This window comes from Streptococcus infantis SPAR10, from assembly GCF_000279535.1.
Taxonomy (GTDB): Bacteria; Bacillota; Bacilli; order Lactobacillales; family Streptococcaceae; genus Streptococcus; species Streptococcus infantis_I.
This window is the reverse complement of the sequence record NZ_ALCH01000003.1, coordinates 1-115,343: the sequence shown is the minus strand read 5'-3', so window position 1 is coordinate 115,343 and position 115,343 is coordinate 1. Positions and strand designations below refer to the sequence as shown.

At 40.6% G+C, this 115,343-nt stretch carries 106 protein-coding genes and 5 pseudogenes (1 of these 111 running past the window's edge); 88 read left to right on the top strand and 23 right to left on the bottom strand.

Annotation, left to right across the window (positions count from 1 at the left end; all coding sequences use genetic code 11):
• Together trpB and trpA are read left to right on the top strand one after the other, a co-directional pair.
• Positions 1-622 carry the 3' portion of a tryptophan synthase subunit beta gene (gene trpB, locus SPAR10_RS04970; RefSeq protein ID WP_004251451.1) on the top strand. 602 nt of this gene lie to the left of the window's left edge, so 622 of the gene's 1,224 nt are visible here — the last part of the coding sequence; the start codon falls outside the window, past its left edge; it ends in the stop codon at positions 620-622.
• Positions 615-1,397 (top strand): tryptophan synthase subunit alpha, encoded by a 783-nt coding sequence (gene trpA, locus SPAR10_RS04965; RefSeq protein WP_004251450.1) that lies wholly within the window; start codon positions 615-617, stop codon positions 1,395-1,397. The genes trpB and trpA overlap by 8 nt, the downstream gene beginning before the upstream one ends.
• On the opposite strand, the gene SPAR10_RS04960 is transcribed toward trpA, so the two are convergent.
• Positions 1,369-2,028 (bottom strand): prepilin peptidase, encoded by a 660-nt coding sequence (locus SPAR10_RS04960; RefSeq protein WP_004251449.1) that lies wholly within the window; start codon positions 2,026-2,028, stop codon positions 1,369-1,371. The genes trpA and SPAR10_RS04960 overlap by 29 nt on opposite strands.
• A 70-nt stretch (positions 2,029-2,098) precedes the next feature.
• Here SPAR10_RS04960 and SPAR10_RS04955 point away from each other — a divergent pair, with 70 nt between their 5' ends.
• The 8 genes and pseudogenes from SPAR10_RS04955 to SPAR10_RS04925 all read left to right on the top strand — a co-directional run bounded on the left by SPAR10_RS04955 (position 2,099) and on the right by SPAR10_RS04925 (position 5,997).
• The gene (locus tag SPAR10_RS04955) at positions 2,099-2,554 is read left to right on the top strand and encodes a GNAT family N-acetyltransferase (RefSeq protein WP_004251447.1); all 456 of its coding nucleotides are present in this window, start codon (positions 2,099-2,101) and stop codon (positions 2,552-2,554) included.
• Between the two features lie 85 nt (positions 2,555-2,639).
• Positions 2,640-3,389, top strand: coding sequence for a tRNA pseudouridine(38-40) synthase TruA (gene truA, locus SPAR10_RS04950; protein WP_004251445.1), 750 nt, complete (start codon positions 2,640-2,642; stop codon positions 3,387-3,389).
• Positions 3,379-4,152: a bifunctional hydroxymethylpyrimidine kinase/phosphomethylpyrimidine kinase gene (locus SPAR10_RS04945; protein ID WP_004251443.1), complete on the top strand. Its 774-nt coding sequence runs from the start codon at positions 3,379-3,381 to the stop codon at positions 4,150-4,152. The genes truA and SPAR10_RS04945 overlap by 11 nt, the downstream gene beginning before the upstream one ends.
• Positions 4,130-4,591, top strand: coding sequence for an ECF transporter S component (locus tag SPAR10_RS04940; RefSeq protein ID WP_004251442.1), 462 nt, complete (start codon positions 4,130-4,132; stop codon positions 4,589-4,591). The genes SPAR10_RS04945 and SPAR10_RS04940 overlap by 23 nt, the downstream gene beginning before the upstream one ends.
• Before the next feature lie 58 nt (positions 4,592-4,649).
• A pseudogene (locus tag SPAR10_RS10780) lies at positions 4,650-4,862 on the top strand (YqgQ family protein); the annotation flags it as partial.
• A 16-nt stretch (positions 4,863-4,878) separates the two neighbouring features.
• Positions 4,879-5,259, top strand: a complete 381-nt coding sequence (locus SPAR10_RS04935) for a rhodanese-like domain-containing protein (RefSeq protein ID WP_004251440.1) — start codon at positions 4,879-4,881, stop codon at positions 5,257-5,259.
• An 85-nt stretch (positions 5,260-5,344) separates the two neighbouring features.
• Positions 5,345-5,572: a hypothetical protein gene (locus SPAR10_RS04930; protein WP_004251438.1), complete on the top strand. Its 228-nt coding sequence runs from the start codon at positions 5,345-5,347 to the stop codon at positions 5,570-5,572.
• Positions 5,573-5,763: 191 nt separating this feature from the next.
• Positions 5,764-5,997: a hypothetical protein gene (locus SPAR10_RS04925; RefSeq protein WP_004251434.1), complete on the top strand. Its 234-nt coding sequence runs from the start codon at positions 5,764-5,766 to the stop codon at positions 5,995-5,997.
• A 40-nt stretch (positions 5,998-6,037) separates the two neighbouring features.
• On the opposite strand, the gene SPAR10_RS04920 is transcribed toward SPAR10_RS04925, so the two are convergent.
• A complete protein-coding gene (locus tag SPAR10_RS04920; protein WP_004251431.1) occupies positions 6,038-6,763 on the bottom strand; it encodes a pseudouridine synthase in 726 nt (241 codons plus the stop codon).
• A 161-nt stretch (positions 6,764-6,924) separates the two neighbouring features.
• Here SPAR10_RS04920 and typA point away from each other — a divergent pair, with 161 nt between their 5' ends.
• Positions 6,925-8,766, top strand: coding sequence for a translational GTPase TypA (typA, locus tag SPAR10_RS04915; RefSeq protein ID WP_004251427.1), 1,842 nt, complete (start codon positions 6,925-6,927; stop codon positions 8,764-8,766).
• Between the two features lie 19 nt (positions 8,767-8,785).
• Positions 8,786-9,040: a DUF3165 family protein gene (locus tag SPAR10_RS04910; protein WP_004251425.1), complete on the top strand. Its 255-nt coding sequence runs from the start codon at positions 8,786-8,788 to the stop codon at positions 9,038-9,040.
• Between the two features lie 53 nt (positions 9,041-9,093).
• On the opposite strand, the gene SPAR10_RS04905 is transcribed toward SPAR10_RS04910, so the two are convergent.
• Positions 9,094-10,062 carry an aromatic acid exporter family protein gene (locus SPAR10_RS04905; protein ID WP_004251422.1) on the bottom strand — a complete coding sequence of 323 codons (969 nt, stop codon included), beginning with the start codon at positions 10,060-10,062 and terminating at the stop codon, positions 9,094-9,096.
• A gap of 60 nt (positions 10,063-10,122) precedes the next feature.
• Positions 10,123-11,328 (bottom strand): serine/threonine transporter SstT, encoded by a 1,206-nt coding sequence (gene sstT, locus SPAR10_RS04900; protein ID WP_004251420.1) that lies wholly within the window; start codon positions 11,326-11,328, stop codon positions 10,123-10,125.
• A 148-nt stretch (positions 11,329-11,476) separates the two neighbouring features.
• On the opposite strand from sstT, the gene SPAR10_RS04895 reads away from it, so the two are divergent.
• The 22 genes from SPAR10_RS04895 to SPAR10_RS04790 all read left to right on the top strand — a co-directional run bounded on the left by SPAR10_RS04895 (position 11,477) and on the right by SPAR10_RS04790 (position 32,940).
• The gene (locus SPAR10_RS04895) at positions 11,477-12,043 is read left to right on the top strand and encodes a mechanosensitive ion channel family protein (RefSeq protein WP_004251419.1); all 567 of its coding nucleotides are present in this window, start codon (positions 11,477-11,479) and stop codon (positions 12,041-12,043) included.
• A 51-nt stretch (positions 12,044-12,094) separates the two neighbouring features.
• Complete coding sequence (locus SPAR10_RS04890) at positions 12,095-13,000, top strand: magnesium transporter CorA family protein (RefSeq protein ID WP_004251417.1); 906 nt, start codon at positions 12,095-12,097, stop codon at positions 12,998-13,000.
• 16 nt (positions 13,001-13,016) lie between these two features.
• The gene (locus SPAR10_RS04885; RefSeq protein ID WP_004251415.1) at positions 13,017-13,544 is read left to right on the top strand and encodes a YqeG family HAD IIIA-type phosphatase; all 528 of its coding nucleotides are present in this window, start codon (positions 13,017-13,019) and stop codon (positions 13,542-13,544) included.
• A gap of 2 nt (positions 13,545-13,546) precedes the next feature.
• A complete protein-coding gene (gene yqeH / locus SPAR10_RS04880) occupies positions 13,547-14,653 on the top strand; it encodes a ribosome biogenesis GTPase YqeH (protein WP_004251412.1) in 1,107 nt (368 codons plus the stop codon).
• A 213-nt stretch (positions 14,654-14,866) separates the two neighbouring features.
• Positions 14,867-15,178, top strand: a complete 312-nt coding sequence (gene yhbY / locus SPAR10_RS04875; protein ID WP_004251407.1) for a ribosome assembly RNA-binding protein YhbY — start codon at positions 14,867-14,869, stop codon at positions 15,176-15,178.
• Between the two features lie 48 nt (positions 15,179-15,226).
• Positions 15,227-15,856: a nicotinate-nucleotide adenylyltransferase gene (locus SPAR10_RS04870; protein WP_004251404.1), complete on the top strand. Its 630-nt coding sequence runs from the start codon at positions 15,227-15,229 to the stop codon at positions 15,854-15,856.
• Positions 15,856-16,449: a bis(5'-nucleosyl)-tetraphosphatase (symmetrical) YqeK gene (gene yqeK, locus SPAR10_RS04865; RefSeq protein ID WP_004251403.1), complete on the top strand. Its 594-nt coding sequence runs from the start codon at positions 15,856-15,858 to the stop codon at positions 16,447-16,449. The genes SPAR10_RS04870 and yqeK overlap by 1 nt, the downstream gene beginning before the upstream one ends.
• On the top strand, positions 16,450-16,803 hold the full coding sequence (rsfS, locus tag SPAR10_RS04860) for a ribosome silencing factor (protein ID WP_004251400.1): 354 nt from the start codon (positions 16,450-16,452) through the stop codon (positions 16,801-16,803).
• Positions 16,804-16,912: 109 nt separating this feature from the next.
• Positions 16,913-17,653, top strand: a complete 741-nt coding sequence (locus SPAR10_RS04855; RefSeq protein ID WP_004251397.1) for a class I SAM-dependent DNA methyltransferase — start codon at positions 16,913-16,915, stop codon at positions 17,651-17,653.
• A 9-nt stretch (positions 17,654-17,662) separates the two neighbouring features.
• On the top strand, positions 17,663-18,760 hold the full coding sequence (locus tag SPAR10_RS04850) for a nucleotidyltransferase (RefSeq protein ID WP_004251395.1): 1,098 nt from the start codon (positions 17,663-17,665) through the stop codon (positions 18,758-18,760).
• Between the two features lie 217 nt (positions 18,761-18,977).
• On the top strand, positions 18,978-20,591 hold the full coding sequence (locus tag SPAR10_RS04845; RefSeq protein WP_004251393.1) for a ribonuclease Y: 1,614 nt from the start codon (positions 18,978-18,980) through the stop codon (positions 20,589-20,591).
• Positions 20,592-20,727: 136 nt separating this feature from the next.
• On the top strand, positions 20,728-21,354 hold the full coding sequence (gene gmk / locus SPAR10_RS04840) for a guanylate kinase (protein WP_000775049.1): 627 nt from the start codon (positions 20,728-20,730) through the stop codon (positions 21,352-21,354).
• 24 nt (positions 21,355-21,378) lie between these two features.
• The gene (gene rpoZ, locus SPAR10_RS04835) at positions 21,379-21,693 is read left to right on the top strand and encodes a DNA-directed RNA polymerase subunit omega (protein ID WP_004251389.1); all 315 of its coding nucleotides are present in this window, start codon (positions 21,379-21,381) and stop codon (positions 21,691-21,693) included.
• 84 nt (positions 21,694-21,777) lie between these two features.
• The gene (locus SPAR10_RS04830; RefSeq protein WP_004251387.1) at positions 21,778-24,168 is read left to right on the top strand and encodes a primosomal protein N'; all 2,391 of its coding nucleotides are present in this window, start codon (positions 21,778-21,780) and stop codon (positions 24,166-24,168) included.
• Positions 24,169-24,179: 11 nt separating this feature from the next.
• Entirely contained in the window at positions 24,180-25,115 is a 936-nt protein-coding gene (gene fmt / locus SPAR10_RS04825; protein WP_004251384.1) for a methionyl-tRNA formyltransferase, read from the top strand.
• Entirely contained in the window at positions 25,108-26,421 is a 1,314-nt protein-coding gene (gene rsmB, locus SPAR10_RS04820; RefSeq protein WP_004251383.1) for a 16S rRNA (cytosine(967)-C(5))-methyltransferase RsmB, read from the top strand. Before fmt ends, rsmB begins: the two co-directional genes overlap by 8 nt.
• A gap of 15 nt (positions 26,422-26,436) precedes the next feature.
• Complete coding sequence (locus SPAR10_RS04815; RefSeq protein ID WP_004251382.1) at positions 26,437-27,174, top strand: Stp1/IreP family PP2C-type Ser/Thr phosphatase; 738 nt, start codon at positions 26,437-26,439, stop codon at positions 27,172-27,174.
• Positions 27,171-29,036: a Stk1 family PASTA domain-containing Ser/Thr kinase gene (gene pknB, locus SPAR10_RS04810; RefSeq protein WP_004251381.1), complete on the top strand. Its 1,866-nt coding sequence runs from the start codon at positions 27,171-27,173 to the stop codon at positions 29,034-29,036. Before SPAR10_RS04815 ends, pknB begins: the two co-directional genes overlap by 4 nt.
• 85 nt (positions 29,037-29,121) lie before the next feature.
• On the top strand, positions 29,122-29,880 hold the full coding sequence (locus SPAR10_RS04805) for a threonine/serine exporter family protein (RefSeq protein ID WP_004251380.1): 759 nt from the start codon (positions 29,122-29,124) through the stop codon (positions 29,878-29,880).
• A gap of 1 nt (position 29,881) precedes the next feature.
• Entirely contained in the window at positions 29,882-30,331 is a 450-nt protein-coding gene (locus SPAR10_RS04800) for a threonine/serine exporter family protein (protein WP_004251379.1), read from the top strand.
• Positions 30,332-30,493: 162 nt separating this feature from the next.
• Positions 30,494-31,666: a hydroxymethylglutaryl-CoA synthase gene (locus SPAR10_RS04795; RefSeq protein ID WP_004251367.1), complete on the top strand. Its 1,173-nt coding sequence runs from the start codon at positions 30,494-30,496 to the stop codon at positions 31,664-31,666.
• Positions 31,666-32,940 (top strand): hydroxymethylglutaryl-CoA reductase, degradative, encoded by a 1,275-nt coding sequence (locus SPAR10_RS04790; protein ID WP_004251365.1) that lies wholly within the window; start codon positions 31,666-31,668, stop codon positions 32,938-32,940. The genes SPAR10_RS04795 and SPAR10_RS04790 overlap by 1 nt, the downstream gene beginning before the upstream one ends.
• A gap of 35 nt (positions 32,941-32,975) precedes the next feature.
• On the opposite strand, the gene SPAR10_RS04785 is transcribed toward SPAR10_RS04790, so the two are convergent.
• Together SPAR10_RS04785 and SPAR10_RS04780 are read right to left on the bottom strand one after the other, a co-directional pair.
• Positions 32,976-33,941, bottom strand: coding sequence for a LacI family DNA-binding transcriptional regulator (locus tag SPAR10_RS04785; protein WP_004251363.1), 966 nt, complete (start codon positions 33,939-33,941; stop codon positions 32,976-32,978).
• On the bottom strand, positions 33,922-35,376 hold the full coding sequence (locus SPAR10_RS04780) for a sucrose-6-phosphate hydrolase (protein ID WP_004251362.1): 1,455 nt from the start codon (positions 35,374-35,376) through the stop codon (positions 33,922-33,924). The genes SPAR10_RS04785 and SPAR10_RS04780 overlap by 20 nt, the downstream gene beginning before the upstream one ends.
• Before the next feature lie 364 nt (positions 35,377-35,740).
• Between SPAR10_RS04780 and SPAR10_RS04775 the strand changes: the two genes are divergently transcribed.
• A complete protein-coding gene (locus SPAR10_RS04775) occupies positions 35,741-37,636 on the top strand; it encodes a sucrose-specific PTS transporter subunit IIBC (protein WP_004251359.1) in 1,896 nt (631 codons plus the stop codon).
• Positions 37,637-37,775: 139 nt separating this feature from the next.
• Positions 37,776-38,663, top strand: coding sequence for a fructokinase ScrK (scrK, locus tag SPAR10_RS04770; RefSeq protein ID WP_004251357.1), 888 nt, complete (start codon positions 37,776-37,778; stop codon positions 38,661-38,663).
• 42 nt (positions 38,664-38,705) lie between these two features.
• Here scrK and SPAR10_RS04765 read toward each other — a convergent pair whose 3' ends face one another.
• Complete coding sequence (locus tag SPAR10_RS04765; protein ID WP_004251355.1) at positions 38,706-39,896, bottom strand: cation diffusion facilitator family transporter; 1,191 nt, start codon at positions 39,894-39,896, stop codon at positions 38,706-38,708.
• Positions 39,897-40,166: 270 nt separating this feature from the next.
• Here SPAR10_RS04765 and SPAR10_RS04760 point away from each other — a divergent pair, with 270 nt between their 5' ends.
• From SPAR10_RS04760 to SPAR10_RS04710, 11 genes are all read left to right on the top strand, one after another.
• On the top strand, positions 40,167-42,851 hold the full coding sequence (locus SPAR10_RS04760) for a cation-translocating P-type ATPase (protein ID WP_004251353.1): 2,685 nt from the start codon (positions 40,167-40,169) through the stop codon (positions 42,849-42,851).
• Between the two features lie 110 nt (positions 42,852-42,961).
• Complete coding sequence (locus SPAR10_RS04755) at positions 42,962-43,372, top strand: peptide deformylase (RefSeq protein ID WP_004251351.1); 411 nt, start codon at positions 42,962-42,964, stop codon at positions 43,370-43,372.
• 45 nt (positions 43,373-43,417) lie between these two features.
• Entirely contained in the window at positions 43,418-44,140 is a 723-nt protein-coding gene (gene yaaA, locus SPAR10_RS04750; protein WP_004251349.1) for a peroxide stress protein YaaA, read from the top strand.
• Between the two features lie 286 nt (positions 44,141-44,426).
• Positions 44,427-45,713 (top strand): homoserine dehydrogenase, encoded by a 1,287-nt coding sequence (locus SPAR10_RS04745; protein WP_004251347.1) that lies wholly within the window; start codon positions 44,427-44,429, stop codon positions 45,711-45,713.
• A gap of 1 nt (position 45,714) precedes the next feature.
• A complete protein-coding gene (gene thrB / locus SPAR10_RS04740) occupies positions 45,715-46,584 on the top strand; it encodes a homoserine kinase (protein ID WP_004251344.1) in 870 nt (289 codons plus the stop codon).
• 124 nt (positions 46,585-46,708) lie between these two features.
• A complete protein-coding gene (msrB, locus tag SPAR10_RS04735; protein ID WP_004251340.1) occupies positions 46,709-47,647 on the top strand; it encodes a peptide-methionine (R)-S-oxide reductase MsrB in 939 nt (312 codons plus the stop codon).
• Between the two features lie 177 nt (positions 47,648-47,824).
• Positions 47,825-49,084, top strand: coding sequence for a TRZ/ATZ family protein (locus tag SPAR10_RS04730; protein WP_004251338.1), 1,260 nt, complete (start codon positions 47,825-47,827; stop codon positions 49,082-49,084).
• A gap of 177 nt (positions 49,085-49,261) precedes the next feature.
• A protein-coding gene (gene prfB, locus SPAR10_RS04725) for a peptide chain release factor 2 (RefSeq protein WP_100249482.1) occupies positions 49,262-50,357 on the top strand; the annotation gives its coding sequence in 2 pieces (ribosomal slippage) (positions 49,262-49,333 and positions 49,335-50,357; 1,095 coding nt in all).
• 15 nt (positions 50,358-50,372) lie between these two features.
• On the top strand, positions 50,373-51,065 hold the full coding sequence (gene ftsE / locus SPAR10_RS04720) for a cell division ATP-binding protein FtsE (RefSeq protein ID WP_004251332.1): 693 nt from the start codon (positions 50,373-50,375) through the stop codon (positions 51,063-51,065).
• Complete coding sequence (gene ftsX, locus SPAR10_RS04715) at positions 51,058-51,984, top strand: permease-like cell division protein FtsX (protein ID WP_004251331.1); 927 nt, start codon at positions 51,058-51,060, stop codon at positions 51,982-51,984. Before ftsE ends, ftsX begins: the two co-directional genes overlap by 8 nt.
• A gap of 179 nt (positions 51,985-52,163) precedes the next feature.
• Positions 52,164-53,318, top strand: a complete 1,155-nt coding sequence (locus SPAR10_RS04710) for an MFS transporter (protein ID WP_004251327.1) — start codon at positions 52,164-52,166, stop codon at positions 53,316-53,318.
• A gap of 41 nt (positions 53,319-53,359) precedes the next feature.
• Here SPAR10_RS04710 and SPAR10_RS04705 read toward each other — a convergent pair whose 3' ends face one another.
• Positions 53,360-53,980: a TVP38/TMEM64 family protein gene (locus SPAR10_RS04705; protein ID WP_004251325.1), complete on the bottom strand. Its 621-nt coding sequence runs from the start codon at positions 53,978-53,980 to the stop codon at positions 53,360-53,362.
• A 155-nt stretch (positions 53,981-54,135) separates the two neighbouring features.
• Here SPAR10_RS04705 and SPAR10_RS04700 point away from each other — a divergent pair, with 155 nt between their 5' ends.
• From SPAR10_RS04700 to dtd, 22 genes are all read left to right on the top strand, one after another.
• A complete protein-coding gene (locus SPAR10_RS04700) occupies positions 54,136-57,126 on the top strand; it encodes a type I restriction endonuclease subunit R (RefSeq protein ID WP_004251323.1) in 2,991 nt (996 codons plus the stop codon).
• Between the two features lie 10 nt (positions 57,127-57,136).
• The gene (locus tag SPAR10_RS04695) at positions 57,137-57,739 is read left to right on the top strand and encodes an HNH endonuclease family protein (RefSeq protein ID WP_004251320.1); all 603 of its coding nucleotides are present in this window, start codon (positions 57,137-57,139) and stop codon (positions 57,737-57,739) included.
• The gene (locus tag SPAR10_RS04690) at positions 57,732-59,057 is read left to right on the top strand and encodes an SIR2 family protein (RefSeq protein ID WP_004251317.1); all 1,326 of its coding nucleotides are present in this window, start codon (positions 57,732-57,734) and stop codon (positions 59,055-59,057) included. Before SPAR10_RS04695 ends, SPAR10_RS04690 begins: the two co-directional genes overlap by 8 nt.
• Entirely contained in the window at positions 59,050-60,873 is a 1,824-nt protein-coding gene (locus SPAR10_RS11230) for an ATP-binding protein (protein ID WP_004251314.1), read from the top strand. Before SPAR10_RS04690 ends, SPAR10_RS11230 begins: the two co-directional genes overlap by 8 nt.
• A 16-nt stretch (positions 60,874-60,889) precedes the next feature.
• Positions 60,890-61,447 (top strand): restriction endonuclease subunit S, encoded by a 558-nt coding sequence (locus SPAR10_RS04680; protein ID WP_025170538.1) that lies wholly within the window; start codon positions 60,890-60,892, stop codon positions 61,445-61,447.
• A 9-nt stretch (positions 61,448-61,456) separates the two neighbouring features.
• Positions 61,457-63,313 (top strand): AAA family ATPase, encoded by a 1,857-nt coding sequence (locus tag SPAR10_RS04675; protein ID WP_004251310.1) that lies wholly within the window; start codon positions 61,457-61,459, stop codon positions 63,311-63,313.
• 36 nt (positions 63,314-63,349) lie between these two features.
• Positions 63,350-64,951, top strand: coding sequence for a type I restriction-modification system subunit M (locus SPAR10_RS04670; RefSeq protein WP_004251300.1), 1,602 nt, complete (start codon positions 63,350-63,352; stop codon positions 64,949-64,951).
• Between the two features lie 82 nt (positions 64,952-65,033).
• Positions 65,034-65,438 carry a YbgA family protein gene (locus tag SPAR10_RS04665; protein ID WP_004251297.1) on the top strand — a complete coding sequence of 135 codons (405 nt, stop codon included), beginning with the start codon at positions 65,034-65,036 and terminating at the stop codon, positions 65,436-65,438.
• A complete protein-coding gene (locus SPAR10_RS04660) occupies positions 65,422-65,787 on the top strand; it encodes a TIGR02328 family protein (RefSeq protein ID WP_004251294.1) in 366 nt (121 codons plus the stop codon). The genes SPAR10_RS04665 and SPAR10_RS04660 overlap by 17 nt, the downstream gene beginning before the upstream one ends.
• A gap of 155 nt (positions 65,788-65,942) precedes the next feature.
• Positions 65,943-66,308, top strand: coding sequence for a type II toxin-antitoxin system RelE/ParE family toxin (locus SPAR10_RS04655; RefSeq protein ID WP_004251291.1), 366 nt, complete (start codon positions 65,943-65,945; stop codon positions 66,306-66,308).
• Positions 66,298-66,591: a helix-turn-helix domain-containing protein gene (locus tag SPAR10_RS04650; protein ID WP_004251288.1), complete on the top strand. Its 294-nt coding sequence runs from the start codon at positions 66,298-66,300 to the stop codon at positions 66,589-66,591. The genes SPAR10_RS04655 and SPAR10_RS04650 overlap by 11 nt, the downstream gene beginning before the upstream one ends.
• A gap of 258 nt (positions 66,592-66,849) precedes the next feature.
• Positions 66,850-69,099, top strand: coding sequence for a 5-methyltetrahydropteroyltriglutamate--homocysteine S-methyltransferase (metE, locus tag SPAR10_RS04645; protein ID WP_004251286.1), 2,250 nt, complete (start codon positions 66,850-66,852; stop codon positions 69,097-69,099).
• A gap of 61 nt (positions 69,100-69,160) precedes the next feature.
• Complete coding sequence (metF, locus tag SPAR10_RS04640) at positions 69,161-70,021, top strand: methylenetetrahydrofolate reductase [NAD(P)H] (protein WP_004251285.1); 861 nt, start codon at positions 69,161-69,163, stop codon at positions 70,019-70,021.
• 361 nt (positions 70,022-70,382) lie between these two features.
• Positions 70,383-72,605 (top strand): polyribonucleotide nucleotidyltransferase, encoded by a 2,223-nt coding sequence (pnp, locus tag SPAR10_RS04635; RefSeq protein ID WP_004251283.1) that lies wholly within the window; start codon positions 70,383-70,385, stop codon positions 72,603-72,605.
• Between the two features lie 14 nt (positions 72,606-72,619).
• Positions 72,620-73,237 (top strand): serine O-acetyltransferase, encoded by a 618-nt coding sequence (gene cysE, locus SPAR10_RS04630; RefSeq protein ID WP_004251281.1) that lies wholly within the window; start codon positions 72,620-72,622, stop codon positions 73,235-73,237.
• A gap of 34 nt (positions 73,238-73,271) precedes the next feature.
• Positions 73,272-74,033, top strand: coding sequence for a nucleoside phosphorylase (locus SPAR10_RS04625; protein ID WP_004251278.1), 762 nt, complete (start codon positions 73,272-73,274; stop codon positions 74,031-74,033).
• A gap of 43 nt (positions 74,034-74,076) precedes the next feature.
• A complete protein-coding gene (gene cysS, locus SPAR10_RS04620) occupies positions 74,077-75,420 on the top strand; it encodes a cysteine--tRNA ligase (RefSeq protein ID WP_004251275.1) in 1,344 nt (447 codons plus the stop codon).
• The gene (locus SPAR10_RS04615; protein WP_004251273.1) at positions 75,413-75,799 is read left to right on the top strand and encodes a Mini-ribonuclease 3; all 387 of its coding nucleotides are present in this window, start codon (positions 75,413-75,415) and stop codon (positions 75,797-75,799) included. The genes cysS and SPAR10_RS04615 overlap by 8 nt, the downstream gene beginning before the upstream one ends.
• Positions 75,800-75,801: 2 nt before the next feature.
• Positions 75,802-76,671, top strand: coding sequence for a helix-turn-helix domain-containing protein (locus SPAR10_RS04610; protein ID WP_004251270.1), 870 nt, complete (start codon positions 75,802-75,804; stop codon positions 76,669-76,671).
• A gap of 112 nt (positions 76,672-76,783) precedes the next feature.
• Positions 76,784-77,914, top strand: a complete 1,131-nt coding sequence (locus SPAR10_RS04605) for an ABC transporter ATP-binding protein (protein WP_004251267.1) — start codon at positions 76,784-76,786, stop codon at positions 77,912-77,914.
• Between the two features lie 144 nt (positions 77,915-78,058).
• Positions 78,059-80,275: a RelA/SpoT family protein gene (locus SPAR10_RS04600; protein ID WP_004251252.1), complete on the top strand. Its 2,217-nt coding sequence runs from the start codon at positions 78,059-78,061 to the stop codon at positions 80,273-80,275.
• Positions 80,276-80,305: 30 nt separating this feature from the next.
• Positions 80,306-80,749 carry a D-aminoacyl-tRNA deacylase gene (gene dtd / locus SPAR10_RS04595; protein WP_004251250.1) on the top strand — a complete coding sequence of 148 codons (444 nt, stop codon included), beginning with the start codon at positions 80,306-80,308 and terminating at the stop codon, positions 80,747-80,749.
• A 39-nt stretch (positions 80,750-80,788) separates the two neighbouring features.
• On the opposite strand, the gene SPAR10_RS04590 is transcribed toward dtd, so the two are convergent.
• The 5 genes from SPAR10_RS04590 to SPAR10_RS04570 all read right to left on the bottom strand — a co-directional run bounded on the left by SPAR10_RS04590 (position 80,789) and on the right by SPAR10_RS04570 (position 84,662).
• Positions 80,789-81,439 carry a metal-dependent transcriptional regulator gene (locus SPAR10_RS04590; RefSeq protein WP_004251248.1) on the bottom strand — a complete coding sequence of 217 codons (651 nt, stop codon included), beginning with the start codon at positions 81,437-81,439 and terminating at the stop codon, positions 80,789-80,791.
• 81 nt (positions 81,440-81,520) lie between these two features.
• Entirely contained in the window at positions 81,521-82,015 is a 495-nt protein-coding gene (tpx, locus tag SPAR10_RS04585) for a thiol peroxidase (RefSeq protein ID WP_004251246.1), read from the bottom strand.
• A 120-nt stretch (positions 82,016-82,135) separates the two neighbouring features.
• Positions 82,136-83,068: a metal ABC transporter substrate-binding protein gene (locus tag SPAR10_RS04580; protein WP_004251243.1), complete on the bottom strand. Its 933-nt coding sequence runs from the start codon at positions 83,066-83,068 to the stop codon at positions 82,136-82,138.
• A gap of 26 nt (positions 83,069-83,094) precedes the next feature.
• Positions 83,095-83,943, bottom strand: a complete 849-nt coding sequence (locus tag SPAR10_RS04575) for a metal ABC transporter permease (protein WP_004251242.1) — start codon at positions 83,941-83,943, stop codon at positions 83,095-83,097.
• Entirely contained in the window at positions 83,940-84,662 is a 723-nt protein-coding gene (locus SPAR10_RS04570) for a metal ABC transporter ATP-binding protein (RefSeq protein ID WP_004251241.1), read from the bottom strand. Before SPAR10_RS04570 ends, SPAR10_RS04575 begins: the two co-directional genes overlap by 4 nt.
• A 180-nt stretch (positions 84,663-84,842) precedes the next feature.
• Between SPAR10_RS04570 and SPAR10_RS04565 the strand changes: the two genes are divergently transcribed.
• Positions 84,843-86,735, top strand: a complete 1,893-nt coding sequence (locus SPAR10_RS04565) for a M13 family metallopeptidase (protein WP_004251240.1) — start codon at positions 84,843-84,845, stop codon at positions 86,733-86,735.
• Positions 86,736-86,772: 37 nt separating this feature from the next.
• Here SPAR10_RS04565 and SPAR10_RS04560 read toward each other — a convergent pair whose 3' ends face one another.
• Positions 86,773-87,402, bottom strand: a complete 630-nt coding sequence (locus SPAR10_RS04560) for an MBL fold metallo-hydrolase (RefSeq protein WP_004251239.1) — start codon at positions 87,400-87,402, stop codon at positions 86,773-86,775.
• A gap of 104 nt (positions 87,403-87,506) precedes the next feature.
• Complete coding sequence (locus SPAR10_RS04555) at positions 87,507-88,583, bottom strand: DUF2974 domain-containing protein (RefSeq protein ID WP_004251238.1); 1,077 nt, start codon at positions 88,581-88,583, stop codon at positions 87,507-87,509.
• Positions 88,584-88,678: 95 nt separating this feature from the next.
• On the opposite strand from SPAR10_RS04555, the gene SPAR10_RS04550 reads away from it, so the two are divergent.
• From SPAR10_RS04550 to SPAR10_RS04530, 5 genes are all read left to right on the top strand, one after another.
• Positions 88,679-89,356: a response regulator transcription factor gene (locus SPAR10_RS04550; RefSeq protein ID WP_004251237.1), complete on the top strand. Its 678-nt coding sequence runs from the start codon at positions 88,679-88,681 to the stop codon at positions 89,354-89,356.
• On the top strand, positions 89,349-90,323 hold the full coding sequence (locus SPAR10_RS04545; RefSeq protein WP_004251236.1) for a sensor histidine kinase: 975 nt from the start codon (positions 89,349-89,351) through the stop codon (positions 90,321-90,323). Before SPAR10_RS04550 ends, SPAR10_RS04545 begins: the two co-directional genes overlap by 8 nt.
• Before the next feature lie 326 nt (positions 90,324-90,649).
• A complete protein-coding gene (locus SPAR10_RS04540) occupies positions 90,650-91,408 on the top strand; it encodes an ABC transporter ATP-binding protein (RefSeq protein ID WP_000173366.1) in 759 nt (252 codons plus the stop codon).
• A 1-nt stretch (position 91,409) separates the two neighbouring features.
• The gene (locus SPAR10_RS04535; protein ID WP_004251233.1) at positions 91,410-93,401 is read left to right on the top strand and encodes an ABC transporter permease; all 1,992 of its coding nucleotides are present in this window, start codon (positions 91,410-91,412) and stop codon (positions 93,399-93,401) included.
• Positions 93,402-94,083: 682 nt separating this feature from the next.
• Complete coding sequence (locus tag SPAR10_RS04530; protein WP_004251231.1) at positions 94,084-95,133, top strand: DUF389 domain-containing protein; 1,050 nt, start codon at positions 94,084-94,086, stop codon at positions 95,131-95,133.
• Positions 95,134-95,344: 211 nt separating this feature from the next.
• Here the strand turns inward: SPAR10_RS04530 and thrS are convergent, their stop codons facing one another.
• The 3 genes from thrS to SPAR10_RS11225 all read right to left on the bottom strand — a co-directional run bounded on the left by thrS (position 95,345) and on the right by SPAR10_RS11225 (position 98,296).
• Positions 95,345-97,288 carry a threonine--tRNA ligase gene (gene thrS, locus SPAR10_RS04525; RefSeq protein ID WP_004251230.1) on the bottom strand — a complete coding sequence of 648 codons (1,944 nt, stop codon included), beginning with the start codon at positions 97,286-97,288 and terminating at the stop codon, positions 95,345-95,347.
• Between the two features lie 56 nt (positions 97,289-97,344).
• Entirely contained in the window at positions 97,345-97,668 is a 324-nt protein-coding gene (locus tag SPAR10_RS04520; RefSeq protein ID WP_004251229.1) for a MazG-like protein, read from the bottom strand.
• Between the two features lie 256 nt (positions 97,669-97,924).
• Complete coding sequence (locus SPAR10_RS11225; RefSeq protein WP_025170537.1) at positions 97,925-98,296, bottom strand: hypothetical protein; 372 nt, start codon at positions 98,294-98,296, stop codon at positions 97,925-97,927.
• A gap of 205 nt (positions 98,297-98,501) precedes the next feature.
• Here SPAR10_RS11225 and rpsO point away from each other — a divergent pair.
• The 9 genes and pseudogenes from rpsO to SPAR10_RS11360 all read left to right on the top strand — a co-directional run.
• Positions 98,502-98,770 (top strand): annotated as a pseudogene (gene rpsO / locus SPAR10_RS04515) (30S ribosomal protein S15).
• A 470-nt stretch (positions 98,771-99,240) separates the two neighbouring features.
• Positions 99,241-100,287, top strand: a complete 1,047-nt coding sequence (locus SPAR10_RS04510) for a FecCD family ABC transporter permease (RefSeq protein ID WP_004251223.1) — start codon at positions 99,241-99,243, stop codon at positions 100,285-100,287.
• A 1-nt stretch (position 100,288) separates the two neighbouring features.
• Positions 100,289-101,043, top strand: a pseudogene (locus tag SPAR10_RS11025) (ABC transporter ATP-binding protein).
• 18 nt (positions 101,044-101,061) lie between these two features.
• Positions 101,062-102,072 (top strand): ABC transporter substrate-binding protein, encoded by a 1,011-nt coding sequence (locus SPAR10_RS04495; RefSeq protein ID WP_004251216.1) that lies wholly within the window; start codon positions 101,062-101,064, stop codon positions 102,070-102,072.
• Positions 102,053-102,748, top strand: a complete 696-nt coding sequence (locus tag SPAR10_RS04490) for an alpha/beta hydrolase-fold protein (RefSeq protein ID WP_004251213.1) — start codon at positions 102,053-102,055, stop codon at positions 102,746-102,748. The genes SPAR10_RS04495 and SPAR10_RS04490 overlap by 20 nt, the downstream gene beginning before the upstream one ends.
• Positions 102,749-102,900: 152 nt before the next feature.
• Positions 102,901-104,244 (top strand): DEAD/DEAH box helicase, encoded by a 1,344-nt coding sequence (locus SPAR10_RS04485; RefSeq protein WP_004251209.1) that lies wholly within the window; start codon positions 102,901-102,903, stop codon positions 104,242-104,244.
• Between the two features lie 185 nt (positions 104,245-104,429).
• Positions 104,430-104,630: a hypothetical protein gene (locus SPAR10_RS04480; RefSeq protein WP_025170535.1), complete on the top strand. Its 201-nt coding sequence runs from the start codon at positions 104,430-104,432 to the stop codon at positions 104,628-104,630.
• 91 nt (positions 104,631-104,721) lie between these two features.
• Positions 104,722-104,916 (top strand): annotated as a pseudogene (locus SPAR10_RS04475) (helix-turn-helix domain-containing protein); the annotation flags it as partial.
• A pseudogene (locus tag SPAR10_RS11360) lies at positions 104,909-104,980 on the top strand (IS3 family transposase); the annotation flags it as partial. The pseudogenes SPAR10_RS04475 and SPAR10_RS11360, both read left to right, overlap by 8 nt.
• A gap of 95 nt (positions 104,981-105,075) precedes the next feature.
• Here the strand turns inward: SPAR10_RS11360 and SPAR10_RS04470 are convergent.
• Genes SPAR10_RS04470 through SPAR10_RS04455 form a run of 4 tightly spaced genes read right to left on the bottom strand, consistent with a single transcriptional unit; the run spans position 105,076 to position 109,597 of the window.
• Positions 105,076-106,074: a sensor histidine kinase gene (locus SPAR10_RS04470; protein WP_004251202.1), complete on the bottom strand. Its 999-nt coding sequence runs from the start codon at positions 106,072-106,074 to the stop codon at positions 105,076-105,078.
• Positions 106,064-106,747, bottom strand: a complete 684-nt coding sequence (locus SPAR10_RS04465) for a response regulator transcription factor (RefSeq protein ID WP_004251199.1) — start codon at positions 106,745-106,747, stop codon at positions 106,064-106,066. The genes SPAR10_RS04470 and SPAR10_RS04465 overlap by 11 nt, the downstream gene beginning before the upstream one ends.
• 32 nt (positions 106,748-106,779) lie before the next feature.
• Positions 106,780-108,834: an FtsX-like permease family protein gene (locus tag SPAR10_RS04460; RefSeq protein ID WP_004251195.1), complete on the bottom strand. Its 2,055-nt coding sequence runs from the start codon at positions 108,832-108,834 to the stop codon at positions 106,780-106,782.
• Positions 108,824-109,597 carry an ABC transporter ATP-binding protein gene (locus SPAR10_RS04455; RefSeq protein WP_004251193.1) on the bottom strand — a complete coding sequence of 258 codons (774 nt, stop codon included), beginning with the start codon at positions 109,595-109,597 and terminating at the stop codon, positions 108,824-108,826. The genes SPAR10_RS04460 and SPAR10_RS04455 overlap by 11 nt, the downstream gene beginning before the upstream one ends.
• A gap of 406 nt (positions 109,598-110,003) precedes the next feature.
• Here SPAR10_RS04455 and SPAR10_RS04450 point away from each other — a divergent pair, with 406 nt between their 5' ends.
• The 4 genes from SPAR10_RS04450 to SPAR10_RS04435 all read left to right on the top strand — a co-directional run bounded on the left by SPAR10_RS04450 (position 110,004) and on the right by SPAR10_RS04435 (position 114,095).
• Positions 110,004-112,445 (top strand): RHS repeat-associated core domain-containing protein, encoded by a 2,442-nt coding sequence (locus SPAR10_RS04450; RefSeq protein WP_004251190.1) that lies wholly within the window; start codon positions 110,004-110,006, stop codon positions 112,443-112,445.
• Entirely contained in the window at positions 112,442-112,840 is a 399-nt protein-coding gene (locus SPAR10_RS04445; protein ID WP_004251187.1) for a hypothetical protein, read from the top strand. The genes SPAR10_RS04450 and SPAR10_RS04445 overlap by 4 nt, the downstream gene beginning before the upstream one ends.
• A gap of 2 nt (positions 112,841-112,842) precedes the next feature.
• Positions 112,843-113,448: an immunity 26/phosphotriesterase HocA family protein gene (locus tag SPAR10_RS04440; RefSeq protein ID WP_004251184.1), complete on the top strand. Its 606-nt coding sequence runs from the start codon at positions 112,843-112,845 to the stop codon at positions 113,446-113,448.
• 161 nt (positions 113,449-113,609) lie between these two features.
• Positions 113,610-114,095 (top strand): RHS repeat protein, encoded by a 486-nt coding sequence (locus SPAR10_RS04435; protein ID WP_004251181.1) that lies wholly within the window; start codon positions 113,610-113,612, stop codon positions 114,093-114,095.
• Between the two features lie 128 nt (positions 114,096-114,223).
• Here the strand turns inward: SPAR10_RS04435 and SPAR10_RS04430 are convergent, their stop codons facing one another.
• Positions 114,224-115,123, bottom strand: a complete 900-nt coding sequence (locus SPAR10_RS04430) for a tyrosine-type recombinase/integrase (RefSeq protein WP_004251176.1) — start codon at positions 115,121-115,123, stop codon at positions 114,224-114,226.
• Between the last annotated feature and the right edge of the window lie 220 nt (positions 115,124-115,343).

The following is a 115,343-nucleotide window of genomic DNA, read 5'->3' as shown; positions in this document are numbered from 1 at the left end:
CCCAGAAATTGTTCGTGATTTCCAAAGTGTTATCGGACGAGAAGCCAAGCAACAGTACCGTGATTTGACAGGTGAAAATTTACCAGATGCTCTAGTAGCCTGTGTTGGTGGTGGCTCTAATGCCATCGGGCTCTTCCATCCATTTGTGGAAGATGAGTCAGTGGCTATGTATGGAGCTGAAGCAGCAGGACTAGGTGTGGATACAGAGCATCACGCAGCTACCTTGACCAAGGGTCGTCCAGGTGTTCTTCACGGTTCGCTTATGGATGTGCTCCAAGATGCTCATGGTCAAATCTTAGAAGCTTTCTCAATTTCAGCAGGTTTGGACTATCCAGGTATCGGTCCAGAGCATTCCCATTACCACGATATCAAGCGTGCGACTTATGTGCCAGTGACAGATGAGGAAGCCTTGGAAGGATTTCAACTTTTGTCTCGTGTGGAAGGAATTATCCCAGCTTTGGAATCTAGCCATGCCATCGCCTTTGCGGTGAAATTGGCCAAAGAACTTGGCCCAGACAAGTCTATGATTGTCTGCCTATCAGGTCGTGGGGACAAGGATGTAGTTCAAGTTAAAGACCGCTTGGAAGCAGACGCAGCAAAGAAGGGAGAAGCTCATGTCTAAGGCACTAACAGAAAAATTGAACGCTATAAAAGCGACTGGAAAAGGAATTTTCGTTCCCTATATCATGGCTGGAGACCATGAAAAAGGTTTGGATGGTCTTGCTGAAACAATTCACTTTTTAGAAGATTTGGGTGTGTCTGCTATTGAAGTGGGAGTTCCTTTCTCAGACCCTGTTGCAGACGGTCCAGTTATCGAAGAAGCAGGCTTGCGCAGTCTAGCTCGCGGAACCTCTACCCAGGCTTTGGTTGAAACCTTGAAAACCATTGAAACAGAAGTTCCACTTGTTATCATGACCTACTTTAACCCCCTCTTTCAGTACGGTGTGGAGAAATTTGTCAAAGACCTTTCTGATACAGCGGTTAAGGGATTGATTATTCCAGACCTGCCTCATGAGCACGCTAACTTTGTAGAGCCCTTTTTGGCAGGTACAGACATTGCTTTGATTCCACTTGTCAGCTTGACGACAGGAATGGAGCGTCAAAAGGAACTCATTGAAGGGGCAGAAGGTTTTGTTTATGCTGTTGCCATTAACGGGGTGACAGGGAAAGCAGGTAATTACCGAGATGACTTGGACAAGCACTTGGCTCAACTGCATCAAGTAGCCAACATTCCAGTATTGACAGGTTTTGGTGTATCCACACAGGCTGATGTAGAACGTTTCAATGAGGTATCGGACGGCGTTATCGTCGGTTCCAAGATTGTTAAGGCTTTACATGAAGGACAAGTAGCAGAAATCGCTGACTTTATCAGACAAGCAGTAGCTTACCAAAAATAATCATACAAGCAGCAAGCAAGAGGAAAGGTACAAAAGGTAGTCTTTCCTTTTTCTTTAGTAGGAGAAAGGCTAGAATGCCAGTTGTGGAAGAAAATTGAATTAAAATCAGCATTTCAGTTAGGCTAAAAATAAGTGCACAAGAGGCTAGAAAGAGAAAATCCCCTGCACCCATGCGGATATCGATAAAGTGAGCTAAAATTCCCAGAATAAGAAAGAAAATCATGACTAGATTCCAACCACAGCAAACCATGAGAATTAGGTGAAAGGTCAGCCAGACTAGCAAGGGATATTCTTGATGCTGGAAATCATAGATTCCTAAGGTCAAGCCAGCAGTTATCAGAATAAGTTGTCCTAAGGTTAGAAATTCCCAGGAGAAAGCTAGAAAGAGAAGCCCCAATCCAAACTCAAAGAGAGCATACCAAAAGGGATAGCTTGACTTGCAATAGCGACAACGAAAGCGATGTACTACTTGAGAGACAATTGGAATCAAATCCAGTGGTCTCAAGCGAGTCTGACAAGAATCACAGTGACTAGCAGGGGAAACAATGGATTGCTCAGGGAAACGATCAATGACCAATCCAAGAAAGGAAGCAAAAATAGCTCCAACAAGAAAAAAGTAAAGGTGAATCATACTTATTAATTCGGAAAAAATAAGAGAAAGAGTATAATAGTTGGATAAAGGAGAAATTTTAGGAGCAAATATGAAAATTCACTTTGAAAAAGGACTTCAGATAGAAAATGCCCAACTCATTTGTCGCTGGTCTAATGCTTTGGGAGAAAGTTTTCAGAAGCAATGGATGGGACCAATGATTCCTTTTCCCTTGACAATTCAAGTCTTGCAAGATTTGGAAGGAATCTTTTCAATCTTTGATGGACAAGAGTTTGTGGGGCTTATCCAGAGAATCAGGCTAGATGACAGAAATCTTCATATCGGGAGATTTTTTATCAATCCCCAGAAACAGGGGCAGGGATTAGGTAGCCAGGCTTTAAGGGAATTTGTTAGTTTGGCCTTTGAAAATGAAGACATAGATACTATTTCTCTAAATGTTTACGAGGCAAATCAAACAGCTTACAATCTTTACCAAAAAGAAGGATTTGAAATCGTTCAAATGGTTGAAGTACCTGTACGAAAATATATAATGAGAAAATCGAGGTAAGGACTAGTTTATATCTAAAACTGCACCCGTACAATTTTTGGTTTTCAAACTTGTTGCAGAGAAATTTTCTTGATAAAATAGATACATGACTAGATATAAAGCTGTAATTTCCTATGATGGTTACGCCTTTGCTGGTTTCCAGAGGCAACCACACGCGCGTAGTGTCCAAGAGGAAATTGAAAAAACTTTAACCAAATTAAATAAAGGGCAGGCCATTACCATCCATGGTGCAGGGCGAACGGATAGTGGTGTTCATGCTCTAGGGCAGGTTATCCACTTTGACCTTCCCTATCAGATGGATGAGGAGAAGCTTCGCTTTGCTCTTGATACTCAAAGCCCTGAAGATATCGATGTGATTTCGATTGAGATTGTGGCTGATGCTTTTCATTGCCGTTATGCCAAGCATAGCAAGACCTACGAGTTTATCGTGGATAGAGGGCGTCCTAAAAATCCTATGAGACGTCATTATGCCACCCACTATCCCTATCCACTAGATGTGGAACGCATGCAAAAGGCTGTGAAGAAATTAGAAGGAACCCATGATTTCACCGGTTTTACTGCTGCCGGAACCAGTGTGGAGGACAAGGTAAGAACGATCACGAAAGCCAGTCTTAGGATTGACGAGACCGGTCAATTTTTGACCTTTACTTTCTCTGGCAATGGCTTCCTCTATAAGCAGATTCGAAATATGGTTGGGACCTTGCTGAAAATTGGCAACAATCGTATGCCAATTGAGCAGATTGACCTGATTTTGGAGAAAAAAGACAGACAGTTGGCAGGCCCGACTGCAGCACCCAATGGTTTGTATTTGAAGGAGATTCGTTATGAAGAATAATCGTATTTTAGCACTTTCAGGAAATGATATTTTTAGTGGTGGGGGACTAGCTGCTGACCTTGCGACCTATACCTTAAATGGTTTGCATGGTTTTGTAGCTATGACTTGCTTGACTGCCTTGACAGAAAATGGTTTTGATGTCTTCCCGACAGATGAGACTATTTTCCAACAACAGTTGGATAGCCTCAAGAGTGTAGATTTTGGAGGGATTAAGATTGGTCTCTTACCGACTGTTGGTGTTGCTGAGAAAGCTCTTAACTTTATCAAGGAGCGTTCAGGAGTTCCAGTGGTATTGGACCCTGTTCTCGTTTGTAAGGAGACTCATGATGTTGCTGTTAGCGAGCTTTGCCAAGAGTTGATTCGCTTTTTCCCTTATGTGACTGTAATTACACCCAATCTACCTGAGGCAGAATTGCTAGCAGGTCAAAAGATTGAAACCTTGGACGATATGAAGGCTGCAGCTCAAAAATTACATGACTTGGGTGCACCAGCAGTCATTATTAAAGGTGGGAATCGCCTTAGTCAGGATAAGGCTGTGGATGTCTTTTATGATGGAGTGAATTTTACCATTTTTGAGAATCCAGTCTTAGAAGGACAAAATGCAGGTGCTGGTTGTACCTTTGCCTCAAGCATTGCTAGTCAGTTAGTCAAGGGAGAGGAGCTATTACCAGCGGTTGAGAGTTCTAAAGCCTTTGTTTACCGTGCCATTGCACAAGCAGATCAGTATGGAGTAAGACAATATGAAGCAAACAAAAACAAGTAAAATCGCCCTAGTATCCATCCTAGCAGCTCTATCCGTAGTTTTGGGCTATTTCGTAAAAATCCCAACACCAACAGGATTTCTAACACTTTTGGATGCAGGAATATTCTTTACGGCCTTTTACTTTGGGAGTCGCGAAGGAGCAGTTGTCGGAGGATTAGCGGGATTTCTAATTGACCTGATTTCAGGTTACCCCCAGTGGATGTTCTTCAGCTTGATTTTCCATGGTTCGCAGGGATATTTGGCAGGTATTAAAGGGAAATGGCAGTGGCTAGGATTAGTCTTGGCAACCATCATCATGGTGGCAGGTTACGCTTTTGCATCGGCTTGGATGAATGGTTGGGGAGCAGCCCTACCAGAAATCGTCCCAAATCTTGTGCAAAATATCGTTGGTATGACAGTAGGCTTTCTTCTTTGTCATAGTGTGAAGAAAGCTAGATAATAGTAAAAAGAGCAATCCTCCATGGGAACTATTGAAAAAACTCTGATTTTTTGCTAAAATGAAAGCTATGAAAACACTCTACGATGTGCAACAATTTCTCAAACAGTTCGGCATTCTTGTCTATATGGGCAAACGTCTTTATGACATTGAATTAATGAAGATTGAACTATCTCGAATCTATGATGCTGGTTTGATGGATAAACTGGATTATCTAGAAGCGGAGGCTGTTCTTCGCAGAGAGCACAAACTAGAATTAGACTATTTAGAAAAAATGGAGATTAGATATTATGGTAACTTGGGTATTATGGGGACTTGTAGTGGCGATGTTGGCATGGATGGGATACAACTATCTTCGTATTCGCCGTGCAGCAAAAATTGTAGACAATGCAGAGTTTGAGTCTTTGATTCGTACAGGTCAGCTAATTGACTTGCGTGAGCCAGCTGACTTCCACAGAAAACATATCCTCGGAGCTCGTAATATTCCTTCAAATCAATTGAAGACAAGTCTTGCAGCTCTTCGCAAGGATAAACCTGTCCTTCTATATGAAAACCAACGAGCGCAACGTGTAACCAATGCAGCACTTTTCTTGAAAAAACAAGGTTTCTCAGAAATTTATATCCTTTCTTACGGATTGGATTCTTGGACAGGGAAGGTTAAGACTAGCTAATATTCTGTAAAAAGTTATTGAATTGTAGATAAATCTAGCTTTTTATGATATAATTAATTTGTGTTAAATTTAAGGAGTTTTTATTATGCAAGAAAAGAAAAAAGCATCACTTGTTTTAGGTATCCTATCTATCGTCCTTGGTTTGTTATCTCCAATCGTAGGTCTTATTTTGGGTATCATTGGACTTGTTTTGGCTAATTCGCACGAAAAACAATCTGGACTAGTGTATAAAACAGAAAAAATTCTCAATATCGTAGGTATTGTCATTTCTGTACTTAACTGGATTGCAGCCCTCGTAATGATTTTTGGCTAATCAAAAACAAAAAAAGCTTTATGTTTAAAGCTTTTTTTGTTTGATCCACTTTTTGTTAAGTGGATTTTAATCATTTCTAGTTCTTCTTGTTTCAAAAAATTGGTTAACATAGTACAAAAATGCTACCAAATAAATAAATCCAATTTTTATGGTATTATTAATGAGTATCAAAATTAAGGAGTTTTTATAAAATGAATGCGCAGCAAAAGAAAAAACACTCACGCATTTCAGGTATCCTATCTATTGTCTTCGGATTATTAAATCCATTCGTAGGCCTGTTTTTGGGTATCGTTGGTCTAGTCTTGGCTATCTCACTTCAAAAAGAACCTGAACTAGACTATAAAAAAGAACGAACTCTCAATATCGTAGGTATTGTCATTTCTGTTCTTCACTTTATTTTAGGTGTCATGCTATTCATACGCTAAAGAAGATTTTAAAAAGCTTTATATTTAAAGCTTTTTTGTTTTATCCACTTTTCTCTAAGTAGTTTTTAATAATTTTCAATTCCTCTTTATTCAAGTGTCTGTATTGACCTTCTGCTAGATCAGAATCTAATAGAAAATCTCCGAACTGAACTCGTTTGAGGGCAGTGACCTTGACACCAACTGAGAGGAACATTTTCTTGACCTGATGAAATTTCCCTTCAGAGATGGTGATGGTGGCTCGGCTGAGACTAGGGCTTGAAGATAGAATCTCAAGCTGAGCAGGTTTACAAATAGTTCCATCAAGAAAGACAATCCCGTTTTTGAACTGCTGGATGTGATCTGGTGTGAGCAAGCCGTTCACCTCAACTTGATAAGTTTTATCGACATGATATTGAGGGTGGAGAAGTTGAAAACCTAGAGGGCCATTGTTTGTTAAGAGGAGGAGCCCTGTCGTATCTCGATCTAGCCGACCGATAGCATAGAGTTGGTCTGATTGGAGGTGTTGAGGTAGTAAGTCCATAACCGTTGGGAGCTTCTTGTCCTTGCTTGCTGTCACGACACCATTTGGTTTGTGAAGCATGAGATAGATGTGCTCATATCCTTGGATTTTTCTGTCCTGAAAAATCAACTCTTGTAATCCCGTATCAACATTCTGTGAAAGGGAAGTAGCAGGGACTCCATCTACTAAGATTTCTTTTTTTAGGAGAGCCTGTTTCATAGCTTTTCGACTGATTTTTTCCTGGGCTAATAAATTATCTAAACGCATACCAGCCTATCTTATCACAAGTCGATATTTTTGAAAAGAAAAGAGAAGGAATGAATTTTCTTTTGAAAACATTTACACTTACTTGAGTTAAGTCATTTGCTGAAAATTGTGGTATAATCGTTCAGTTAGAAAATAAATTTTTGAATATAATAGAGGAAATCATGACAAAATTAAGAGAAGATATCCGTAATATCGCGATTATCGCCCACGTCGACCACGGTAAAACAACCCTCGTTGACGAATTGTTGAAACAATCTGAAACTCTTGACGCACGTACAGAATTAGCTGAGCGTGCAATGGACTCAAATGATATTGAAAAAGAGCGTGGAATCACGATTCTTGCGAAAAATACAGCCGTTGCCTACAATGGAACTCGTATCAATATCATGGACACACCAGGACACGCGGACTTCGGTGGAGAAGTTGAACGTATCATGAAAATGGTTGACGGTGTAGTCTTGGTAGTGGATTCCTACGAAGGTACTATGCCTCAAACTCGTTTCGTATTGAAAAAAGCATTGGAACAAGACCTTGTCCCAATCGTTGTTATCAATAAAATTGACAAACCATCAGCTCGTCCAGCAGAAGTAGTGGATGAAGTTTTAGAACTTTTCATCGAACTTGGTGCAGATGATGATCAGCTTGACTTCCCAGTAGTCTATGCTTCAGCAATCAACGGAACATCTTCATTGTCAGATGATCCAGCCGACCAAGAAAAGACTATGGCGCCAATCTTTGATACCATTATTGACCACATTCCAGCTCCAATCGATAACTCAGATGAGCCACTTCAATTCCAAGTGTCTCTTCTTGACTACAATGACTTCGTTGGTCGTATCGGTATCGGACGTGTCTTCCGTGGTACTGTTAAGGTCGGAGACCAAGTTACTCTTTCTAAATTGGATGGTACAACCAAGAACTTCCGTGTTACAAAACTCTTTGGTTTCTTTGGTTTGGAACGTCGTGAAATCCAAGAAGCTAAGGCTGGTGACTTGATTGCCGTATCAGGTATGGAAGACATCTTCGTTGGGGAAACAATCACTCCAACAGATGCAGTTGAAGCTCTTCCAGTTCTTCACATCGACGAACCTACTCTTCAAATGACCTTTTTGGTTAACAACTCACCATTTGCTGGTCGCGAAGGTAAATGGGTTACTTCTCGTAAGGTTGAAGAACGTCTTCAAGCTGAGTTGCAAACAGACGTATCTCTTCGTGTAGATCCAACAGACTCACCAGATAAGTGGACAGTTTCAGGACGTGGGGAATTGCACTTGTCAATCCTCATCGAGACTATGCGTCGTGAAGGTTATGAGCTTCAAGTATCTCGTCCAGAAGTTATCGTCAAAGAAATCGATGGTGTGAAGTGTGAGCCATTTGAGCGCGTGCAAATCGACACACCAGAAGAATACCAAGGATCTGTTATCCAAAGCCTTTCTGAACGTAAGGGTGAAATGTTGGATATGATTTCAACTGGTAATGGTCAAACTCGTTTGGTCTTCCTAGTTCCTGCGCGTGGTTTGATCGGATACTCAACTGAGTTCTTGTCAATGACTCGTGGTTACGGGATCATGAACCATACCTTCGATCAATACTTGCCATTGATTCCAGGGGAAATTGGTGGACGTCACCGTGGTGCCCTTGTTTCGATCGATGCTGGTAAGGCTACAACCTACTCTATCATGTCTATCGAAGAACGTGGTACTATCTTTGTTAACCCAGGTACTGAGGTTTACGAAGGAATGATCATCGGTGAAAACTCTCGTGAGAATGACTTGACTGTTAATATCACGAAGGCAAAACAAATGACCAACGTTCGTTCTGCTACTAAGGACCAAACAGCGGTTATCAAAACTCCTCGTATCTTGACACTTGAAGAATCACTTGAGTTCTTGAACGACGATGAGTACATGGAAGTAACGCCTGAATCTATTCGTTTGCGTAAACAAATCCTTAACAAGGCAGAGCGTGAGAAAGCAAACAAAAAGAAAAAATCAGCTGAATAAGAGCTAGAAAGAGATAAAGATGGTCTATTTAATCATAGGGATACTCTTATTACTACTCTATGTATTTGCGACACCTCAAAGTATCAAGGGAACGGTCAATGTTGTAATATTAGTCTTTGGACTTGTTGCCCTCGTAATCTTGTTGCTCTTATCTGCCCTGCAGATTTTCCAACTTCCAGCAGAAATCTTTATTACATTGGGAATGCTGGCTCTTACTTACTTTAGTTTGAGAGATATCAGTCTCATGTCAATTCGAAAGAAGCGCGAAAATTAAATCTATTCATAACAAAAAACTTCTATCAGCAACTGAGTTGCCGATAGAAGTTTTTATTTGTTACTGTTTTTGTCAGAATAACGGTTGTAGAAATCTACTTTTATCTGGATAAAATGCTCTAATTCACGAAAGAGTTGTAGAAGCGTAGCCCGTGTCTCAAACTCTTCTCTAGTTTTAGGGAGAGAGCGATTGCGAAACACCTCTAGGTAGCTCTCAATATCATTCAATAAGTCGTAGGCTGGATTTGTTTGACTCAATTGGCTAGCTGTTTTTGAAAAGAGTTGAGCGACAATCAAACTCTCACTAGCGGCTAGTTGGCATGTGTTAATCTGTTGAGCCATATTTCTTAAGATACGCGTTTGTCTTTGTCGCATCTCAAAGTAGTGGATATGATAATCTGTCTGGTGAAAGAGATGGTCAGAATGATCGAGGTAAACTAACTTAAGAGCATCCTCAAGTAGTTGATCAAGTTCATTTACAAGTTGAGCCTGATTACGGCCATCTCCTCTTTTCAGATAGTAAGAAAGCCGTAGAAGAACATCTTTGAGTTTTTCTTCAACAAGAGTATGATAATGTTGAATTTCTTTTTCACGTGAAGGCATATAGAGATTGACCAGAAGTGCAAAGCCAGTACCGATTAGGAAGAGTAAGAGCTCATTCAGTAAAAGTGCTGGTGCTGTTGATTGTTGGATTAAGAGATGGCTAACCAGAACGCTACTAGGAGTGATTCCAATTTCCCATCCGAGTTTATAGGCTAGAGGAACATAGATTGCTAAGTAAAGTCCAAAGCTCCAGATATGATAGCCAGTTAGTTGAAAAGCAATGACGCCAACTAGGAGAGCTAGAAGAGTTGAAAAAAGACGATTGCGGGCTAGCTTGATCGTGCTTCTTCGAGTATCAGAAAGACTCAAGATAGCAATGATACCAGCTGATACAGCTGATGACAAATCAAAAAAGTAGGCTAGTAAACAAGCAAAACAAGTTGCTAGGACTAGTTTTAAAGTACGTTGAGTGATAGACATAGAATACTTTCCAGATGAATAATAGTTATACTACTAATTATAAAAGGAATTTGAAATAGGTCAAGCCTTCCGACTTGCATATTCTGCAACGGCAGTAAAGATAACATCTGTCGAAGAGTTGAGGGCTGTTTCACAAGAGTCTTGGACAACACCAATGACAAAACCGACTGCAACAACCTGCATGGCAATATCGTTGCTAATACCAAAGAGACTGCAGGCGACAGGGATGAGTAGAAGGGAACCGCCAGCAATTCCAGAGGCTCCACAGGCGGAGATAGCTGCTACGATACTAAGTACAAAAGCAGTTGCAAAATCAACTGAAATTCCTAAAGTATTAACAGCGGCTAAGGTCAAAACGTTAATGGTAACTGCCGCACCAGCCATATTAATGGTTGAACCTAGTGGAATAGAAACTGTATAAGTATCTGGATTAAGGCCGAGATCTTCACAGAGTTTCATATTAACAGGGATATTTGCAGCAGAGCTACGCGTGAAAAATGCTGTAACACCGCTGATACGTAGACATTTCAACACTAGTGGATAGGGATTTCTCTTCATAAACAGAAAGGCAATCAGTGGATTAATGACTAGAGCTACTAAAAGCATAGTGGTAATTAAAAGTCCCAGTAAGACACCATAGTTAGTTAGGCTAGCAATCCCCTGGTCTGAAATGGTTTGAAAGACTAATCCAAGGATACCAAAAGGTGCTAAATTAATAATCCAGCCAACAATCTTAGAAACGACATCTGACATGGTTTTCAAAAGATCTTTGCTGTGACTACTAGCTTCTCTCATAGCAATTCCAAAGACAATAGCCCAAGAGAGGATGCCGATGTAGTTAGCTTGGATGATAGCGTTTAGAGGATTGTCAACCAATTTTAATAGAAGGTTGCTTAGAACCTGTCCAATTCCATCTGGTGAAGTCACCTCAGTTGTTGTGGCAGTTGTTAAGTTAATCTGAATAGGAAAGAGGAAGCTCATGAAAACTGCTACCAGAGCTGCTGCAAAGGTTCCAAGTAAATACAAAAGAATAACAGTTTTTATATTTGTAGTTTTTCCTTTTCGGTGTTGAGAAATAGCATTAGCAACAAGGAAAAATACTAAAATTGGCGCGATTGCCTTGAGTCCACCAACAAAAAGCTCACCTAGGAGTCCAATTCCTGGTAAATTGGGGAAAAGTAAACCAAGTAGAGTTCCAAGAAGCATTCCAATCAGGATTCGTTTGATAAGGCTTGATTTATTCCAGGCGTTAATGATTCTTCTCATACACTTCTCTTTTTTGAGTAGTAGTAACGATTATAGTATAAATATACTTAAAAATCAAGCGATAATGCAAAATTATATAATAAAAGCGCATATTTATAAACGTCATAGCTCTGTCGTTTTATGGTATAATTGATAAAAGGAGTTTTACATGCAAGAATTTTTTAAAAGTTATTTTAATAAGCTAGATTTAACAACGGTATTTGAGAATCTTTTAACGAAAGTGATTTCTCTTTTAATTTTATTTGTGCTATTTTACATAGCTAAACAGCTTCTCCATGCAGCTGTCAAGAGAATTGTGAAGCCTTCACTTAAGTATTCAAAGCGTGATGCAGGTCGACAAAAGACAATCTCGCGTTTATTAGAAAATATTTTTAATTACACCCTTTATTTCTTTTTAGTTTACTGCATTTTGTCTATCCTAGGATTACCTGTATCTAGTTTACTAGCTGGTGCTGGGATTGCTGGGGTTGCAATTGGTATGGGGGCGCAGGGCTTCTTATCAGATGTTATCAATGGCTTCTTTATTCTCTTTGAACGCCAGTTGGATGTAGGGGATGAAGTTATTTTGACAAATGGTCCCATTACTGTATCGGGAAAAGTAGTTAGTGTCGGAATTCGAACCACTCAACTAAGAGGTGAAGACCAGGCTCTCCACTTTGTTCCCAACCGTAATATTACTGTTGTCAGCAATTTTTCAAGGAAAGAAGAGAACTGAAATTTTACCTCTTTTATGGTACAATAGAAAGAGTTTGGTAAAGGAGAAACGATGTTTTTAGATGAGCAATTAGGAAATGGTTGTGTTTGGATCAATCTAGATGTAGAAAAAATTAAAAATCTTGAAGATTTATCTGAAATCTACGGATTGGATAAGGAAACCATCGAATATGCGCTGGATAAAAATGAACGTGCCCATATGGATTACAACCGTGAGAATGGGACTGTGACCTTTATCTACAATGTTCTGGACTTAGAAAAGGACAAGGATTACTATGAAGCGATTCCCATGACCTTTATCGTTGAAAACAAACGAATGATTACCATCAGCAACCATAAGAATGCTTATGTCATTGATCAGATGTTAGCTTATCTGGATAGCCATGAGTTGCTTTCTATTTACAAATTTCTTTTTGCTAGTCTAGAAATCATTAGTAACGCCTATTATCCAATCATTGAAAAGATGGATAAGAGTAAAGATGAAGTCAACAGCTTACTTCGTCAGAGAACAACAAAGAAAAATCTCTTCGCCCTCTCTGACTTGGAGACTGGTATGGTTTACTTAACAGCAGCGGCAAAACAAAATCGACTCCTCTTAGAACATATCCAGGGCCATGCTCTTTATCGGAGATTTAATGAAGTCGAACGAGAGCAGTTTGATGATGCAATGATTGAAGCCCATCAGTTGGTGTCTATGACAGACTTGATTTCTCAAGTCTTGCAACAACTCTCATCTTCTTACAACAACATCCTAAACAATAACCTGAATGATAGTTTGACAGTTTTGACTATTATCTCCGTCTTACTAGCAGTACTTGCGGTTATTACAGGTTTCTTCGGAATGAATGTTCCTCTACCATTTACAGAAGAGCCAAATGCTTGGATTTATATCTTAATGGCTAGCTTGATTTTATGGGCAGCCTTATCTCAATGGCTGAAGAAAATTACTAGAAAATAAAAGAGAAGGAGCCAGAATGGCGATTGAAAATTACATGCCAGACTTTGCTGTAGAAGCAGTTTATGATTTGACAGTCCAAAGCCTGAAAAACCAAGGGATCAAAGCTGTTTTGGTGGATTTGGACAACACTCTGATTGCTTGGAATAACCCTGATGGGACTCCAGAGATGAAGCAATGGTTACATGACCTTCGTGATGCTGGTATTCGTATCATCGTGGTTTCTAACAACTCTAAAAAAAGAGTTCAACGTGCGGTTGAAAAATTTGGGATTGACTATGTTTATTGGGCTTTGAAGCCCTTTACTTTCGGGATTGATCGTGCCATGAAGGAATTCCACTATGAGAAAAACGAAGTGGTCATGGTTGGGGATCAGCTCATGACGGATATTCGAGCGGCTCACCGTGCTGGTATTCGTTCGATTTTGGTCAAGCCCTTAGTTCAGCACGACTCTATCAAAACGAAGTTTAACCGCGCTCGTGAGCGCCGTGTCATGAAACATATCACTGAAAAGTACGGGCCTATCACATATAAAAAAGGAATCTAACTATGGAAGAAATTCTCTGTATTGGCTGTGGATCAACCATTCAGACGACAGATAAGACTGGTCTTGGTTTTACGCCTCAGTCAGCACTCGAAAAAGGTTTGGAGACTGGTGAAGTTTATTGCCAACGTTGTTTTCGTCTTCGTCATTACAATGAAATCACAGATGTGCAACTGACGGATGATGATTTCCTAAAACTCTTGCACGAGGTGGGAGACAGTGATGCCTTGGTGGTCAATGTTATTGATATCTTTGACTTTAATGGCTCTGTTATCCCAGGCTTGCCTCGCTTTGTATCAGGCAATGATGTGATCTTGGTTGGAAATAAAAAAGACATCCTACCTAAGTCTGTTAAACCAGGTAAGATTAGTCAATGGCTCATGGAACGTGCCCATGAGGAGGGTCTTCGTCCAGTCGATGTCGTCCTGACTTCAGCACAAAATAAGCATGCTATCAAGGAAGTCATTGATAAAATTGAGCACTACCGTAAGGGGCGTGACGTCTATGTAGTTGGGGTTACCAATGTTGGGAAATCAACTCTTATCAACGCCATTATCCAGGAAATTACGGGTGACCAGAACGTCATTACAACATCACGTTTCCCAGGGACAACCTTAGATAAGATTGAGATCCCACTTGATGATGGTTCTTATATCTATGATACACCAGGAATTATCCATCGTCATCAGATGGCCCACTACTTGACGGCCAAAAACCTCAAGTATGTCAGTCCTAAAAAGGAAATCAAACCTAAAACCTACCAGCTCAATCCTGAGCAAACTCTCTTTTTAGGTGGTTTGGGACGTTTTGATTTCATTGCAGGAGAAAAACAAGGTTTCACAGCTTTCTTTGATAATGAACTCAAACTTCATCGTACCAAGCTTGAAGGAGCGAGTGATTTTTACGATAAGCACCTTGGAACCCTCCTTACACCACCAAATAACAAGGAAAAAGAAGACTTTCCAAAACTGGTCCAGCATGTCTTTACTATCAAGGATAAGACTGACCTCGTTATCTCAGGACTAGGCTGGATCCGTGTAACAGGAACTGCCAAAGTAGCCGTCTGGGCACCAGAAGGCGTCGCAGTCGTCACACGAAAAGCAATTATTTAAACACAGAAAGGAAAGAGTTGTCTTTATAAAGATGAGCATTACGAGCCCATAGAAGATACTTTTCGCCGTGGTGTTAGTTGGTACAAGTGATTGTACCAACTGCGGAAAATTTGAGACCTTAGGTTCAAATTTTAGTCATGAAAGTCCAGAGGACTTTGCTGACGTCCGTCACCACTTCAGAAAAGTATAAAAAGAAACTCTTTTAAATGAATTATGTCATTAACATCAAAACAACGTGCCTTCCTCAACAGCCAGGCACACACCCTCAAACCCATTATTCAAATCGGGAAAAATGGACTCAACGACCAAATCAAAACCAGCGTTCGTCAGGCACTTGACGCCCGCGAATTGATCAAGGTTACTCTCTTGCAAAACACAGATGAAAACATCCACGAAGTAGCTGAAATCTTGGAAGAAGAAATCGGTGTGGATACAGTACAAAAAATTGGTCGTATCTTGATTTTGTATAAACAATCAAGTAAGAAAGAAAATCGCAAGATTTCTAAAAGAGTCAAAGAAATCTAAGCATATACTCCCAAACTGTTTTTACAGAAGACTAAAGGAGATTAGCCTATGGCAATCGAATTATTAACTCCCTTTACAAAAGTGGAGTTAGAGCCAGAAATCAAGGATAAAAAACGTAAGCAAGTTGGAATCTTAGGGGGAAATTTTAACCCTGTTCACAATGCCCACCTTATCGTCGCAGACCAAGTGCGCCAACAGTTGGGATTGGATCAAGTGCTGCTTATGCCTGAATACCAACCACCTCACGTAGACAAAAAGGAAACCATTTCTGAACACCACCGCCTCAAGATGCTTGAATTGGCAATTGACGGAATCGAAGGTTTAGCTATTGAGACCATCGAGCTGGAGCGTAAGGGTATTTCCTATACCTACGACACCATGAAGATTTTGACAGAGAAGAATCCAGATACAGATTATTACTTTATCATCGGTGCTGACATGGTAGACTATCTGCCTAAGTGGTACAGAATTGATGAATTGGTCGACCTCGTTCAGTTTGTAGGAGTTCAACGACCACGCTACAAGGCTGGGACTTCTTATCCAGTCATTTGGGTAGATGTGCCTCTTATGGATATTTCATCCAGTATGGTACGTGATTTCATCGCCCAAGGACGAACACCTAACTTTCTCCTACCCAAACCAGTGCTAGACTATATCGAGAAAGAAGGTCTCTACTAATGGCATATCAAGACTACATCAACTGTTCACGAGAGGAATTGTTGGGGAAAATGGCAGAGCTTCTACCCGAGAAACGCCTAACCCATTGTTTGGGTGTAGAGCGTGCAGCCATAGAATTGGCTCAGCGCTTTGGTGTGGATGTTGAGAAAGCTGGTTTAGCTGGTCTCCTTCATGACTATGCTAAAAAGTTATCAGATCAAGAATTTTTAGACTTGATAGATCGTTATCAACTTGACTCTGATCTTAAAAACTGGGGCAATAATGTCTGGCATGGCATGGTCGGTATCTACAAGATTCAGGAAGATTTGGATTTACAAGATTCTGAAATCCTACGAGCTATTGAAATTCATACAGTTGGAGCTGGTCAGATGATGGATCTTGATAAGGTTATCTACGTCGCAGATTACATCGAGCATAATCGTGCCTTTCCAGGTGTGGACCAGGCGCGTGAGATTGCAAGTTTGTCACTCAATAAGGCAGTAGCTTATGAAACAGCTCGCACTGTCGAACATTTGGCTCACCAGGGATTTCCCATCTATCCCCAAACCCTTGAAACCTATAACGCCTATGTGCACTATTTGAAAGAGGACTAAATGAACGAAAAAGAATTATTAGAACTAGTCGTGAAAGCGGCCGATGAGAAACGTGCGGAGGATATCCTCGCACTTGACGTACAAGAATTGACCAGTGTGACAGATTACTTTGTCATCACGAGCTCAATGAATAGCCGTCAGTTGGATGCTATCGCTGAAAATATCCGTGAAAAAGTAGCCCAAGCTGGCTTTAAAGGTAGTCACGTTGAAGGCGATGCAGCTGGTGGCTGGGTCTTGTTAGACCTTGGTGGTGTCGTAGTGCATATCTTCTCAGAAGAAATGCGTGCCCACTATAACCTTGAAAAATTATGGCATGAAGCGAATTCTGTAGATATTTCAGAAGCCTTGGCATAAGAGATGAACTCAGTTGCAGTCAACTGAGTTTCTTTGCTTAATTTAGAAGAAAATCGTTAGAAAGGTGAGAGCGAGAGGTATTTCCAGAGATGCTCTTGGTATCATGATTATGGCAACATACGAGACTTTTGCGGCTGTTTACGATGCTGTGATGGATGATAGTTTATACGATAAATGGACGGATTTTTCCCTCCGTCATTTGCCAAAGACTAAGGAGAGAAAGAAACTCTTGGAATTGGCTTGTGGAACAGGCATCCAGTCAGTGCGCTTTTCTCAGGCTGGTTTTGAAGTGACTGGACTGGACTTGAGCGCGGACATGTTGAAGATTGCTGAGAAGAGAGCGGCTTCAGCCAAGCAAAAGATTGATTTTATTGAAGGCAATATGCTGGATTTGTCCAAGGCCGGTAAATATGACTTTGTGACCTGCTATTCGGACTCTATCTGCTACATGCAGGACGAGGTAGAAGTGGGAGACGTCTTCAAAGAAGTTTACAATGCTCTAAACGAAGACGGAGTTTTCATCTTTGACGTGCATTCGACTTACCAGACTGATGAAGTTTTCCCAGGTTATTCCTATCATGAAAATGCAGAAGACTTTGCCATGCTCTGGGATACCTACGAGGATGCAGCACCACATTCTATCGTGCATGAGTTGACCTTTTTTATCAAGGAAGCGGATGGTTCCTTTAGTCGTCACGACGAAGTTCATGAGGAGCGGACTTATGAGGTCTTGACCTATGATATTCTGTTAGAACAAGCTGGTTTCAAATCCTTCAAGCTTTATGCTGACTTTGAGGATAAGGAGCCTACAGAAACCAGCACCCGTTGGTTTTTTGTCGCGCAGAAGTAGGAGAATATCATGACCATTACAGGTATTATCGCAGAGTTCAATCCTTTTCATAATGGCCACAAATACCTGCTAGAACAGGCGGATGGGCTGAAAATCGTTGCCATGTCTGGGAATTTCATGCAGCGTGGAGAGCCTGCTATCGTGGACAAGTGGACAAGGGCTCAAATGGCACTGGAGAATGGAGCAGACTTGGTAGTGGAATTGCCCTTTTTAGTCAGTGTTCAGGCAGCAGATTTCTTTGGACAAGGAGCAGTAGATATCTTGGCGCAGTTAGGAATTGACAGCCTAGCTTTTGGGACAGAGGAAGTTCTAGATTACCAGAAAATTGCTGACTTATACGCAGAGTGTGGTCAAGAGATGGAGAAATTTGTAGAAAATCTACCTGATTCCCTCTCCTACCCTCAGAAAACGCAAGCTATGTGGAAGGAATTTGCAGGTCTTGATTTTTCGGGTGATACGCCCAATCATGTTCTTGCTCTTGCCTACGCCAAGGCAGTTGCTGGACGAAACATCAAACTTCATCCAATTCAACGTCAGGGAGCAGGATATCATTCTGTGGACAAGGATGTGGACTTTGCTTCGGCGACAGCCCTCCGTCAGCACCAATCAGACTCAGATTTCTTAGAACGCTTTATGCCTTCTGTTACTATTTTTGAGCAGGCGAGTAAGGTGAGCTGGGGAAATTATTTTTCACTTTTACGCTATCAAATCTTGTCAAATCCAGATTTAAGTACTATTTATCAGGTCAATCAAGAAATGGCTGTGCGTATTAAGGAAGCCATCAAAATAGCAAAATCTATTGAGGAATTGGTTGAGTTAGTGGCTACCAAACGCTACACCAAGGCGCGTGTGCGACGCCTCTTGACCTATATCTTGGTGCAGGCTAGAGAAAGTGACTTGCCAGAAGCCATTCATGTCCTAGGTTTTACCGAAAAAGGCAGACAACACCTTAAAACTCTCAAGGAGCAGGTCAATCTAGTTAGCCGAATCGGTAAAGAACCCTGGGATGCCATAACCCAAAAGGCAGACCAAATCTATCAACTGGGATACCCGAGTATCGCAGAACAAAATTTTGGCAGAGTGCCAATCAGAATCGAAACAAACTAAGTCTACTGTGAGGTGGACTTTTTTCTTATTTTTTGCAAAAAAATTCTTTTAAAAAATAGTTAGGTTTAAGAAGCTTATTTTACTAAGGAAAATGAAGATATTGCTCCTAAAAATAACTATAACAACTTCCATTTAAGGTTTGTTAAAAATATTTTTTTGTGGTAAAATGTATAAGAATGCATGTCATTCAGATAAACAAATAAATTGAGGTAAAAACATGGAAATTATGACAATTGTTATAGTTGTTTTTGCCGTCATCATTGGTTTAGTCATTGGATATGTCAGCATCTCAGTCAAGATGAAATCATCACAAGAGGCTGCAGAGTTGATGCTTTTAAATGCTGAACAAGAAGCAACTAATTTACGAGGACAAGCTGAGCGCGAAGCGGATTTATTACTAAATGAAGCCAAGAGCGAAAGCAAATCCCTTAAAAAAGAAGCACTATTGGAGGCTAAAGAGGAAGCCAGAAAATACCGCGAAGAAGTGGACGCTGAATTTAAGTCGGAGCGTCAAGAACTCAAGCAAATCGAAAGTCGTTTGACGGAGAGAGCTACGAGCCTTGACCGTAAAGACGATAATTTGACGAACAAAGAAAAAACACTTGAACAAAAAGAACAAAGTATTTCTGATAGAGCAAAAAACCTTGATGCACGTGAAGAGCAACTAGAGGAAATTGAAAAGCAAAAGCAAGCAGAACTAGAGCGTGTCGGAAGTCTGACACAGTCAGAGGCAAAAGATATTATCTTAGCCCAAACAGAAGAAGACTTGACCAAGGAAATTGCTAGCCGCATTCGTGAGGCGGAGCAAGAAGTCAAGGAACGTTCAGATAAGCTTGCTAAGGATATTTTATCCCAAGCCATGCAGAGAATTGCTGGTGAGTATGTAGCTGAGTCTACCAACTCGACAGTTCATCTGCCTGATGATACTATGAAAGGTCGTATCATTGGTCGTGAAGGTCGTAACATCCGTACCTTTGAAAGTTTGACAGGGGTTGATGTCATCATTGATGATACGCCAGAAGTGGTAACCTTGTCAGGTTTTGATCCTATCCGCCGTGAGATTGCCCGTATGACGATGGAAACCTTACTTAAGGATGGGCGAATTCACCCAGCTCGTATCGAAGAGTTGGTTGAGAAAAACCGTCAAGAAATTGATAACAGAATTCGTGAATATGGTGAAGCTGCAGCCTACGAAATCGGTGCACCAAACCTTCACCCTGACTTGATGAAGATCATGGGTCGCCTGCAGTTCCGTACTTCATACGGACAAAATGTCTTGCGACACTCAATCGAAGTGGCTAAGTTAGCTGGTATCATGGCTAGCGAACTTGGTGAAAATGCAGCTCTTGCCCGCCGTGCAGGATTCCTTCACGATATTGGTAAAGCCATTGACCGAGAAGTAGAAGGCAGCCACGTTGAGATTGGTACTGAATTAGCTCGCAAGTACAAAGAGCATCCAGTTGTGATTAACACGATTGCTAGTCACCACGGAGATGTAGAGCCTGAAAGTGTGATTGCAGTTCTCGTTGCTGCAGCGGATGCCTTAAGTGCAGCCCGTCCAGGAGCTCGTAGCGAATCACTTGAAAGCTACATCAAACGTCTCCATGATTTAGAAGAAATCGCTAATAGCTTTGAAGGAGTTCAAAATAGCTTTGCCCTTCAAGCTGGTCGTGAAATCCGAATTATGGTAAATCCAGGTCAAATCAAGGACGATAAGGTCACAATCTTAGCTCACAAAGTTCGTGAGAAAATCGAAAGCAACCTCGATTACCCAGGAAATATCAAGGTAACCGTGATTCGTGAACTTCGTGCAGTTGATTATGCAAAATAAATAAGAAAGAGCAGTTGAAAAATTACTGCTTTTTTGTTACACTAGATAGAAAGATTGTAGTAAGCAGAAATGCCTTCACAAAGAGAATTCTGAATGAATTTCCAAGGCATTTCACAAACTATCCAAAGGAGACATCATGGCAGACCGTGGCTTACTAATCGTTTTTTCAGGTCCTTCAGGAGTTGGAAAAGGAACGGTTAGACGAGAAATTTTTGAGAGTTCTGAAAACCAATTCCAATATTCTGTATCTATGACAACGCGGGCGCAACGTCCAGGTGAAGTAGACGGAGTTGACTATTTCTTCCGTACGCGTGAAGAATTTGAAGAATTGATCCGTCAAGGACAGATGTTAGAGTATGCAGAGTATGTAGGCAACTACTACGGAACTCCTCTGACCTATGTCAATGAAACCCTTGATAAAGGGATTGACGTTTTCCTTGAAATTGAAGTGCAGGGAGCTCTTCAGGTCAAGAAAAAAGTTCCAGATGCAGTCTTTATCTTTTTGACACCACCAGATTTGGAAGAATTGCAAGACCGTCTCGTAGGCCGTGGTACCGATAGCGCAGAAGTGATTGCCCAACGTATCGAAAAAGCCAAAGAAGAAATTGCTTTGATGCGTGAATATGACTATGCTATTGTCAATGATCATGTTCCTCTTGCCGCAGAACGTGTCAAACGTGTGATTGAAGCAGAACATTTCCGCGTCGATCGTGTCATCGGTCACTACCAGGATATGCTACCAAAGTCTCCAACTATTCGATAAACTATAGAAAACAGGTACAAACAAATGATGCTTAAACCCTCTATTGATACCTTGCTTGACAAGGTACCATCAAAATATTCACTCGTCATCTTGGAAGCAAAACGTGCTCACGAATTAGAAGCTGGAGCAACTCCAACACAAGAATTCAAATCTGAAAAATCTACACTTCGTGCCTTGGAAGAAATTGAATCAGGGAATGTAACCATCCACCCAGATCCAGAAGGAAAACGCGAAGCTGTTCGTCGTCGTATCGAAGAAGAAAGACGATTGAGAGAAGAAGAAGAAAAGAAAATCAAAGAGCAAATCGCGAAAGAAAAAGAAGAAGGTGAAAAAATTTAAGGTTGGGGGGACTCAATCTTATTTTTTCTATTGCAAGAATACTCAATCAATTGAAACGATTTAAGAAGAGAGGGAGGTGAGGATATGGCTATTGCGAAAATCATTGTGGATGTTCCCTTGATGCAGACGGACCAACCATACAGTTACAAGGTCCCTGAGGAATTTGTAGACATGCTGGAAGTTGGTATGCGGGTTCATGTGCCTTTTGGGAAGGCCAATCGCTTGATTCAAGGGATTGTTCTTGGAATGGAACAAGAATCGGAAATGGCAGATGAAGACTTGAAAGAAATTGCTGAGGTGCTGGATTTTTCTCCTGTCTTAACGGAGGAACAACTCTGGTTGGCTGAAGAACTACGTAAGTCAGTTTTTTCATACAAGATTTCTATTCTTAAAGCCATGCTTCCAGGATTTTTGAATTCTAGCTATGATAAAATCCTCTATCCTCTGGAAGGCTTGAGTCAGGAGGATAAGGAGCGCTTATTCGGTTCGCAAGAATCTCTAGCCTTTTCATCGCTTGACTTGAAAAAGCAGGCCGAGATGATGCGCTTGACTCGAAAAGGGCTTTTGAAACTCGAGTATCAGGCTGTGGATCAGAAGAAAGTCAAAACACAGTCTTGGGTTCAAGTGAATCTTGACAAATTAGAAAAGCTAGAAATCTCAAACCGTGCCAAGAAGAAATTGGAACTGCGAGATTATTTAGTAGCACATCCAGAAAGTACTCCTTTGGCTACTTTGTTAGAACATTACTCTCGTGAACAAGTCAACTTCTTTGTGGAACAGGGTGCTTTGACGATTCTTCAAAAGGAAGTTCAACGTTCAGCTGCCTACTTTGAAGGAATCGAGTCAAATCAAGCCTTAGAGTTAAACCCAGAGCAAAAACTAGCCTGTGAGGCGGTTGTTGGAGCGATTGGAAAGAAACATCCTCCATTTCTTCTACAAGGAATTACAGGAAGTGGGAAAACCGAGGTTTACCTGCAGATTATCCAAGGTGCCTTAGATATGGGAAAAACAGCGATTGTTCTAGTTCCAGAGATCTCTCTGACACCTCAAATGACCGAGCGCTTTATTGCTCGTTTTGGTGAGCAAGTTGCCATCCTCCACTCAGGCTTGTCAAATGGTGAAAAGTACGATGAATGGCGCAAGGTGGAGCGTGGAGATGCTCAGGTAGTTGTTGGGGCTAGGTCTGCTATTTTTGCACCTTTGAAAAATCTAGGTGTTATCATTATCGATGAAGAGCATGAGGCTAGCTATAAGCAAGACAGCAATCCTCGTTATCATGCTAGAGATGTGGCTCTTTTACGTGCCCAGTACAATCAAGCTGCCCTAGTTCTTGGTTCTGCAACACCAAGTCTAGAAAGCCGTGCGCGTGCTGGAAAAGGCGTTTATCAACATCTGCGCCTGACTCAACGTGCCAATCCTTTAGCAAGTATTCCTGAGGTTCAACTGATTGACTTCCGTGATTACATCGGGCAGAATGAAACATCAAACTTTACACCACCACTGATTGAGGCCATTCAAGATCGACTGGATAAAAAAGAGCAGGTTGTTCTCATGCTCAATCGTCGTGGTTATTCTAGCTTTGTCATGTGCCGGGAATGTGGGACCGTGGATACCTGTCCAAACTGCGATATTTCCTTGACGCTGCATATGGATACTAAGACTATGAACTGTCATTATTGTGGTTTTACGAAGGAAATTCCACATGTCTGTCCAAACTGTCAGAGTCGTAGCATTCGCTATTATGGAACGGGGACACAGAAGGCTTATGATGAGCTAGCGGAACTCTTTCCAGAGGCACGCATTCTACGCATGGATGTGGATACAACTCGTAAAAAGGGCAGTCACCAAGCTTTACTTGAACAATTTGGCAATGGTGAAGCGGACATATTGCTAGGAACCCAGATGATTGCCAAGGGTTTGGATTTTCCAAATGTGACCTTGGTTGGTGTTCTCAATGCGGACACAGCCTTGAACCTGCCTGATTTCCGTTCTTCTGAGAGAACCTTCCAACTCTTGACCCAGGTGGCAGGTCGCGCCGGTCGTGCTGAAAAGGCAGGTCAGGTCTTGATTCAGTCCTATAATCCTCAGCACTATGCTATACGATTTGCCAAGGACCAAGACTACGAAGGTTTCTATGCCTATGAAATGGGCATCAGACATCAGTTGGGTTATCCACCTTATTATTTTACTATTGGAATCACCTTATCTCATAAAAAAGAAGAAGAGGTTCTTAGACGTGCTTATCAAGTCATGGAGATTTTGCGGTCAGGTTTATCGGATGCTAGTGTAATTCTAGGTCCGACGCCAAAACCTATCGCTCGTACTCATAACCTCTACCACTACCAAATTTTGATTAAATACCGTTTAGAAGATGAGTTGGCTTCTACCCTTAATCAGGTCTTAGCCCTAACTCAAGAACGTGAAAATAGCGAACTTCGTCTCAGTATTGACCACGAACCGCAACAATTTTTATAGAAGGAGAAAAGATGACAAAACTAATCTTTATGGGAACTCCCAATTTTTCAGCAACTGTTTTAAAGGGGCTTTTGTCAGATGAACGCTACGAGATTGTAGCGGTTGTAACTCAGCCAGATCGTGCTGTCGGCCGTAAAAAAGTTATCCAGGAAACCCCAGTGAAACAAGCTGCCAAAGAGGCAGGTCTGCCTATCTACCAACCAGAAAAATTATCAGGTAGTCCAGAGATGGAAGCTATCATGAATTTGGGAGCTGACGGGATTGTGACTGCAGCTTTTGGGCAGTTTCTCCCAAGTAAACTCCTTGATAGCATGGATTTTGCAGTCAATGTTCATGCTTCGCTTCTTCCAAAGCACCGTGGTGGAGCTCCTATCCATTATGCCTTGATTCAAGGTGATGAAGAAGCAGGAGTAACCATTATGGAAATGGTCAAGGAAATGGATGCAGGGGACATGATTTCTCGTCGCAGTATTCCCATTACTGATGAGGACAATGTTGGAACTTTGTTTGAAAAATTGGCCATTGTTGGGCGTGATTTGCTTTTGGATACCCTACCTGCTTATATAGCTGGTGAAATTCAGCCTCAACCGCAAGATCCAAGCCAAGTAACTTTCTCACCAAATATTAAACCAGAGGAGGAAAAACTGGACTGGAACAAGACCAACCGTCAACTTTTCAACCAAATCCGTGGGATGAATCCATGGCCAGTTGCTCATACCTTCCTCAAGGGAGAACGCTTCAAAATCTATGAAGCTTTGCCTGTAGAAGGTCAGGGGAATCCGGGTGAGATACTCTCCATTGGTAAGAAAGAATTGATTGTCGCAACAGCAGAAGGAGCTCTATCTCTCAAACAGGTTCAACCAGCAGGAAAACCTAAAATGGACATTGCTTCCTTCCTCAACGGCGTTGGACGAAGTTTGGCAGTAGGAGAACGATTTGGTGACTAAAGTAGAAACGGCTAGAAATTTAGCCTTAAAGGTGCTAGAGGATGTCTTTGTCAATCAAGCCTACTCCAATATCGCCTTAAATAAACACCTCAAGGGAAGTCAGCTGTCAGCAACTGACAAAGGTTTGGTGACTGAGCTTGTTTATGGAACCGTAGCTCGTAAACTGACTTTAGAATGGTATTTGTCTCACTTTATTGAAGATAGAGACAAGCTAGACAGCTGGCTCTATGTTTTGCTTCTCATGAGCGTCTATCAACTCCAATACTTGGATAAGCTTCCTGATCATGCAGTGGTCAATGAAGCGGTAGAAATTGCAAAACTTCGTAAAAAAGGTAGCGAAAAATTGGTCAATGCAGTCCTTCGCCGTATCTTGCGAGAAGGTTTGCCAGATACTGCCAGTATCAAACGTAAGAACAAGCGTGATTCTATCGCCTACTCTTTGCCAGTATGGTTAGTTTCTAAGCTCAAGGAAGAGTATGGAGAAGAGCGAGCGCAAGCGATTTTTGAAAGTCTTTTACAACGCAATAAAGCCAGTATCCGTGTGACAGATTTGAGCCTAAAAGAGGAAATTAAAGCTCTGCTTGATGCAAGTGATTCTGCTTTATCAGCTTCTGGTCTGGTCAAGGAGCAGGGGCATTTTGCGGGTCATGACTTGTTTGCTGAAGGGGCTATTACTATCCAGGATGAGTCTAGTCAACTGGTTGCTCCAACTCTTGATTTACAAGGAGAGGAGCAGGTTTTGGATGCCTGTGCAGCTCCGGGTGGGAAAACAGCCCATATGGCCTCTTATCTCACGACAGGTCAGGTAACAGCTCTGGATCTCTACGACCACAAACTCACTTTGATTCAAGAGAATGCCCAGCGTTTAGGCGTAGCAGACCGTGTTCAAACACAAAAATTGGATGCCCGAAAGGTTCACGAGTTTTTTGGTAAGGATCAATTTGATAAGATTCTTGTTGATGCCCCTTGCTCAGGGATTGGTCTATTGCGTCGGAAACCAGATATCAAATACAACAAAGACACTGCTGATTTCGCGTCATTACAGGAAATTCAGTTGGAAATATTAGGTAGTGTTTGTCAAACGCTACGTAAAGGTGGTATAATAACTTATAGTACCTGCACTATTGTCTCTGAGGAGAACTTTCAAGTGGTTCAAGCATTTTTAGAAAGTCATCCAGAGTTCGAGCAGGTTAAACTAGAACACGAATGCAAGGATATCCTAAAAGATGGCTGTATCCTCATTACTCCAGAATTGTACGGAAGTGATGGATTCTTTATCAGCCAATTTCGTAAGATATCCAATTAGGAAGGAACTGACACAATGGAGATTTCATTATTAACAGATGTGGGTCAGAAACGTACAAATAATCAAGACTATGTCAATCTTTTTGTCAACCGTGCCGGTCGTACGATGATTATCTTGGCTGACGGGATGGGAGGACACCGAGCAGGTAATATTGCCAGTGAGATGGCAGTTACGGACTTAGGTGTTGCCTGGGTAGATACTCAGATCGATACCGTGAATGAAGTTCGTGAATGGTTTGCAGAACACCTAGAAATTGAAAATCAAAAGATTTATCAATTGGGGCGTGATGAAGCATATAAAGGGATGGGTACAACTCTAGAAGCCCTTGCAATCATTGATAACCAAGCCATCTATGCTCATATTGGTGATTCTCGTATCGGCTTGGTTCGTGGAGAAGAGTATCACCAATTAACGAGTGATCATTCATTAGTCAATGAGTTGCTCAAGGCAGGTCAATTAACACCTGAAGAAGCTGAAGCGCATCCACAAAAAAATATCATCACCCAGTCTATTGGGCAAAAAGATGAGATTCAACCTGATTTAGGGATTGTGAGCTTGGAAACGGGTGACTATATCGTTATGAACAGTGATGGTCTCACGAATATGATTTCAGGAAGTGAAATCTATGACATCGTGACAAGTGATATTTCACTTGAAGACAAGGCAGCAACCTTAGTACGTTTTGCAAACAATGCCGGAGGACTTGATAACATTACTGTTGCCTTGATTGCGATTGAGGAGGAATCAAAATGATCCAGATCGGCAAGATATTTGCCGGACGATATCGGATTATCAAACAAATTGGTCGAGGAGGAATGGCAGATGTCTACCTGGCCAAGGATTTGATTCTGGATGGGGAAGAGGTAGCTGTAAAGGTTCTAAGAACAAACTACCAAACGGATCCAATCGCTGTTGCACGTTTTCAGCGTGAAGCACGTGCGATGGCGGACCTAGATCATCCTCATATCGTTCGAATTACGGATATCGGTGAAGAAGACGGTCAACAATATCTAGCTATGGAATATGTAGCTGGGCTTGACCTCAAACGTTATATCAAAGAACACTACCCTCTATCAAACGAGGAAGCTGTTCGTATCATGGGTCAAATTCTCTTGGCTATGCGTTTGGCGCATGCAAAGGGGATTATTCACCGTGATTTAAAACCTCAAAATATACTCTTGACTCCTGATGGAACTGCAAAAGTTACTGACTTTGGGATTGCAGTGGCCTTTGCAGAAACCAGTTTGACACAGACCAACTCCATGTTGGGTTCTGTTCACTATCTATCACCTGAGCAGGCGCGTGGTTCTAAGGCGACCATACAGAGTGATATTTATGCAATGGGAATTATTTTCTTCGAAATGTTGACAGGCCATATTCCTTATGATGGAGATAGTGCTGTTACCATTGCACTTCAGCATTTCCAAAAACCGCTTCCTTCTGTCATTGCAGAAAACCCGTCAGTGCCACAATCCTTGGAAAACGTAGTTATAAAAGCGACAGCTAAAAAGTTGACAGACCGTTATCAAACTGTCTCAGAGATGTATGTTGACTTATTGAGCAGTCTTTCTTATAACCGTCGAAATGAACCAAAGCTGGTATTTGAAGATACAAGTAAAGTTGACACAAAAACCTTACCGAAAATTTCACAGTCTACTTTAACAGCGATTCCTAAAGTGCAACCAAAGGAAGAAAGTCCTCAGAGCCAAAAGCCGACTCAAAAGGCAACTAGTAAAGAAACTGTTGCAAAACCAGTCAAGAAACGTCGTTTTAAAGCGAGGTATTTGGTGCTTTTAGCTAGCTTTATACTTGTTTTGGCTTCTCTCTTTTGGATAGTATCCAAAACACCAGCAACTGTTGAAATTCCAAATGTTGTAGGACAAACTGTAGCAGAAGCTAAGGAAAAACTTAAAAAAGCTAATTTTGAAATTGGCGAGGAAAAGTCTGAAGCTAGTGATACAGTAGAAGAAGGCCGAGTGATTCGAACGGATCCAGATGCCGGTTCGTCTCGTAAAGAAGGTACTAAAGTTAATCTCATTATCTCTTCAGGTCAGCAATCGTTTAAGATTGGAAATTATATTGGACGCAAATCTACGGACGTCATTGCAGAGTTGAAAGGGAAAAAAGTTCCTGAAAATCTCATCAAGGTTGTAGAAGAAGAATCAAGTGAAACAGAGGCAGGACTTGTTATGAGACAGAGTCTGCCAGAAGGAACCACTTATGATCTTAGTAAGGCGACAGAGATTACCTTGACAGTAGCCAAGAAGGTAACTAGCGTTCCTATGCCAAGTTATATTGGATCAAGTCTTGAATTTACTAAGAATAACTTGATTCAGATAGTTGGTGTAAAAGAAGCTAATATTGAAGTGGTAGAGGTCTCTACAGCTCCAGAAGGAACTGCTGAGGAAACTGTTGTCAGTCAGAGTCCAAAACCAGGTGAAGGTGTAGATTTGAATACAACTCGTATCAAGATTTCTATCTATAAACCGAAAACAACTACAACAACAAATCCATCACAAGGGAACCCTTATCGTGGAGAAACATCTCCACAGATTAGAGAACCACAGACTAATCAAACTACCACAACTTCAGATATCCATCAAGGTGAGAACTAATCAATCTTTGTCACAGTTTTTGTGGCAAAGATTTTTTTCCTTAAAATTTATGATAAAATAAAAGGAGTTTAAAAAGGAGGGGAGCATGGACGAATCAAAAAAACTGAATGCAGTCATTGATGTCATTATGTTAGCAGGTACAATTCTGCTTCGTAATGGTTCTGAAATCTATCGTGTCGAAGACACCATGATTCGAATTGCTCATTCACAAGGCATCATAGATTGTAATGTTTTGGCCATGCCTGCAGCTATTTTTTTCTCCATTGAAAATACAAATATCTCTCGAATGAAACGAGTAACCTCCTCTGCCTATAATATTGAGAAGGTGTGTGATGTCAACCAGATTTCACGGCAACTTGTATCGGGACAGCTTGATTTGGAGACAGCCTTTATCCAATTAAAGGAATTGAATGCCAAGGCATCTCCCTACACCAATGTTCAGCTAACTGCTGCAGCGACCCTTAGTGCTCCCTTCTTCTCTATCATGTTCGGGGGGAATGTCTACGATGCCATTGGTGCAGGAGTAGCAACCATATTTGCTTTCACCTTTTCTCTTTACGTAGAAAAATTTATTCGTATTCCCTTTATGACAGCTTTTGCAGGTGCTCTTGTTTTTGGTTTGATTGCACAATTTTGGGCTCGCTATTCTGGCTTTCCTTCGACAGCCGATTTGGTCATTGCAGGTGCGGTCATGCCATTTGTACCGGGAATTGCTCTGACCAATGCTGTTAGAGATATTATGACCAATCACATTAACTCTGGTATGAGCAAGATGTTTGAATCCTTGCTGGTTACCCTTGCTTTAGGGGCAGGCACCTCTGTCGCCCTCGTACTCATGAACTAATATGACTCTAACAACATTTTTATTGCAGGCTCTAGCTAGTCTGCTAGCTATTATCACTTTTTTAATCGTTTTAAACGTCCAACGTTCTATGCTCATTCCTGGTGGAGTTTTGGGAATGTCAATCTGGCTGCTCTATCTAATACTCAAGGAGCCAACTAATGTTATTTTGGCGACCTTTATTGCCGCTGTAATTGGTTCTTGTATCAGCCAGATTATGAGTATTCTCTACAAAACACCAGCCGTTGTGTTTGCTTTAGCGATTTTAGCTCCGCTGGTACCAGGGTATCTCTCTTATCGAACGACTTCATTTTTTGTGACAGGCGACTATAGAAACGCCATTGCCAGTGCAATGTTGGTGATGATGTTGGCCCTTGTTATTTCAATAGGAATGGCAAGTGGGACAGTTGTCCTGAAGTTGTATTACTATCTCAAAAAGAATCGAGCTAGCTAAGTCTCGATTTTTTCGTGGGTAGAGTGGCTGAAAGAACATGAGTACGACGATAGAAATGAACTTGATTTGGGGAATCAAGTCTTTTTTCGCTCATTTGACCTCAATTATGATAAAATAGAGGTGAACGAATTTTTACAATGAATGATAAAAATAGAGGTAAATATGACAATCGGTATTGATAAGATTGGTTTTGCGACCAGTCAATACGTTTTGAAATTACAAGATTTAGCAGAGGCTCGAGGGACTGATCCTGAAAAATTGAGTAAAGGACTCCTTTTAAAAGAATTGAGTATTGCTCCTTTAACGGAGGATATTGTTACCTTGGCTGCCAGTGCAGGAAATTCTATCCTGACTGAAGAAGAGAAGCAAGAGATTGATATGGTTATCGTAGCGACAGAATCTGGAGTCGATCAAAGTAAGGCGGCTGCGGTTTTTGTACACGGTTTGCTTGGAATTCAACCTTTTGCTCGTAGTTTTGAAATCAAAGAAGCTTGCTATGGTGCAACTGCGGCCCTTCACTATGCTAAGTTACACGTAGAAAATTCTCCTAAATCAAAAGTTTTGGTACTAGCTAGTGATATTGCAAAATATGGTGTCGAAACTCCTGGGGAACCAACCCAAGGAGCAGGATGTGTTGCCATGTTGATTAGTCAAAATCCACGTGTTATGGTCTTCAACAACGATAACGTTGCGCAGACTCGTGATATCATGGACTTTTGGCGTCCAAATTATTCAACGACACCATTTGTAAATGGAGTCTACTCAACACAGCAGTATTTGGATAGCTTGAAAACGACTTGGGAAGAGTACCAAAAGCGTTATGATTGTACTTTGGATGATTTTAAAGCTATTTGTTTCCACTTGCCATATCCAAAGCTAGCTCTCAAGGGATTGAAAAAAATTCTTGATAAATCTCTACCTCAAGAGAAAAAGGATTTACTTCAAAAACACTTTGATGAGTCCATTATTTACAGCCAAAAGGTTGGAAACATCTATACAGGTTCACTCTTTTTAGGTCTCTTGTCTCTTCTTGAAAATTCTGATAGTCTCAAAGCAGGGGACAAGCTAGCTCTCTATAGCTACGGAAGTGGTGCTGTATCTGAGTTCTTCAGTGTGGAATTGGTTGAAGGCTTTGAAAAGCAATTGCAGAAAAATCGCTTAGAATTGCTAGACCAGCGTCAAGCATTGAGCGTAGCTGATTATGAACGAATCTTCTTTGAGGAAGCAAACTTGGATGAGTCAGGTTCTGCAACCATGTCAAGCTATGAAGGACAGGACTATGCTCTGGTTGAGATTGTAGAACACCAACGTCGCTACAGCAAGGTTGAAAAATAATGAAAAAAAATTGGAATGGATTTGCTAAAAAATCAATTCAAGAGCGCCTTGAGTTCGTTAAGTCTCAGGCGCTTACTTCTATGGAAGCCCAAGAAAGTCTTAAGCAAAATGAAAATCTTAGTATAGCAGTTGCGGACCAACTGAGTGAAAATGTAGTGGGGACCTTCTCACTACCCTACTCAGTAGTGCCAGAAGTACTGGTAAACGGTCAAGAATACACAGTTCCTTATGTGACCGAAGAGCCATCTGTCGTTGCTGCAGCTAGTTTTGCTAGTAAGATTATCAAACGTGCGGGTGGTTTTACTGCTCAGGTTCATCAACGTCAAATGATTGGTCAAGTAGCTCTTTATCAGGTTCCAGATAGGGATAAAGCATGTCAGGCTATTTTGAGTCAGAAAGCAGAGCTACTCGAACAAGCAAACCAAGCCTATCCATCTATTGTCAAACGTGGTGGTGGAGTTAGAGAGCTAACAGTTGAGAAAATTTCTGGTGAGGTTGACTTTTTAGTGGTTTATCTCCATGTGGATACTCAGGAAGCCATGGGAGCTAATATGCTCAATACCATGCTTGAAGCTTTAAAACCTAGCTTAGAGGCTCTAAGTCAAGGGCAAAGTTTAATGGGAATTCTATCCAACTACGCAACAGATTCTCTAGTAACTGCAACTTGTCGGATTGCCTTTCGTTATTTGAGTCGTCAAAAAGATGAAGCGCATGAACTAGCTGAAAAAATGGTTTTAGCCAGCCAGTTTGCTCAAGCAGATCCTTATCGAGCGGCTACTCACAATAAGGGAATATTTAATGGAATCGATGCTCTCTTGATTGCGACAGGAAATGATTGGCGTGCTATCGAAGCAGGAGCTCATGCCTATGCCAGTCATGATGGTGCTTATCGAGGTCTCAGTTGTTGGACGATGGATTTGGAAACAGAAGAGCTAATAGGAGAGCTTACTATGCCGATGCCAGTTGCTACCAAGGGTGGATCAATTGGTCTTAATCCTCGTGTAGTTTTCAGCCATGAGTTGCTAGGTCATCCATCAGCTAAGGAATTGGCTCAAATTATCGTGTCAATTGGTCTTGCACAAAACTTTGCAGCTCTTAAAGCTCTTGTCAGCACAGGAATTCAGCATGGACACATGAAACTTCAAGCGAAGTCACTAGCCCTCCTTGCAGGAGCCACAGAGGCAGAAGTGCCTAAGTTGGTAGAAAGCTTGATTGCTGAAAAAACCTTTAATTTAGAAAAAGCACAAACTCTTTTGAAAAAATTAAGATTATAAGAAAAACTCAGACTGATTCAGTCTGAGTTTTTTGTTTAAATACTTTTACCTGGCAAGAGACTAACCGGCAAGAAATAACCAGTAGTAGCAACCTCTTTGCCTTTAATCTTTTGTAAGAGCAAATCAACTGTTAGGCGAGCAATCTCTTCCAAGGGTTGTTTAATGGTAGTGAGGTGAGGGTAGAAATTCTCAATGAAATAAGTCCCGTCATAGCCAATCACCTTGAGTTGTTCAGGAACAGAGAGACCAAGCTCCTGAGCAATTTTAATAACCAAAATAGCAGTCAAATCATCAGAGGCGAAAATCGCATCTGGTTTTTGTTTGGTCAGGATATTTTTAATTTCCATTTCTTTACGAAGGGGTGAAAAGTCACTGGAAACATTGATAATAGGAGCCTTTGGCAAGATTGAAGCAAAACCAGCATGACGAAGTCCAGTTGGTGAATTGGAATTGTCATTTCCTGTAATCATGATAATAGATTTGGCACCAGTTTTAGCCAATGTCTGAGCGGCTAGGACACCACCAGCATAGTTGTCAGAAGAAACAACAGGAATATCTGGTGATAGGTTACGGTCAAAGGAGATGATAGGAGCAGTCACACGATTGTAGTCTTCGATACCTAAGTTATGACTTCCTGAAATGATGCCGTCCACCTGGTTGGCTTCTAACATTTCGATGTATTCGCGTTCTTTTTCCGAATCGTGTTCACTATTACAGATGATGGTCTTGTAACCTTTTTTGAAGAGTTCGTGTTCCAATTTGTCAATCAATTCAGCATAGAAAACATGGCTGATTTTAGGGAAAATCAAACCGATTAACTTGGCTGATTTTCCTTGAAGACTGCGAGCTAGGTTGTTGGGTTTATAGCCCAGCTCACGCATGGCTTCATTGACTTTTTGAATGGTTTTTTCTGAAAGATACCCCTTTTTGTTGATGACACGTGAAACAGTAGTAGGGCTGACGCCAGCCAATTTTGCGACATCAGTTAGTTTTGCGACCATATTCTAATTCGTAGTAAGTTCCAGTTGGGTTTCCAGATTTAATCACGATTCCATTTTGGTTCTCATGTGGGAAGACACGACCAGAAAATACTTTTTCTCCTTTATTAATGAAAATTTCAAAGACTGAATTATCGATGAAGATATTTACAGTAGCGGCTTGGTTATCAATTGGACATGAGCGAGTAGTTCCAAATTCTTGAGCATATTGCTCACCTGCTTGACTGCGGTCAACGGTTACTTGGCCATTGACAAGATCGAAATTGATAGAGAGCCCCTTGCCGTCTTTATCAGCAAGAAGGATGATTTCACTTTGGCTATTAGCCTCTAAGTTTAGTTCAAGTTCGTAGGTGTTCTTAGTTTCAGAACGATTTGAAAATTCCTCTTTTGAAGCACGGAGGTCCTTGATGGCTGCTACAGGATACTGATAGAGTTTTCCATCTTTAATAGTTAATTCTTTGACCAATGAGAAAGTTCCTTGGTGATCAAAGCGATCAGATGGATAAGAAACATCTGGTAAACCAAGCCAACTTACTGCTAAGGCACGTCCATCAGGAGCATTGAAGGCCTGAGTGGCATAGGCTTCAAATCCATAATCAAGATTGTGAAGTTCAGACACATCTACCATACGAGCATTTTCTGGGTCAAAGGAAGCGCCGATTTTATACATATTTGGATAGATATTGTCATAGTCAAGAACCTTTTTATCCAAACCTTGTGGGCAGTAAAGAAGGACAGGTTGTTCCTTGATAAAGACTAGGTTTGGGCACTCCATCATATAGGCAGTGCGGTCATTGTTGAAGTCCAAATCACCAACTTCTTGCCAGTTTGTATAATCATTATCGATAGCTTTATAGAGACGAACAAAACCTTTTTTCTCCAAGTCCTGTCCACCAACGATAGTATAGTATTGACCTTTAAAGTTAAAAATTTGAGGATCGCGGAAGTGGTCAGTGGCATCAGCAGGTTGGTCAATCAAGATTTTGTCAATCTTATCAATCTTTCCATCCTTATCCATCAAGGCACCAATCTGATAAGGGTGGCGAACCCAATTTTCATCACGAACATTACCTGTATAAAATAAGAATAATTGATCTCCAAACTGCATAGCAGATCCTGAGTAAGCACCGTGGCTATCTAAAGGAGTATCAGGTAGAACCTTAACACCAGTTTCTTTAAAGTGCACCAAATCGTCACTTTCAAGTTGTACCCAAGACTTTAACCCATGAGCTGCTCCGAAGGGGAAATTTTGGTAAAAGACGACCCACTTACCATCGAAATATGAAAAACCATTTGGATCGTTTAAAAGACCCTGTTTGGGCTCAATGTGATAGCTGACGTGCCATGGGGATTGTGCCATCTTTTCTTGGATTTCTTTTCTTTCTTCTTGTGTCCAATCTTCGTAACGTCTGTAACGACGTTCAGTAGTCCATTCCATTTATATTCCCTCCATAAATTCTACTATCTTTATAGTAAACGTTTCCTTATAAAAAAGCAAGTCTTTTATATCGAATTTAAGAAAAAAATGTCAAACGATTGACAGATGATTAGGGACCTATTTTTATGAAAATTAATGAAAATATGAAAGTTTTTGAAAAAATGCACATAAAAACACGTAGGAATAGGCACTTTTTAGAGAGATTTATTAAGAAAGTAGCAAAAACTATCAAAAAATTTGGCAACCAAAAAATTTTTCTGCAAAACGCTTGACATATTTTAGAAACGTGATAAAATAATACTCGTAGGGCGAGTAAAATCGCTTTCAAACAAGAACAAATTTTTTTATAAGGAGATTTTTGCAAATGACCAATACAGAAATTGCAAAAAAAGTCATCGAAGCCTTGGGTGGACGTGAGAACGTCAACAGTGTAGCTCACTGTGCGACTCGCCTCCGTGTGATGGTAAAAGATGAAGCGAAAATCAATAAGGATGCTATCGAGAACTTGGAAAAAGTTCAAGGTGCTTTCTTTAACTCAGGTCAATACCAAATCATCTTTGGTACTGGTACAGTAAACAAGATGTACGATGAAGTCGTAGCTCTTGGTTTGCCAACTTCTACAAAATCTGAAATGAAAGCAGAAGCTGCCAAACAAGGAAATTGGTTCCAACGTGCTATCCGTACTTTCGGTGACGTATTCGTACCAATCATTCCAGTTATCGTAGCAACTGGTCTCTTCATGGGTGTTCGTGGTCTCTTGACTGCTCTTGGGATGACACTTCCAGAAGATGTGACAACTTACACTCAAATCTTGACTGATACAGCCTTTATTATCTTGCCAGGATTAGTTGTTTGGTCAACATTCCGCGTATTCGGTGGTAATCCAGCCGTTGGTATCGTTCTTGGTATGATGCTCGTATCTGGCTCACTTCCAAATGCCTGGGCTGTTGCTTCTGGTGGTGAAGTAACTGCAATGCAGTTCTTCGGATTTATCCCAGTTGTAGGTTTGCAAGGTTCAGTTCTTCCAGCCTTCATCATCGGGGTTGTCGGAGCTAAGTTTGAAAAAGCAGTTCGTAAGGTTGTTCCAGATGTACTTGACCTCTTGGTAACACCGTTTGTAACACTCCTTGTAATGTCAATCCTTGGATTGTTTGTTATCGGACCAGTCTTCCACGTTGTTGAAAACTACATTCTCATTGGAACAAAAGCTATTCTTAACTTGCCATTCGGACTTGGTGGTTTCTTGATTGGTGGAGTTCACCAATTAATCGTCGTATCAGGTGTTCACCACATCTTCAACTTGCTTGAAGTTCAATTGCTTGCTGCTGACCATGCTAACCCATTCAACGCTATCATCACAGCTGCCATGACTGCTCAAGGTGCTGCGACAGTAGCCGTTGGTGTGAAAACTAAAAATCCTAAACTTAAAACACTTGCTTTCCCAGCTGCTCTTTCTGCCTTCCTAGGTATTACTGAGCCTGCTATCTTCGGGGTTAACTTGCGTTTCCGTAAACCATTCTTCCTTTCATTGATTGCTGGTGCAATCGGTGGTGGATTGGCATCTATCCTTGGACTTGCTGGTACTGGTAATGGTATCACAATCATCCCTGGTACAATGCTTTACATTGGTAACGGACAACTTCTACAATACCTTCTTATGGTAGCTGTATCATTTGCACTTGGTTTCGCTCTTACTTACATGTTTGGTTATGAAGATGAAGTAGAAGAAGCTGCAGGTGCTATTACTGAAGCTGAAACAGATCGTTTGACTGAAGAAGCAGTTACTGGTGCTGTTGTTGCACCGAGCGAAGGTGTTATTCAAACACCAATCGTTGGTGATGTTGTTGCTCTTTCAAATGTGAATGACCCAGTATTCTCAAGTGGAGCTATGGGACAAGGTATCGCTGTAAAACCAAGTGAAGATGTCGTTTACGCACCAGCTGATGCTGAAGTAACAATCGTCTTCCCAACTGGCCATGCTTACGGTCTTAGAACAGCAAATGGAGCTGAAATCTTGATCCACGTTGGTATCGACACTGTTTCAATGAACGGTGAAGGATTTAACCATAAAGTTGCCCAAGGTGACAAGGTTAAAGCTGGAGATGTTCTTGGAACATTTGACTCAGCTAAGATTGCTGCTGCAGGGCTTGATAACACTACTATGGTTATCGTAACAAACACTGCAGACTTTGCTTCAGTAAATCCAGTTGCTTCTGGATCAGTTGCTAAGGGTGACGCAGTCATTGAAGTTAAAGCTTAATAAATCAAAAAACGAACAAATGTCATGTTTGTTCGTTTTTGATTGAATGGTAAAATTTACAGAGGAAAATCTAAAATATTGAGCAATTTTCAGTCTGGAAATATGCTATAATAAAGAAAATAAATACAAGAGGTTAATCATGACAAAACTATACGGAAGCTTGGAAGCGGGCGGTACAAAATTTGTCTGTGCTGTCGGAGATGAAAACTATAACGTTGTAGAAAAAGTACAATTTCCTACAACAACACCTATTGAAACAATCGATAAAACCATCGAGTTCTTCTCAAAATTCGACAATCTTGCAGGACTTGCCATTGGTTCATTTGGTCCAATCGATATCGATAAAAACTCAAAAACTTACGGATTTATCACAACAACTCCAAAACCTAACTGGGCAAATGTAGACTTGCTTGGTGCTCTTCGTCGCGCTCTAAACGTGCCTATGTATTTCACGACAGACGTAAACAGTTCTGCATACGGTGAAGTGGTTGCTCGTAATAATGCCGGCGGTCGTATCGAAAACTTGGTTTATTACACAATCGGTACAGGTATCGGTGCAGGTGTTATCCAACGTGGCGAGTTTATTGGCGGTGTTGGTCACCCTGAGATGGGGCATTATTATGTGGCTAGACACCCAATGGATATTGAAAAAGAATTTAAAGGTGTTTGTCCTTTCCATAATGGATGTTTGGAAGGTTATGCAGCTGGTCCAAGTTTGGAAGCTCGTACAGGTGTTCGTGGGGAAAACATTGAACCCAACAACTCTGTCTGGGATGTTCAAGCCTACTACATTGCTCAAGCTGCAGTGAATGCGACTGTAACTTTCCGTCCAGATGTCATCGTCTTTGGTGGTGGGGTTATGGCTCAACAACATATGCTTGACCGTGTACGTGAGAAATTCACATCCTTGCTCAACGGCTACCTACCAGTTCCAGATGTGCGCGACTATATCGTGACTCCAGCTGTTGCTGGCAATGGTTCAGCTACACTAGGAAACTTCGTTCTTGCTAAGAGCGTTGCAAAATAAGAATATAAAAAACTCCCAACTGAGAAAGTTGGGAGTTTTGCTTTAGTCTTTTTCTATTTTTGTTTCCTGATGGAAAATATTTTGCCAAGTTTCGTGGCGACGCCAGATGCTGGTATGAATGGTATCACCGACTTGGTAGCGGATGAGCTTTGTTTTCTGACTGATAGAAGTTAAATGAAGCTCCTTGATAGCAGAGGTTAATTCTTTTTCAGCCTTATAGGCATCCTTGTCCAGTTCTTGTCCGTCCTGGCGGATATAAATGAAGTCTTCTGCAAGTAATTCCTCCAGTTGATTTCCTTGGTCGATTAGTTGCTCTCTCATGAGCAATTTTTTATAGACATTATCTAGAATTTCATCCTCAGGGATTGGTGATGGTTCGATATGAATGTCTGTATCAAAGACACCAAATTGTTCTGTCAGCATAGATTCGACCTGGTCCGCAATTTCGTGACTTTCAAAAACAGACAGATCTGGGTTCATCTCAAGTGTGATGTCCAGATAAATATTGCTTCCGTAGGTACGACCGCGTTGTGATTTGACCTTGCTAATCTTAGGAATTTCCATGATTGCCTTTTGGTAATCTTCTAGCAAGTGCTCATCAAAACCATCAGAAAGGCTGAAGGATGACTCGATAAAGATATCATAAGCAGTTTTTAGAATAAAGAAGGTAATGATAATCGCGGCCAACTTATCCACGATTGGATAGTTGAAGCTACTAGCCAGGATAGCAATAGAAGTTCCAAGAGATGTCACTGCATCTGACAGATTATCCTTAGCAGCTGCCTTGAGGGCCTTTGATTTAGCTTGCTTACTCAGATGGGTATTGTAGAGATAAACGGCGAACATGATAATGGCAGAGATGACCCCCAGAGTCGCACCAAGTGGGTCAATGACCGTTTGTTCTCGGCTGAGTATCTTTTGAATGGTGTCCCGTAGAACATCAAACCCAACGTAAAACATGATGATGGAAGTGATGAGACTTGCCAAATCCTCGATTTTCCAGTGGCCGAAGCGATGATCTCTATCTGCCGGTTGGCGAGCCAAACGAATCCCAATTAGAAGGGCCACGTTTCCAACGATATCTGAAACGTTGTTAAAGCCATCAGCTACCAAACTGGATGAATGGAGGAGGTGTCCGGTCGCTAGCTTAGCTGCAGACAAAAATAGATAGGTCAAGATGCTGATAATGGCACCACGCTCAGCTAATTTTAAGTTTGAAACCGATTGATTCATCTAACTCCCCTTCTAGCATTTTAGTATTCTTTCATTATACTGGTTTTCCAAGGAAAATTCAAATGTGGGAAGTAAGTTAAATACACCTCAAAACTTGAAAACTTTTGAAATTCTGATATAATAGAACTACTCAAGGGAGTAGCTGGCGGTTAACCGCGATAGTGTCGTCATTACGAATTATTTCCGGCACTATATTAAACAGCGAGACTTGTTTTTTTAAAAAACAGGTCTCTTTTTTTGTAAAAAGAGGCCAAAAAGGAGGAGACTGTTTTGTCAAAAGAACAAAATAAAGACTTGTTTTACACACAAACCTCAGAAGAAGTCCTAAAGAACTTGGACTCATCTATCGAAGGTTTGTCAACGGCTCAAGCTCAAGAACGACTAGCGACTTATGGTCGTAATGAGTTGGAAGAGGGAGAGAAACGTAGCCTACTAGCTAAATTCCTTGATCAATTTAAGGATTTGATGATTATCATCTTGCTTGCGGCAGCGGCACTTTCTGTGATTACAGAAGGAATGGACGGTCTAACGGATGCCATTATCATCTTGGCCGTTGTTGTCTTGAATGCTGCCTTTGGGGTTTACCAGGAAGGGCAAGCAGAAGCAGCCATTGAAGCTCTGAAAAATATGTCTAGCCCGATGGCTCGTGTTCGTCGTGATGGTCATGTTATTGAGATTGACTCAAAAGAATTGGTGCCTGGGGACATCGTCTTGCTAGAAGCTGGAGATGTGGTGCCTGCCGATATGCGTTTGCTTGAAGCGGCGTCTCTTAAAATCGAAGAAGCTGCTCTTACTGGTGAGTCTGTACCGGTTGAAAAGGATATTACTCAAATGGTAGAAGCAGATGCTGGTATTGGGGACCGAGTTAATATGGGTTACCAAAACTCAAACGTAACTTACGGTCGTGGTATTGGTGTCGTGACTAACACTGGTATGTATACTGAAGTTGGTAAGATTGCGGACATGTTGGCCAATGCTGATGAGACAGAAACACCATTGAAGCAAAGCTTGGAACAATTATCTAAGGCCTTGACTTACTTAATCATTGTGATTGCAGTTATTACCTTCTTGGTTGGTGTCTTTGTTCGTGGTGAACATCCATTAGAAGGCTTGATGGTGGCGGTTGCCCTTGCGGTTGCGGCGATTCCAGAAGGTCTCCCTGCCATTGTAACCATCGTTCTATCATTGGGGACTACAACCCTTGCAAAACGGAATTCAATCGTCCGTAAATTGCCAGCGGTTGAAACGCTTGGTTCAACAGAAATCATTGCATCTGATAAAACAGGTACTTTGACCATGAACCAAATGACGGTTGAAAAAGTTTATACCAACGGTCAATTGCAAAGCTCGGCATCTGAAATTGCTGCTAGCAACAATACCCTACGTATCATGAACTTTGCCAATGATACCAAGGTGGATCCATCTGGTAAGTTGATTGGTGACCCAACTGAGACAGCTCTTGTACAGTTTGGTTTGGACCACAACTTTGATGTTCGTGAAGTCTTGAAGGATGAGCCACGTGTGGCTGAATTGCCATTTGACTCAGACCGTAAACTCATGTCTACCATTCATAAGGAAACAGACGGTTCTTACTTTATCGCTGTGAAGGGTGCGCCTGATCAATTGCTCAAGCGCGTGACTCGTATTGAAGTCAATGGGGAAGTTCGTCCAATCACAGAAGAGGATAAAAATGCTATCCTTGCCACCAATAAAGACTTGGCTAAACAAGCCCTTCGTGTCTTGATGATGGCTTACAAGACAAGCAACGAAATCCCAACCTTGGAATCTGAAATCGTTGAGTCTGACCTCATCTTCTCTGGTTTGGTCGGCATGATTGACCCTGAACGTCCTGAAGCAGCAGAAGCTGTCCGTGTCGCTAAAGAAGCAGGTATCCGTCCAATCATGATCACAGGTGACCACCAAGATACAGCGGAAGCTATTGCCAAACGTCTCGGAATCATCGATCCAAATGACACAGAAGACCATGTCTTCACTGGTGCTGAGTTGAATGAACTCACGGATGAAGAATTCCAAAAAGTCTTCAAGCAATACTCTGTCTACGCGCGTGTATCTCCTGAACACAAGGTTCGTATCGTGAAAGCATGGCAAAAAGAAGGTAAGGTTGTTGCCATGACAGGTGACGGGGTCAACGATGCACCATCACTTAAGACAGCTGACATCGGTATCGGTATGGGGATTACAGGTACAGAGGTTTCTAAGGGAGCTTCTGATATGGTCCTCGCCGATGATAACTTTGCAACCATTATCGTAGCGGTAGAAGAAGGACGTAAAGTCTTCTCCAATATCCAAAAATCAATCCAATACCTCTTGTCTGCTAATATGGCTGAAGTCTTCACCATCTTCTTTGCTACCTTGTTAGGTTGGGATGTGCTTCAACCAGTGCATTTGCTATGGATTAACTTGGTAACAGATACGCTACCAGCCATCGCCCTTGGTGTGGAACCAGCTGAGCCAGGCGTTATGACTCACAAACCGCGTGGCCGTAAGTCTAACTTCTTTGATGGTGGTGTCTTCGGAGCAATCATTTATCAAGGGATCTTCCAAACGATGCTAGTTTTAGGTGTTTATGGTTGGGCTCTTCTCTTCCCAGAGCACCAAAGTCATACTGAAATCCATGCGGATGCCCTTACCATGGCTTTTGCAACTCTCGGTTTGATCCAATTGCTCCATGCCTTTAACGTTAAGTCGGTTTACCAATCAATCTTTAAAGTGGGACTCTTTACCAACAAGACCTTTAACTGGTCTATCCCAGTTGCCTTTGTACTCTTTGTGGTGACAATTTTGGTTCCTGGATTTAATAATCTCTTCCACGTTTCAAACTTGAGCTTGACTCAATGGATGGTTGTTGCCGTAGGAGCACTTATGATCGTGGTCCTTGTTGAGATTGTTAAAGCAGTCCAACGAGCGCTTGGAAAAGATAAAAACGCTATTTAAACAATCATGAAAAGTCATCTTCGGATGGCTTTTTGTTTATATATAAAGATAAACTGCCAAAGATTTTGTGCTATAATCAAGTAGACTGATATCGTATGGAGGAAAGAGTCTTGGAAAAGAAAATTGTAAAAGATATCTTGTTTTTGTCGCAGGTATCCCAGCCTGCAAGTCAGGAAGATCTACCCCTAGCAAAGGATTTGCAGGATACCCTATTGGCTAACCGAGAAAGCTGTGTTGGACTAGCGGCCAATATGATTGGGGTACAAAAACGCGTCATTATTTTTAATATCGGAATGATTCCCATGGTTATGTTTAATCCAGTTCTCCAATCTTTTGAAGGAGCATACGAGACAGAGGAAGGTTGTTTGTCTTTGACAGGTGTAAGACCGACAACTAGGTATGAGAAGATTACAGTAAGCTACAGAGATATCCATTGGCAAGAGCAAACCGTTACCCTGACAGGATTTCCTGCTCAGATTTGTCAGCATGAATTGGATCATTTAGAAGGTCGTATTATTTAGGTGCAAATCCTTGGTAGTCCTAAAAAAATATGCTACACTAACACTATGAAAATTCTAATCCCAACCGCAAAAGAAATGAATACCGAAATCCCTAGTTTAGAGGCTAAACCATTGCCTCCTGAAAGTCAGGCAGTGCTGGATGAATTGGCCAGATATTCTGCCCAAGAGCTGGAGAGTTTTTACAAAATATCTGCCGAAAAAGCGCAAGAGGAGTATGACCATATCCAGGCCTTGAAAAATGAAACTGCGACAAACTATCCAGCCTTGCACCTCTTTGATGGACTCATGTATCGCAACATCAAACGGGACGATCTCACCAAGGAGGAGCAAACATATCTCGAGAAACACCTCATGATAACGTCAGCTTTCTATGGTGTGATTCCAGCCTTTGAACCGATTGCGCCTCACAGACTGGACTTTTTGATGAAACTAAAAGTCGCTGGAAAAAGCTTGAAAAGTCATTGGCAGTCAGCCTATGAGGAGTCAATGAAAGACCAGGAGTTAATCTTTTCTCTCTTGTCATCAGAATTTGAGAATGTTTTTCCTAAAGAAATCCGTGAAAAAATGGTGACCTTTAAGTTTATGGAAGATAGAGATGGGAAACTAAAAATCCATTCAACCATTTCGAAAAAAGCTAGAGGCGCCTTCTTAACATCTTTGACGGAAAATCAGGTAACCTCAGTTGAAGAGATTAAAAAGCTCAGCTTTGCGGGTTTCAATTATCGAGAAGACTTGTCTAGTGACAAGGAATTGGCTTTTGTGAAATAGATAGGAAATAGAGAGAGTGGGACAGAAATCGGTAATTCGTTAGAATTCGATTTCGTCGTCCAACCTCCGCACAGTTGAGTAGGGCTGTAAAAGCTGATGAAATCAGCGTAGTGGAGCCCACTCAACCACTGCGTCTTGCTCGACAATCCATAGACAAATGAGAGGCTAGGACTTTTGTCCCAGCCCTTTTTTGTGATTTGATGATCCTATTTTTAGTTTAGAATGGTAGGAATTTTCACACAATTTTGGTATAATAGGACTATTAGAAAATTTCGAGGAGACAAACATGTCAGTTAAGATTGCTTTACTTGGATTTGGTACAGTTGCCAGTGGCGTACCATTCTTGCTAAAGGAAAATAAAGAAAAAATTGTTCAAGCGGCTCAGTCAGAAATTGAAGTAGCTAAAGTTTTGGTCAAAGACGATCAAGAGAAAACCCGCTTGCTTGAAGCAGGAAATGATTTTAATTTTGTAACAAATATCGATGAAATCTTGTCAGACAAAGACATCACGATCGTTGTTGAGTTGATGGGGCGTATCGAACCTGCTAAAACATTTATCACTCGTGCCTTAGAAGCAGGGAAACACGTCGTGACAGCTAACAAGGACCTTTTGGCAGTCCATGGTGCAGAATTGCTTGAGGTAGCCAAAGCTCACAATGTTGCCCTCTACTACGAAGCAGCTGTTGCAGGAGGAATCCCAATCCTTCGTACCTTGGTCAACTCACTAGCATCAGACAAAATCACACGTGTTCTTGGTGTTGTCAACGGAACATCTAACTTTATGATGACCAAAATGGTAACAGAAGGCTGGTCTTATGAAGATGCTTTGGCAGAAGCTCAACGACTTGGCTTTGCTGAGAGCGACCCTACCAATGACGTTGATGGGATTGATGCGGCTTACAAGATGGTCATCCTCAGTCAGTTCGCCTTTGGAATGAATGTTAAATTTGAAGATGTTGCCCACCAAGGAATTCGCAACATCACTCCAGAAGATGTAGCAGTAGCCCAAGAACTTGGTTATGTAGTCAAGCTGGTTGGTTCTATCGAAGAAACAGCTTCAGGAATCGCTGCTGAGGTTACGCCAACCTTCCTTCCTAAAGTACATCCACTTGCAAGTGTTAATGGTGTTATGAATGCAGTCTTTGTAGAGTCTATCGGTATCGGCGAGTCTATGTACTATGGACCAGGTGCTGGTCAAAAACCAACTGCAACAAGTGTTGTGGCTGATATTGCCCGCATCGTTCGTCGTTTGAATGATGGAACAATTGGAAAAGCCTTTAATGAATACAGCCGTCCAGTAGTCTTGGCTAAGCCAGAAGATGTCAAAGCTAACTATTATTTCTCAATCTTGGCTCCAGACTCAAAAGGTCAAGTTTTGAAATTGGCTGAGCTCTTTAATGCGGAAGATATTTCCTTCAAGCAAATCCTTCAAGATGGTAAGCAAGAAGGCAAGGCTCGTGTTGTCATCATCAGCCATAAGATCAACAAGGCGCAGCTTGAAAATATTACAGACGCTTTGAAGGCGGTAGCCGAGTTTGAACTTCTCAACACCTTCAAGGTTTTAGGAGACTAAGATGAAGATTATTGTACCTGCTACAAGTGCCAATGTGGGTCCTGGCTTTGACTCTGTTGGTGTAGCTGTAACTAAGTATCTAGAAATTCAGGTTTGTGAGGAACGTGAAGAATGGATGATTGAGCACCAATTAGGTAAATGGATTCCACGTGATGAACGTAATCTTTTGCTGAAGATTGCTCTACAAATTGCTCCAGACCTCCAACCTAGACGTCTGAAGATGGTCAGTGATATTCCTCTTGCGCGTGGACTAGGTTCATCGAGCTCGGTCATTGTTGCTGGAATTGAACTGGCAAATCAATTAGGAAATCTCAAATTAACTGATCATGATAAGTTACAATTGGCAACCAAGATTGAAGGACATCCTGATAATGTTGCACCTGCTATCTATGGAAATCTCGTAATTGCTAGTTCGGTAGAAGGTCAGGTTTCAGCTGTTGTGGCGCCTTTCCCAGAGTGTGCTTTTCTAGCTTATATTCCAAACTATGAATTGCGAACTCGAGATAGTCGTGGTGTCTTGCCCAAGAAACTATCTTACAAGGAAGCTGTTGCGGCAAGTTCTATTGCCAATGTGGCTATCGCAGCCCTACTGACTGGAGATATGGTCAAAGCAGGTCAGGCGATTGAGAGTGACCTTTTCCATGAGCGTTACCGTCAAGAACTGGTGAGAGAATTTGCGTCGATCAAGAAAGTTGCCAAGAGAAATGGTGCTTATGCGACCTACCTCTCTGGTGCTGGTCCGACTGTTATGGTCTTGGCTGATCTTGACAAGATGCCTAAGATTAAGGCTGATCTTGAAAAGCAGCCTTTCAAAGGCAAGCTTCATGAGTTGCAAGTAGATACACAAGGCGTTCGCGTCGAAGAAAAATAAACAGAACAATAGGATGGGGAAACTCTCTATTAGAGGGCTTCCTGTCCTTTTTTTGAAAATGAAACATGGGATATGAAATGATTCCCAGTTTTGTCGACCGACAGATGGTCAAGGAGGATTTGAAATGGCAGAAATATATTTAGCAGGTGGTTGTTTTTGGGGCTTAGAAGAGTACTTCTCACGTATTTCTGGAGTGCTACAAACCAGTGTTGGTTATGCCAATGGTCAGGTAGAAACCACCAATTATCAACTGATCAAAGAAACAGATCACGCAGAGACTGTGCAAGTCGTCTACGATGAAAAGGTGGTATCGCTTCGTGAGATCTTGCTCTATTATTTCCGAGTCATTGATCCACTATCTGTCAACCAACAAGGGAATGACCGTGGTCGTCAATACCGCACAGGGATTTATTACCTAGAAGAAGCTGATCTACCAACGATCAATACAGTAGTTCGCGAACAAGAACTCCTCATCGGTCGTAAAATTGCAGTGGAAGTGGAGAAACTACGTCACTACATCTTGGCTGAAGACTATCACCAAGACTATCTCAAGAAAAATCCTGGTGGCTATTGCCATATCGATGTGAGGGATGCTGAGAAACCACTGATAGATGCCGTCAACTATGAAAAACCGAGTCAGGCAGTTTTAAGAGAAAATTTGTCAGAAGAGTCCTATAGAGTAACGCAAGAGGCAGCAACGGAAGCTCCTTTTAGCAATGCTTATGATCAAACTTTTGAGGAAGGAATTTATGTCGATATCACGACTGGTGAGCCTCTCTTCTTTGCCAAGGATAAGTTTGCCTCAGGCTGTGGTTGGCCAAGCTTTAGCCGTCCTATTTCCAAGGAACTCATTCATTACTACCAGGACTTGAGTCATGGTATGGAACGTATCGAAGTCCGTTCACGTTCAGGGAATGCTCACTTGGGACATGTCTTTACAGACGGACCTCAGGAACTAGGTGGTTTACGCTATTGTATCAATTCTGCCTCTTTACGATTCATTGCTAAGGATGAAATGGAGGAAGCCGGCTACGGCTACCTGCTTCCATATTTGAATAAGTAAAAAGATGGTGGTTTTTCCACCTTCTTCATTTTGGAAATAGAAGGGACTCATGAAACACTTACTTTCTTACTTTAAACCCCATAAACAATAAGAAAAGTTGCCTTCGGGTGACTTTTTTGTTACAATAGCTAGAAAAATTATCCAGTATGAACACTTATATAGAAAAGGAGCCTAGGGATGAAAGTCTTTCAGCATGTAAATATCGTGACTTGTGACCAAGATTTCCACGTCTATTTGGATGGGATTTTGGCTATTAAAGAATCCCAAATCGTCTATGTCAGTCAGGAAAATCAAGAGATTCTTAAACAAGCAGATCAAATCATAGACTATCAGGGTGCCTGGATTATGCCTGGCTTGGTTAACTGCCATACTCACTCTGCCATGACAGGCTTGAGAGGGATTCGTGATGATAGCAATCTCCACGAATGGCTAGAGGACTATATCTGGCCAGCAGAAGCAGAATTCACACCAGAGATGACTACAAAGGCCGTCAAAGAGGCGCTAACAGAAATGCTCCAGTCTGGAACAACAACCTTCAACGACATGTACAATCCTAATGGAGTGGATATAGCTGAGATTTATGAGGCAGTCAAGGCATCCAAGATGCGTTGTTATTTTTCTCCAACCCTCTTTTCTTCAGATGTGGAGACGACGGCTGAAACTATAGCTAGAACTCGAGCTGTTATCGAGACAATCAAAGGCTACCAGGATCCCAAGTTCAAGGTTATGGTAGCTCCCCATTCGCCCTATAGTTGTAGCCGAGATTTGCTGGAGGTAAGTCTTGAGCTAGCAAAAGAAGAAAACATTCCTCTTCATATCCATGTTGCAGAAACACAGGAAGAGTCAGGCATTATTCTGAAACGCTATGGCAAACGCCCATTAGCCTTTCTAGATGAACTCGGATATTTAGATCATAAAGCTGTCTTTGCTCATGGTGTGGAGTTAAATGAAGCAGAGATTGCCCGCTTGGCAGATTCGCAAGTTGCTATCGCCCACAATCCTATCAGCAACCTCAAATTAGCCTCAGGGATTGCACCAGTCGTCCAACTTCAAAAGGCAGGAGTAGCAGTTGGTATTGCGACAGATTCAGTTGCTTCTAACAATAACCTGGATATGTTTGAGGAAGGGCGGACGGCAGCACTCTTACAGAAAATGAAGAATGGCGATGCCAGCCAATTTCCAATCGAAACTGCCCTCAAGGCCTTGACAATCGAGGGTGCTAAGGTGTTAGGAATGGCAGATGAGATTGGTAGTTTGGAAGTCGGCAAGCAAGCTGATTTCCTCGTCATCCAACCCCAAGGCAAAATCCATCTCCAACCTCAAGAAAACATGCTGTCTCACCTCGTTTATGCCGTCAAATCCAGTGATGTTAATGATGTCTATATCGCTGGTGAGCAAGTCGTGAAAGACGGCCAAGTGCTGACTGTTAACTTGTAAAAAGTAGTATAAATTTACGAAATCTCATAGGAAATTTCTTGTGAGGTTTTTAGATTTTTGCTAGAAATAAGGTCAGTAGATGTCTTGCAAAATATATTGATACTAAAATAGAAAAACACCGATTAGATAAATAAAAAAATTATGGTATAATAAAACGATACAATTAAAGGAGTATGTATGGACATTTCAGAAATTCGTCAAAAAATTGACGCAAATCGTGAAAAATTAGCTTCTTTCAGGGGGTCTCTTTGACCTCGAAGGTTTAGAGGAAGAAATTGCCATTTTGGAAAACAAAATGACAGAACCTGATTTTTGGAACGATAATATTGCGGCCCAAAAAACGTCGCAAGAATTAAACGAACTCAAAAATACCTATAATACCTTCCACAAGATGGATGAGTTGCAGGATGAAGTTGAAATTTTACTGGACTTTTTGGCAGAGGATGAATCCGTTAAGGATGAGTTGGTTGAAAAACTCGATGAGTTAGATCAGATGATGACTAGCTACGAAATGACCCTTCTCTTGTCAGAACCCTATGATCACAACAATGCCATCCTTGAAATCCATCCTGGTTCAGGGGGGACAGAGGCTCAAGACTGGGGCGATATGCTCCTTCGTATGTATACTCGCTATGGAAATGCCAAAGGCTTCAAAGTTGAGGTCTTAGACTACCAAGCAGGTGATGAGGCAGGAATCAAGTCAGTAACCTTGTCTTTTGAAGGACCAAATGCTTATGGTCTTCTCAAGTCAGAGATGGGAGTTCACCGTTTGGTCCGTATCTCACCATTTGACTCTGCTAAACGTCGCCACACCTCATTTACTTCTGTAGAAGTTATGCCAGAGTTGGATGATACCATCGAAGTTGACATCCGTGAGGATGATATCAAGATGGATACCTTCCGTTCAGGTGGAGCAGGTGGACAAAACGTCAACAAGGTTTCAACAGGTGTCCGCTTGACTCACATTCCGACAGGGATCGTCGTAGCATCAACCGTCGACCGTACTCAGTACGGAAACCGTGACCGTGCTATGAAGATGCTTCAGGCAAAACTCTATCAGATGGAGCAGGAAAAGAAAGCTGCTGAGGTAGACTCGCTCAAGGGTGAGAAAAAGGAAATTACATGGGGAAGCCAAATCCGCTCCTATGTATTTACGCCTTATACAATGGTAAAAGACCATCGTACCAACTTTGAAGTAGCGCAAGTAGATAAGGTAATGGATGGAGACCTAGATGGTTTCATTGATGCTTATCTGAAATGGCGTATCAGTTAAAAGAAAGGAAGTCACATGTCAATCATTGAAATGAGAGATGTTGTCAAAAAATACGACAACGGGACAACAGCCCTACGTGGCATCACTGTAAATATCGATGCAGGAGAATTTGCCTACATCGTAGGACCTTCAGGTGCTGGTAAATCAACTTTTATCCGTGCCTTGTATCGTGAGGTCAAAATCGACAAAGGAAGCTTGCAAGTTGCGGGATATAACCTCGTTAAGATTAAAAAGAAAGATATTCCGTTCTTGCGTAGAAACGTTGGAGTAGTCTTTCAGGATTACAAACTTTTGCCAAAGAAAACCGTTTATGAGAACATTGCTTACGCCATGGAGGTTGTTGGTGAAAGTCGTCGTAACATCAAAAAACGTGTTATGGAAGTCTTGGACCTTGTCGGTTTGAAGCACAAGGTTCGTTCATTCCCGAATGAACTTTCAGGTGGTGAGCAACAACGTATCGCCATTGCGCGTGCTATCGTAAACAATCCTAAGGTTTTGATTGCCGACGAACCAACAGGAAACTTGGACCCAGATAACTCATGGGAAATCATGAACCTCTTGGAACGTATCAATCTTCAAGGGACAACTGTTTTGATGGCGACCCACAACAGCCAAATCGTAAATACCTTGCGCCACCGCGTTATTGCCATCGAGAATGGTCGCGTGGTACGTGATGAAGCGAAAGGAGAGTACGGATACGATGATTAGTAGATTTTTCCGCCATCTGTTCGAAGCTTTAAAAAGTTTAAAGCGTAATGGATGGATGACCATTGCTGCTGTCAGTTCAGTAATGATTACCTTGACCTTGGTTGCTATCTTTGCTTCAGTTATCTTCAATACTGCGAAATTAGCAACTGATATTGAGAACAACGTCCGCGTCATGGTTTATGTTCGTAAAGACGTTGAAGACAACAGTGAAACCATTGTAAAAGAAGGCCAAACAGTCACGAACAATGACTACCACAAGGTCTATAACGCCCTTAAAGCTCTGCCAGCCGTAAAAAATGTAACCTTCTCAAGTAAAGAAGAGCAGTACCAAAAGCTGACTGAAACTATGGGTGACGAGTGGAAGGTGTTTGAAGGAGATGCAAATCCTCTTCATGATGCCTACATCGTAGATACCAATTCACCAAGTGATGTAAAACCAGTCGCTGAAGAAGCTAAGAAAATCGAAGGTGTCTCTGAAGTTCAAGACGGTGGTGCCAATACCGAACGTCTCTTCAAGTTGGCTTCCTTCATCCGTGTATGGGGATTGGTCATCGCTGGACTCTTGATCTTCATCGCAGTCTTCTTGATTTCAAATACCATCCGTATTACCATCATTTCACGTAGCCGTGAAATCCAAATCATGCGTTTGGTTGGTGCCAAGAACGGTTATATCCGTGGCCCATTCTTGCTAGAAGGTGCCTTTATCGGATTGTTGGGAGCAGCTCTTCCATCAGCATTGGTTTACTTTATCTATAACCGAGTGTTCCAATCTGTCAACCCATCCTTGGTTGGTCAAAACCTATCTTTGATTACACCGAATACCTTTATTCCATTGATGATCGGTCTCTTGTTCCTCATCGGAATCTGTATCGGTTCACTTGGTTCAGGAATCTCAATGCGTCGATTCTTGAAAATCTAAGTCACATAACTGGATAAAACACATAAAAAAGTGGGATGTCATCAAGACTTCACAGCTCTTGATGCCCCGCTTTTTCTGTTGGTCTTGGTGCTCAGTCGCTTGCCAATTTTGGCTAAAGAGTGTATGATAGGGAAGGACCTTTTTACTAATATGAAAAATGAACAATGAATGAGGAAAAGATGAAACAATTTTTGGAAAAAGTGAGCATACTCTCCCTGTCGTTAGTATTGATCACATCGTTTTCTATTTCGAGTGCCCTGCCTGCTATGTTTGACTATTATCAGGGCTATTCGACTGGTCAGGTCGAACTCTTGGTCAGCCTCCCATCCTTTGGGATTATGGCCATGCTTTTATTGAACGGAGTTTTAGAGCGTATTTTTCCTGAACGTCTCCAGTTGACCTTGGGACTCTTGATTTTATCCATCAGTGGAACGGCACCTTTCTGGTATCAGGGCTATTACTTTGTCTTTGCTACCCGCTTGCTATTTGGGCTTGGAGTAGGAATGCTCAATGCCAAGGCTATTTCGATCATCAGTGAACGTTACCACGGCAAAACTCGTATCCAAATGCTTGGTTTTCGTGGATCGGCTGAAGTCGTAGGAGCATCCATCTTGACACTGGCAGTCGGTCAGCTCTTAGCCTTTGGCTGGACAGCAACCTTCCTAGCCTATGCAGCTGGTCTAGTAGTTCTCGTACTCTTCCTTCTCTTTGTCCCTTATGGAAACGCAGAAGTTCATGAGTCCAAGCATCAGACAGAAGAAGCAGTAAGATTGACTGCTTCTATGAAAAAGCTTATTTTCTTCCTTGCTATTGCAGCCGCAGTGATTGTTTGTACCAATACGGCCATCACCTTCCGTATCCCTAGTCTCATGATTGAGGCAGGGTTTGGGGATGCTCAGTTGTCCAGTTTGGTACTTAGTGCCATGCAGTTGATTGGGATTCTAGCTGGAATCAGCTTTTCTTTCCTGATTTCGACCTTCAAGGAAAGACTTCTATTGGTCGCTGGTGTCACTTTTGGTATCGGGCAAATCATCATTGCTCTTTCCCCATCACTCTGGGTGGTGGTTGCAGGTTCTATCCTGGGAGGATTTGCCTACAGTATCGCTCTGACGACAGTCTTTCAGTTGATATCTGAGCGAATTCCTGCAAAACTCCTCAACAAAGCAACTTCCTATGCTGTTTTGGGATGTTCTTTTGGAGCATCATTAACACCCTTCGTTCTTTCAGGGATTAGCTTGGTAACTACAGATGGTCGAATGACCTTTATCATTCTAGGAGCATGGATGATTGCTACATCAGTGCTTGTTTCCCTTTTATTGAAAAAAGAAGCCTAACAAAGAAAAACTCAAGGACGAATCCTTGAGTTTTTTGTCTATTAGCCAAACATATGCCAAAAGTAATCGATGATGTAGGTCAAGCCATAAGTGTAAACGACCAGGGTAAAGGGTTTGGTCAGGATGATAATGGTCATATACCGCTTGAAGCTCATCTTGGTCAAAGCAGCCAACATACAGAGAAAATCTGCTGGACTAACTGGCCAAATCATCATAAAGATAAAGAATCGGTCAAAGCGATTGCCCTCATCCAGCCAACCGATATACTTGTCATAGGTGCGCTTGCTGACCATGGACTGGACAAAGGGTGCTCCATAGAGACGCACCAAGTAAAAGATAATGGCACAACCAATGACAATACCGATATAATTGTAAATGGTCCCGATGACATGCCCATAGATAAAGACACCTGCAACAGAGGTTAAAGCACCTGGAATGATAGGAACAACTGTCTGCAAAATCTGTAAAAAAATAAAGAGTGGTGGCCCCCAGACACCCGCCTGTTGGATAAAGGCAGATAGGGTTTCCTTAGAATGCAAGATACCAGCCTGATAGGCCCAGATACAGAATATTAGAGTACCAACCCCACCGATGATGGAGGAAATATGAATGGCTTGCTGTAGAAGGGGAGAAACAGCTTTCAGTTCTTTATCGTGTGACATGTAAACTCCTCTTGTATAGTATGATTCTAATATACCATATTTTAGGGAGAAAGACTACAAGGTTTTTCTGAGGGAAGTAGGATCAGCAAGGCGTTTTCTGCCTGTAATATGATATAATGATAGGAAGAATGCGGTTTCCAAAAGGAGAAATATAGATGCAGGTAAAACCAGAACTGGAAATAGAAAAACAACTGATAAACCAGCTGGTAACTGGTGAAAGCCAATGGACTTATAGAGAAGACCTAAAAACAGAAGAACAACTATGGGACAATTTCTTTGAGAAACTAGCCCAAAACAACGTTGCTTTGCTGGCAGACCATCCCTTGACAGAACAGGAAAAACGTCAGATTCAGAACCAACTAAACTTTGTCAGCTACTATGATGCGGCTAAGTGGTTGGTCGGTGAAAATGGCATTGCCAAGGTTGAGGTTCAAAGAGAAGATGCAAGTCTAGGTACCATCCGTTTGTCAGTCATTTGGCGTGACAATATCGCAGCAGGAAAGTCTAGCTACGAAGTTGTCAATCAAGTCCAACGAGAAAAAGTAAATCCTATGGACCAAGACCGTAGACTGGATGTTACTCTTCTTATCAATGGCTTGCCTATGATTCAGATCGAGCTCAAGAGTTCCCAAGCAGCCTTCATCGATGCCTTTCATCAGATAAAAAAATATGACCGTGAAGGGAAATTCCGTGGTATCTACTCTAGCTTGCAGATGTTTGTTGTGACCAATAAAGTTGACACACGCTATATTGCTGCAGCTCGTGAAAATAAACTTAACAAGCAATTTCTAACTAAGTGGGTGGATAAGAATAATCACCCTGTGACAAATCTGACCAGCTTTGCCCACGAAGTCCTTTCCATCCCTCGTGCCCATCAGATGGTCATGCAGTATTCTGTCATTGATGATAGCAAGAAATCTCTCATCCTTTTGCGTCCCTATCAGATCCATGCCATCGAAGCGGTGCAGGAAGCATCTCGCCAGCAAGCATCTGGCTATGTTTGGCATACGACAGGTTCAGGAAAGACCTTGACCTCTTATAAGGTAGCTCGCAATCTCCTGCAAATTCCATCTATCCAAAAGACGATTTTTGTCGTTGACCGCAGGGACTTGGACCAACAAACCACTTCATCCTTCCTCTCATATGCGACCAATGATGTCATTGATATCGATGAGACAGACAATACACATGATTTGATCAAGCGCTTAGGAAGTAATGATAAGCGTGTCGTGGTAACTACCATCCAGAAAATCACTACCATGATGCGCAAGTTTGATCAAGGACTTTACCAACGAGATGCGGACAAAATCAAGGGTCTCCGAGTGGCTTTTGTCGTGGATGAATGCCACCGTGCCGTGACACCACAAACACAAAAAGACATTAAAACCTTTTTCCCTCAGTCTCTCTGGTATGGATTTACAGGCACGCCCATCTTTAAGGAAAATAAACGCCAGCAGGTCGGCGACCTCGCCCAAACCACCCAACAACAGTATGGAGACCGTCTCCATGAGTATACGGTCAAGGAAGCCATCCATGATGGAGCTGTCCTAGGCTTTAAGGTGGACTATCGCAATACCCTCATCACAGACCAGGCTGAAAATGAATTACCTGATAGTGTCTATGAGAATGAGGAGCACATGCTGGAAGTCTTGGATGCTATTATCAATAAATCCCGTCAACAACTAGGCTTCCAAAAAGGAGTCGGCAATACCTACAATGCTATCCTCACTGTCAAGTCTATCCCTCAAGCCCAAGCCTACTATGACCTCCTCAAAAAAGTCAAGGCTGGTCAGACACGAGTCAAGGTATCTGAGAGAGTCAAGATGGTACTTCCAGACTTTCCAAAGGCGACCATCACTTACTCCGTTACGGAGAATGAAGAAGACTCAAGAGCCAACCAAGACCACATGAAGCAAGTCCTAGAGGACTATAACCAAGAGTTTGATACTCACTTTACTATGGCGGACCTTCGTGGTTTTAATACCGATGTCAATAACCGCCTTGCCCGTAAGCAAGATAAATATCTCTACCGTAATGAGCAGTTGGACTTGGTTATCGTGGTCAATCGTCTCTTAACGGGATTTGATGCCCCTTGTCTATCGACCCTCTTTATCGATCGTAAACCAATGCAACCGCAGGATTTGATTCAGGCCTTTAGCCGAACCAACCGGATCTTTGACTCCAGTAAGACCTATGGTCATATCATCACCTTCCAAAAGCCTATAGCCTTTAAGGAAGCAGTCGATAATGCCCTCAAGCTTTACTCAAATGGTGGTGAAAATGATGTCCTAGCACCAAGCTGGGAAGAAGAAAAGAGAAACTTTTTGAGAAGTTGTAGCGACTTCCAAAACCTCATCATCGATGATCCCGAAGAAGGACTCCAAATCGAGCAAATCTCTACACCTGAATTGAGAAAACTAGCCAAGGCTTATCAATCCTTTGATAAATACTTGGCTTCTATCCGAGTTTATAAAGAGTATGACGAGGAAGAAATCTATGCAGAGACTGGACTAAGCGCAGAAGAATTGGAAACCTATCTAGGCTTCTATCAAAATATCCTTGCCGAACTTAAAAGTCGTTCAGAAGATGGTGATGAGGATGGGGAGCCACTGGATATTCACTATGAACTAGAGTCTATCCAAGTAGATGAGATCAACTACGCCTATATCTTGACCTTGATCCAAAGTCTGATCGAGCAAGAGCAAAGTCAGGAAAAGAGTCTCAGTGCACAGGATAGAGAAGCAGTGGATACCTATATCCAAAGTCTGAAGAAGACCAATCCAAACCTTGCACAGATCATCTCAGAACTTTGGCAAGAAGTACAGGCAAATCCAGACCGCTACAGAGGTCAATCCATTGCCAATATCCTTGACCAGATGATTGAAGCAGTCATCCAGCAACATATCCAAGACTTTAGTAAGACCTGGTATGTGGGTGAAGACGAGCTTCGCTACTATGTCAATCACTACCGCAAGGGTGCAAAAAAACAACTAGGAGAAAGTCAACTGACCAAGAGTCAGCGCTACAAGGACTATAAAGTTGAGGTGTCAGATGCCCTCAACCCACTCCTATATAAAAAACAAATCAAAGAAGCCTATACCCAACTGATTGAAGAGGTGATTGAGCCGTTGAGGGTTGGAAGGTAAAGGAGTTAATGTGGATAAATTATTAGATAGTTTTGAAACAGTTTTTGGAAATGGATTTCTAAAATATTTTAAGGAACAGGAAAAGAAGCACAATTACTTTAAATTGAATGACTATAAAAAAGTAATTGAGAAATTTGTTGATGATGAACAGAGAGAACGAGTTAATTATTATAGCAGGAAGCATGTTCATTTTACTCGTTTTTTGCTTATTAGTATTGAGAAGTTTCAAAATAATGGGAGATCAATAGACTTTACAGAATTAGATCATAAAGGTAAATTGATTTGGCAGTTGGAACATATCATACCCCAAAGTAAATTTGAACCGGGAGATTCTGACAAGAATAAATTAGGAAATTTAACTTTATTACATAGAGATACAAATGTAAAGATTTCAGATAAAGATTTTAATGGAAAAAAGAAAGTCCTAAATGATGAAAGTGAGTCGATGTTTTACATTAACGATGTTTTTAGAAAAGATAATTTTGAGAAATCAGATATTGATAAGAGATTAAGTGATTTAACAAATGATTTAAATGACATTATTGATAATCATTTTGATGCTTATTGTGAAAAAGTATTGAAAATGAAGAATATGGAGTTGAACAATGAGTAATAGTAGTGTAAATGGTAAAATCTATCATTATGAAAATAATGAGGATATATTAAAAGGGTTAGATGAAAATCAACAAATCATTAAACTCAAAGAATTCATCAATAAATATTTTGTATCTAAAAATCTTGTCATATTCATAGGTTCGGGATGTTCATCGGGTGCAATTCCACTTATGTCAAAAACGATGAGTGATATTTTAGAGAAACATATAAATGTTTATGAAAAAGTAAAAGAGTTTATAGATTGTAAAGATTTAGATTATCTAACTAAGAGTCTAGAATCATGTAAGAAGTCGCTAAAAGAGGATGAAAGTAAAAAGGTTGATGATTTACTTAAGGAAGTAAAATCAAGTAATGATACTATTGCTAATTTTTTAAAGGACTTATCTAAAGAACATCAGGATTTAATAGAAAAACATATCTATAAATCTTTTTCAGATATTGAAAGTTTACTCAACTGGTTACAGAGTGGTTTAAGTTTCCAACCAAATAATAAGAACTTAAAAGAAGTGATAAGCACCTTGAAAAGTGAGTTCTTAAAAACTATACCAGTTCTAGATGATGATAAATATAAAGATAGTGAAACAATAAATACTTATAATAAATTTTATCAATCTGTTTTTAAATATAGAACTGAGTTGAGTAATAAAATCAACATAGTGACAACGAACTACGATTTGTTTAATGAATATTCATTAGAAAGCAACCGCATTGTTTATTCAACAGGTTTTGAGAATAATTTATATAGAAACTTTAATGTGAATTCATTTAAGCAAAGGATAGTAGATGATACAAATAGATATAAGGATGTATGGCAACCCACTTCTAAAGAAGCTAACTTATTAAAAATACATGGTTCAATTAATTGGACTTCTGATGAAAGTGGGCAATTAATCCAAAAGGATTTTTTTAAACAGAGTGATGAAGAAATTATTATTTATCCAACAATGTTAAAACATAGGCAAACTGCACAAGCTCCATATTCAGAACTGTTTAGAGAGTTTGCAAATGTACTTCAAGTTCCAAATACAGTCCTTATTGTTATGGGATATGGGTTTCCTGACGAGCATATTAATAACATCATTTCGCAAAATCTAAAACATCAAGATTTTACTTTGATTGTTTTTGGTAATAAATCAGAAGACAATATGAAGAAATTTTTTGATGAATTTAAGACTCAAGATGGATTTCATTTAATTGGAGGAGATACGTCTTGTGATGGAGTAAAAGCCCACTACTTTAACTATATTGTTGATGAAATAATAAATCATGCTCCAAAGGTTGAATCAGAACAAGAGGGAGAAGGTTTAGATGAATAGTATTGGGCGAGTAGTATCAGTCTCATATGACAGATTGATTTTTGAAGTTAGCGACTTTGAAAAATTAATTTACAATTTTAAAGGGGAAATTTATATCACCCAAGGAGTCATAGATTATGTAACTATAAAAAGTCAATTTGGGGATAAATTTGTTTACCAAGTTGTTAGAGTAGAAGACAAGGAAATTAAAATTGTTAATGATGAAAAATCAAAGTTTGACTATGTAGGGAGATTTGAATGTGTTCCTGTAGGAATATTAGAAAACGATAAAATTAACTTTAATCTAAAGAAATATCCCTTTTTACAAGATAGAGTCTATTTATCAAGTGATGAGGATTTGCAGAAGGTATTTTCTATTGAGAAAAGAGAAGCATCAATTTTATTAGGAACTATCCAAGATAAATATGATGCGCAAATTAATCTAAATAAATTGATTACTCATCATTCTGCTGTTTTAGGAAATACCGGATCAGGTAAATCGACAACAGTTAGAAAAATAATTAAAGAAATAGCAACTAAAGAAACTAGTAATTTATATTTAAATATTTTTGATGTTCATAATGAATACTCACAGATAGACGGTGTAAATAATATTGATGTGTTGAAAGATTTTTCGATAAAAATAGAGTCATTAGAGTTGCAAGATTGGTTGAATTTGATAAAACCATCAGAACTTGTACAGTTGCCTGTAGTTCAAACAGCATTGAAATTGGCCTATTGTCTATCAGAAAGCAAATTAGATAGAAAAAAATTGAGTTGTTTTATAGCTTATAATTTATATCATAATCAACAATCTGATGCTGTAGCTAAGAGATCAAAAATTATTGGTATTTTAGAAGGAACAGGCATTAGCACTGAAAAGTATAATTCTCAATTCGGGAACTTTAGTCAAAAAGATGAGCAAGACTTCAAATCTAGTTTGTATACTGATATGTACAAGAGTCATTCAGAGATAACAAAAGAGATTGAGAATGCTAATTATACAATAAATAGTTTTGAAGCTTTGTTTGAAGCTTTAAATTTTGTATTTCTCCTAGAAGAGTGTCAGGGGAATACTCAAGCAAGAGGGTATTCAGCAACCCTTGAAACTAGAATTAAGCATATTCAATTCAGATATGGTAGCTTGTTTGAAACAAACATAGATAAGACTACTCCCGGCTCTCCCGGCTCTCCCGACTCTCCCGGCTCTCCCGACTCTCCCGACTCTCCCGACTCTTCCTCCCCTGACGTCTCAACCATCGCTAAAGATTCTACTGTCGATGAAGACGCCAAGCAATTAAAAATTACGGTATATAACGTTTCTGGTTTAGACGATGATTTATTATTGTTTTTCACTACTTATATGTTAAAAAAAGAGTTTCAAAAGAGTTCTGAAAAAGATATAAAAAATAGGGATGTAAATTTATTTATTTTTGAAGAAGCACATAGATATATATCAAAATTAAATGAAAATAGTCTGTTTGGTGAAGTTGAAGTTTTTAAAAAGATAGCTCGTGAGGGTAGAAAATTTGGTTGTTTCTTGATGTTATCTAGCCAGCGTCCGAGCGAGTTATCTTCAACTGTTCTTTCTCAATGCAATAATTATTTAATTCATCGAATTAAAAATAATGTTGACTTAGAATATCTTTTGAAAACTATACCTTATATAAATAAAAATCAGTTAACTAGATTTTCTTATTTACCTACTGGAACAGCATTTATAGTAGGTGAGTTATATCCTATACCTGTTGAAGTTGATGTTGATGGAGCAGGTGAAATAGATATAACAGTTACTCCACAAGTGAAATTTAAGGGTAAATCTAAAGCGTTAAAATAGTAAGAAAGAAATGATTATGAAAAATCAGAATAGAAAAATTCCCAAGATTAGGTTTAACAATTTTGAAGCTTTTTGGGTAGAAAATAGAATAGCAGATATAGTCAAAATATCTGCTGGTGGTGATGTAGATAAAGTAAGATTGAAGGAAAGTGGAAAATATCCCGTTATTGCAAATGCTTTGACAAACAAAGGAATCGTTGGATTTTATGACGATTATAAAGTGAAAGCTCCTGCAGTGACCGTTACAGGTCGCGGAGATGTTGGATATGCAGTAGCTCGACATGAAAATTTCACTCCAATTGTTAGACTTCTGACTCTTCAATCGGAAAATATTGATGTTGATTATCTTGAAAATCAGATTAATTCTATGAGAATTTTAAATGAGTCTACGGGTGTTCCTCAACTAACAGCTCCTCAACTTGGGAACTACAAAGTGTATCATCCTGAAATTGAAGAACAATCCGCCATAGGTTCTCTTTTCCGCAACCTCGACGACCTTATCAATTCTCACCAAGAAAAAATTTCTCAGCTTAAGACTTTGAAAAAGAAACTTTTGCAGGATATGTTTATATAAGGGGGAGTTATGTATAGTTCTAAAACAGATTTAATTGAAAAGTTAGAATCTGAAAGGGAAAGATTTCAAGATAATTTGAGTCAGATAGCTGATCATGATAAAGATCTATATAGTAGAGTAGATAATTATCTATCTGAACTGATTTCTTTTATAAATGATGAGCTAAATGAAGAAGTTTTGTCTAATGATGTAACGGTAAGGTACAAAACATTACGTGATAATTTGTTAGAAAGCATCTACAATTGTTTTGGTGGCAATATTTATTCATATGATTCTATATTTCCTCAAATTATATATAATTTCAAAGTAATTAAACTTTTCTCTTTCATTGCTAAAATAGATTCTACCACAGTTATCATAGGAGCTAATGGGGCAGGAAAAACTAGTCTTATTAATGAGTTAAGAAAGAATAGTATAGATGAGATGTATGTTTTACCTGCTCAGAAATTGTTATATTTTGTTTCAAATATCCATGATCGTAATGGAATTTCTAGAGAAAGATATATTCAAGATTTAAAAAAAGTCGATCTTAAATATGAAACAATTGATTTGTATCAATCAAAGATTGAAAACGATTTTTCAAATAAGTTTACTAAATTAATAACATTGTTGGTAAAAGACTACACAAACATAGTTACTCGTAAATCAAGAAAAGAAAAAGATTTACCTTTAACTTTATGGGATAGAGTAGAATATATATGGAACCAAATTTTCCCAGAAATAAAATTTGAGCTTGAACCTGATGATAGAGTTGTTAAAGTTGAAAAAAATGGTTCTAAATATAGTATAAATGGCCTAAGTGATGGAGAACGTTGTATTTTATTTTATATAGGCAGTGTTCTTCTTGCTCCAGAAAATAGCTATATTGTGGTTGATGAACCAGAAACATTCCTTAATGCTGCTGTCTATAATGAATTGTGGGATTTGCTAATATCAGAGCGATCTGATTGCCAATTTGTTTTTGCTTCACATAATATGGACTTTGTTCAATCAAGAACAAATGCTACTTATATATGGTGTAAGAAATTTGAAGCACCTTACAGCTTGGAACACCAGAAATTAGATGATTCTCTGAATTTACCTTTGGACTTATTAACTGAAGTATCAGGTACAAAGAAACCAATTTTATTTTGCGAAGGAACTAAAAATAGTCTGGACTATCAAATATATTCCAAATTATTCAGTGAATTTTGTTTTGTCAAACCAGTTCAAGGACATAAACAGGTCATCCAGCATACAAAAGCTTATAATAATTTAAACAAAATGCATGGAAATAAAGCATATGGAATTATTGATTATGATTGGATGGATGAAAGTAGTATTAAAGAGAACAAAGAAGAGGGGATTTTTGTTCTTCCATTTAATGAAGTAGAGATGATGCTTGTTGATGAAGCAGTTGTGAAGTCATGCTTACCATTTGACGATGACAAAGAAAAACAACGAAAATTTGAAAATCTTCAACGGAGTATCATTAAATCTTGTGAAGAAAAGAAAGAGAAAATAATAAGTATTGCCTTGAAAAAAAGACTCGATGAATTTTTGGAAGGTAATCGTATTGAAAATAATAAACCAACAAAAGAAGATGTTGAAGAATTTTTAAAAGATTTAGTAAATGAATTTAATCCATCTTCAACGGTTGATAATATAACTTTTATCGTTGAAGAAAGTTTGGCTTCATCTGATTTTTCAAGAATATTAAAGATTTGTAACTTAAAAAAAGAAATAATTGATTATAGAGGAAACACAGAAATAGTTCCAAACTTTAAAGATAAAGCTTTAAAACGTATTGCATTGGATAATGATTTACAGAAAAAATTACGTCATAAATATTTTGAAGAATTAGAAATGAAACTATTGAAGCAATAGATAGATTTTTGAATTTATAAAAAAGAAAGAAATATTATGGAAACAACACAAACTTCCCAGTCGCTCTACCAAGCCCTGTGGAACTCAGCGGATGTTCTCCGCTCCAAGATGGATGCTAATGACTATAAGTCCTATCTCTTGGGCATGGTCTTTTACAAGTACCTATCTGATAAGATGCTCTTTTTCGTGGCGGAGACTATGGAAGAAGGGACAGATAGTCTGGAGGATGCCCTTGAGGTCTATCACAATTACTATGAGGACGCAGATACCCATGAGGATCTGGTCTCTGTCATGAACGATGAACTTAACTATATCATCAAACCAGACCTGACCTTTACGGCTCTGGTAGCACGTATCAATGAGGGAACTTTCCAGCTGGAAGATCTAGCTCAAGGTTTTCGTGATATCGAGCAGAGTGATGACCTCTATGAAAATCTCTTTGAAGATATCGACCTCTATTCTAAAAAGCTAGGGGCAACTCCGCAAAAGCAAAACCAAACGGTGGCAGCAGTCATGAAAGAGTTGGCTGTGCTGGATGTGGCTGGTCATGCTGGTGATATGCTGGGGGATGCCTATGAGTATCTGATCGGTCAGTTTGCGACTGACTCTGGTAAGAAAGCTGGTGAGTTCTATACACCTCAGCCTGTTGCCAAGCTCATGACTCAGATTGCCTTTTTGGGTCGTGAAGACCAGGAAGGTTTTACCATCTATGATGCGACTATGGGATCAGGCTCTCTCTTGCTCAATGCCAAGAAATACTCTCATAAGCCGCAGACAGTGGTCTACTTTGGTCAGGAGCTCAATACCTCGACTTATAACTTGGCTCGTATGAACATGATTCTACACGGTGTTCCAGTTGAGAATCAATTTCTCCACAATGCCGATACCTTGGATGAAGACTGGCCGACACAAGAACCGACCAACTTTGATGGGGTTCTCATGAATCCTCCATACTCTGCCAAGTGGTCAGCAAGTTCTGGCTTTCTGGCCGATCCTCGTTTCTCTCCTTTTGGGAAACTAGCACCCCAGTCCAAGGCTGATTTTGCCTTTCTCCTGCATGGATATTACCACCTCAAGCAGGATAATGGGGTCATGGCTATCGTCCTTCCCCACGGTGTTCTTTTCCGTGGAAATGCGGAAGGAACCATTCGTAAGGCCTTGTTAGAAGAAGGGGCTATTGATACGGTTATCGGTCTTCCTGCCAATATCTTCTTTAATACCAGTATTCCGACAACGGTCATCATTCTCAAAAAGAACCGTACCAATCGTGATGTTTACTTTATCGATGCTTCTAAGGAGTTTGATAAGGGGAAAAACCAGAATATCATGACGGATGCCCATATCGAAAAGATTCTGGAAGCCTACAAGTCTCGTGAGGAGATGGATAAGTTTGCCCATCTGGCTAGCTATGAAGAAATCGTCGAAAATGACTATAACCTCAATATCCCTCGCTATGTAGATACCTTTGAGGAAGAAGAAGTAGAGCCGCTGACAGACATCGTCAGCAAGATTAACCAGACAAATCAAGCAATCGAAATCCAAACAGCTTCTCTACTTGAAATGCTCAACCAACTCCACGGAACCACACCAGAAGCTGATGCTGAGCTCAAAGAGTTTTTGAAAAACTTTAAAGGGTGATGGGCTTAATTTATTCTCTCATTTTATAAAATACAACTTTGTTTCCGTATTTCCTGGGAACTAGTAGAAAGTTAGGAGAAATATGGAAAACAACAACCAACGTGCCCTCTGTCAGCAACTATGGGCGGAAAATAAATACCTTGTTTTGAGCCATTCCAGCAATATTTACAAGGACATTCGCCAGTATCTCAAGCAAGAAGTGGTGGAGCTGAGTCAGGTTCAAGAGATGATTGACCGTGCCTGCCAGATTCCAGAACACAGGGGTCAGGTTTGCAATGCCTTCCAGCATATTTGGGGCTATTTTAAAAAGAAAGCCAGTCTTGACGAGCGCAAAGACTATATGCTCTTACTAGATCGCTATCGCTCTGGTCAAGCTTCTAAGGAAGATTTGATTGTTAGAACTCGAGATTTACTTGAACGTTACCCAAATGCTTATCTGCAAGAATCGACTTTGTTGAAAGGAGACTCCCATGAGACTTTGGCATGAGGCTTTGATTCCACAACTTCCCCGTCCTCAGCTCTTGGGGCAACATCGAGAGTGTTGCGCTCTGCGTGGCAATGGTTGGGGCAGAAAGCATGCGACGGTTGACTATGTCTTTAGCCACTCGCCCTATCGTCTCTATGCCTATCATCGTTTGATTATGGAGGAGATGGCTGGTCGTGGGTACAATGTCAGTCCAGAGTGGTTAGATAAGAACTACCGAGGGAAAACTTGCCCTCCTTATCGAGACTTAGCAGAGGAAAAGCTGAATAGTCCGATCTATAGCGAGCATGACACAGCCTACTATGAGGAGTGTCTGGCTAATCTCCGTGAGAAAGGGATAGAGCTGGAGTAAGAGTCAGTATAACCTCTAATTTAGAACTCTTTTCGTAATTTTTTCGAATAATTAAAATGAGACCTTTAGAATGATTCTAAGGTCTTCTTTTTATAAGTATTGGATTTACTTTTAATAACTTTTGAGTTATAATTAAATTGAAAAGAGGTTGCTTGGTGCACACGATTTACTTCTATAAGGACAAAAATGGAAATGAGCCAGTCTTGGATTATATGAGAGAATTAGTCTGTCGTAAAAGTAAAGATAGTCGCATTAAACTGAATAAACTAAACGACTATATTGAGTTGCTTAGTCAGCATGGGACTAGAGCTGGTGAACCCTATATGAAACATTTGGAAGATGAGATATGGGAATTAAGACCTCTTAGGGATAGAATTTTATTTGTAGCTTGGCTTGATGAGAGTTTTGTTCTTTTACATCATTTTGTCAAAAAGACTCAGAAAACTCCTAGGAGAGAGATTGAAAAAGCCAAGCGTGAACTGAAGGACTTAAAAGAAAGAGGAGTAAGTGATGAAAAATAGTGCCATCGGGAGTAATTGGAAGGATGTTCGGTCTCAACTCTTTACCAAGGAAGGAATTCTTGAAAGTGATATGCGAGTAGCTATTATGAGTGAGTTAATTGAAGCTAGACATGAGCAAGGAATTAGCCAGAAAAAGTTAGAAGAACTCAGTGGAGTGAGCCAGCCGGTCATAGCTAGGATGGAAACAGGAAAGACGAGTCCTCAGTTAGATACCGTCTTAAAAGTTCTAGCCAGTTTAGGCAAGACACTCGCAGTCGTCCCACTTGAACAGGAAAATAGTTGAGAATCAGTGCCTATAGTCTTTTCTAATAACAAGCCATAGTCAGCTTTCAATTCATTATTTTTTGTGAAGAACATAGCAACCTTGAAAGGTTACTAATCTATATCTATCAAAGGATTTGGGGAATCTTCTCCAAATCTTTTTTTGTAACTTAAAAAGCGATATAGTTTCAAACTATATCAAAGCCTAATTTTTTACAATTATACAGACGCTTTCTTTTCTGTTAAGATAGTTTCAACAACAATTTTTGGAGGACAAAACATGTCAACTACAATTATCGGTTTCCCTCGTTTGGGTGAATTCCGCGAATTAAAATTTACAACTGAAAAATATTTTAGAAAAGAAATCTCAGAAGAAGAACTCTTGGCTGCGGCTAAAGAATTGCGTGCAAAACACTGGAACATCGTCAAAGAAAAAGGCATCACTGAAATCCCATCAAATGACTTTTCTCACTATGACAACTTCCTTGATGCTGCCTTCCTTTTCAACGTAGTTCCTGCATCTGTTCAAAACTTAGAATTGTCTGACCTTGAACGCTACTTTGCTTTGGGACGTGGATACCAAGGAGAAAAAGGGGATGTTCGTGCCCTTCCGATGAAGAAATGGTTTAACACTAACTACCACTACATCGTTCCTAAATTTGAAAAAGACACTCAAGTAAAATTGGCTGGTCACAAGATTTTCGATGAGTTCCAAGAAGCTAAAGAATTGGGTCTTAACACTCGTCCTGTCCTTGTCGGTCCATTCACGTTCCTTCAATTGTCAGACTTTGAAGAAGGTGTGAAAGCAGAAGATTTCGTGGATAGCTTAGTAGCTGCTTACCAAGATGTTTTTGCGAAATTGGCTGAACTTGGTGCAACTCGTATCCAACTCGACGAAGCAGCTCTTGTCAAAGATTTGACAGAAGAAGAAAAAGCACTCTTCTTGAACATCTACAACAAACTCTTGGCTGACAAGAAAGGTCTTGAAGTCTTGCTTCAAACTTACTTCGGTGACGTGCGTGACGTTTACGCTGACCTTGTGAAATTGCCAGTAGATGCGATCGGTCTTGACTTCGTTGAAGGTAAGAAAACTCTTGAACTTGTTAAAGGTGGATTCCCAGCTGACAAGACTCTTTATGCAGGTATTGTCAATGGTAAGAACATCTGGCGCAACAACTACGAAAAGAGCTTGGCTGTTCTTGAGCAAATCCCAGCTGAAAACATCGTTTTGACAAGCTCATGTTCACTTCTTCATGTGCCATTTACAACTGCTAACGAAGAATTTGAACCAGCTATCTTGAACCACTTTGCATTTGCAGTTGAAAAATTGGATGAAATCCGTGACTTGGATGCTATCCGCAACGGTCAAGGTGCAGAGGCTCTTGCAGCAAACAAAGAACTCTTTGCGACTGAACGTGTTGGTGAAAATGCGGAACTTCGTGCTCGTATCGCAGGATTGACAGATGCAGACTACACTCGTTTGCCAGCCTTTGCAGAACGTGAAGCTATCCAAGAAGATGCCTTCAAACTTCCAGCTCTTCCAACAACAACCATCGGTTCATTCCCTCAAACAAAAGAAGTTCGTGCTAAACGTCTGGCTTTCCGTAAGGGTGAATTGTCACAAGAAGAATACGATGCCTTCCTTGCTGAAACCATCGACGAATGGATCAAATGGCAAGAAGAAGTTGGATTTGACGTGCTTGTACACGGTGAATTCGAGCGTAATGACATGGTTGAGTACTTCGGTCAAAACTTGTCAGGTTACCTCTTCTCTAAGAATGGTTGGGTACAATCATATGGTATGCGTGGGGTTAAACCACCAATCATCTGGGGTGATGTGACTCGTCTCAACCCAATCACTGTGAAATGGTCTAGCTACGCACAAAGCCGTACTGACAAACCTGTCAAAGGTATGTTGACTGGACCTGTTACTATCCTTAACTGGTCATTCCCACGTGAAGACATCTCTATCAAGGATTCTACTCTTCAAATCGCTCTTGCAATCAAGGATGAAGTACTTGACCTTGAAGCTGCAGGCGTGAAAATCATCCAAATCGACGAGGCTGCTCTTCGTGAGAAATTGCCACTTCGTCGTAGCGACTGGTACGAAGACTACCTTGACTGGGCTATTCCAGCCTTCCGTTTGGTACACTCAACAGTAGCGCCAGACACACAAATCCACACTCACATGTGTTACTCAGAATTTACAGATATCATCCCAGCTATCGACAACATGGATGCAGACGTTATCTCATTTGAAGCTAGCCGTTCAAACCTTGAAATCTTGGACGAACTTAAAGCGAAAAACTTCCAAACAGAAGTTGGACCTGGGGTTTACGATATCCACTCACCTCGTGTGCCTAACGAAGGCGAAATCGACCACACCATCGAAGCAATCCTTGCTAAAGTACCAAGCAAGAAAGTATGGATCAACCCTGACTGTGGTTTGAAAACACGTGGTATTCCAGAAACGAAAGAAAGCTTGATCCGCCTTGTAGAAGCTGCGAAAGCTGCGCGTGAGAAATTGTAAGAAAAGACAGTTCTCTCTATACGGTTGATCAGTAAGAAATCAACTAGAAAAGGTTATACATATGTCGCGTCAAACACCGTCCCTCTCATTTGAAGTTTTCCCTCCAAACCCAGCAGTAGGCAATGATAAAATTATTGCAGCCCTGAAAGACATGCAGGGCTTGGCACCACACTTCATCAGTGTGACTGCTAGTAATAATAAATTTAATATCAAAGAGACGACGGTTCGTTTGGCTGACTATATCCAAAATGACTTGGAGATTCCAACCATTGCTCACTTGCCAGCTATCTACTTGACTAAGGATAAGGTGGCTGAGACTATTGCGGATTTGGATAAGGTTGGGGTTCAGAAAATCTTGGCTTTGCGTGGGGATATCATTCCAGATGTTGAGCCACAAAAGGATTTTCGTTACGCCACAGACTTGATTGAGTTTATCAATGAACAGGCACCACATTTTGATGTTATTGGAGCTTGTTACCCAGAAGGTCACCCTGATTCGCCAAACCAAATCTCAGATATTCAAAATCTCAAGAAAAAAGTGGATGCAGGCTGCTCAAGCCTTGTCACTCAGCTTTTCTTTGACAATGAGCGTTTCTACGACTTCCAAGACAAATGTACCTTGGCAGGGATTGATGTGCCGATTCATGCCGGAATCATGCCAATCCTGAATCGTAACCAAGCGCTTCGTCTCTTGAAGACTTGTGAGAATATCCATCTCCCACGTAAGTTTAAGGCTATCTTGGACAAGTATGAGAATGACCCTGAGTCACTCAGAGCAGCAGGACTTGCCTATGCCGTAGACCAAATCGTAGACTTGGTAACGCAAGACGTAGCAGGGGTACATCTCTACACTATGAACAATGCAGACACTGCTCAGTACATCCACCAAGCAACCCATGCCTTGTTCAATCACCAATCTTAAAATAAACAAAAGCAAACCATTCTTCTTTTCATAGCAGAATGGTTCCTTTTTTATAGAAAAGACCGTACTTTTTAAGAAAAATATGATAAAATAGACTCTGTACGTACTTGATACAAAGATGAGGGTATAAACGATATTTCAGCAGTCTTAATCTTATGTCAAAGAGATGTAAGTTAAAGAATCAGATCTAAAATAATTTCGGAGTTGAACACGGGCTAAATCCCTAGTGAAAAAGATAGATTTCCTGGTGTGCGTGGCACACTGCGTAAATCTCCTATTTTCATACGGGATTCTTCACGCCCTTTGTATCCTGATTTTTGTAGGCAAGGCGTATAATATTATCAATCCAAAGGGGATTAAAATGACAAAACATGTGTTTCAAACGACTTTTGCGGGTCGTGAGTTGATCGTAGAGACTGGTCAGGTTGCTAAGCAAGCAAATGGCTCTGTTGTTGTGCGTTACGGTGAGTCAACTGTCTTGACTGCTGCCGTTATGTCTAAGAAAATGGCAACTGGGGATTTCTTCCCACTCCAAGTCAACTACGAAGAAAAAATGTATGCAGCTGGTAAGTTTCCTGGTGGCTTTATGAAACGGGAAGGACGTCCTTCAACAGACGCGACTTTGACAGCGCGTTTGATTGACCGTCCAATCCGTCCCATGTTTGCGGAAGGTTTCCGTAACGAAGTGCAAGTCATCAATACGGTCCTTTCTTACGATGAAAATGCATCTGCACCAATGGCAGCTATGTTTGGTTCATCCTTGGCCTTGTCTATCTCAGATATTCCATTTGACGGACCAATCGCTGGGGTACAAGTAGGTTATGTCGATGGGAAAATCATCATCAACCCAACTCAAGAACAAGCAGAGCGCTCGCTTCTTGAATTGACAGTAGCTGGTACCAAGCACGCTATCAACATGGTAGAGTCTGGTGCTAAAGAATTGTCAGAAGAAATCATGTTGGAAGCTCTTCTCAAAGGGCATGAAGCAGTCAAAGAATTGATTGCCTTCCAAGAAGAAATCGTTGCGGCAGTTGGTAAAGAAAAAGCAGAAGTTGAATTGCTTCATGTGGATGCTGACTTGCAAGCTGAAATCATCGCAGCCTACAACAGTGACCTTCAAAAAGCGGTCCAAGTAGAAGAAAAATTGGCTCGTGAGGCTGCAACTCAAGCAGTCAAAGACCAAGTCACAGCAGTTTACGAAGAAAAATATGCAGACCACGAAGAATTTGACCGTATCATGCGTGATGTGGCTGAAATCTTGGAACAAATGGAACACGCAGAAGTGCGTCGTTTGATCACAGAAGACAAGGTTCGTCCTGATGGACGTAAGGTCGATGAAATCCGTCCTTTGGATGCGGTTGTTGACTTCGTACCTCGCGTGCACGGTTCAGGTCTCTTTACTCGTGGACAAACTCAGGCCCTTTCTATCTTGACTTTGGCGCCAATGGGTGAAACGCAAATCATCGATGGTTTGGATCCAGAGTACAAGAAACGCTTTATGCACCACTATAACTTCCCTCAATACTCTGTAGGGGAAACAGGTCGCTACGGTGCACCAGGTCGTCGTGAAATTGGTCACGGTGCTCTCGGTGAGCGTGCTCTTGAGCAAGTCTTGCCAAGCTTGGAAGAATTCCCATACGCTATCCGTCTAGTAGCAGAAGTATTGGAATCAAACGGTTCTTCTTCTCAAGCCTCTATCTGTGCGGGAACGCTTGCCCTTATGGCTGGTGGTGTGCCAATCAAGGCGCCAGTAGCTGGTATTGCTATGGGTCTCATTTCTGATGGAAATAACTATACCGTATTGACAGATATCCAAGGTTTGGAAGACCACTTTGGAGACATGGACTTTAAGGTTGCAGGTACTCGTGACGGGATTACAGCCCTTCAAATGGATATCAAGATCCAAGGGATTACTGCAGAAATCTTGACTGAAGCTCTTGCCCAAGCCAAGAAAGCTCGTTTTGAAATCCTTGATGTGATCGAAGCAACGATTCCTGAAGTTCGTCCAGAATTGGCTCCAACTGCTCCGAAAATTGATACCATTAAGATTGATGTGGACAAGATTAAGATTGTCATCGGTAAAGGTGGAGAAACCATTGATAAAATCATCGCTGAAACAGGCGTTAAGATTGATATCGACGAAGAAGGAAACGTGTCTATCTACTCTAGCGATCAAGCTGCCATTAACCGCGCTAAAGAAATTATTGCTGGTTTGGTTCGTGAAGCAAAAGTGGACGAAGTCTACCATGCTAAAGTGGTTCGTATCGAGAAATTCGGAGCCTTTGTCAATCTCTTTGACAAGACTGACGCCCTCGTTCACATCTCTGAAATGGCTTGGACTCGTACTAATAATGTAGAAGATTTAGTTCAAATTGGTGATTTTGTCGATGTGAAGGTTATTAAGATCGATGAAAAAGGTCGTGTAGATGCTTCTATGAAGGCACTCTTGCCACGTCCGCCAAAACCTGAACGTTCAGAAGAAAAAGGGGATAAAGGTCATCGTCATGGCGATCGCCCTCGTCACCACCACAAGGACCACAAACCTAAGAAAGAAACTACAGAAACACCAAAAGACTCAGAATAAGAAAGGAGAAATGTATGGGATGGTGGCGTGAAACCATTGATATAGTAAAAGAAAATGATCCAGCGGCTCGCACTACCTTGGAAGTCTTGCTGACCTATCCGGGTGTCAAAGCCTTGGCTGCTCACCGTCTCTCTCATTTTCTCTGGAAACATGGCTTTAAGCTTTTAGCTCGTATGCACAGCCAGTTTTGGCGTTTTTGGACGCAGATAGAGATTCACCCTGGTGCTCAGATCGAATCAGGTGTCTTTATTGACCATGGGGCAGGACTTGTGATTGGGGAGACAGCTATCGTTGAAAAAGGTGTTCTTCTCTACCATGGGGTTACTCTTGGTGGGACAGGTAAGGATAGTGGCAAACGCCATCCGACTGTTCGCAAAGGTGCTCTGATTTCTGCTCATGCCCAAGTCATCGGACCTGTAGAAATCGGTGAAAATGCCAAAGTCGGTGCTGCAGCGGTCGTTGTGGCAGATGTTCCTAGCGATGTAACGGTTGTCGGTATTCCTGCTAAAATTGTTCGTGTTCACGGGCAAAAGGATGAACCAACCATTCACGAAGTCGAAGAAAAACGTGAATACTACGTCAATAAACTTGAGCATGCTAGAGAAGCCAGTCACAGGTCGTCTGGTTTGTAATGAGAAGTGACTCTTTAATTAGGAGGTTAGGCCGATGCTATTAGAAGAATTTGAAAATGTACCTGCTGTTATCGAGCCAACTGATCGAAGCCTCCTTAGTGGTGGAGAAATCTGTGATACGATTATTTTATCTTTTAATGGAGAAATCGTTGAACGAGTAAAGCAGTTTGAAGATGTTTACGAAGGTGGCTATCTAACCAATCTAAATGGTAGATTTCCATGGTATATCTATGAAAAAGATGGGAGTAAGGTAGCAGTTGCTATAGCTACGATTGGAGCCCCGATGGTTGTTGGACTCTTAGAAGAACTCAAAGCAAGAGGATTTAAGAACTTTATTGTTTTGGGTTCTTGCGGAGTTCTAGATAAGTCTATTCAGGCAGATAAGATTATCCTACCAAGTTCAGCTCTACGTGATGAAGGTACAAGTTACCATTACGCTCCTGCAAGTGATGAAATAGCTTATGATGAAACTCTACTCTTAACCATAGAAGAAGCTTTAAACAAATCTGATATTGAGCACATTCGAACAAAGGCTTGGACCACAGATGCTTTCTATCGTGAAACAGCTGATAAGGTCAAACGTAGACTTGCAGCAGGTGCGACTGTTGTAGATATGGAAGCCTCAGCAATCATGGCTTGGGCACAATTTCGACAAGCAAAAGTTTATCAATTTTTTTATACAGCTGATTATGTTGACCATCATAATCATGAGTGGGATGCAAGATACGAAGAAAGAAAAGCAGATGCTATGACTTTCTTTGAGATAGCATTAGTAATTGCTAGAGAGTTGGATTGAAACGACTCTTTACGATAAACAAGACACAGAAAGGAGTCAGTGAGTGATTAAAATCTATGACACCATGTCTCGTGATTTGCGAGATTTTGTCCCAATCGAGGACGGCAAGGTTAAGATGTATGTCTGTGGGCCAACTGTATACAATTATATCCACGTGGGGAATGCCCGTTCGACAGTAGCCTTCGATACCATTCGTCGCTACTTTGAGTATCGTGGCTATGAGGTTGCCTATATTTCTAACTTTACGGATGTGGATGATAAGATTATCAACCGTGCCAAGGAAGAAGGCATCACGCCTCAAGAAGTAGCGGATAAGTACATCGCTGCCTTCCGTGAAGACGTGACGGCTCTTGGTGTTAAGCCTGCGACTCGCAATCCGCGTGTAGTGGAGTTTATGGCTGATATCATCCGCTTTGTCTCTGACCTGATTGAAAAAGGCTATGCCTATGAAAGTCAAGGGGATGTCTATTTCCGTGTGGAAAAATCCCACAACTATGCTAAGTTAGCCAATAAAACCCTAGAAGACTTGGAGCTAGGAGCTTCAGGTCGCACCGATGAAGAAACGGCTCGTAAGGAAAATCCTGTGGACTTTGCCCTCTGGAAAGCAGCCAAACCAGGTGAGATTTCTTGGGACAGTCCTTGGGGACCTGGTCGTCCGGGCTGGCATATCGAATGTTCGGTTATGTCAACGGAGATTTTGGGTGACACTATCGATATTCACGGTGGTGGAGCTGACCTTGAGTTTCCACACCACACCAACGAAATAGCCCAGTCAGAAGCCAAGACAGGTAAGACCTTTGCTAACTACTGGATGCACAATGGTTTTGTCAACATTGACAATGTCAAGATGTCCAAGTCTTTGGGTAACTTTATTACGGTACACGATGCCCTCGAAACGATCGACGGTCAAGTATTGCGTTTCTTCTTTGCGACTCAGCATTACCGCAAACCTATCAACTTTACGGAAAAGGCTGTGCGTGATGCCGAGACCAATCTCAAGTATCTCAAGAACACTTACGAGCAACCATTTACTGCAACTGTAGATGCAGAGGAATTGCTAGTTTTTAAAGATAAGTTTGTAGCTGCTATGGATGAGGATTTCAATACGGCTAATGGAATCACAGTCGTCTTTGAAATGGCCAAGTGGATCAACTCAGGCAACTATGATGCAACGGTTAAGGAAGCTCTTGCAGCCATGTTAGAGGTCTTTGGTATTGTCTTTGTCGAGGAAGTTTTGGATGAAGAGATTGAAGCCTTGATTCAAAAACGTCAAGAAGCGCGTGCCAATCGTGATTTTGCGACAGCTGACCAAATCCGTGACCAACTGGCTGCTCAAGGGATTAAGCTACTGGATACCAAGGATGGAGTGAGGTGGACACGTGATTGATGTCAATCTCATTAACGGGATTGCTCTAGCCTTTGAAGGAGATGCGGTGTATTCAATGTATATTCGTCGCCATCTCATTCTTAAAGGCATGACCAAGCCCAATAAACTCCACCAAGAGGCAACCAAGTATGTGTCGGCCAAGGCTCAGGCACGCTTGATTTCCCTTATGTTAGAAGAAGAAGTCCTAACGGAAAAGGAAGAAGAAATCTATAAACGGGGCCGTAACACCAATAGCCATACCAAGGCAAAGAACGCAGATGTTGTCACCTACCGTATGTCTACAGGTTTTGAAGCGGTCATGGGTTATCTTCATATGACTGAAAATGTGGAGCGCCTTGAAACCTTGATTTCTTGGTGTATCCAAAAAGTGGAGGGCTAGGAATGATTGCAAAAGAATTACTAGATTGGTTTCCACAAGCTCAAATCGTAGATCAGCCAATTGATAAGGAAGGTTTTCTTACGCTACCAGTTTCCTCGCAACAGTGGATTTTACTGGAGGAAGTTGGGCTAAGTGAACGTGAGAAACAGTTGGTAGCTCTCTTAACCCAGCAGGAACAAACGATCTCGCTCAATCCTTGGTATAGTTATTTGATTGAGGGCAAGGGACAAGCACCGCAAAGTTTTAAAAAGCTACAAGTTGTCTATTGTCACCTTTCCTATTACCAACAGGAAAACTTGACTTCTTGGTTGGATATGATGAGAACCCTCTTTCCTAATTGCGAGACAGTGCTTCAGGTGGGAGCTCAGGATTACCTATTTGTTCTTCAACAGGACAAATACACTTCTGTTCGGTCTATCTTAACAGATACCTTGGAAGCCGTAGAATACGATTTTGGTGTTCGCTTATCCATTATGCTGGGGCAGGTCTGGTCGCAAACAGGAAATCAGAGTTTGACAGATCTCATCAAAGCAGAACGTGACTTGTTTAAAAACTGGTGGCGTCAAGGTCATCAAGGATTCCATACGTTTTCTCAGCTCTACCTTTGGAGTATGGGGGAAAAAATGGTGGATCTTGATTTGATAAAAGATTATCTCCACCAGATGATTTTGGATCAGGATCAAATTCAGGAAATCATTCTCTCCTTATGGGAAAATAGTGCAGTCCTAACTAAAACAGCACAACAACTGTATTTGCACCGCAATTCTCTCCAATACAAGATTGATAAATGGGAAGAGTTGACAGGACTACAGTTGAAAGAATTGACAGATTTGACCTTGTGTTATCAATTGATTTTACCAGATATTATTTAAAGTTTTGTGCAAGTTGCACAGAACTTTTTTATTTTTTTGGTCACCTTGCCATAGAAATGTAAAGCGTTTTCATTTATAATAAAACTATCAAAAATTAAAGGAGTTCACCGAAATGGTAGAATTAAATCTTAAAAACATTTACAAAAAATATCCAAACAGCGAACACTACTCAGTTGAAGACTTCAACTTGGACATCAAAGACAAAGAATTTATCGTTTTCGTAGGACCTTCAGGATGTGGTAAATCAACTACTCTCCGTATGATTGCAGGTCTTGAAGACATCACAGAAGGTACTGCATCTATCGACGGCGTGGTTGTCAATGACGTAGCTCCAAAAGACCGTGACATCGCCATGGTATTCCAAAACTACGCTCTTTACCCACACATGACTGTATACGATAACATGGCTTTCGGTTTGAAATTGCGTAAATACAGCAAAGAAGACATCGACAAACGTGTACAAGAAGCAGCAGAAATTCTTGGATTGAAAGAATTCTTGGATCGTAAACCAGCTGACCTTTCAGGTGGTCAACGTCAACGTGTTGCCATGGGTCGTGCGATCGTCCGTGATGCAAAAGTATTCTTGATGGACGAACCTTTGTCAAACTTGGATGCAAAACTTCGTGTATCTATGCGTGCTGAAATCGCTAAAATCCACCGTCGTATCGGAGCTACAACTATCTACGTAACTCACGACCAAACAGAAGCGATGACACTTGCAGACCGTATCGTTATCATGTCAGCTACTAAAAACCCTGCTGGTACTGGTACTATCGGACGTGTTGAACAAATCGGTACTCCTCAAGAAGTTTACAAAAACCCAGTTAACAAATTCGTAGCAGGATTCATCGGAAGCCCAGCTATGAACTTCATCAACGTAAAATTGATCGGTGACCACATCGTTGGTGACGCCTTTAACTTGAAAGTTCCAGAAGGTGCTTTGAAAGTTCTTCGCGATAAAGGTTACGAAGGTAAAGAATTGATCTTCGGTATCCGTCCAGAAGACGTGAATGCAGAACCTGCTTTCCTCGAAACATTCCCAGAATCAGTTGTGAAAGCAACTATCTCTGTATCAGAATTGCTTGGTTCAGAATCTCACCTATACTGCCAAGTTGGTAAAGATGAATTCGTTGCTAAGGTTGACGCACGTGACTACTTGCAAGCTGGTGCAACTGTGGAACTTGGATTTGACTTGAACAAAGCTCACTTCTTCGATGTAGAAACTGAAAAGACAGTTTACTAAGATAGATTTGAATCAATCAACACTACTAGAGTTTTTCTAGTAGTGTTTTTTTATAAAGTTTAGAAACTCGGATAGAAGGATACTTTACTAGTTTTCTTATTGACTAAAAAGTGTTAAAATGGTAGGAAGAACTGGAGAGTATGCATGCCAAAAGAAGTAATTTATTCTGGCGATGAAGTCGTCGCTTTAACGCAAAAATATTTATCGAAAGAGGATGTGGCTTTTGTCCATAAGGCCTTGGTTTATGCTGTAGAGTGCCACAGTGGCCAATATCGTAAATCAGGCGAGCCTTACATTATCCACCCTATCCAGGTAGCAGGTATCTTGGCTAAGCTCAAGTTGGACGCTGTCACTGTTGCCTGTGGTTTTTTGCATGACGTGGTAGAAGACACAGATGCTACTTTGGATGATTTAGAGCGCGAGTTTGGCCATGATGTTCGAGTGATTGTAGACGGTGTTACCAAGCTTGGTAAGGTCGAATACAAGTCTATAGAAGAGCAGTTGGCTGAGAATCACCGCAAGATGCTTATGGCCATGTCAGAGGATATCCGCGTTATCTTGGTAAAACTCTCTGACCGCCTGCACAATATGCGTACCCTCACGCATCTTCGTAAGGACAAGCAAGAGCGTATTTCCCGAGAAACCATGGAAATATACGCACCACTTGCTCACCGTCTGGGGATTTCAAGTGTTAAGTGGGAACTAGAGGATCTTTCCTTCCGTTACCTCAATCCGACAGAGTTTTACAAGATAACTCACATGATGAAGGAGAAACGTCAAGAACGTGAAGCCTTGGTCGATGAAGTTGTGACAAAACTTGAGGAGTATTCATCTGAGCGCAATCTTACAGGAAAAATCTATGGCCGTCCTAAGCATATCTACTCTATTTACCGTAAAATGCAGGACAAGAAAAAACGATTTGAGGAAATCTATGACCTGATTGCCATTCGCTGTATCCTAGATACTCAGAGTGATGTCTATGCCATGTTGGGTTACGTTCATGAGCTATGGAAACCAATGCCAGGCCGTTTCAAGGATTATATTGCCAATCGTAAGGCCAATGGGTACCAGTCTATCCATACGACTGTTTATGGACCAAAAGGACCAATCGAATTCCAGATTCGTACCAAGGAAATGCACGAGGTTGCTGAGTACGGGGTTGCGGCTCACTGGGCCTACAAAAAAGGAATGAAAGGCCAAGTTAATAGCAAGGAATCTGCGATTGGGATGAACTGGATCAAGGAGATGATGGAGCTCCAAGACCAGGCGGATGATGCCAAGGAATTTGTAGATACTGTCAAAGAAAACTATCTGGCTGAAGAGATTTATGTCTTTACTCCAGATGGGGCGGTTCGTTCTCTTCCAAAGGATTCTGGACCGATTGACTTTGCCTATGAGATTCATACCAAGATCGGGGAAAAAGCGACTGGTGCCAAAGTCAATGGCCGTATGGTACCCTTGACTACCAAGCTGAAAACGGGTGACCAGGTTGAAATCATCACCAATCCAAATTCATTTGGACCAAGCCGCGACTGGCTCAATATGGTTAAGACCAGCAAGGCCCGCAACAAGATTCGTCAGTTCTTTAAAAACCAAGATAAAGAATTGTCCATCAATAAAGGCCGTGAAATGCTGATTAGTCAGCTCCAAGAAAACGGCTATGTGGCCAATAAATTTATGGACAAGCGCCACATGGATGAAGTCCTTCAAAAAACCAGCTACAAGACAGAAGAAGCCCTTTTTGCAGCCATTGGTTTTGGAGAAATCGGAGCCATTACCGTCTTCAACCGTTTGACGGAAAAAGAACGTCGTGAAGAAGAGCGTGCTAAGGCTAAGGCAGAAGCAGAAGAACTGGTCAAGGGTGGCGAAGTCAAAGTAGAAAACAAGGACACGCTTAAGGTGAAGCATGAGGGTGGAGTTGTCATCCAAGGTGCTTCTGGGCTCTTGGTCCGGATTGCCAAATGTTGTAACCCTGTTCCTGGTGATGATATCGTCGGTTATATTACCAAGGGTCGTGGAGTTGCCATCCACCGTGTGGACTGTATGAACCTTCGTTCACAGGAAAACTATGAGCAACGTCTGCTAGATGTTGAATGGGAAGACCAATTTTCAACCAAGGAATATATGGCTCATATCGATATCTATGGACTCAACCGTTCTGGTCTTTTGAATGATATCTTGCAGGTCCTATCAAACACAACTAAGAATATCTCGTCGGTTAATGCTCAACCAACCAAGGACATGAAATTTGCCAATATCCATGTATCCTTTGGAATTTCTAACCTTTCAATGTTGACAACGGTAGTTGATAAGATTAAGAGTGTACCAGAAGTCTACTCAGTCAAACGGACCAATGGTTAGGTATGATCGATACAGTCAGAAAGGATTTCTATGAAAATCATCGTTCAGCGAGTCAAGCAAGCTCAGGTTTCTATTGAGGGGCAGATTCATGGTCAAATCAAACAAGGACTCTTGCTCTTAGTGGGTGTTGGACCTGAGGATCAGCAAGAGGATTTGGAGTATGCAGTCAGAAAACTGGTCAATATGCGGATCTTTTCGGATGACGAAGGCAAGATGAACCTATCTGTCAAGGATATCCAAGGAGAAATTCTCTCCATCTCTCAATTTACTCTGTTTGCCGATACCAAAAAAGGCAATCGACCAGCATTTACAGGTGCTGCCAAACCTGATATTGCTGAGGCCTTCTATCAAGATTTTAACAAGGAACTAGCTAAAGAGGTTCCTGTTGAAACAGGTGTCTTCGGAGCAGATATGCAGGTAGAACTGGTCAATGATGGGCCGGTAACCATCATCCTTGATACAAAAAATAGATAAGAAAAACCAAGCTTGTTAGCTTGGTTTTTTGTGACGGATTTAGTTCATCTTTTCAACATAGAGCTGTTTGGCGATTTCTAGACTTACCAAGAGTTCTTCATTGTTGTGAATTAAAGTAAAGGTATTAGAGAAATCATCAAACTGTTGAACTTGGAGTTTGTCTCCGATATTGATGCCATGTTTTTCCAGATATTTTAGGAGTTCAAAACTGTCGTGAACCCGAGTCAGGAGATAGGTTCCAGCTTCTTTGGTTTCTGATAGTGGTAGGTTGTTGATTTCAACCAACAGCTCTCCTTTAGCAGGAATGGTACCACCGTGAGGGCAAGTTTTTGGGAAACCTAGCATACTTTCTAATCTCTCTACAAAAAAGTCTGAAACGGTATGTTCTAATACTTCAGCTTCCTCATGAATTTGGTCACTGCTATAGTCTAGATGGTGGACCAGAAAAACCTCAATCAAACGATGTTTACGATAAAGTTCTGATACAAGTGTTAGCCCAATATCGGTTAGCAAGTACCCTTTTTTCTTATCTTTTAAGATGAGATTTTCAGACTGCATGCGCTTAATCATTTCAGTTACAGCGGGAGGAGATACCTGCATTCGAGCAGCAATTTCCTTATTGGTAATCTTAGGAACATCCATGCCAATCTCATAAATACATTTTAAGTAGTCTTCTTTATTTGGTGTCATTCGCATTTCCTTGTTTATTATCTCCATCTAGTATACCAAAAAAAGCTAGATTTCTCTAGCTTCTTGCTACAAGAGCTTGACTTAGTTGAGTTTTTTTGCAGCTGCAATAGCGGCTTCAAAGTCTGGCTCGCTGTTGATATTATCCACGTATTCGACGTAGCGGATGGTATTATCGGTATCGAGAACAAAAACTGCGCGTGCAAGCAGATGCCATTCATTGATTAAGAGGGCATAATCGCGTCCAAAGGAGTGGTCGAAGTAGTCTGAAAGCATGATGGCATTCTCAATTCTCTCAGCACCACACCAGCGTTTTTGTGCAAATGGAAGGTCCATAGATACCGTTAGGACAACAGTGTTGTCTAAGCTAGCTAATTCTTGGTTAAAGCGACGAGTCTGAAGCGAGCAGATGCCTGTATCGATAGAAGGGATGACACTCAAAATCTTTTTCTTGCCTTCAAAGTCAGCCAGTGTTTTTTTAGAGAGGTCAGTCGTTGTGAGAGAGAAATCAAGTGCTTTGTCTCCTACTTGTAGTTGTTTTCCTGTAAACGTAACAGGGTTTCCGAGGAATGTAGTCATAAGCTACTCCAATCTTTTTTCTTTCATTTTACATTAAACGTTCAGACTTTTCCAATAGTTTGACCGAAAATTGATTAGACAAAAAACGCCAATTCATGGTGACTGACGTTTTTAAAATGATTATTTAGCTAAACCTTCAGAAATTTTATCAAGGTTGTATTTCATCATGTTGTAGTAGCTGTCGCCTTCTTTACCTTCTTCAGCGATTGAGTCCGTAAAGATTTGAGCATAGATTGGGATGTTTGTGTCTTTAGAAACAGTCTTCATTGGACGATCATCGACACTGGATTCAACAAAGAGTGATGGAACTTTCATTTGGCGAAGTTTTTCAACCAAAGTCTTGATTTGGTCAGGTGTTCCTTCTTCTTCAGTATTGATTTCCCAGATGTAAGCACTTGGGACACCGTAAGCTTTAGAGAAGTATTTGAAGCATCCCTCGCTGGTTACGATGAGTTTCTTGTCCGCATCAATAGCGTTAAATTTCTCTTTGGCTTCCTTGTCAAGCTTGTCTAGTTTTTCAGTGTATTCTTTGAGATTCTTTTCGTAGAATTCCTTGTTGCTAGGGTCTTTGGCGATGAGTTGCTTAGCAATATTTTGAGCATAGATGATCCCATTTTCAAGATTGAGCCAAGCGTGTGGGTCTTCTTTCCCTTTTTCATTTTCCCCTTCTAGGTAGATGACATCAACGCCTTCACTAACTGCAAAGTAGTCTTTGTTTTCAGTTTTCTTGGCATTCTCAACTAATTTTGTAAACCAGGCATTTCCACCTGTTTCAAGGTTGATGCCGTTGTAAAAGATTAAGTCGGCCTGCGACGTTTTTTTGACGTCTTCAGGAAGAGGCTCGTACTCGTGTGGATCTTGTCCTACAGGCACGATACTATGAAGATCAATCTTGTCTCCTGCGATATTTTTAGTAATATCAGCGATGATAGAGTTAGTTGCTACAACCTTTAGTTTTTGGTTTGTAGATGCTGTGTCTTTTTTTCCGCTAGCACAGGCAGCTAATCCAATGATAGCAAGAAAAAGAACAAGCAATGTACCTAATTTTTTCATTATATTCCTCCAGAGGGGCTCCCTCATTATTGTTTGATTTTTTTATTTTTCAGCTTCAGATAACGTTGTTTTGGTGCGATAAAGAAACTGATGAGAAAGAAACTTGCAGATGTCAGCACGATACTTGAACCTGCAGCCAGGTTAAAGCTATAACCGATAAAAAGTCCCAAGACAGAAGCTAGAGCTCCCAAGCCTGATGAAAGAAAAATCATGGTCTTTAGACTATTGGCGTAAAGATAAGCTGTCGCGGCTGGAGTAATCAGCATGGCTACGATAAGGATGGTTCCGACACTTTGCATAGCAGTCACTGACACCAAAGTCAAGAGTATCATGAGTAGATAGTGGTAGAAATTAACTGGCATGCCCATAGCTTTGGCTAGGAGTTCATCAAAGGATGTAATCAAGAGTTGCTTGAAGAAAATCCCGATAATCAATAGAATGAGAGCTCCCATACCGATGGTAATATACATGTCTATGTCTTGCACAGCTAAGATATTCCCAAAGAGAATATGGAAGAGGTCAGTCGAGCTTTTAGCCACACTAATCAAGATAATGCCCAGAGCCAATAAAGATGAAAAGGTAATCCCAATGGCAGTGTCACTCTTGATAATAGAGTTCCCCTTGATGTAGGTGATGATGACAGAGGCAAGCAGTCCAAAGATGATAGCACCAATAAAGAAGTCAATTCCTAAAATAAAAGAAAGAGCTACACCAGGTAAGACAGCGTGCGAGATAGCATCTCCCATAAGGGACATCCCACGGAGAATGATAAAGCATCCGACCGCTCCAGCAACAATACCAATCACAACAGCTGTAATCAAGGCATTTTGGAGAAAGTGGAAGTTCTGCAATCCATCTATAAATTCTGCAATCATAGGTCACCTCCATTGAAAAAGAGTCGGTCACCATAAGCTTGTTTGAGATTGGCTTGGGTGAAGGTCTCCTTTGTTGGACCAAAGGCTATTAGCTCCTTATTGAGAAGGAGTACCTGGTCAAAATAATGGGCAACCTTGCCCAGGTCATGGTGGACGATAAGGACCGTCTTGCCAGCTTTTTTAAGATCTCTCAGAGTGTTCATGATAATCTCTTCACTGACCGAGTCAATCCCCACAAAAGGCTCGTCTAAGAGAATATAATCAGCCTCTTGAACCAAACAGCGCGCAATCAAGACACGCTGGAATTGACCACCAGAGAGTTGACTAATCTGACGTTCTGCATAGTCGGAAAGTCCGACAATTTCAAGTGCCTCAGCTACCTTTTGCCAGTGGTTTGCTTTTAAAGTGTGAAAGAGTGGAATGGATGGATAGAGTCCCAGAGAGACACATTCTTTTACCTTGATAGGGAAGTTGTAGTCGATATGAATTTTTTGTTCGACATAGGCAACTTTCTTAAGAGATTTTTTCATTTCTTTATCATCGATAAAAGCATGTCCTTCATGCGGGATAATGCCCAACATACTTTTCAATAAGGTTGATTTTCCAGCGCCATTTGGACCAATAATCCCGGTAATCGTTGGTCCTTGGAGCACTAGTGAAATATCCTTTAGTGCCAACGTTTCTTTGTAGGAGACACTGAGGTTTTCGATACGTATCATACAGTTGTATTCCTCCTGGGTTTTAATATACCTTAATTTTATTTTTAAGTCAAGTTAATTTTGATAAAAATTTAAAATATTAATGTTGAAATCAAATAGGAGGAGACGGCATTTTTAATTGCATTCCCCAGGGATTTTTGCTAAGCTAAGAATAAGTGAAATTAGGAAAGCGAGAACAAGATGACACGTTATCAAGATGATTTTTATGATGCCATAAATGGTGAGTGGGAAAAGACTGCTGTTATTCCAGCAGATAAATCGAGAACAGGTGGTTTTATCGACCTTGACGAAGAAATTGAAGAGTTGATGCTAACGACAACCGACAAATGGTTGGCAGGAGAAGATGTGCCAGAAGATGCCATCTTAGCAAACTTTGTCAAGTACCACAGCATGGTGAGAGATTTTGATAAGCGAGAAGCAGATGGAATTGAGCCAGTCCTTCCTTTATTGAAGGAATACCAGAATTTAGAGAGTTTTGCGGATTTCGCAGGTAAACTAGCAGAGTTTGAATTGGCTGGTAAACCAAACTTCCTTCCATTTGGTGTTTCACCAGACTTTATGGATGCTAGAACCAATGTTCTCTGGGCTAGTGCACCAGGAACTATCTTGCCTGATACAACCTACTATGCGGAAGACCATCCTCAGCGTGAGGAATTATTGAACCTTTGGAAAGAAAGTACTTCTAATCTCCTCAAAGCCTATAACTTCTCAGATGAAGAAATCGAAGATTTATTAGAGAAACGATTGGAATTGGACCGCCGTATTGCAGCTGTCGTACTTTCAAACGAAGAGAGTTCAGAATATGCCAAACTTTACCATCCGTATTCTTATGAAGATTTCAAAAAGTTTGCGCCTGCCCTTCCATTGGATGACTTTTTCCAAGCAGTGATTGGGCAAACTCCAGATAAGGTCATTGTAGATGAAGAACGTTTCTGGCAAGCAGCAGAGCAATTCTATAGTGAAGAAGCTTGGCCTTTACTCAAGGCAAGCTTGATCTTAGGTGTAGTTAATCTTTCAACAAGCTATCTGACAGATGAGATTCGTATCTTGTCAGGTGCCTACGGACGAGCTCTTTCAGGAGTTCCTGAGGCTCAAGACAAGCGCAAGGCAGCTTACCATTTAGCTCAAGGACCATTCAAACAAGCCCTCGGCCTTTGGTATGCCCACGAAAAATTCTCTCCAGAAGCCAAGGCAGATGTAGAGAAAAAAGTAGCAACCATGATTGACGTTTATAAGGAACGTTTGGCTAAAAACGACTGGCTGACTCCTGAAACTCGAGAAAAAGCCATCGTCAAACTCAATGTCATCAAGCCTTATATCGGTTATCCAGAAGAACTGCCAGCTCGCTATAAGGACAAGGTTGTAGATGAATCTGCTAGCCTCTTTGAGAATGCCCTAGCCTTTGCGCGTGTGGAAATTAAGCACAGTTGGAGCAAGTGGAATCAGCCGGTTGACTACAAGGAGTGGGGAATGCCTGCTCATATGGTCAATGCCTACTACAATCCACAAAAGAACTTGATTGTCTTCCCAGCTGCTATCTTGCAGGCACCATTCTATGACTTGCATCAGTCATCTTCTGCCAACTATGGTGGTATTGGTGCGGTTATCGCCCATGAAATTTCTCACGCCTTTGATACTAATGGAGCTTCCTTTGATGAAAATGGTAGCCTCAAGGACTGGTGGACAGAGAGCGATTATGCAGCCTTTAAAGAAAAAACACAGAAGGTTATCGACCAGTTTGATGGCCAAGAATCTTACGGTGCAAAAATCAATGGGAAATTAACTGTATCCGAAAACGTTGCGGACCTTGGAGGAATTGCTGCTGCCCTTGAAGCAGCTAAGAGAGAACCAGACTTTTCAGCTGAAGAATTCTTCAACAACTTTGCTCGTATCTGGCGTATGAAAGGCCGCCCAGAGTTGATGAAACTCATGGCTAGCGTTGATGTGCACGCCCCAGCTAAACTTCGTGTCAATGTCCAAGTGCCAAACTTTGATGACTTCTTTACAACCTATGATGTCAAAGAAGGCGACGGTATGTGGCGTTCACCAGAAGACCGTGTGATTATTTGGTAATCAAAAAACCAAGGATGGAATCCTTGGTTTTTATGTTTTAGAAAAATGGATTAAAGGTTTTTTCGTGAGCGATGGTCGTAGCAGGACCATGTCCAGGATAGACATCGTAGTTAGGAAGGGTGAAGAGCTGGGTTTGGATACTATGGAGGAGTTGTTCCATACTACCAGTTGGCAAGTCTGTTCGACCAATGGTTTCTCGGAAGAGAGCGTCACCTGTTAAGACTAAGCGCCCATCCGGAAAGACAAAGGATACTCCACCAATAGAGTGACCTGGAGTTGGTAAGGCTGTGAAGCGGAATTCTTCAATCTGGTATTCTTCATGAAAGACAAATGTGTGTTCAGCTGGTTTGCAGACGACATCTGCCAAATCGTCATGTCGAGGGAGACCTGAAAGGTTGTCAACAGGGGTATAAAGCCAAGAAGCTTCACTTTCTGCCACATAGACTGGAGGATTTCCATAAGTATCTCTGACCAAGTCAAGACTCATAATATGGTCGTAGTGAGTGTGGGTCAGAAGAATGGCACAGACCGGTTTGTTGATGGTTTCGATAGTCTTGCGAATGGCCTCCCAGTTGCTACCAGGGTCAACCACAATCAGGTGTTGCTCCCCTTCAAGATAATAAGTATTTTCATAGGCGACAGGATTCACAGTTTTATGGATTTTCATAGGATTTCCTCTTTCAAAGATTTACAGTTTCTAGTATAACACAGAAGCACAAAATAAGGAATCAACAAGAAAGTCCCTCCATAAAAGAAGGGACTTTTAACTTTTTAAAAATGATTTTTCCAGGCTTGGAAGCGTGCATCCAGTAGGAGTTGTGTCAGGTTTTTTAAGATTTCGACTTGCTCGGGCTCCAGTGTCTGGGCTTGAGAAACAAGTTGTCGAACATGTTCAATAGCATTTCTAGAAGATAAATCATTGATGGAAGTGATTCCAGATTCTAGGATGGTTCCAAAGAAGAGATCAAAATAGAGTTCGAGTTCTTCATCGGGAACACTGTCCACCCATTCTTTAAGAGCGTCTTTGATTTGGAGACTTTCGCTACTAATTTCCTCTAGTTGGACAAAGTGCTGTCCCTCAGTTAGCCAGCTGAAAGTATTGTGTTGAGCGATTCCACCGAGAGCCGTAGATTTGACGACAATAGGAGTATCAGGAACTTCTAGCATCATGCCGATGACAGAACCTTGTGGGACATAACGGTGAAATTTAGGGATAACATCTTGATAACCAGTCGTTTCTGTCAGATGAGCCTGCAAACCAGGAGCATCGTAGGTATAAACTGCTGATATCTTTTCCTGCAATTCAGGTTGGATTTGACTAGCAGCATAGATGGCTAGATTCCCACCTTTAGAATGTCCAGCAAGCATGACTTTTTGTTTTGGATGTTGGGTAAAGAAATCCTCTAGGTATTCAAGAGCGTGCCTTTGGGCAGGGATTTCCTTCATGTAAGTCATATGGAAATCTTCCTTCCAGCCAATAATACTGTCGTCTGTGCCACGAAAGACAATGAGATAAGTATCTAGGTTCAGACGATAGGTCATAGCAGCGAACTGCTTTTGAAGTTCTGTGTCGACCTCGTTGACAAAATTAGAAAGTTTGCTATTTTTAAAACGTTTGTGTTGGGATAACTGATCGAGGAGCTGAAGTCGTTCTTTATTGGTCAACATGGTACTTTCTCGAGGGACACGTGTTGCAACATCGCTTAAACGATTGACAGGCTGGTCCAATAGATTATCAAAAGAAAGATAGGTCAGCTCTGTCAAGGCAAGTATATCTAGTTCATTTAAGGGAATATCATAAAAAGAATCGTATTGAACGTCAGTTAGGTAGTCAAAAATATTGGCCATGAGAATTCCTTTCTTAACTTTTATCATATCAGATTTACATCAATTTCGCTAGTAGTGAGAAGAATTTTGCTATAATATAGAAAAAGGAGGAGCAGATGCACAAGATTTTACTAGTAGAAGATGATCCAGTTATTCGTCAGCAAGTTGGGAAAATGCTCTCCGAATGGGGTTTTGAAGTAGTTATGGTAGAAGACTTTATGGAAGTTCTGACACTATTTGTTCAATCTCAACCTCATCTGGTTCTCATGGATATCGGCTTGCCTCTCTTTAATGGTTATCACTGGTGCCAGGAGATTCGCAAGATTTCCAAAGTTCCTATTATGTTTCTGTCATCAAGAGACCAGGCTATGGACATCGTTATGGCTATTAATATGGGGGCAGATGATTTTGTGACCAAGCCTTTTGACCAGCAGGTACTGTTAGCTAAGGTACAGGGGTTGTTGCGTCGTTCCTATGAGTTTGGAAGGGATGAAAGTCTCCTAGAGTATGCTGGAGTTATTCTCAATACCAAGTCTATGGATGTGCATGTCAATGGAAAACCTATCAGTTTAACAAAGAATGAATTTCAGATTTTGCGGGTTTTATTTGAACATGCGGGAAATATCGTAGCGCGTGATGATTTGATGCGGGAACTCTGGAATAGCGACTTTTTTATCGACGACAATACATTGTCTGTTAATGTCGCTCGCTTGCGCAAGAAACTGGAGGAAGAAGGTTTGATTGGTTTTATCGAAACCAAGAAAGGGATAGGGTATGGATTGAAACATGCTTGATATTAAAAGTTTTTTTCTAGCTTATATCCGTTCGCGTAGCCGTTTTTTTGCTTTTATTCTATCGCTTACAGGTTTGCTTTTTCTCTTTGAAATCTTGTTTGATAAGCAAGTGCCCTACTTTAACTATTTCTTCTTTCTATCTACATTTTTGACATTTTTGTTTTTGGTATTTGATTTCTTGATAGAATTGCAACGTTATCGTAAGGAATTGCTCTATGGGGAAAGAAAAGCTAAGTCACCAATGGAAGTCCTTCTAACTGAAAAATTAGAGAAAAGCGAATCTGAACTCTATCAAAAGAAATCAGATGCTGAAAACCGCTATAATGATTTGGTGGACTACTATACACTCTGGGTTCATCAGATAAAAACACCAATTGCAGCCAGTAAACTCCTAGTGAGTGAGGTGGCAGATCGCCAACTGAAGCAACAGTTGGAACAGGAAATTTTTAAGATTGATTCATATACCAACCTCGTTCTCCAATATCTACGCTTAGAAAGCTTCCATGATGATTTGGTTTTGAAGAAAGAAAATATAGAAGATCTGGTCAAGGAAGTCATTCGCAAATATGCCATTTTCTTTATCCAGAAAGGTCTTAGTATCAATCTGCATGACTTGGATAGAAGCATTGTGACGGATAAAAAATGGCTGTTGGTAGTCATTGAACAAATCCTGTCAAATAGCCTCAAGTACACAAATGAAGGCGGGGTTGAAATCTACATGGAAGGTTCAGACCTTTGCATCAAAGATACTGGGATTGGTATCAAAAACAGTGATCGGTTGCGAGTCTTTGAACGTGGATTTTCTGGATATAATGGTCGAATGACCCAACAGTCATCTGGACTTGGGCTCTATCTAACCCAGAAAATCAGCCAAGAATTAGGACATCTGATTCAAATAGAATCCGAACTTGGGCAAGGAACAACTGTGAGGATTAAGTTCTCTGAAGTGAATTTACTGATTGAATGAAAAGAATTGTGAAGAGCTTGGAAGAAACCTTTCAAGCTCTTCTTTAGACCTTGATATAGTGAGAAAAAGGCTTCAATTAGATAAAAAATGTAATCTTACAAAAATGTAAGATTAAAGGCCTCTTTTGTAAGGTTATGTTATGGCAAGTCCTCTTTTTTTGGAGTAAACTTAGAGCATAAAGAAAAAGGAGAGGAACCATGAAAACAATTTTACAAAAGAAACATACAAGTAAGCCGAGTCCAAAGGATATCGAGCGAGTTCAAATCGGCATCGAAATGATGCAAGCTCAGTTTCAATTAATGGGATATTAAAAAGGAGAAGTTAAAATGACACTATTAGATGTAAAACACGTTCAAAAGATTTATAAAACTCGCTTTCAAGGCAACCAAGTAGAGGCCCTGAAAGATATTCACTTTACCGTTGAAAAAGGCGACTACGTTGCTATCATGGGTGAGTCTGGATCTGGTAAATCGACTCTACTGAATATTCTTGCTATGCTTGACAAGCCAACGCGTGGGCAGGTCTACCTAAATGGAACTGACACAGCTACCATTAAAAATTCTGAAGCATCAAGCTTCCGTCGTGAAAAGTTAGGCTTTGTCTTCCAAGACTTCAATTTGTTAGATACGCTTTCTGTTAAAGACAATATCTTACTCCCTTTGGTATTGTCTAGAAAGCCTATTACAGAAATGATGAAAAAATTGGTCGTAACGGCTGAAAATCTTGGCATCAATCAATTGCAGGAGAAGTACCCTTATGAAATCTCTGGAGGGCAAAAACAAAGGGTAGCAGTTGCACGGGCTATCATCACAGAACCAGAAATTCTTCTTGCGGACGAGCCAACAGGTGCTCTAGATTCTAAATCGTCTGCAGCCCTCCTTGATATCTTTGATCAAATCAATGAACAAGGACAAACCATTCTCATGGTAACCCACTCGACAGCTGCGGCTAGCCGTGCAAAACGTGTTCTTTTCATCAAGGACGGTATTCTCTATAATCAAATCTACCGTGGTGAAAAGACGGATCGTCAGATGTTCCAAGAAATCTCTGACACCTTGACTGTTATGGCAAGTGAGGTGAACTAGTATGTTTCGATTAACCAATAAGTTGGCCATTTCCAACTTAATCAAAAACCGCAAACTCTATTATCCTTTTGCACTAGCAGTTCTCCTTGCAGTTACTATCAGCTACCTATTTTATTCATTAACTTTTAATCCTAAAATGGTAGAAATGCGGGGTGGATCTTCTATTCAATTTACCCTACAACTAGGTCTCATCGTAGTAACACTTGCATCTGCCATTATCGTCCTTTATGCCAACAGTTTTGTCATGAAAAATCGTTCCAAAGAACTGGGTATATATGGTATGTTGGGCTTGGAGAAGCGTCATCTGATTAGTATGACCTTTAAGGAACTCTTGATATTTGGGTTAGTAACAGTCACTGCTGGTATTGGAATTGGTGCCCTCTTTGATAATCTGATTTTCGCTTTACTACTTAAACTTTCAAAGATGAAGGTGGAGCTAGTCGCAACCTTCCAATGGTCCGTAGTCCTTTCCATCCTTCTGGTATTTGGTTTTATCTTTTTAGTCATTGTCTTCCTAAATGCTATCCGCATTATCCGTATGGATGCTCTCCAACTATCTCGTGAGAAAGCAAAAGGTGAGAAGAAGGGCCGTTTCCTAGTGTTTCAGACAATCTTGGGACTACTCTCTTTAGGTAGTGGCTATTATCTAGCTCAAAGCGTAACAAATGCTCTATTAGCTATTTCTACCTTCTTTTTAGCTGTAATACTGGTCATTTTAGGAACCTATCTCTTGTTCAATGCTGGGATTACAGTTTTCTTGAAAATGCTCAAGAAAAACAAGAAATATTACTACAAACCTAACAATCTCATCTCTGTTTCTAACCTCATTTTCCGTATGAAGAAAAATGCGGTTGGTTTAGCGACTATCGCCATCCTTTCCACCATGGTTTTGGTCACCATGTCGGCAGCAACCAGTATCTACAATGGTTCTGAAAATATTAAAAAACTCCTGTATCCTCACGATATGTCAATTTCAGGACAAAATGTAGAAGTTGAGGATTTAGACCAACTTTTAACTCAGTATGCCAAGGAAAAGAACCTAACAATCAGCACTAAGGATGTTCTTAGCTATGCAAGTTTCGGCCTTTCTAGTCAAGACGGGACAAAATTAACCGCCTTTGAAAAAGGGCAAAACAATGTCATGCCTAAGACAGTCTTCCTGGTTTTTGATCAAAAAGATTATGAAAAAATGACTGGACAAAAGCTGAACCTTACGAATAATGAGGTGGGACTATTCGCTAAGAACGATGGCCTTAAAGGTCAAAAAGCATTCAGTCTTAACAATCAGAACTATACTATCAAGGAAGCAATCCAGCAAGATTTCCTCAGAGACCATGTTGCTAACCAGTATGTACTTTTGATCTCAGATTATAACTACCTTGTTGTCTCAAATTTGCAGGACTTTTTAGATAAATACCAGGATTCTGCTATATACACTCAGCTATATGGTGGAATGGATGTGACAGCAAGTAAAGAGGAACAGTTAAAGCTATCTGATGATTTCGATGCGTATGTGAATAATTTCAGTCACAATCTCAAGAACGAGAATGGTATGGTTTACGGTGCAAACATTGCGAGTGAGTCAACTGTCGAAATGAACGCTCTCTTTGGTGGAGTCCTCTTTATCGGTATTTTTCTCTCTATCATCTTTATGGTAGGTACTGTACTCGTTATCTACTATAAACAAATTTCAGAAGGTTATGAAGACCGTGAACGCTTTGTCATTCTGCAAAAGGTTGGTTTGGATCAAAAACAAATCAAGCAAACCATTAACAAGCAGGTCTTGACTGTTTTCTTCCTACCTCTGGCCTTTGCCTTCCTTCATCTGGCTTTTGCTTATCACATGTTGAGCCTGATTCTCAAGGTCGTTGGTGTTGTTGATTCAGCCATGATGTTAAGCGTAACTCTTTCCATTTGTGGTATCTTTGCTTTAGTCTATGTCCTAATCTTTATGATTACTTCAAGAAGCTATCGCAAAATTGTTCAAATGTAAAAACAGAAACATCAAAAAAGAGAGTGGGACAGAAATCGTTAATTCGTTAGAATTCGATTTCGTCGTCCCACCTCCGCACAGTTGAGTAGGGCTGTAAAAGCTGATGAAATCAGCGTAGTAGAGCCCACTCAACCACTGCGTCTTGCTCGACAATCCAAAGACAATTGAGAGGCTAGGACTTTTGTCCCAGCCTCTTTTCTAGAGCTGGGATTTTGTACCAGGTTTTATATCTTATTTCTCAACACGTGATTTGTTGGCGATATCAGCTAGGATTGCTACTACAAACTCATCATGTTTAAACATTAAAACGGTATCTACTTTCAGAGGAGATATCGTTTTTCTTCTTCGGATAAGGATACAAAAATTTCTTCCTTTCTCTATCTTTTAAATTAATTGATTTCTTCAGAGAAAGACTGTAAAATTTTTGATATAATATCAAGGATGGACTGATGGATATTTAATACTCTTCGAAAATCAAATTCAAACCACGTCAGCGTCGCCTTACCGTACTCAAGTACAGCCTGCGGCTAGCTTCCTAGTTTGCTCTTTGATTTTCATTGAGTATAAAGGATAATTTTCAAAAGAATGACAGGTGAGAATTAAAAATATGTAAGATTGGACAGAAGTCTCTCTACTATCATCCATGCAGAAACAAGATTATATGAAATAAAAGGAGTAACCAATGTCCGGAAACTATTCAACACGTGAATTCCGCGAGAAACTATATGATGACCTTCATGTTCGATTAAGAGATACACTGATTTTGATGTGTGCGATTTTTATTGCCTCTATAGGTCTAAATATGAACTCAACAGCTGTCATTATTGGAGCCATGCTGATTTCCCCTCTTATGACACCGATTGTTGGACTGGGGTTTGGTTTAGCTATTTTTGATACGCGTTTAATCAAGCAATCTCTAGAGGTTTTATTTACTCAAGTATTGGTCAGTTTGCTTGTATCGACTCTGTATTTCTGGATTTCGCCTTTATCTTATGCAAGTAGCGAGTTGATCGCACGAACCTCTCCAACCATTTGGGATGTTCTCATTGCTATTGCTGGTGGGATAGCAGGTTTCATTGGTTCAAGGAAAAAAGAAGCAAACAATATCGTACCAGGAGTAGCCATCGCAACAGCTCTGATGCCACCTATCTGCACTGCAGGATATGGTTTAGCTAATGGAAATGTACGATTTTTATTTGGGGCTCTTTATCTTTTCTTGATCAACTGTGTCTTTATCATGTTAATCAACATTGTTGGAACAAGAATTATGATGAGAAAATCTCCCTTAAGTTCATTTAAAGAGCTAAACATTAAAATGAGAATTGGTTTGATTTCCTTGATTGTATTATTGGTTCTTCCAGCCAGCTATTCAGCAGTCACTCTGACGATGGATCAAGCACGAAAAGAAGGGATTAAACAGTTTGTAGGCAAAGAGTTCGCTAATCATACGGTCATTAATCAAGTCTACAAGTCAAGGAGCAATGAATTAGTCTTGACTGTTGTTGGAGATCCGATTTCAGAAGAAGAATTAGAAACCATCCGCCAAAAACAAGCCTCTTACGGTATTCAATCTGTTCAATTAAAAGTCAATCAAGTCCATAATTCGACAAAATTAGATAGTGAGGCGACCAAGGAATTTTACGAAACAATTAACCAGTATATCGATCAAAAACTCTCTGAAAAAGATTCACAAAAAGACCTCATAAAAGAAAATGAGGCAGACAAGGACTGAGGATAGTCAACTTATCTAACTCATGGAAGCAAATCCTGGGAGGATATCCTATATCCAAAAGTTAATGGATAAAAGGATTGTTGATGAGGATACTATTTGTGGTGGCTTGACCAATCATTACTAACTCAGGTGAAACAAAATATAAAAAGCAACAACGTTTTCAGTTGTTGCTTCTTTATTTAGCTGGAATTTTTATCCCAGGTTTTATCGTTTATTTTTCAACTCGTGATTTGTTAGCGATGTCTGTAAGAATCAATTCTACAAATGCATCTACCGGCATAGTTTCAGTTTCTTTTTGACCATAACGGCGAACGTTTACAGCCTTCTCTTCCATTTCCTTGTCTCCAACGATTAATTGGTAAGGAATCTTTTGAGTTTGAGACGCACGAATCTTGAACTGCATTTTTTCATTGCGCTCATCCACGTCTGCACGGACACCACGGTCACGGAGCTTCTTAGCCACTTCCCAAGCGTAGTCCACATGTTTCTCGTTAGATACTGGGATGAGGGTTACTTGGTGTGGTGCCAGCCATGTTGGGAAGGCACCTTTGTAGTTCTCAATCAAGATCGCTGTGAAGCGTTCCATAGTTGAGATAACCCCACGGTGAATCATAACTGGACGGTGTTCTTCACCATCAGCTCCGATGTATTTAAGGTCGAAGCGTTCTGGGAGCAAGAAGTCAAGCTGGATAGTAGAGAGGGTTTCTTCTTTTCCAAGAGCTGTCTTAACCTGGATATCCAATTTTGGTCCGTAGAAGGCTGCTTCCCCTTCAGCTTCAAAGTAGTCAAGTCCCATGTCATCCATAGCTGATTTCAACATACGTTGAGCATTTTCCCACATTTCATCATTATCAAAATATTTGTGAGTATCTTTAGGGTCGCGGTATGATAAACGGAAACGATAGTCAGTCAAGTTGAAATCTTCGTAAACATCTATAATCAATTGAAGCGTACGTTGGAACTCATCTTTAATTTGTTCAGGTGTTACGAAAGTGTGACCGTCATTAAGTGACATTTCACGTACACGTTGAAGCCCTGTGAGAGCACCAGATTTTTCATAGCGGTGCATCATACCGATTTCAGCAATACGGATTGGCAATTCACGGTAAGAGTGAACGTGGTGTTTAAAGACTTCGATATGGTGAGGACAGTTCATTGGACGAAGAACGAATTCTTCCCCATCACCCATATCCATAGTTGGGAACATATCTTCACGGTAGTGATTCCAGTGACCAGAAGTCTTGTAAAGTTCTACTGAGGCAATTGGTGGAGTGTAGACGTGTTGGTAACCAGCAGCGATTTCCTTGTCGACGATGTAGCGCTCCAATTCACGACGGATAGTAGCCCCATTTGGCAACCAGAATGGAAGCCCTTGACCAACCTCTTGAGAAATCATGAAGAGGTCAAGCTCTTTACCAAGTTTACGATGGTCACGTTCTTTGGCTTCTTCACGCATTTGAAGGTAGTTTTTCAAGTCTTTCTTGTCGAACCAAGCTGTACCGTAAATACGTTGCATCATAGCATTGTCGCTATTTCCACGCCAGTAAGCACCAGCTACGTTAAGAAGGTGGAAGATTTGGATACGACCAGTTGAAGGGACGTGTGGGCCACGGCAGAGATCCACATATTCACCTTGACGGTAGATGGTCAAACCACCTTCGTCTTCTGAGTGTTCTTCAATCAATTCTAACTTGTATGGGTCGTTTTTGAAAATTTCACGCGCTTCATCTTTAGTCACTTCCTCACGAATAGATGGGAAGTTTTCTTTAACGATTTTTTGCATTTCTTCTTCGATACGAGGAAGGTCTTCGTTAGAGATTTGACCAGCTTGGTTGTCTGTATCGTAGTAGAAACCATCTTCGATAGCTGGACCGACACCCAAGTGAATGTCTGGGAAAAGGCGGCGAGCGGCTTGAGCAAACAAGTGAGCAGCTGAGTGACGCAAGATTGGAAGGGCATCTTCGTGATCAGGTGTCACGATTTCGATGCTTCCGTCTTCAGTAATAGCACGAGTAGTATCGATGAGTTTACCGTTAAATTTACCAGCAAGAGCTTTTTTAGCTAGGGAATTGCTGATAGATTGGGCAATTTCAAAAGTTGTAACGCCAGATTCGAATTCACGAACAGCGCCATCTGGGAAAGTAATTTTAATCATGGTTTTCTCCTTTTTTATATTTCATAGTTTCTAAGCATTGACTTTTTATTATGAGACTACTTCCTAGTCTTAATGTTCAACTGCTTTTCTTTATCAGAGAGGAAGTTTTCCATTTCCGTCAGGATGTCTATATCCAAACGTTGAGAAAGTTCTACTAGCCACCAGATATTTTCTGAAAGTTTATGCTCCAGTGTGTAGGGTGTTTCATCATAGTAGCGTCCTTGCTTGGTCATCACTAATCGTTGGAAATTTCCAATATCATTCGATAAAGCCAAGAGGTCTTCTTCCACTGTCCACTTGGAATCATGATGCTTAACTTCCAGATCGTGATAAGCTTGTCGGATTGCCCAACTGCGCTCCACTAATTCTTGCAACTCCATAGTTAGTCTCCTCATAAAAAATTGCGACATCCTAAAAAGGACGTCGCAACGTGGTTCCACCTTCATTTATGTTCCTCAAAAAAGAGGGACACCTCTGATTGGCTCTAACGTGGCCACCGTTTTATGTTTGCATAAAAGTCAGTAGAGTAGTATCAGTATAGTCTTCCTATGCGTTCACAGCAACCACGCACTCTCTGGTAGAAAGGGTCTAAGTGACTTGTCTCTATGCATTATTATAGCATGATTGTGAGATTTTTCAAGGTTTTTGTGAAAGTTTTTTGTTTTTCAGTTTTTGCATTAGATACCTGATAGCGACACCAATAACTGTACCTAGTAGAATAAGAATTTCATAGGCTAGGAAATAAACAATAATAAATTCTCTGAAAGGAATAATAGTAAAACAATAGAGCAAGCAGCTACCTAGAAGCCAATGCAGTGAAAAACCAAAACGGTAGCTATAAAGAAGTGAAACTATAAAAACTACAATGGGCGAAATGATGAATATATTTAGAAGATAGAGGCCTGTTAAATCAGGATTCGATGATAGTAGAATAAATAATCCATAAAGTGGGCAATAAAAGAAAAATACGACCAGATAGTAGGGGAGATATTTGAAGAATTTACGCATAATCAATCACCTCGTTATAAAACTATCAACTTAGATGTCCTTCCTATAACTATTATAGCATATTTAAGACCTGGATAGTAAATCAGTTGACAAAGATGATTCTTCTTGATAGAATAGGAAATGTCGTAAAGACAAATAACTTCTTCTTGGTTACAGGCATGCCAACCTGTCACTCGGATGAAGCCAAATAAAAAGGAGAAACATCATGGCAATCTCAAAAGAGAAAAAAATGAAATCATCGCACAATATGCACGTCACGAAGGTGATACAGGTTCAGTAGAGGTTCAAGTTGCTGTCCTTACTTGGGAAATCAACCACCTTAACGAACACATCAAACAACACAAAAAAGACCACGCTACTTACCGTGGATTGATGAAGAAAATCGGTCGCCGTCGTAACTTGCTTGCATACTTGCGTAAAAACGACGTTAACCGTTACCGTGAGTTAATCAACTCTCTTGGACTTCGTCGCTAATCTTGCATCTAAAACGTTTCTATACTTCGTTGGCTTTGCCTCGATGTACCATCAGTACAATCTTCGGCTTGCCGCCTAGTCTATAAACGTTTTATCCAGCAAGAATCAAGCTCTCTGACTTCAGAGGGCTTTTTGTTTTTGCCAAGTACTAAGGTCGTGTTCAATTGAGCACATCTTGAAAATAAGGCTACTCTATTTGAGTAGTTTTTTTATTTTCGTCATCTTATCTTGATATACTCAAGTATAATCTTTGGTTACGGTTCCTAGCACTGTAAGGTAAAATAAATCAGACATGTCTCCCTTCAGGGAGATTTTTTGTTTCACTAGGATTTTAGCCCGAGCTCAAATTAGCTCTCTGACTTCAGAGGGCTTTTTTCTATATTTTTCTAGTCTTGTTCCTGATTTGGAAATGTGGTATACTAATTATGAAAATTGTCTAAATTTTTAATCTTTGATAAAGGGAGGGTTTCATGCTTTCCAAATTTTCTGGAAGCCATCAAAACCTGCGATATTTTTTTCTGCTAGCTTTTTTGCTTGTAGCATTGGGAATTTCTATGTTTCTAGCTGTTTCTATGGGTTCAGTTCAAATTAGTTTGAGCGATACCTATCGGATTATATTAAGTAAGATGGGAGTTCCGTTTGATATAGGAGACCTTTCGAAGTCGACACTTGCAATTGTCTGGAATATGAGATTGCCACGGGTCTTTCTAGGTTTGATAGTTGGCGCGGGTCTTTCTATGTGTGGAAGCGTGATGCAGTCAACAGTCAATAACCCCATTGCTGAACCTTATGTGTTAGGAATTTCTGCTGGGGCAACCTTTGGTGCGACTTTGAGTATCATTCTTGGGTTTAAAGTCATGATTGGTCTCGGCTCTTTCCTTGGAGCGCTTGTGGCAACAGTTGCAGTCTTAGTCATTGCTTCCATGCAAGGAAGAATGACAACTTCTAGCCTCATTTTATCAGGTACTGTGGTCAATGCACTCTTTTTGGCTTTTTCAAACTTTATTATCTCAATCGGTGCCAATGCTGATAGTGTCATGACTATCAAGTTCTGGACCATGGGTTCTCTAGCAGGAAGCTCCTGGGCTCACTTAACCCTGCCAACAGTAGTTGTGGGAGTAGCCTTTTTGTTTTTCTCGACCCAATATCGTGTTTTTAATGCCATGATGATGGGTGATGAGGCAGCCTTGACCTTGGGAATTCCCCTACGTTTTTACTGGTATCTCTATGTGGCTATTGTAGCTGTGATGACGGCAGTATTAGTATCGACCTGTGGGATTATTGGTTTTGTCGGCCTGATTACACCTCATTTGGCAAGAAGCTTGGTTGGTACAAACTACAGAAGACTTTTTCCAATTGCTACCTTACTGGGTGCCCTTTTTGTCGTCTGGGCAGATGTCTTTGCTCGAGTTTTGATTCAAAATGCTGAACTACCGATTGGAATTTTCACAGCCCTAGTAGGTGCCCCCTTCTTTATCTACATGGTTGCAAGTAGACGAAGGGAGGTGAAGGTCTGATATGGACTTAATGTGTCAGGATATTCACTTTGGAATCGGAGAAAAAAAGATTCTCAAAGGAGTCTCACTCAAACTGGAGGGCAACCAATTTCATACGATTTTGGGACCCAATGGAAGTGGGAAGACTAGTTTGTTGAAACTCCTCTATCGACAAGAAAAGCCTGATCAAGGTTTGATTTTCCTTGATGGGAAACCCTTGGAACAAATGAGCGTTAAGGAAACGGCAAAACAGATGGCAGTCATCACCCAGTTCAATCAACTCCAATTTGATTGTACGGTTGAAGAAATCGTTATGCTGGGCAGAACACCCCATCTCTCTTTCTTACAAAAGGAAAAGAAAAAGACTTTGCCTTGGTTGAGGATGCTCTAGCCAAGGTAGATATGTTCGAAAAGAGAAATCGCCTTTACTCTTCTCTATCAGGAGGAGAGAGACAGCGAGTTTTGTTAGCACGCGCCTTAGCTCAAGAACCTTCACTCTTGCTCTTAGACGAACCGACCAATCATCTAGATATCAAATACCAGCTGGACTTGTTGACCATTGTTAAAAATCTCCAGATCAATGTGTTAGCCGTCTTGCATGATATTCAGCTAGCTTGTCGCTATTCAGACTATCTCTATCTGATGAAAGAGGGGGAGATAGTTTACCAAGGTACACCAAAAGAGACCATCACTCCTGAGTCTTTGCAGGCTGTCTATGGTGTCCAAAGTAAGGTTACTTGGACAGAAGATCAGCAAGCTATGATTCACTATTTATAAAATTTAAAGGAAATTAACATGAAAAAATCACTCAGTATTTTGCTCGTAACAGTAGCTACCTTAACTTTGGCGGCTTGTAGCAACACATCTAAAGAAACAGCAACTGCACCAGCTACAACAGAAGCTAGTCAAAAATCTGCTACAGAAACAAGCTATCCTGTAACTATAAAAACATACGATGCCAAAGGAAACGAAGTCGAGCAAGTCTTTGAAAAGGCCCCTGAGAAGGTCATCACCAACAACCTTTCAACAACTGAAATTCTACTTGAACTTGGTTTGAAAGATAAAATTGCCGGCATGCTCAATCCTGATAATGCTGTAACTGGTAAATACAAGGATGCCATTGAAGCCATCCCTCATATTGGGGATAAGAAATCAGTCTCACAAGAAACGGTTCTTTCTTATGAACCTGATGCCTTGATGGGGCGCAACATGATGTTCTCTGAAAAGTCAATGGGAACGATTAGTGCTTGGAATGAAAATAAAATCCCTGTTTATACGCAAAAAGCTTCACTTTCAAATGTTCAACAGGATTTGGGAAATATCGTAGAAGACGTGAAAAATCTTGGTACTATTTTCAATGTTCAAGACAAGGCCAACCAATACGCAGAGCAATTGCAAGCTAAAATCGATGCGGTTAAAAAAGCCAACCCAGAAACACAGGGTGAAAAGAAAAAAGCTTTAATTATGGTTGCCTACAATGACGAAACCTTTGGTGCCTACAAGTCAGCCCTTCAAGAAAGCTTGCTTAACCAACTTGGTTATACCAATGTTGCAACAGGAACATCTGGCTTGACCTTGGAAAATCTAGTATCAATGGATCCAGAGTTGATTATCTATGTAACTAGCGATCGTAATCAAAAGTTGGATGAAAAAGCAGTAGATTTGATGAAGGCAAACACTGTTTTGGAAAATGTACCAGCAATCAAGAATCAAAAAATCATGACCATCTCTTACGATGAATTGATGGACTACGGTCCTGCAGTGATTGATTCCCTTGAAAAAATCAATGACTTCATCAAGAAATAAGGAGTTTAACTGGGAAGGGATTCAGGTTAGGGTCAGTCTTCCTTCAAACTATGACTCTAAACAAGCCTACCCAATGATTCTTTTAAATGATGGACAATTGGACTATTTGTCAGACCTGTCCCAATCTGTGATTTTGGTGGGTTTGATTCCTGAAAGCCGTCTGAATGACTTTACACCTTGGAAAGCTAGTGCTTTAAAAGAAGGGGCTCTGGATTTTGGTGGGAAGGTAGAAGCCTATCATGAGAAGCTCTTTCAAGGAATTCTAACAACTCTAAAAAAAGACTACTTGATTGATGAAAATAGGATTGCATATGGTGGTTATTCACTTGGTGGTCTAGCTGCTATCTATAGTCTCTATAGTAGTTATCTTCCTGTGACCTGTATCTTTTCTGTCTGTGGTTCTTTCTGGTATCCAGACTTTACAGAATTTTGTAGGGAACATGACCTGATACAGAGTCAAAGTCTTATTTATCTGCAAAATGGTCAGATAGAGGGTGCCAATCATTCCAATCGCCTGTCTAAGGCTCCGATGTTTGCAAGGGAACTACATAACCTGATTTCAGAAGCAGTTCCTACAACATATTCTACATTTGATGCTTATGGGCATCATGAAGCTCTTAAGGAACGCTATCATCAGTTTTGTGATTGGCTAAGAGAAGAGTGGAAGCTCAAATAATTCTATAACACTCCTTGTTCGTTTTAACTTGGAGTGTTTCTCTTGTATGCTTGGTTGTTAAAATGTTCATGGTATTATTCTTGACGGAAATCCATCCCCTGTAATAGACTAAATTATGGTATAATGAGTAGATAGATAGAATCGAGGAAATTATGTCATTTACACAGTTTAAATTTAAGAAATATATAGAAAAAGCTTTGGAGGAGTTGAAGTTTACGACTCCTACCGAGGTGCAGGAAAAGTTGATTCCTATTGTCCTAGCAGGTCGTGACTTGGTTGGTGAATCAAAAACAGGTTCAGGTAAGACTCATACTTTCTTGTTACCGATTTTCCAACAGTTGGATGAAGAGAGCGATAGTGTGCAAGCAGTTATCACAGCACCAAGTCGTGAATTAGCGACTCAGATTTATCAAGCGGCTCGTCAGATCGCATCACATTCAGATGTTGAGATTCGTGTTGCCAACTATGTTGGTGGTACAGATAAGGCTCGCCAGATTGACAAATTAGCAAGTAATCAACCACATATCGTTATCGGAACTCCAGGTCGTATCTATGATTTGGTCAAGTCTGGTGACCTAGCCATTCACAAAGCTAAGACCTTTGTAGTCGATGAAGCCGACATGACCTTGGATATGGGATTCTTGGAAACAGTCGATAAGATTGCAGGAAGCCTTCCAAAAGACTTGCAGTTTATGGTCTTTTCAGCAACCATCCCACAAAAACTGCAACCATTCTTGAAAAAATACTTGTCAAATCCTGTCATGGAGAAAATCAAGACCAAAACCGTTATCTCTGATACCATTGATAACTGGTTGATTTCGACTAAGGGTCGTGACAAGAATGCCCAGATTTATGAATTGACTCAAGTCATGCAGCCATACTTAGCAATGATTTTTGTCAATACCAAAACGCGTGCGGATGAATTACATGCATACCTAACAGCTCAAGGCTTGAAGGTAGCTAAGATTCATGGAGATATTGCTCCTCGTGAACGCAAACGTATCATGAATAAGGTGAAAAATCTTGATTTTGAGTACATCGTTGCGACTGACCTAGCTGCGCGTGGGATTGACATTGAGGGGGTCAGTCACGTCATTAACGATGCCATTCCACAGGACTTGTCCTTCTTTGTTCACCGTGTCGGACGAACTGGACGTAATGGTCTGCCAGGTACAGCTATTACCCTTTACCAGCCTAGTGATGACACTGATATTCGTGAGTTAGAGAAATTAGGAATTAAGTTTGTACCTAAGGTGGTTAAAGACGGAGAATTCCAAGATACTTATGACCGTGACCGCCGTGTCAATCGTGAGAAAAAACAAGAAAAACTGGATATCGAAATGATTGGCTTGGTTAAAAAGAAAAAGAAAAAAGTCAAACCAGGCTATAAGAAGAAAATTCAATGGGCTGTCGATGAAAAACGCCGTAAAACCAAGCGTGCTGAAAGTCGTGCCCGTGGACGTGCAGAACGTAAAGCTAAACGCCAAACATTTTAAACATCAGACAGTAAAACCACTTGGTTTTACTGTTTTTTTATAGTTCTACATCGGGATTGACAGAATTCATCAGTATATGATATTGGGAAAATGATCATTTAATCAGAACATTCTTTTAATTTTCTGAAATTTATAATATACTTAAATTAAAAGTAGATTATTGGAGAAGGTAAATGAAAATAAAAATGAAAGACTTTATTGCTGGAATTGGTGAAATAAATGTTATTGTTTATTTGATATATGTGTGTACTGGTCTCGCTCCTCTTTTTCATATATTGATTATTGGTTCAGAAATGACTACTGGAAAAATAGTTTTAACTATCTTAGGCGTACTTTATGCTATCTTTTTAACGATTGCTAAAATTTATCGAAAGTTTTTCTGGTAAGAATCATCATGAAATATTAAAATGCCATCACAAATTTGAATTGCACCCCAAAAGTTAGACAGAAAAAATCTAACTTTTGGGGTGTTTTATTATGAAATTGAATTATGAAGATAAAGTTCAGATTTATGAACTAAGAAAGCAAGGACAAAGCTTCAAACAGCTTTCGAAAAGATTTGGTGTGGATGTTTCTGGTCTAAAGTACATGATGAAATTAATTGACCGTTATGGCATAGATATCGTCAAGAAAGGGATGAATCGTTATTATTCTTCAGAACTAAAACAACAAACGAATTAAAGTCAAACTAAAAGGACTTAGTCCTGTGCAGTACAGAACTAAATCCTTGCAATAATTATTTGTCCAACTTTTTGAGGGCAGTACAGCTTTCCTTTTTGGTATAAAATATGTGCTTCCTATGATTAGGCAATTTTCTGAATCGAAAAATGACTAAATAGAAAGAGAGATTTCAAAGCCTTGCATCCATTCGGATTTTACTGTGATTTCGATTTTTAAAGCATCTGCTAATTGTTTGACAAGATAGAGACCCATGCCTGTTGATTTTTTCCTTGTCTCTCCTGAATCACCTGTAAATCCTTTTTCAAAGATATGAGGGAGGTCGCAAGCTTTAACTCCACACCCATTATCCCTAATAATCAGGGTTTTGCGCCCCTTGTCACTTGACATAGAAATCTTGAGTTCTGGTTTGTCAGAGCTATATTTAAGGGCGTTGGCTAGTATTTGAGACAGGATAAATCCAAAACTGCGTTGATCAGTGTAGCAGATTCCTTGTATGTTCTCTAACTTAATCGTAAAATTCTTTTCTTTGAGCAAGGGATCAAAGTTCTCCAAAAGATCTTGGATACACTCTTCTAGGTCAAGGTCTTCAAATAGAAAATCATTTTTCTCACTTTTCACCCTGTAGTAGAATAGGATCTGTGATACATTTCCTTGGATTTGATTTTTCACATAGTCCAATTTAAAAGCAGTATCCTCAGGTAGTTGGTCACTTTGATTATCTAAAAGGAGGGAAAGAAGCGATAAAGGAAGTTTAATCTCATGCGCCCATTTTTCAACATAGTCCTCGTACTCGGCTAGTAATGAGTTGAGTTTTCCTATTTGAGCCTGCTTTTGATAAAGGGTATCTGCTATTTTTTCAATGCTTTCTTTCTCTGAGGCACTTGATAAATTCAATAATTCAAGCTCAGTATCGATCTTAGGGTTGGCTATGAAGGATTTATAAGCAGCGGATTTTTTTCTTTCTTTTCTTATAAGTAAGAATGATAGGATGAAAAAAAGCAGGACGGTGGCTAAAATATAGAGAAGGATGAGAGCTTGAAACATTCTCACATCTGAAAGCCAAAGCAGGACAGCTGTGAATAGATCAAATGCTAAGAGAACAAGTAACCAAGGCAGATAACTAGCTAGATATTTTAGGTTATGTTTCATCTGGACTTACCTCTTCTAGCTTGTAACCAATACCTCTGATGGACTTGACTTTAAGCGCAATGCCAGCCTGTTTCATCACCTTTTTCAGCCTTGCAATGTTTACTTGTAGGGCATTTTCATCGATGAACTCAGTTGTATTCCACAGTTTCATACTTAGTTCTTCTTTTGTGACGACAGAATCAGTTGCCACTAATAAGGTTTCTAACAATTTCCCTTGATTTTGAGGGAGTAAAATCGAGTGTCCATTGATATAAAGGGTATAGGTCTGTCTATCCAGCAGGAAATTATCTTTTTCAAGTAAATTTTGTCTACCTTCATAGCGTTTCAAGATGTTTTCTATACGAGCCAAGAATCTTTCTTTCTTGAAAGGTTTTGTTAAGTACTCGTCAGCCCCTAATTTTAGGGCGTAAATCTCATCTTTTAGTTGTTCACGGGAGGTGAGAACCAATATGGGCACAGAGCGTTTGGACTTGAGATTTTTACAAATTTGAAAACCTGTTTCTCCTGGTAAATTCAAATCCAGTATGATTAAATCCGTATCGTATTGCAGCACTTGCTGGCTTGTATCTTTGAAGTCAGTCAACTTATCAACTTGATAACCCGCTTTCTCTAACAAGATGACAATTTCATCTCGAATCAAGGCTTCATCTTCAATAACCAGAATATGCTTCATATCGGTTCCTCCTTTTCCTATTTTATTCTACCTTATTCATCTCTTTTGGGTTCCATTAATGACAATAAGTACTTGTTGCTATTTTTCTTTACAATTCTGATATAGATGACTTCAAATCCAGCTAAGAGCAGTACTATCAGCATGGCTGTGATGAATTTCTGCCCCATAACCATTCTTGCGCTAGCAGGCATTATTCCTGTGAGGAGGGAGCTCACTCCGAAGCTACTACTGATAAGTGCAAGGGCTATTGGTAGACCGAAATACCAGTTGATTTGCTTTTCCGAAGATTTACAAAGAGTTTCGTAGTTTGCTCCGAGATGGATTAAGGTCTGGTATCGTCTGTAGGATTGTCTTTGTCCCATCAAAAACTGAACGCCGATAATTGTATTTGCGACAACAAGGAAGATGATAGCCAGATAGATGGTGATATAGCTGGCAGAGATAATGTAAAATAATTGTCTTCCCATATTTTGTATATAGCTTTCATAGCCAAGAGAGGTTTGATTTAGCTTTTCATTGGTATCTGAGATAGCTCTCATCAAGCCTTTTTCCTTGACTAGCTCAGGAGCTAGGATGCCGCTGACATAGTTCGAGTAGTGACCGTCTGTATAGTTCATAAAGACTTCATCTGGGACTATGAGGGCAACAGAGAGGGTGATTTCACGATCCGTTACAATCGGTAAAGACTCCACCTCTCCAATCAATTTTACATCATTTTCCATGACTTTGATTTGAGGATTTGTCTTCAGAACAGAGTTGACGAGACTCTCATCCGGCAGGAAATCTTTCCCCATATACAAGTAGGCTTCCTTGCTAGTTAATTCTAGAGGAGGGAGATTGGCAGCCTTTCTAAGTTCATTGTATTCGGAAACTGGTATGAGGTGGGAAGTAGTAGACTGTTTAAATCTTTGGAGCAAAATTTCCATGTTATTGTTGCCTTTTTGCTTTTTCAACTCCTTGATGATCTCTTCGAAGGACACGGACTCGTGTTCTTTCGGTTTGCCGACTTTGATTTGTAGAATCTTTGAAAACTGTGATGCCAGTCCAGCTGCTTCAAGCTCTTTTTTTACTGTATTTACATCAAGATTTTCATCTGTATCCTGCTTGCTATCTCTAAATGTATAATCCAAAACGTGGGTTTGATTGCCTGAATTGCCACTTGCAATGGCAACACCTGCTCCAAAGAGGCACAAGGCAGAGAAGATTAAGAGGGAGCAGATGGCCAGTATAGTTGAGCGCTGGATAACTAATTCCTGAATCTGTCTAAAATTATAGGCATGAAGTTTTCGATTGTTTCCAAGCTTGACCAAAAAGTCTATAAATAAACGCATACCAAAGAAGAGTAGGATGGTTCCGAGAGTCCCCAAGAAAACAGTGATGCCCATGGTTATGACACTCTCCCAAGCTCGTCCACTCATACCCATGTAATAGGCTGTTCCAAGAAGTAAAATCCCTAGGACAGAAGCAAGAAGGTACACCCCCTTGGGGAGTAGTTTCTTCATCCCAGAAGGAGAATAGGCAAGCAGGTTTCCGATTTCCTTATTGGCTATTTTTGCACTTAAAAGGACAAAAACAGCTAATTTTACGGCTAGGAAGCCGATGACTGTATACAGTAGAGCTGTAGTAGATAGAGAAAATTGATGTTCAATAATCCCTAGCCCAACAATTTTAGCGGTTATTAGGCTAATCAGTTCTGAAATCAAGATAGAAATTGGAAGGCCTATTCCAAGAGCAAGGACACTGTTTCTCAAATCCTCGAGTAGGAGCAGCAAGAACAGTTTGCTTCTTCGCATGCCTAATGTGAGATACACACCAAATTCATGTTTTCTCCTTTCCATATACATACTGCTTGCGAAGTAGATTAGAAAAAAGAGAATAAAGAGCGTTGCTACGTAAAGAATAGGAATCATGCTAAAGAGTTTATTTACAGCGTCACTTTCTATTTGTTTTAGAAAGATCATCACATCTTGATGGGACAAAGAAAGGATGATGTAAAAGGAGATAATAGAAAGAACCATGGAACTGAAATACAAGCCATTATTCTTTCGATCCCTCTTGCTATTTCTTGAGACTAATTTAGAAAACATTGCCATCACCTCCAGCCAGTGCAGACATGACCTTTAGTATTCTGTGGTAAAAATCTTCTTGACTTTCTCTTGGATAATCGCGTCGAATTTCATGGAATAGTTTTCCGTCTTGGATAAACAAGATGCGGTTGCAAAAGCTGGCAGCGACTGAATCGTGGGTCACCATGAGAATGGTGGTTTCTTCCACTTGATTCATTTCGGATAATTTTTGCATCAAAATGGTCGCATTTTTTGAATCCAAAGCTCCTGTGGGCTCATCTGCAAATACAATCTTAGGGTCTAAAATCAAGGCACGCGCAGCAGCTACCCTTTGCCGTTGACCACCTGATAATTGAGATGGGAACTTATCCAGAAGTTCAGAAATATCTAGATATTGGGAAAGCAATTCTAACCGAACCTTGCTTTCGTTGGCATCGACCTTGTGCAAAGACAAGGGGAGTAAAATATTTTCTTTGGCTGTCAGATTGTCCAAAAGCTCAAAATTTTGAAAGAGGTAACCAATTTCCTTGCCACGATAATCAGCTAACTGACTACCTTTTAACTGACCTAAATCTTTTTCTTGCATTTGAATGGAGCCGTCAGTTGGTTTGATGATAGTAGCGAGACAGTTAAGAAGGGTTGTTTTCCCAGAACCACTGCTCCCCATAATCCCTAAGAACTCACCTTTGACAACCTGAAAAGATATACCGTTCAAGGCTTTGGTGATATTCGGTTCTTTTCCATAATGCTTTTTTAATGATTCTACTCGTAAAATTGTTTCCATGTGAAACACCTCCATCTTTTGTTACTTTCATTATAATATGAATCAGAGTAGAATAACACTTACGGATGATGTAAGAAATCTTTAACATTAGGTTATTGGAGCTATACTTACTATATTATAGCATGGTTTCAAGGAATTTAAAAAGGATGGTGATAAATATCGTGCTCCAAGTGGCTATGACCTCACTCTCGAAGTAAAAACAGTTGAAACAAAGAAAGGTGACTTTGGAGGAGATAAAAAAGAAGACTACGATGTTAAGGAATACCGAATTGTTGATCACAATCATCAAGAGAAAACCTTTAACTATCATGGTCTCTTAACGAGTCAGACAGATGAAAAAGGCAATAAAACAAGCTTTGATTATAATGAAAATTACCAGCTGGTCAAGATTACATCTCCTACAGGCTTGGTTTATAGTATCACCTATAATACAGATGGCTATATTGGTGCGATTCAAATCCCTAATGGCTCAACTTTGACCTATGACAAGTCTCACCGTCTCACCGAACTCCGTCATATGGACAAGCAGGACAAACTCATCTCTAGCTACGGCTATGAGTATGATGATGGTGGCTATATCGCTAAGGAAACTATTAAGCAGGATGGCGAATCCCTAGTCCATACCTACACCTACGATACTCTGGGTCAAGTGGAAAATATGACCGTATCGGATGGAGCTGGTAAGGAACTCTCTAAACTCTCCTATACCTACGACCTAGCCGGCAATAAACTGACTAGCACCGAGACAGTTGATGGTAAGGAGAACCAGACACGCTTTACCTACGATGATCATAACCGCTTGACCAAACTAGAAGGGCCAGATGGTACCATCACCTATACCTACGACAAGAATGGCAATCGCATCGCTTCTGAGAAGAATTCAGAGAAGCTAGACTATATCTATGATACAGAGAACCGCTTGCTTGCAATCAAGGACAAGAAAGGCCTTCTCATGGCTGCACTTTACGACGGGGATGATAATCGTGTCTTCACTGCTAGTCGCAAGGAAGGCAAGAACACCTATCAACTCTTCCAACGCAAGCCAAAGGAAAGCAAGTCAGGTCGTAAGTCACCATATACAGCCCCAAGTGGGGAAGAAAACTCTCTCTTCTGGTATGGCTTTAGCCAGAATGTCCTCCAAGCCCTATCCACCCTACCACAGACGATAGGAAGCATCTGGCACAGCATCTTTGACGATGTGTCTAGAGCCTATCACCAGAAAGTGGCTAAGGATCGAGCGACCAAGGAGGGAATTGTCGTCAACCCACCAGAACTTGGTAACTTACCGGGTCAGGGAGAAGTAACCTATGCCAGTCAGGTTCAGGATGTCCTGATTCCTTATACCACACGAGAGGATACCTACAACTACTACGAGGAACGTAACTATGTCAACGATGTTAATCGTGAACATACAGAAGTCCTCGAAACCTATGACCATGATGGCAAGGCTCGTGAGACCTATAGCTATGGCAAGGGTCGAGCTAGCTACCTCAACAACCAAACAGGCGACAGCTACAACTACTTGACTAATCAGTCAGGTTCTGTGACAGGCTTGACCAAGGATGGACAAGCCGTCGCATCAAGCAGCTATAACCTCTATGGGGCAAGAAAGACAAGCACAGACACGACAGGAAATCCATTCGCCTATAATGGCGAAGCTCGTGACGATACTGGACTTGACTATTTACGAGCAAGATATTATGATAGTCAGGGAGGTGCTTTCTTAACTGAGGATAGCTATCCAGGTGAGGACACAGATCCTCTCAGCCAGAACCGCTACAGCTATGTGCAGAACAACCCCGTCAACTATACAGACCCGAGTGGGCATTTCTGGAACAATATCAAAAAAGGCTGGAACTATGTTAAAAAGAAGGCCTCTAATGCTTGGAATGGTGTAAAACGAGTCGCTTCTAATACCTGGAATACGGTGAAACGAGTGGCCTCAAACACCTGGAATGGTGTGAAGAGTTTCGCCTCCAAAGCTTGGAATGTGACCAAGAGTGCCTTTAACCACGCGACTAACTGGGTCAGCACCCAATATAACCGTGCGGTTAATTGGGGTAGTCGACAGTGGAATAAGGTTCAAACAGCCTACAATAGTGCCGGTGACTATGTACAAACGAAATACCAGCAAGCGGCAGCACAGATAGAGGCTAAGCGCCAACAAGTGGTTCGGTCTGCCTATGCGCTGGCAACAGGTCGGAGTTCTTCCCCTACCATCCGAGAAGGTATGAATCTCCTTCGAAACTGGGGAACAGCCTTGCAGAACACCTTAAAACATGTCTGTACAACAGCTGAACGAGTCAAGAGTCAAGTCGTTGATTTCGTGAAAAATGTCGACTGGAAGAAGGTTGCCGTAACTGCGGCAGCTATCGGTGTCGGTATTGCTCTTACCGTAGCGACTGGAGGTCTTGGAGCCCCCGTAGCGATGGCTATCGGTGGTGCAGCCTCTGGAGCAATCATCTCAGGATATGATGCCTATAGTTCTGGCCAACGTGGTTGGGAATTGGTTGGTTCGATCGCTAAAGGAGCAGGAACAGGTGCTATCTCAGGTCTTATTGGCGGTCAATTGGTGGGAGCAGGAGCTAGTCTAGCAACAAATGTGACTCAAAATATTGGCAATCAAGCAGTTCGACAAGTTGCCAAGATTGGAGTAGAATCAGCGGTTGAGACTGCGATTGACACAGGTATTGATTTGGCCACAGGAAATAAGATTACTGGTCAAACAGTCGCCATGAACTTTGCCTTTAACACCTTTACCAACGGAGCAGGTAGTGTATCTCCTAAGAAGGCCCCTAAGGCTGATGTGGTGACGACGAAGCCGAAATCAGGGGATGTCTACCAATGACAGTAGAGAATCTCCAAATGTTTGCGAAGAAGCCTAAGGTCAACTTAGTAACATCTAAAGATAATCATTTTAATAATTGGCTAAATAAAGGTTCGTCTAATAATAGTGTTTATTATGGCATTGATGCTAATACTGGAGATGCGGTCTATACTGGGATAACTAAACAAGGCTTAAATTCACGACGATCTCAACATAATCGTCAAGGTAAGAATTTTGAAGAACTCAGTGAACAATATAGTGATTTGACAAGAAATCAAGCCAGAGCAGTTGAGCAATATCTCATTGAAAACGGCCATGCGAATCAATTGAATAAAATTAATAGTATTAGCCCTAAAAATAAAATGTATAATGATGCCATGAAGTGGGCAGAAAAATATCTTAATGGAGGAAATTAATAATGAATACAAATCTAATAGCTTTAAGAAGAAAAGAACGTTATGAAAGTTTAAATTTAGAAATTCAGAAGGAGTTAGATAACTTTTATGACACAAAGGCAGCTACTCATCAACTAAAAGTGATTAAAAAAAGTAGGTCAATTCCAAAAGTGGGAGATGTATTTCTTGTGTCTCCTAGGGAGGGAATCTACTTTTATGGTAAAGTGCTGGTTTCTAATATAGTTAGAAAAGTTCGGGATTCTTTTGTGGAAGGGAAACATGTTGTATTTATCTTTAAAGGAAATACTCATGAAAAAAATATTGATAAATACAAGCCAGATTATTCTAACTTGTTAATTCCACCTGCTATTGTAGGTGATGAATATTGGAAAAAAGGATATTTCCATACTATCGCTAATATTCCCTTAACAGAGGAAGAGAAAAAGCTGGATTTTGGATTCTATAGTATTCATTTTAAAGGTAACTTTTTCTGTAAAGAGACTGGAGAATTATTGGATAAAGAGCCTAAATTATTAGGGATACATGGAATAACAACCATCAGTGGAATCGGAATGGCAATTGAAAGAGAATTAATTATTAATCCTTCCTTATTAGAAGAAACTGAGTAGCTTGAACTTTGTGATAATCATTAAAAACTCTCGAAGAAATCTTTCATCGAGAGTTTTATACTATCACCATTAGCTATAATCATGGTGGCAAGACTCAGTACACCTATAATGAACTGGGCTATCCGACCCAAGTCACCGATGCCAATGGCAATGTCACTAAGATGACCTATAACTCAACGGCTCAACATAGGGATCCAAATGGTCAAGAGACAGCCTTTAAGTACGACCCATTAGGACGAATCATCGAAACAGTAGCTCCGACAGGAAGCAAGCAAAGCTTCAGCGATGATGCTTTGGGCAATCGTTTGAGCGAAAAAAGTAGCGAAGGTCATACAACGACCTACAACTATGTCAATGACCTTTATGGTCGTGTGACCAAACGCACCTTACCAAATGAGGTAGCATACACCTACGCCTATGATGCCTTGGGACGTCTCACCAAGCAAACAGGTCCACAGGGACTATCGAAAACCTATAGCTATGATGTGTCTGGAAACTTGGTGAAAGAGACAGACCAATCCGATCGAAGCAATCGCTATAGCTATGACAAGGTTGGTCGTCTCTTAACGGCTAAGAACACCCTTGACCAACCAGTCAGGCTCTGTGATAGGCCTGACCAAAGATGGGCAAGCCGTCGCATCAACTAGCTATAACCTCTATGGGGCAAGAAAGACAAGTACAGATACAACAGGTCAGCCCTTTGCCTATAACGGTGAAGCCCGCGACGATACTGGACTTAATTATTCAGGATAGGGCTACCTCCATGAAGGTAGCCCTATTTTTTTGACTGTGAATGAATCGAAGCGATGGGATTACACAGAGTTAGAATTTCTTTTTGCTTTGACTGAGATACATGAGTATAGATTTGTGTGACTGAGATAGAACTATGTCCAAGAATTTGTTGAATGTATCGAATATCTACGTCGTTATCTAGAAGCATTGTTGCGAAACTATGTCTAAACATATGGGGGGTAATAGGTGTAGTTAAGTTATGTTGTTCAACAAGATTATTTAGAATTAAACGTACACTTTGCTCTGATAATGGTTTGAGAGAATATTTTCCAGGGAATAGGTAGTCACTGGTTTGAAAGCAGTAGTTATTTATATATGTTTCTAATAAGCTAAATGTTATTTGATCTCCTAAAAATAGGATACGTTCTTTCTTACCTTTTCCCATAATATGGAGAGTCCTATTTGAAAGATTAATATTTTTGAGATGAATATGACAAAGTTCGGAAACCCTAATACCAGTTGAAAGTAATAAGGAAATGATTAGCAAATTTCTTTCAGCTTTTTGTTTTTGATATTTAGATTTTGAATAGGTAACTTTCTCTTCTAAATGTGAAAAAATACTTTTCAAAATGTCATAGGGAATTGTTTTAGGTAATATTTTTTCCGTTCTAAATTGAAAACGTAATTGATTAAAAGGATTCTCATCAACTAAATTCTGATATTTCAAGTAGTTGTAAAACACCTTCAAACTAGCGATTTTGCGACGTAATGTATTAGATTTAAGATTGGATTTTATCAAATGTTCAACATAGGTTTCCACACGGGTGTAATTTGAATTGTAAAATTGCAAAATATCATTTTTGTAAGCTCTAATCGTATGTGAACTTAAGCGTCTATGAGTTTCGCAGTGGTCTAAGAAAGTAGAAATAAGTGTATAATCCATGAAAATCTCCTTCATCAATAATCATGCTATTATAAACTTATTTGGGAGCTTTGTATAGTGATAATAAATAGTTATCGGTAGGAGAATACTATGGAAATAAAAATAATTGATAAAATTTTATCTCAAAAATGTTTTTGGACAATTATTTTTACTTGTTGGATTTTTATTGGAATTATAGTATCAATTTTTTGATTCATCATTAAATACAATTATATATATG

What these genes read in the sequence shown, in the direction of transcription:
- SPAR10_RS04535 (WP_004251233.1), top strand. Translation starts at nt 91,410, where the DNA reads ATGTTTCGATTAACCAATAAGTTGGCCATTTCCAACTTAATCAAAAAC.
- SPAR10_RS04605 (WP_004251267.1), top strand. Translation starts at nt 76,784, where the DNA reads ATGGTAGAATTAAATCTTAAAAACATTTACAAAAAATATCCAAACAGC.
- SPAR10_RS04490 (WP_004251213.1), top strand. Translation starts at nt 102,053, where the DNA reads ATGACTTCATCAAGAAATAAGGAGTTTAACTGGGAAGGGATTCAGGTT.
- trpA (WP_004251450.1), top strand. Translation starts at nt 615, where the DNA reads ATGTCTAAGGCACTAACAGAAAAATTGAACGCTATAAAAGCGACTGGA.
- tpx (WP_004251246.1), bottom strand. Translation starts at nt 82,015, where the DNA reads ATGACTACATTCCTCGGAAACCCTGTTACGTTTACAGGAAAACAACTA.
- SPAR10_RS04700 (WP_004251323.1), top strand. Translation starts at nt 54,136, where the DNA reads ATGCAGGTAAAACCAGAACTGGAAATAGAAAAACAACTGATAAACCAG.
- SPAR10_RS04885 (WP_004251415.1), top strand. Translation starts at nt 13,017, where the DNA reads ATGGCGATTGAAAATTACATGCCAGACTTTGCTGTAGAAGCAGTTTAT.
- cysE (WP_004251281.1), top strand. Translation starts at nt 72,620, where the DNA reads ATGGGATGGTGGCGTGAAACCATTGATATAGTAAAAGAAAATGATCCA.
- SPAR10_RS04435 (WP_004251181.1), top strand. Translation starts at nt 113,610, where the DNA reads ATGACCTATAACTCAACGGCTCAACATAGGGATCCAAATGGTCAAGAG.
- SPAR10_RS04815 (WP_004251382.1), top strand. Translation starts at nt 26,437, where the DNA reads ATGGAGATTTCATTATTAACAGATGTGGGTCAGAAACGTACAAATAAT.
- yqeK (WP_004251403.1), top strand. Translation starts at nt 15,856, where the DNA reads ATGGCATATCAAGACTACATCAACTGTTCACGAGAGGAATTGTTGGGG.
- SPAR10_RS04910 (WP_004251425.1), top strand. Translation starts at nt 8,786, where the DNA reads ATGGTCTATTTAATCATAGGGATACTCTTATTACTACTCTATGTATTT.
- SPAR10_RS04590 (WP_004251248.1), bottom strand. Translation starts at nt 81,439, where the DNA reads ATGACACCAAATAAAGAAGACTACTTAAAATGTATTTATGAGATTGGC.
- rpoZ (WP_004251389.1), top strand. Translation starts at nt 21,379, where the DNA reads ATGATGCTTAAACCCTCTATTGATACCTTGCTTGACAAGGTACCATCA.
- SPAR10_RS04555 (WP_004251238.1), bottom strand. Translation starts at nt 88,583, where the DNA reads ATGGCCAATATTTTTGACTACCTAACTGACGTTCAATACGATTCTTTT.
- SPAR10_RS04850 (WP_004251395.1), top strand. Translation starts at nt 17,663, where the DNA reads ATGACCATTACAGGTATTATCGCAGAGTTCAATCCTTTTCATAATGGC.
- SPAR10_RS04570 (WP_004251241.1), bottom strand. Translation starts at nt 84,662, where the DNA reads ATGATACGTATCGAAAACCTCAGTGTCTCCTACAAAGAAACGTTGGCA.
- SPAR10_RS04955 (WP_004251447.1), top strand. Translation starts at nt 2,099, where the DNA reads ATGAAAATTCACTTTGAAAAAGGACTTCAGATAGAAAATGCCCAACTC.
- SPAR10_RS04575 (WP_004251242.1), bottom strand. Translation starts at nt 83,943, where the DNA reads ATGATTGCAGAATTTATAGATGGATTGCAGAACTTCCACTTTCTCCAA.
- SPAR10_RS04660 (WP_004251294.1), top strand. Translation starts at nt 65,422, where the DNA reads ATGAGACTTTGGCATGAGGCTTTGATTCCACAACTTCCCCGTCCTCAG.
- yqeH (WP_004251412.1), top strand. Translation starts at nt 13,547, where the DNA reads ATGGAAGAAATTCTCTGTATTGGCTGTGGATCAACCATTCAGACGACA.
- SPAR10_RS04510 (WP_004251223.1), top strand. Translation starts at nt 99,241, where the DNA reads ATGCTTTCCAAATTTTCTGGAAGCCATCAAAACCTGCGATATTTTTTT.
- SPAR10_RS04530 (WP_004251231.1), top strand. Translation starts at nt 94,084, where the DNA reads ATGTCCGGAAACTATTCAACACGTGAATTCCGCGAGAAACTATATGAT.
- SPAR10_RS04650 (WP_004251288.1), top strand. Translation starts at nt 66,298, where the DNA reads ATGAAAAATAGTGCCATCGGGAGTAATTGGAAGGATGTTCGGTCTCAA.
- SPAR10_RS04925 (WP_004251434.1), top strand. Translation starts at nt 5,764, where the DNA reads ATGAATGCGCAGCAAAAGAAAAAACACTCACGCATTTCAGGTATCCTA.
- thrB (WP_004251344.1), top strand. Translation starts at nt 45,715, where the DNA reads ATGAAGATTATTGTACCTGCTACAAGTGCCAATGTGGGTCCTGGCTTT.
- SPAR10_RS04625 (WP_004251278.1), top strand. Translation starts at nt 73,272, where the DNA reads ATGCTATTAGAAGAATTTGAAAATGTACCTGCTGTTATCGAGCCAACT.
- SPAR10_RS04665 (WP_004251297.1), top strand. Translation starts at nt 65,034, where the DNA reads ATGGAAAACAACAACCAACGTGCCCTCTGTCAGCAACTATGGGCGGAA.
- SPAR10_RS04545 (WP_004251236.1), top strand. Translation starts at nt 89,349, where the DNA reads ATGCTTGATATTAAAAGTTTTTTTCTAGCTTATATCCGTTCGCGTAGC.
- SPAR10_RS04745 (WP_004251347.1), top strand. Translation starts at nt 44,427, where the DNA reads ATGTCAGTTAAGATTGCTTTACTTGGATTTGGTACAGTTGCCAGTGGC.
- SPAR10_RS04800 (WP_004251379.1), top strand. Translation starts at nt 29,882, where the DNA reads ATGACTCTAACAACATTTTTATTGCAGGCTCTAGCTAGTCTGCTAGCT.
- SPAR10_RS04890 (WP_004251417.1), top strand. Translation starts at nt 12,095, where the DNA reads ATGTTTTTAGATGAGCAATTAGGAAATGGTTGTGTTTGGATCAATCTA.
- truA (WP_004251445.1), top strand. Translation starts at nt 2,640, where the DNA reads ATGACTAGATATAAAGCTGTAATTTCCTATGATGGTTACGCCTTTGCT.
- SPAR10_RS04495 (WP_004251216.1), top strand. Translation starts at nt 101,062, where the DNA reads ATGAAAAAATCACTCAGTATTTTGCTCGTAACAGTAGCTACCTTAACT.
- SPAR10_RS04465 (WP_004251199.1), bottom strand. Translation starts at nt 106,747, where the DNA reads ATGAAGCATATTCTGGTTATTGAAGATGAAGCCTTGATTCGAGATGAA.
- SPAR10_RS04765 (WP_004251355.1), bottom strand. Translation starts at nt 39,896, where the DNA reads ATGAATCAATCGGTTTCAAACTTAAAATTAGCTGAGCGTGGTGCCATT.
- gmk (WP_000775049.1), top strand. Translation starts at nt 20,728, where the DNA reads ATGGCAGACCGTGGCTTACTAATCGTTTTTTCAGGTCCTTCAGGAGTT.
- SPAR10_RS04905 (WP_004251422.1), bottom strand. Translation starts at nt 10,062, where the DNA reads ATGTCTATCACTCAACGTACTTTAAAACTAGTCCTAGCAACTTGTTTT.
- ftsE (WP_004251332.1), top strand. Translation starts at nt 50,373, where the DNA reads ATGTCAATCATTGAAATGAGAGATGTTGTCAAAAAATACGACAACGGG.
- rsfS (WP_004251400.1), top strand. Translation starts at nt 16,450, where the DNA reads ATGAACGAAAAAGAATTATTAGAACTAGTCGTGAAAGCGGCCGATGAG.
- sstT (WP_004251420.1), bottom strand. Translation starts at nt 11,328, where the DNA reads ATGAGAAGAATCATTAACGCCTGGAATAAATCAAGCCTTATCAAACGA.
- SPAR10_RS04670 (WP_004251300.1), top strand. Translation starts at nt 63,350, where the DNA reads ATGGAAACAACACAAACTTCCCAGTCGCTCTACCAAGCCCTGTGGAAC.
- SPAR10_RS04455 (WP_004251193.1), bottom strand. Translation starts at nt 109,597, where the DNA reads ATGGAAACAATTTTACGAGTAGAATCATTAAAAAAGCATTATGGAAAA.
- SPAR10_RS04845 (WP_004251393.1), top strand. Translation starts at nt 18,978, where the DNA reads ATGGAAATTATGACAATTGTTATAGTTGTTTTTGCCGTCATCATTGGT.
- pnp (WP_004251283.1), top strand. Translation starts at nt 70,383, where the DNA reads ATGACAAAACATGTGTTTCAAACGACTTTTGCGGGTCGTGAGTTGATC.
- SPAR10_RS04560 (WP_004251239.1), bottom strand. Translation starts at nt 87,402, where the DNA reads ATGAAAATCCATAAAACTGTGAATCCTGTCGCCTATGAAAATACTTAT.
- yhbY (WP_004251407.1), top strand. Translation starts at nt 14,867, where the DNA reads ATGTCATTAACATCAAAACAACGTGCCTTCCTCAACAGCCAGGCACAC.
- SPAR10_RS04730 (WP_004251338.1), top strand. Translation starts at nt 47,825, where the DNA reads ATGAAAGTCTTTCAGCATGTAAATATCGTGACTTGTGACCAAGATTTC.
- SPAR10_RS04565 (WP_004251240.1), top strand. Translation starts at nt 84,843, where the DNA reads ATGACACGTTATCAAGATGATTTTTATGATGCCATAAATGGTGAGTGG.
- fmt (WP_004251384.1), top strand. Translation starts at nt 24,180, where the DNA reads ATGACAAAACTAATCTTTATGGGAACTCCCAATTTTTCAGCAACTGTT.
- thrS (WP_004251230.1), bottom strand. Translation starts at nt 97,288, where the DNA reads ATGATTAAAATTACTTTCCCAGATGGCGCTGTTCGTGAATTCGAATCT.
- pknB (WP_004251381.1), top strand. Translation starts at nt 27,171, where the DNA reads ATGATCCAGATCGGCAAGATATTTGCCGGACGATATCGGATTATCAAA.
- SPAR10_RS04460 (WP_004251195.1), bottom strand. Translation starts at nt 108,834, where the DNA reads ATGTTTTCTAAATTAGTCTCAAGAAATAGCAAGAGGGATCGAAAGAAT.
- SPAR10_RS04440 (WP_004251184.1), top strand. Translation starts at nt 112,843, where the DNA reads ATGAATACAAATCTAATAGCTTTAAGAAGAAAAGAACGTTATGAAAGT.
- SPAR10_RS04920 (WP_004251431.1), bottom strand. Translation starts at nt 6,763, where the DNA reads ATGCGTTTAGATAATTTATTAGCCCAGGAAAAAATCAGTCGAAAAGCT.
- dtd (WP_004251250.1), top strand. Translation starts at nt 80,306, where the DNA reads ATGAAAATCATCGTTCAGCGAGTCAAGCAAGCTCAGGTTTCTATTGAG.
- metF (WP_004251285.1), top strand. Translation starts at nt 69,161, where the DNA reads ATGTCGCGTCAAACACCGTCCCTCTCATTTGAAGTTTTCCCTCCAAAC.
- SPAR10_RS04855 (WP_004251397.1), top strand. Translation starts at nt 16,913, where the DNA reads ATGGCAACATACGAGACTTTTGCGGCTGTTTACGATGCTGTGATGGAT.
- SPAR10_RS04830 (WP_004251387.1), top strand. Translation starts at nt 21,778, where the DNA reads ATGGCTATTGCGAAAATCATTGTGGATGTTCCCTTGATGCAGACGGAC.
- SPAR10_RS04705 (WP_004251325.1), bottom strand. Translation starts at nt 53,980, where the DNA reads ATGTCACACGATAAAGAACTGAAAGCTGTTTCTCCCCTTCTACAGCAA.
- SPAR10_RS04610 (WP_004251270.1), top strand. Translation starts at nt 75,802, where the DNA reads ATGATTGCAAAAGAATTACTAGATTGGTTTCCACAAGCTCAAATCGTA.
- SPAR10_RS04945 (WP_004251443.1), top strand. Translation starts at nt 3,379, where the DNA reads ATGAAGAATAATCGTATTTTAGCACTTTCAGGAAATGATATTTTTAGT.
- SPAR10_RS04775 (WP_004251359.1), top strand. Translation starts at nt 35,741, where the DNA reads ATGACCAATACAGAAATTGCAAAAAAAGTCATCGAAGCCTTGGGTGGA.
- SPAR10_RS04690 (WP_004251317.1), top strand. Translation starts at nt 57,732, where the DNA reads ATGAGTAATAGTAGTGTAAATGGTAAAATCTATCATTATGAAAATAAT.
- yaaA (WP_004251349.1), top strand. Translation starts at nt 43,418, where the DNA reads ATGAAAATTCTAATCCCAACCGCAAAAGAAATGAATACCGAAATCCCT.
- SPAR10_RS04790 (WP_004251365.1), top strand. Translation starts at nt 31,666, where the DNA reads ATGAAAAAAAATTGGAATGGATTTGCTAAAAAATCAATTCAAGAGCGC.
- SPAR10_RS04895 (WP_004251419.1), top strand. Translation starts at nt 11,477, where the DNA reads ATGCAAGAATTTTTTAAAAGTTATTTTAATAAGCTAGATTTAACAACG.
- SPAR10_RS04870 (WP_004251404.1), top strand. Translation starts at nt 15,227, where the DNA reads ATGGCAATCGAATTATTAACTCCCTTTACAAAAGTGGAGTTAGAGCCA.
- SPAR10_RS04550 (WP_004251237.1), top strand. Translation starts at nt 88,679, where the DNA reads ATGCACAAGATTTTACTAGTAGAAGATGATCCAGTTATTCGTCAGCAA.
- SPAR10_RS04580 (WP_004251243.1), bottom strand. Translation starts at nt 83,068, where the DNA reads ATGAAAAAATTAGGTACATTGCTTGTTCTTTTTCTTGCTATCATTGGA.
- SPAR10_RS04675 (WP_004251310.1), top strand. Translation starts at nt 61,457, where the DNA reads ATGTATAGTTCTAAAACAGATTTAATTGAAAAGTTAGAATCTGAAAGG.
- SPAR10_RS04805 (WP_004251380.1), top strand. Translation starts at nt 29,122, where the DNA reads ATGGACGAATCAAAAAAACTGAATGCAGTCATTGATGTCATTATGTTA.
- SPAR10_RS04930 (WP_004251438.1), top strand. Translation starts at nt 5,345, where the DNA reads ATGCAAGAAAAGAAAAAAGCATCACTTGTTTTAGGTATCCTATCTATC.
- msrB (WP_004251340.1), top strand. Translation starts at nt 46,709, where the DNA reads ATGGCAGAAATATATTTAGCAGGTGGTTGTTTTTGGGGCTTAGAAGAG.
- SPAR10_RS04680 (WP_025170538.1), top strand. Translation starts at nt 60,890, where the DNA reads ATGAAAAATCAGAATAGAAAAATTCCCAAGATTAGGTTTAACAATTTT.
- SPAR10_RS04795 (WP_004251367.1), top strand. Translation starts at nt 30,494, where the DNA reads ATGACAATCGGTATTGATAAGATTGGTTTTGCGACCAGTCAATACGTT.
- SPAR10_RS04520 (WP_004251229.1), bottom strand. Translation starts at nt 97,668, where the DNA reads ATGGAGTTGCAAGAATTAGTGGAGCGCAGTTGGGCAATCCGACAAGCT.
- typA (WP_004251427.1), top strand. Translation starts at nt 6,925, where the DNA reads ATGACAAAATTAAGAGAAGATATCCGTAATATCGCGATTATCGCCCAC.
- SPAR10_RS04935 (WP_004251440.1), top strand. Translation starts at nt 4,879, where the DNA reads ATGGTAACTTGGGTATTATGGGGACTTGTAGTGGCGATGTTGGCATGG.
- SPAR10_RS04445 (WP_004251187.1), top strand. Translation starts at nt 112,442, where the DNA reads ATGACAGTAGAGAATCTCCAAATGTTTGCGAAGAAGCCTAAGGTCAAC.
- SPAR10_RS04540 (WP_000173366.1), top strand. Translation starts at nt 90,650, where the DNA reads ATGACACTATTAGATGTAAAACACGTTCAAAAGATTTATAAAACTCGC.
- SPAR10_RS04470 (WP_004251202.1), bottom strand. Translation starts at nt 106,074, where the DNA reads ATGAAACATAACCTAAAATATCTAGCTAGTTATCTGCCTTGGTTACTT.
- SPAR10_RS04780 (WP_004251362.1), bottom strand. Translation starts at nt 35,376, where the DNA reads ATGGAATGGACTACTGAACGTCGTTACAGACGTTACGAAGATTGGACA.
- SPAR10_RS04710 (WP_004251327.1), top strand. Translation starts at nt 52,164, where the DNA reads ATGAAACAATTTTTGGAAAAAGTGAGCATACTCTCCCTGTCGTTAGTA.
- SPAR10_RS04480 (WP_025170535.1), top strand. Translation starts at nt 104,430, where the DNA reads ATGAAAGACTTTATTGCTGGAATTGGTGAAATAAATGTTATTGTTTAT.
- SPAR10_RS04430 (WP_004251176.1), bottom strand. Translation starts at nt 115,123, where the DNA reads ATGGATTATACACTTATTTCTACTTTCTTAGACCACTGCGAAACTCAT.
- ftsX (WP_004251331.1), top strand. Translation starts at nt 51,058, where the DNA reads ATGATTAGTAGATTTTTCCGCCATCTGTTCGAAGCTTTAAAAAGTTTA.
- SPAR10_RS04600 (WP_004251252.1), top strand. Translation starts at nt 78,059, where the DNA reads ATGCCAAAAGAAGTAATTTATTCTGGCGATGAAGTCGTCGCTTTAACG.
- scrK (WP_004251357.1), top strand. Translation starts at nt 37,776, where the DNA reads ATGACAAAACTATACGGAAGCTTGGAAGCGGGCGGTACAAAATTTGTC.
- SPAR10_RS11230 (WP_004251314.1), top strand. Translation starts at nt 59,050, where the DNA reads ATGAATAGTATTGGGCGAGTAGTATCAGTCTCATATGACAGATTGATT.
- SPAR10_RS11225 (WP_025170537.1), bottom strand. Translation starts at nt 98,296, where the DNA reads ATGCGTAAATTCTTCAAATATCTCCCCTACTATCTGGTCGTATTTTTC.
- SPAR10_RS04485 (WP_004251209.1), top strand. Translation starts at nt 102,901, where the DNA reads ATGTCATTTACACAGTTTAAATTTAAGAAATATATAGAAAAAGCTTTG.
- SPAR10_RS04940 (WP_004251442.1), top strand. Translation starts at nt 4,130, where the DNA reads ATGAAGCAAACAAAAACAAGTAAAATCGCCCTAGTATCCATCCTAGCA.
- metE (WP_004251286.1), top strand. Translation starts at nt 66,850, where the DNA reads ATGTCAACTACAATTATCGGTTTCCCTCGTTTGGGTGAATTCCGCGAA.
- SPAR10_RS04785 (WP_004251363.1), bottom strand. Translation starts at nt 33,941, where the DNA reads ATGGTCGCAAAACTAACTGATGTCGCAAAATTGGCTGGCGTCAGCCCT.
- SPAR10_RS04960 (WP_004251449.1), bottom strand. Translation starts at nt 2,028, where the DNA reads ATGATTCACCTTTACTTTTTTCTTGTTGGAGCTATTTTTGCTTCCTTT.